Genomic DNA, 115,343 nt, shown 5'->3' on the forward strand with positions numbered 1-115,343 from the left:
ATGCCGGCGACGGCGAGCAGCGCGACCCATATCAGGGCGACGAAGTGCCGTCGCCGGAAGGCGAGGCGGCCGAGTCTGTAGAGGAACGTGGCCACGAGGGCGTACTCCCGGTCATGTCGTGGAGTGGATCAGGGCAGGGGTGATCAGCCCGGCGACGTGAGCGGTGACGTCAGGTGGAGGGCTTGCCTAGGGGAGAGGTGTCAGGGGGCGGGGACGCCGAGGGCGGGGAGGATCACGGCGTCGATGTAGGAGGCGAGGAACGCCCGGGTCGGCGGCTGCTCGTCCAGCAGGACGGTCGTGGCGAAGCCGCCGACCATCATGTGGAGGAGGAAGTCCAGAGCCGGGCAGTCGGGTCTGATCTCGCCGCGGTCGACGGCGCGTTGCAGTACGCGCCGGAACTCGGCCGTCTCCGGCTCGATCAGCTGCTCCCGGAGCGCCTGGCGCAGATCCGGGTTGCGGTGGAGCGCCATGGCGACGCCCCGCAGCAGCGCGGAGTTCTGTTCCATGGTGCAGTCGTCCTCGCGGGTCAGCAGGGCGTGCAGGTCGCCGCGGAGGGACCCGGTGTCGATGTCGGTGACCTGCCCCGGCTTGTTGTGCCGGATGGCCTTGACGACCAGTTCGGCCTTGCCGCCCCACTGGCGGTAGAGGGTGGCCTTGCTGGACCGGGTGCGGGCGGCCACGGCGTCCATGGTGAGGGCGTCGTAGCCGACTTCGCGGAGCAGGTCGAGCACGGCGCCGTACAGCTCGGCCTCGCGCTCGGGAGTGATCCGGCTGCGGCGCGCCGTCGCGACCTCTGCCATCTCGCTCGTCCTCTCCCCTGTACGGCCTGCGTATGTGACGAAGATATCCCATGCCCCTAACGAAACGAAACGGTTTCGTACGTGTCCTGGGTCACGGTTGTGAGCTTCCCGTAAGGACCCGCCGCGCGCCGCTCACGAGTTGCTGCCCCCGGGGCCCCGGAAAAGCATGGACAGAGTGAGTTATCTGCGCTTCCCGCACCTCCACGCCGGCCTGCTGTGCTTCGTGGCCGAGGACGACCTCTGGCTCGCGCCGCTGGACGATCCGGGCTGCGCCCGGCGGCTCACCGTCGACCGGACCAAGGTCTCCCACCCCCGTTTCTCACCGGACGGCCGGCATCTCGCGTTCACCAGCTGGCACAGCGCGCTGCCCGAGGTGCACCTGGTGCCCGCGGCGGGCGGGCCGGGGCGGCAGCTCACCCACTGGGGCTCGCTCGACACCCGGGTCTGCGGCTGGTCGCCGCCGGCGGCGGACGGCACGTCGGCGGTGCTCGCCGTCACCTCGCAGGGCGAGCCGTTCTCCCATCTGACCTGGGCGTACAAGGTCTCGTGCGACGGCGACCCGGGCCGCAAGCTGCCCTGGGGCCCGGTCTCCGACCTCCAGGTCGCCGAACTGCGCGGCGAGCGCCGCACCCTGCTGCTCACCGGCACCCCGCCGCACGAGCCCGCCGCCTGGAAGCGCTACCGGGGCGGCGCCACCGGCAGGCTCTGGCTGCACGGTGAGCGGCTCCTCGAAGGGCTCGGCGGGCATCTGCACTCCCCCCTGTTCACCGGCGGCCGGATCGCCTTCCTCTCCGACCACGAGGGCGTCGGCAACCTGTACTCGTGCGCGTACGACGGCTCCGGCCTGCGCCGGCACACCGACCACGACGCCTTCTACGCCCGGCACGCGGCGAGCGACGGCACCCGCGTGGTCTACCAGTGCGCGGGCGAGCTGTGGATCGTCGACGACCTCGCGCCGGACTCCCGGCCGCGCCGCCTGGACATCCGGCTCGACGGCCCCCGCCCGGGACTGCGTACCCACCAGGTGCCCGCCGCCCAGCACGTCGACGGCGTCTCCGTGGACGAGACGGGCCGGGCCAGCGCGGTGGTGGTGCGCGGCAGCCTGTACTGGCTCACCCACCGGGACGGTCCCGCCCGCACCCTCGCCGACACCCCCGGGGTCCGGGTCCGGCTGCCGGAGATGCTCGGCGGGAGCGGCCGGGTCGCCTGCGTCACCGACGCCGGCGGCGAGGACGCCGTGGAGATCGCCCACCTGCCCCGGGCCACCGGCGGCCGGGAGCCGCGCCGGCTGGCCGCCGGGCGGCTGGGCCGGGTGCTGGAGACGGTCTCCGACCCGGCGGGCGGGCGACTGGCGATCGCCGCGCACGACGGCCGGCTGCTGCTGCTCGACGTCTCGGACACCGGTGCGGACGCCGGCACGGGAGACAGCACGGACGACGGCACGGAGGCCGGCCCGGACGGTCCCCGCCGCACGGGAGTGACCGAGCTGATCCGGTCCGTCAACGGCCCCGTGCGCGACCTCGCCTTCTCCCCGGACGGCCGCTGGCTGACCTGGTCCCACCCCGGTATCGGCCGCACCCTGCGGCAGATCAAGATGGCCCGGATCGACGGGCGGGACGGCCCGGTCGTCGTCGACGTCACCGACGGCCGCTTCGAGGACGAGAACCCGGTCTTCACCCGCGACGGCCGCTACCTCGCCTTCCTCTCCTGGCGCGGCTTCGACCCGGTCTACGACGTGCACACCGGCGACCTCTCCTTCCCGCTGGGCTGCCGCCCCTACCTGGTCCCGCTCTCCTCGGCCACCCCCTCCCCGTTCGCCCTGGACCCGGAGGGCCGCCCGGCCGCCGGCGGTCCCGACCCGGTGGAGGACGGGCCCGGCGAGGTCGGCACGGTCACCGTCGAGGTCGAGGGGCTGCCGAGCCGGGTGACGCCGTTCCCGGTCACCGCGTCCAAGTACTCCGCGCTGCACCCGGTCGCCGACGGCGGCCTGGTCTGGCTGCGCTGGCCGATCTCCGGCGCGCTCGGCGAGACCTTCGCCAACCCGGACGACCCCAGCGAACGGCCCACCCTGGAGCACTTCAGCACCGCCAAGGCCCGCAAGTCCGAACTGGTCGACCACCTCGACTGGTTCGCGGTCAGCGGCGACGGCACCCGGCTCGTCGTCCTCGACGAGGGCGACCTGCGCGCCGTGCCCGCCACCGAGCCCGGCGACGGCGACTCCACCACCTGGATCGACGCCCGCCGCATCCTGCACCGGGTCGACCCGGGCGCCGAGTGGCGGCAGGCGTACGAGGAGGCCGGGCGGCTGACCCGCGCCTTCTTCTGGGAGCCGGACATGTGCGGCATCGACTGGGACGCGATCCTCGCCCAGTACCGGCCGCTGGTCGAACGGGTCGCCACCCCGGACGACTTCGCCGACCTGCTCAGGGAGGTCCTCGGCGAACTGGGCACCTCGCACGCCTATGTCACCGCCGCCCGCCGCAACGAGGGCCCGGCGCACTACCAGCGTCTCCAGGGCCTGCTCGGCGCCGACCTCACCCGCCGGGACGGCCGCTGGACGGTCCGGCGCGTCCTGCCCGGCGACTCCTCCGACTCCAAGGCCCGCTCCCCGCTGGCCGGTACCGGCATCCGCGAGGGCGCCGCCCTCACCCACGTCGACGGCCGCCCGGTCGACCCGGTGACGGGTCCGGCCCCGCTCCTCGCGAGCGCAGGCGGTACGACGGGTCGAGCGGACGAGCCCGGACGACGGGCGACCCGGCGCGCGGGCCGCCCTCGGCCGGGGCGAAGGTCAGCTCGACCGTCGTACCGCCCGCGCCCGCGAGGAGCGGGGCCGGACCCGTCACCGGGTCGACCGGGCGGCCGTCGACGTGGGTGAGGGCGGCGCCCTCGCGGATGCCGGTACCGGCCAGCGGGGAGCGGGCCTTGGAGTCGGAGGAGTCGCCGGGCAGGACGCGCCGGACCGTCCAGCGGCCGTCCCGGCGGGTGAGGTCGGCGCCGAGCAGGCCCTGGAGACGCTGGTAGTGCGCCGGGCCCTCGTTGCGGCGGGCGGCGGTGACATAGGCGTGCGAGGTGCCCAGTTCGCCGAGGACCTCCCTGAGCAGGTCGGCGAAGTCGTCCGGGGTGGCGACCCGTTCGACCAGCGGCCGGTACTGGGCGAGGATCGCGTCCCAGTCGATGCCGCACATGTCCGGCTCCCAGAAGAAGGCGCGGGTCAGCCGCCCGGCCTCCTCGTACGCCTGCCGCCACTCGGCGCCCGGGTCGACCCGGTGCAGGATGCGGCGGGCGTCGATCCAGGTGGTGGAGTCGCCGTCGCCGGGCTCGGTGGCGGGCACGGCGCGCAGGTCGCCCTCGTCGAGGACGACGAGCCGGGTGCCGTCGCCGCTGACCGCGAACCAGTCGAGGTGGTCGACCAGTTCGGACTTGCGGGCCTTGGCGGTGCTGAAGTGCTCCAGGGTGGGCCGTTCGCTGGGGTCGTCCGGGTTGGCGAAGGTCTCGCCGAGCGCGCCGGAGATCGGCCAGCGCAGCCAGACCAGGCCGCCGTCGGCGACCGGGTGCAGCGCGGAGTACTTGGACGCGGTGACCGGGAACGGCGTCACCCGGCTCGGCAGCCCCTCGACCTCGACGGTGACCGTGCCGACCTCGCCGGGCCCGTCCTCCACCGGGTCGGGACCGCCGGCGGCCGGGCGGCCCTCCGGGTCCAGGGCGAACGGGGAGGGGGTGGCCGAGGAGAGCGGGACCAGGTAGGGGCGGCAGCCCAGCGGGAAGGAGAGGTCGCCGGTGTGCACGTCGTAGACCGGGTCGAAGCCGCGCCAGGAGAGGAAGGCGAGGTAGCGGCCGTCGCGGGTGAAGACCGGGTTCTCGTCCTCGAAGCGGCCGTCGGTGACGTCGACGACGACCGGGCCGTCCCGCCCGTCGATCCGGGCCATCTTGATCTGCCGCAGGGTGCGGCCGATACCGGGGTGGGACCAGGTCAGCCAGCGGCCGTCCGGGGAGAAGGCGAGGTCGCGCACGGGGCCGTTGACGGACCGGATCAGCTCGGTCACTCCCGTGCGGCGGGGACCGTCCGGGCCGGCCTCCGTGCCGTCGTCCGTGCTGTCTCCCGTGCCGGCGTCCGCACCGGTGTCCGAGACGTCGAGCAGCAGCAGCCGGCCGTCGTGCGCGGCGATCGCCAGTCGCCCGCCCGCCGGGTCGGAGACCGTCTCCAGCACCCGGCCCAGCCGCCCGGCGGCCAGCCGGCGCGGCTCCCGGCCGCCGGTGGCCCGGGGCAGGTGGGCGATCTCCACGGCGTCCTCGCCGCCGGCGTCGGTGACGCAGGCGACCCGGCCGCTCCCGCCGAGCATCTCCGGCAGCCGGACCCGGACCCCGGGGGTGTCGGCGAGGGTGCGGGCGGGACCGTCCCGGTGGGTGAGCCAGTACAGGCTGCCGCGCACCACCACCGCGCTGGCCCGGCCCGTCTCGTCCACGGAGACGCCGTCGACGTGCTGGGCGGCGGGCACCTGGTGGGTACGCAGTCCCGGGCGGGGGCCGTCGAGCCGGATGTCCAGGCGGCGCGGCCGGGAGTCCGGCGCGAGGTCGTCGACGATCCACAGCTCGCCCGCGCACTGGTAGACCACGCGGGTGCCGTCGCTCGCCGCGTGCCGGGCGTAGAAGGCGTCGTGGTCGGTGTGCCGGCGCAGGCCGGAGCCGTCGTACGCGCACGAGTACAGGTTGCCGACGCCCTCGTGGTCGGAGAGGAAGGCGATCCGGCCGCCGGTGAACAGGGGGGAGTGCAGATGCCCGCCGAGCCCTTCGAGGAGCCGCTCACCGTGCAGCCAGAGCCTGCCGGTGGCGCCGCCCCGGTAGCGCTTCCAGGCGGCGGGCTCGTGCGGCGGGGTGCCGGTGAGCAGCAGGGTGCGGCGCTCGCCGCGCAGTTCGGCGACCTGGAGGTCGGAGACCGGGCCCCAGGGCAGCTTGCGGCCCGGGTCGCCGTCGCACGAGACCTTGTACGCCCAGGTCAGATGGGAGAACGGCTCGCCCTGCGAGGTGACGGCGAGCACCGCCGACGTGCCGTCCGCCGCCGGCGGCGACCAGCCGCAGACCCGGGTGTCGAGCGAGCCCCAGTGGGTGAGCTGCCGCCCCGGCCCGCCCGCCGCGGGCACCAGGTGCACCTCGGGCAGCGCGCTGTGCCAGCTGGTGAACGCGAGATGCCGGCCGTCCGGTGAGAAACGGGGGTGGGAGACCTTGGTCCGGTCGACGGTGAGCCGCCGGGCGCAGCCCGGATCGTCCAGCGGCGCGAGCCAGAGGTCGTCCTCGGCCACGAAGCACAGCAGGCCGGCGTGGAGGTGCGGGAAGCGCAGATAACTCACTCTGTCCATGCTTTTCCGGGGCCCCGGGGGCAGCAACTCGTGAGCGGCGCGCGGCGGGTCCTTACGGGAAGCTCACAACCGTGACCCAGGACACGTACGAAACCGTTTCGTTTCGTTAGGGGCATGGGATATCTTCGTCACATACGCAGGCCGTACAGGGGAGAGGACGAGCGAGATGGCAGAGGTCGCGACGGCGCGCCGCAGCCGGATCACTCCCGAGCGCGAGGCCGAGCTGTACGGCGCCGTGCTCGACCTGCTCCGCGAAGTCGGCTACGACGCCCTCACCATGGACGCCGTGGCCGCCCGCACCCGGTCCAGCAAGGCCACCCTCTACCGCCAGTGGGGCGGCAAGGCCGAACTGGTCGTCAAGGCCATCCGGCACAACAAGCCGGGGCAGGTCACCGACATCGACACCGGGTCCCTCCGCGGCGACCTGCACGCCCTGCTGACCCGCGAGGACGACTGCACCATGGAACAGAACTCCGCGCTGCTGCGGGGCGTCGCCATGGCGCTCCACCGCAACCCGGATCTGCGCCAGGCGCTCCGGGAGCAGCTGATCGAGCCGGAGACGGCCGAGTTCCGGCGCGTACTGCAACGCGCCGTCGACCGCGGCGAGATCAGACCCGACTGCCCGGCTCTGGACTTCCTCCTCCACATGATGGTCGGCGGCTTCGCCACGACCGTCCTGCTGGACGAGCAGCCGCCGACCCGGGCGTTCCTCGCCTCCTACATCGACGCCGTGATCCTCCCCGCCCTCGGCGTCCCCGCCCCCTGACACCTCTCCCCTAGGCAAGCCCTCCACCTGACGTCACCGCTCACGTCGCCGGGCTGATCACCCCTGCCCTGATCCACTCCACGACATGACCGGGAGTACGCCCTCGTGGCCACGTTCCTCTACAGACTCGGCCGCCTCGCCTTCCGGCGACGGCACTTCGTCGCCCTGATATGGGTCGCGCTGCTCGCCGTCGCCGGCATCGGCGCGGCCAGCGCCCCGCCCGCCGGCTCCACCTCGTTCTCCATTCCCGGCACCGAGGCGCAGAAGGCCTTCGACCTGCTGGAACAGCGCTTCCCCGGCCAGAGCGCCGACGGAGCCACCGCGCGCGTCGTCTTCAAGGCGCCCGACGGCGAGAAGATGACGGACGCCGGAAACAAGGCCGCCGTCCTCAAGGCCGTCGACGAACTCGGCGACGGCTCCGAGGTCGCCTCGGTCGCCGACCCCTACGCGGGCAAGACCGTCAGCAAGGACGGCACCATCGCCTATACGTCGGTGAAGTACGACGTCTCCGGCATGGAACTGGAGGAGTCCAGCAAGGACGCCCTGGAGGACGCCGCCCAGCAGGCGCGGGACGCCGGACTGACCGTCGAGATCGGCGGCGACGCGCTCCAGGCGGCACCGGAGACCGGCGCCACCGAGGTCATCGGCATCGCCGTCGCCGCCGTCGTCCTCGTCATCACCTTCGGCTCGCTGGTCGCCGCCGGACTGCCGCTGCTCACCGCGCTCATCGGCGTCGGCATCGGCGTCTCCTCCATCACCGCGCTGGCCAGCGCCCTCGAACTGGGCTCCACCACCTCCATCCTGGCGATGATGATCGGCCTCGCGGTCGGCATCGACTACGCCCTGTTCATCGTCTCCCGCTACCGCGCCGAACTCGCCGAGGGCCGCGCCCGCGAGGAGGCGGCCGGACGCGCCGTCGGCACGGCGGGCTCGGCGGTGGTCTTCGCGGGCCTCACGGTGGTCATCGCCCTGGTCGGACTCTCGGTCGTCAACATCCCGATGCTGACCAAGATGGGCATCGCGGCGGCCGCCACGGTCGCCATCGCGGTCCTCATCGCGCTCACCATGGTCCCGGCGCTCCTCGGCTACGCCGGCCGCAGGGTCAAGCCGGCCGGCGCCAAGAGCAGGTTCCTCGGCGGTGCCCGCGCCGAGCGCGCCCAGCAGCGGAACAAGCCCAACATGGGCACCCGCTGGGCCCGCTTCGTCGTCCGCCGCCCGGTCGCCGTCCTCCTCCTGGGCATCGTCGGCCTCGGCGCGGCGGCCGTCCCGGCGGCCTCCCTGGAACTGGGGCTCGGCGACGACGGCTCCCAGCCGACCTCCACCACCCAGCGCCGCGCCTACGACCTGCTGTCCGAGGGCTTCGGCCCCGGCTTCAACGGCCCGCTGATGGTCGTGGTCGACGCCAAGGGCAGCGACGCCCCGCAGGCCGCGTTCACCGACGTCTCCGACGAGATCAAGAGCCTCGACGGGGTCGTCACGGTGACGCCCCCGGCGCCCAACAAGGCGGGCGACACGGCCACCATCACCGTCATCCCCGACTCCAAGCCGTCCTCCGTCGCCACCGAGGACCTGGTGCACGCCATCCGGGACGCCGGGGCCGGGGTGCGGGCGGACACCGGCGCCGAGACCCTGGTCACCGGCTCCACGGCGATGAACATCGACGTCAGCGAGAAACTCAACGACGCGCTCATCCCCTACCTGGTGCTCGTCGTCGGCCTGGCCTTCCTGCTCCTGATCGTGGTCTTCCGCTCGATCCTGGTCCCGCTCAAGGCGGCCCTCGGCTTCCTGCTGAGCGTCCTGGCGGCCCTCGGCGCGGTCGTCGCGGTCTTCCAGTGGGGCTGGCTGTCCGGTCTGCTGGGCGTGGAGGAGACCGGCCCGGTCATGTCGATGATGCCGATCTTCATGGTCGGTGTGGTCTTCGGTCTCGCCATGGACTACGAGGTCTTCCTGGTCACCCGGATGCGGGAGGCGTACGTGCACGGCGAGCAGCCGGACGAGGCGGTCGTGACCGGCTTCAAGCACGGCGCCCGGGTCGTCACCGCCGCCGCGGTGATCATGATGGCGGTCTTCGCGGGCTTCATCGGCTCCAGCGAGTCGATGGTCAAGATGATCGGCTTCGGCCTGGCGATCGCGGTCTTCTTCGACGCGTTCGTGGTCCGCATGGCCCTGGTCCCGGCGGTCCTCGCCCTGCTCGGCAAGCGGGCCTGGTGGCTGCCGAAGTGGCTGGACCGCGCCCTGCCCAACGTCGACGTCGAGGGCGAGGGCCTGCGGGCCCTGGCCGGCCAGGCCGACCCCGACGAGGACAAGGTGCCGGCGCGGGCGTGAGGACGCCCCCGTGACCGTCGGGGCCGCCCGCTTCCCGCAGCGCCGGGAAGCGGGCGGCCCCGAGTCATCCCGCGAACCCGGTCGCCCGCCCCGCCCGCGTCCCGCTACGGTCCCTCCCATGACGACGACAGCCCACCCCCGCTTCGCCGAGGCCCTCACCACCCTGGGCCTGGACGACCTGACCGGACGGATCCGCCGCTTCCCCGACGCGACCAGGACCGCCGCCGAGGCCGCCGCCGCGGTCGGCTGCGAGCTGAGCCAGATCTGCAAGTCGCTGATCTTCGCCGCCGACGGGGTTCCCGTCCTGGTCCTCATGGACGGCGCCTCCCGCGTCGACGTGGACCGGGTCCGCGAGGAACTCGGCGCGCGGAAGGTCACCCGGGCCAAGGCCGACGTCGTACGGGAGACCACCGGGTACGCCATCGGCGGCGTCCCGCCCTTCGGCCACCGCACCCGCACCCGCGTCCTCGCCGACCGCTCCCTGCTCGCGCACGACGTGGTGTGGGCCGCCGCCGGCACCCCGTACACCGTCTTCCCGATGGCCCCGAAGGACCTGGTCACCCACGCCGGCGCCACCCTCGTGGACGTCCGCGAACAGCCCTCCGCGTGACACCGCCGGGGTGCTGACGCTGCGCGCCGGCCGGGAGCGGCGCACCCTGGGAACAGGGGGAACCCCGGGAAGAGCAGGGGGGAACAACAGGTGCGCGAGGTGAGCGTCATGACGCACAACCCAGCCGGATGGCACATCGAGGTCGAATTCACGGAGGACGACCGGCACACGCGGGCCGCCGCGCTGCTGCGGCTGGCCGACGGCACGGAAGTACGGGGCCACGGCCACGCCAGCCGGCACCGGGCCGACCCCCGCCAGCCACGGGTCGGCGAGGAGGTCGCCGGGGCACGCGCGCTGAACGAGCTGGCGATGCGGCTGCTCGACAAGGCGCACGGCGAGATCGACCAGGCGGCGGGCCGGGTCTCCCACCCCATCCACGTGTGAGACGGCTCAGGCGGCGTCCAGTGACGCCCGCACCGCCCGTACCAGCGCCTGTGCGCGGGGGTCCGCCGTCACGCTCCTGCGGAAGCCGTTGGTGACGTAGCCGAAGGCGATGCCCGACTCCGGGTCGGCGAAGCCGAGGGCGCCGCCGCGGCCCGGGTGGCCGAAGGAGCCGGGGCCCAGGAACGGGGACGCGCCGCCGTGCAGCATGTAGCCGAGGCCGAAGCGGGTGCCGACGACGAGCACCCGGTCGGGGCCCGCCGACTCCTCCGTCCGGGCCGCCGCCAGCGTCCGCGGGGTGAACAGGCGGACCCCGTCGACCTCGCCGGCCAGCGCGGCGTAGAAACGGGCCAGGGCGTCGGCGGTCGCGATGCCGTTGGTCGCGGGCAGCGCCGCCGCCCGGTACGCCGGGTCGTTCTGGTCGGGGAAGGGGGCGACGGCGCCGAAGGCGCGGCGGGTGAGGGAGCCGGGATCGTCGTAGGCGGCGGTGACCGAGCGCTTCGGACGCAGCCGCAGCCCGCCCGCGAGGGGTTCGGGCTCGTCGATCCGGCCCACGCGGCCCGCCCTCCCGGCCGCCTCCTCGGCCGCCGGGAGGCCGAGCCACAGGTCGAGCCCGAGCGGGCGGGCGATCTCGTCGGCGAGCCAGGCGCCGGTGGTGCGGCCGGTCACCCGCTGGACCAGACCGTCGAGCAGCCAGCCGTAGGTCAGCGCGTGGTAGCCGTGGTCGGTGCCGGGCTCCCAGACGGGTGCCTGCGCGGCGACCGCCTCGGGGCCGCGCTGCGGGTCGAGGGCCTCGCCGGCGCTCAGCGGGCGGTCGAGGACGGGGAGCCCGGCGCGGTGGTTCAGCACGTGCCGGACCAGGACCCGCTCCTTGCCGTGCGCCTTGAACCCGGGCCAGTACGCGCTCACCGGCGCGTCCAGGTCCAGCTCCCCGCGCTGGTGCAGCAGCAGCGGTACGGCGGCGGCGACGCCCTTCGTCGCGGAGCGGACGACCTGCGCGGTGCCGCGCCGCCAGGGCTCGGTGCCGTCGACGTCGCGGGTGCCGGCCCACAGGTCGACGACCGTGCGGCCGTCGCGGCGGACGGCGACGGCGGCGCCCCGGTCGCCGAGGGCGGTGAAGTTCCGTACGAACGCGTCCCTGACCGGTTCGAAGCCCTCGGCCACTGTGCCGTGCACGTCCACGTCCGTCGTCCCTTTCCCGCGCCGCCGTCAACAGTGCGTGCAACACACACCGTTCACCGGCGATTCCTCATGTGGCGGTCGTCACCGAGCGCGGGTCGAAGCCGAAGGGCAGTTCCAGGCGGTGCGCGCGCATCAGCGCGTCGTCGGAGAGCAGCTCGGCGGTCGGGCCGTCCGCCGCGATCACCCCGTCGCTGAGGATGAGCGAGCGCGGGCAGAGCTGGAGGGCGTACGGCAGGTCGTGGGTGACCATGAGGACCGTGACGTCCAGGGAGAGCAGGATGTCGGCGAGTTCGCGGCGGGAGGCCGGGTCCAGGTTGGAGGAGGGCTCGTCCAGGACGAGGATCTCCGGTTCCATCGCGAGGACCGTCGCCACCGCCACCCGGCGGCGCTGCCCGAAGGAGAGGTGGTGCGGGGGCCGGTCCTGGAAGCCCTCCATGCCGACCCGGGCGAGCGCCCGGTGCACCCGCTCCTCCAGCTCCGCCCCCTTCACCCCGGCCGCCGCAGGGCCGAACGCCACGTCCTCCCGGACCGTCGGCATGAACAACTGGTCGTCCGGGTCCTGGAAGACGATGCCGACCCGGCGCCGGATCTCGGCCATGTGCCGTCTGCCCACGGGCAGCCCGGCGACCGTCACCGTCCCCGCGCCGCCGGTCAGGATGCCGTTGAGGTGGAGCACGAGCGTGGTCTTCCCGGCGCCGTTGGGGCCGAGCAGCGCGACCCGCTCGCCCCGCGCGAGCGAGAAGTCGACACCGAAGAGGGCCTGGTGCCCGTCAGGGTAGGCGAAGGCGAGGCCGGAGACCTCCAGGGAAGCAGTCGTCACAGCACCCATCCCAGCAGACAGACCAGCAGCGCCGCACCGGGGAGGGCCAGCGCGGACGACCACTGCGCCCGGGAGGCGGTCACCTCGTCGATCACCGGCATGGCACCGGCGTAGCCACGGCTGACCATGGCCAGGTGGACGCGTTCGCCGCGCTCGTAGGAGCGGATGAACAGCGCCCCGGCGGACTTCGCGAGGACGCCCCAGTGCCGGACGCCGCTCGCCTCGAAGCCCCTCGACTCCCGGGCGATCCGCATGCGCCGCATCTCGTCGGTGATGACATCGCCGTAGCGGATCATGAAAGAGGCGATCTGGACGAGGAGCGGCGGCAGTTTCAGACGCTGGAGGCCCAGCAGCAGTTCGCGCAGTTCGGTGGTGGAGGCCAGCAGCACCGAGGCGGCGACGCCCAGGGTGCCCTTGGCCAGCACGTTCCAGGCGCCCCACAGGCCGTTCACGCTCAGCGAGAGGCCCAGGACGCCGACCCGGTCGCCCTCGGCGACGAACGGCATCAGCACCGCGAACGCGACGAACGGCACCTCGATCAGCAGCCGCTTCAGCAGGAAGCCGGCGGGGACGCGGGCCGCGTACGCCACCGACGCCAGCAGGACGGCGTAGAGCGCGAACGCCCACATCGCCTCGCGGGGCGTGGACACGACGACGACCACGAAGGCGAAGACCGCGGCCAGCTTGGTGTGCGGCGGCAGGGCGTGCACGGGGGAGTGCCCGTGCCGGTAGAGGCGGTGGGCGTGGCCGGCCCCCATCTCAGACGCTCGTGGTGGTGTCGGCGGGGGAGGTGTCGTCGGTACGGCGGCGGCGGACCGCCCAGAACACCGCGCTGCCCGCGACGACCGTGACGCCGACCCCGATCACGCCCGCGAGACCGCCGGAGAGCCGGGCGTCGGCGACGTCCTTGACGCCGTAGTCGGCGAGCGGGGAGTCGGCGGCGGCGTGCTCCTCGGCCTTGGCGTCGATGCCCTTGTCGGCGGCGACCTTCTCCAGGCCGTCGGGGGAGGCGGAGGCGTAGAAGCTGACGAAGCCGGCGAGGACGACGGAGACCGCCAGGCCGGTGAGCCAGACCTTGCGGTGGGAGCGGGAGGCCGGGACCGGGGCGGGTCCGGCGGCCGGGGCGTCGACGAGTTCGCCGCCGACGCGCAGCTTGAGCCTCTGCTGGAGGCCGCGCGCGCCGTACACCAGGTCGGGGCGGACGGCGATGACCGCGCCGACGGTCAGCGCGGTGATGACGGCCTCGCCGACGCCGATCAGGACGTGCACGCCGATCATGGCGGTGGCGACCTTGCCGAGGGAGACGTCGGTGGTGCCGCCGACCGCGTAGAGGAGGGTGAAGGCGACGGCGGCGGCCGGCACGGAGAGCAGCGCCGCGACGAAGGAGGCGACGGTCACCGTGCGCCGGGTGCGCGGCAGCACCTTCACCAGGCCCCGGAAGACGGCGTAGGCGACGACGGTGGTGACGATCGCCATGTCGGTGATGTTGACGCCGAGCGCGGTCAGGCCGCCGTCCGCGAAGAGGATGCCCTGCATGAGCAGGACGACGGAGACGCAGAGGACCCCCGTGTAGGGGCCCACGAGTATCGCGGCCAGCGCCCCGCCGAGCAGATGGCCGCTGGTCCCCGCGGCGACGGGGAAGTTCAGCATCTGCACGGCGAAGATGAACGCCGCGACCAGGCCGGCCAGCGGCGCGGTCCGCTCGTCCAGTTCCTTGCGCGCGCCGCGCAGGCTGACCGCGACCGCGCCGGCGGCGACGACCCCGGTGACCGCGGAGGTCGGGGCGTTGATGAATCCGTCAGGTACGTGCACCTCTCGATGATAGGGAGCAGGTGCAACACCTGTGCAAGAGCGGGGTAAAGGCTTGCCTCACATCCGATATTCCACTCAAAAGGTATGAAAATGAAGTTATGGGACAGTCAAAGGGGGTGGGTCTCACGGACGAGGAGAACCGAGGAGCCGGTCGATGGCGGTGGTCGAGCAGTACGCGCGGGTCCAGGTCCTCACCGACGTGGACATAGCCGACGACGACGGCCGGTGCGTGCCGGTGGTGCTCCGGTACGACCCCGACGGCGACCCCGGCGCGGTCTGTGTGGGGCTGCCCGGTCCGCGCTATGTCACCTTCGCGCGCGAGTTGCTGGAGCGGGGGCTGCGTGCGCCCGCCGGCACCGGTGAGGTGCGGGTGTGGCCGTGCGGGCGGGTGCGGGCGGTGGTGGAGTTCCACTCCGGGCGGGGGTGTTCGGTGGTCCAGTTCGACGCGACCGACCTGCTGCGGTTCCTGCGCCGGACCTACGCGGCGGCGGCCCGGCCCGTCCCGCACTGAGCCCGCCGGGGCGTCAGCCGGCCGCCTTCAGCAGCGCCGCCACGATCGGGCCCGCCGTGTCTCCGCCGTGGCCGCCGGCCTGCACGACGCCCGCCGCGGCGAGGTCGTCCCGGTAGGCGGTGAACCAGCCGTTGGGCTTCTTCTGCCCGTCGACCTCGGCCGACCCGGTCTTCGCGCCGGTGTCCCCGCCGACCCCGGCCATCGCCTCCGCCGCCGTGCCGTGAACGGCCGTGTACGCCATCAGCTCCCGCAGCTGGGCGAGGGTGCCGGCGGACAGCGTGCGGGAGGCCGTGGCGAGCGTGCGGTCGTCCACCGACGGGGCGACCAGGTACGGCTGGTGGAAGGTGCCGGACTTCACCGTCGCCGCCACCGACGCCATGTTCAGCGGGTTCATCCGCACCCCGCCCTGCCCGATCAGGGACGCCGCCTTCGGCGCGGCGCTCTGCACCGGCACCGCGCCGTCGAAGCTCGGCACCCCGATCGCCCAGTCGTTCCGGCCGAGACCGAAGACCTCCTGGGCCTGCTTCGTCAGGGCGTCGTCCGGGAGCTTGCCGGCCTGGCTGATGAAGGCCGTGTTGCAGGAGCGGGCGAAACTCGCCTTGAAGGTGCCGTCCTTGATCTCGAACTTGTCGTCGTTCTGGAACTTCCAGCCGCCGTACGTGAAGTACTTGGGGCAGGGGTGCTCCTCGTCGGCGGCGGCGAGGCCCTTCTCGATCAGCAGCGAGGAGGTGATGACCTTCATCGTGGAGCCGGGGGCCAGTGAGCCCTGGAAGGCGGTGTTGAAGCCGTGGCCGCTGTTGGCGACGGCGAGGATCTCACCGGTGGAGACCCGGGTCAGCACGACCGACGCCTTCCCGGTGGCCTCCACCTGCTTCTCGGCGAGCACCTGGAGTTCCGGGTCGAGGGTCGTCCGCACCGTGCCCGGGGTGCCCTCGGTCAGCTCCAGCAGGGTCTTGCCGGAGAGCTTCTTCGCCTTGGACGCCTTGCCGCGCACCACCCGCAGCTCGACCCCGGCGGTGCCGCCGGCCTTCTTGCCGTACTTCTCGCGCAGCCCGTCCAGCACGGTGCCCAGCGAGGGGTACTTCGCGGCGGTGATCTCGCCGCCGTCCCGGTCCACCGCCCTCACCGGCGGGTCCCCTGCCTCCCCGGTGACCAGCCGGTCGCCGTCGCCGGCCAGGTCCGGGTGGACGACGGCCGGGGTGAAGGCGACCCGGGGCTCGCCGTCGCCGTCCCGGCGGACGACGGTCAGCTCACTGTCGTACGCCAGCGGCTCGCGCACGTCCTCGAAGACCACCGTCGCCTCGACGGAGAACGGCACCTTCGCGCCGCTCGCCGCACCCGGGGTCAGGGTGACGTCCGTGATCCGGGCGTCCTTGGCGTACGAGGTGAGCAGGGCCCGCGCGGACGCGGCGGAGTCGGTGGCGGCGGCGGCCTCGGCCGGCCTGCCCTGCTGCCAGGCGGCGAGGAACCGGCGGGCCGTGGCGGTGACCTCGGCGGCCGACAGGGGGCCGCTCCTCACCTTCTTCGCGGCGGCCGTGGTACGCGCGTCGTCCCCGGCGGCCGTGCCGTCACCGGACAGCGCCCAGACCCCGGCCCCGGCGCCGGCGACCACCGCGGCGATCACCCCGCCGAGCACGACGGGCCTGGTCCTGCGCCGCTCGGTGACGCGCCTTCTGTTCCCCACTGCTTTCCGTTCCCTCGGTGCCGTCACGTCTTCCAACGACGGCACGCGTCCCGCCGTCCCGCCCCGCGCGGGTGAGTTCAGCCGCCGGCCCGCAGCACGTCCGCGACGATCGGCCCGGCTGCGTCGCCGCCGTGACCGCCCTCCTCCGTCATGGCCGCCGCCGCGATGTCGTTGCGGAACCCGGTGAACCAGCTGTTGGAGACGGTCTGTCCGTCGACCTCCGCCGACCCGGTCTTCGCGCCGATGTCCCCGCCGAGCCCGGACATGGCCTCGGCCGCGGTGCCCTGCGTGGCGGTGAGCCGCATCATCTGCTTCAGCTGCGAGGACGTCGCCGGGGACAGGCCCTTGGCGGTGGCGATCTCCCGGTCGTCCAGGTCCGGCGCGACCAGATAGGGCTGGCGGAACGTGCCGGTGATCGCGGTGGCCGTCACCGAGGCCATGTTGAGCGGGTTCATCTGGACCTGGCCCTGACCGATGGCGCCGGCCGCGCGGTCCGGGCCGCTGACGGCGGGCACGCTGCCGTCGAAGGAGACGATGCCGGTCTTCCAGTCGTCCCGGCCCAGCCCGAACCGCTCCTGCGCCTCCTCGGCCAGCGAGGAGTCCGTCAGCGGCTTCTCGTCGATGAGCTTGATGAAGGCGGTGTTGCAGGACCGCTGGAAGCTGTTGGCCAGGGTGGCCGACTCGTTCGGCTCCATGCCGGTGAGGTTCTTGAAGACCTGGCCCTGCCAGACCGCCTGGTCGGGGCAGGGCGCGGCGCCGTCCATCGAGGTCACGCCGTTGTCTATGAGCATCGCCGCGGTGATGATCTTCATTGTGGAGCCCGGCGCGACCCGCCCCTGGAAGGCGGCGTTGAAGCCGTCCGCGCGGTGGTTGGCGACCGCGAGCACCTCGCCCGTGCTGGGCTTGATCGCCACCACCGAGGACTCGTCGAACTCCGCCACGGCCTTCTCGGCGGCCTTCTGCACGGTCGCGCTGAGCGTCGTCTCCAGCTTGCCCGGCTCGCCCTCCGCGAGGGTCAGCAGCGAGGTGTCCGCCACCTGCTGCGAGGCGTGCCGGACCACCAGCTCGACACCGGGCTCGCCGCCCGCCTGCTCGCCGTACTTCTCCCGCAGCGTGTCCAGGACCGGGCCCAGCGAGGGGTACTTCTCCTTGGTCAGCACCGTGCCGTCGCGGTCCACCGCCTCGATCGGCGGGTTCGCCGACTCCGCGGTGACCAGCGTGTCGCCCTTGGCCTTCAGCTCCGGATGGACGACCGACGGCGCCCAGTCGACCAGCGCCCGCCCCGTGGTCTTGCCGCGCACCACGGTCAGCTGGCTCTTGTACGTCAGCGGCTTGCTCCGGCCGCCGTAGGAGACCGTCGCCTTCACGGCGAACGGCACCTTCGCGCCGACGGCGGTGCCGGGGGTGATGGTGACGTCCTCGATGTGGGCGTCGCGCGCGTACTGCCTCAGCAGCGCACGGGCGGAGGCGTCGTCGTTGGTGTACTCCGCCGCGGCGTCCGCCTGCCCCTTCTCCCAGGCCGCGAAGAACTTCCCCGTCGTCTCCTCGACCTCGTCGGCGCCGAGCGGCCCGGTGCGCACCTCGTCCGCGCCGCCGTCCAGCGCGGACATCACGTTGTACGCGCCGTACCCGGCCCCGCCGACCATCACGGCGAACACCCCGCCGATGACGGCGGCCTTCATCCCCCTGCCCATCGGCAGTCCCCTCCCGTCGGGTTTCCCGGACACGCCCGTTGAACGCGTTCAGAAAGTGGTCACACTGGCACTCTATGTGCCGGGCGTGACTTGCGGTACGGCTGTTTCCGTTTGGTGGCCGAACGGAGACACAGAGATCTCCGTCACACCCAGGTGTCCAGCCACATCCGCGCCCGCCAGTCCTCCATCGGGATCGCCGTGCCCGTGTAGAGCGGCCAGAAGTAGATGAAGTTCCACGCCACCAGCAGGACCAGGACGCCCGCCGCGACCACGCCCGCGACCCGCCGGGCCTCGCTCGCCCCCGCCCGGCCGATCACCGCCCCCAGCAGCATCGCCACCGCCAGGCAGAGGAACGGCAGGAAGACCACGGCGTAGAAGAGGAAGATCGTGCGCTCCTGGTACACGAACCACGGCAGGTAGCCGGCCGCGACCCCGCACGCGATCGCGCCCGCCCGCCAGTCCCGGCGGAACGCCCAGCGCCACAGCACGTACAGCAGCGCCGCGCAGCCCAGCCACCACAGCACCGGCGTGCCCAGCGCCAGCACCTCGCGGGCGCACTTCTCGCCCGCGTCCGCCGGGCAGCCGTCCGTGCCCGGCGCGGGGGACTCGTAGAAGTAGGAGACCGGGCGGCCCAGGACGAGCCAGCTCCACGGGTTCGACTGGTACGTGTGCGGCGAGGTCAGGTGGGTGTGGAACTCGTAGACCTGGCTCTCGTAGTGCCACAGGCTGCGCCACCAGTCGGGGAACAGCCACGACCAGTCGCTGTGCTTCCCGTCGGTCGCCGCCCAGCTGCGGTAGTAGCCGCCCGTGCCGTCGCTCGGGGAGAGGATCCAGGCCGTCCAGGAGACCAGGTAGGTGACGACCGCGACCGGGACCGTCGACAGGAACGCCAGACCCAGGTCGTGCTTGAGGACGGCGGTCCGGGGGCGGTGGGCGCCGGCGACCCGGCGGGCGCCCACGTCCCACAGCACCGCCATGACGCAGAACGCCACCATGATGTAGAGGCCGTTCCACTTGGTGCCGATGGCCAGGCCCAGCATCAGCCCCGCCGCCCACCGCCACGGCCGCGCGCCGAGCCGGGTGGTCTCCGCGACGTACGCGTCCGGGCGGACCAGCCCGTCCGCGTCCACCGGCAGCGCCGCCGCCAGCTTCGCCCGTGCCCGGTCCCGGTCGACCAGCAGGCAGCCGAACGCCGCCAGCACGAAGAAGACCAGCACGCTGTCGAGGAGAGCAGTCCGGCTCATCACGAACGCCAGCCCGTCCAGCGCCATCAGCGCGCCCGCCAGACAGCCCAGGAAGGCCGAGCGGAACAGCCGCCGCCCGATCCGGCACAGCAGCAGGACCGACAGGGTGCCGAGCAGCGCGGTCATGAACCGCCAGCCGAACGGGTCGAACCCGAACAGCCACTCGCCCACGCCGATCACGAACTTCCCGACCGGCGGATGGACGACGTACGACGCGTCCGTGGGGACGGTCACGTCCCCGCCGGAGTTCAGGATCAGGTCGTTGGCGTTCTTGTCCCAGTTGACCTCGAAACCACGGTTGACCAACGCCCACGCGTCCTTGGCGTAGTACGTCTCGTCGAATATCACCGCCTTCGGGCTGCCCAGGTTCCAGAACCGCAGCACGCCCGCCAGCAGCGTCACCAGCAGCGGACCGCCCCACCCCGACCAGCGCACCAGCCGGTCGGCGGCCCGCGGCGGCACCCCGAGCACGCTCCACAGCCGGGGACCGGGCCGCGTGTACGGCGGCACCAGCCGCTCGCGGACACCGGGCCGCGGCCGGGCCGAGTAGCCGAAACGGCGCAGCCGCCGCTGCCAGGCCGGCCGCCGCTCGTGCGGCGCCTGGTCCTGCCGGGTGTCCGTGGAGTCCGTGGACGACGCTGTACTGGTCACCGCGCCATCGTAGGGAACCGGTCTGTGCGAGTCCCGTGCTTGCCCCTGCGAGGATGGAAACGTGACAGTCGCAACCGGAACCCTGGTCCTCGCCGGCACCCCCATCGGCGACCTCGCCGACGCCCCGCCCCGCCTCGCCGAGGAGCTGACCGCCGCCGACGTCGTCGCCGCGGAGGACACCCGGCGGCTGCGCCGGCTCACCCAGGGCCTCGGGGTGACCCCCAAGGGGCGCGTGGTGTCGTACTTCGAGGGCAACGAGGCGGCGCGCACGCCGGAGCTGGTCGAGGAACTCGCCCGGGGCGCGCGGGTGCTGCTGGTGACCGACGCCGGGATGCCGTCCGTCTCCGATCCCGGGTACCGGCTGGTCGCGGCGGCCGTCGAGCGGGACATCAGGGTCACCGCCGTGCCCGGCCCGTCCGCCGTCCTGACCGCGCTCGCCCTGTCCGGGCTGCCGGTCGACCGGTTCTGCTTCGAGGGCTTCCTGCCGCGCAAGGCCGGCGAGCGGCTCACCCGGCTGCGCGAGGTCGCCGCCGAGCGCCGCACCCTCGTCTACTTCGAGGCCCCGCACCGCCTCGACGACACCCTCGCCGCCATGGCCGGGGTCTTCGGCACCGACCGCCGCGCGGCCGTCTGCCGGGAACTGACCAAGACGTACGAGGAGGTCAGGCGCGGCCCGCTGGGCGAGCTGGCGGCCTGGGCGGCCGAGGGCGTGCGCGGGGAGATCACCGTCGTCGTCGAGGGCGCCCCCGAGAAGGGCGCCGAGGAGATCGGGCCCGGGGAACTGGTGCGCCGGGTGCGGGTGCGCGAGGAGGCGGGAGAGCGGCGCAAGGAGGCGATCGCCGCGGTGGCCGTCGAGGCGGGCGTCCCCAAGCGGGAGGTGTTCGACGCCGTCGTCGCGGCGAAGAACGCCGGGGCGTGAAGAACGCCGGGGCGTGAAATACGTCGGGGCGTGAAGTACGCCGGGGTGCGAAGCGCGCCGGGGCGTGACGTGCGCCTCCCGTGCGCGCCCGCGCCCCATGGGCGGGCAAACGGCCGGTCGGCCGGGTAAAGCGCCGGACGGCCCCTTCGGCAAGGGACCGTCAAATCGCCCCCAACACTTGACAGCCCTGGTGATTCCGGGCCGATCCGGGCATCCACTGGAGGAACGGGACGCGTCCACGCCCCTCCTTCGCGGACCACGGGAGCCGGAATGAGCGAGACCACGGTGCACGAGTCCTACTCCTTCGCCTGCATGCGCTGCGGCACCGGCTGGGAGCAGTCGTACGAGATAGAGCACCACACGGACGCCGAGGGCCGGCGGTTCGTGGTGTACACGGCGGACGGGCGGACCGTGCCCTCCCCGCTCTCCCGGCCCACCTGCCACAACTGCGACGGACACGTCGTACGGATCATGCGGCCGGGGCGGGTCGCCTCCGCGCGCGACGCAGCGCGCCCCGCCCCCGCCTCCCTGCCGCCGCAGGCGGGCCCGGTGGAGGTCCCCGAGCCCGCCGCCGGGCCCCGGCCCCGGCACGTCGCCGACCTGCTGCACGCCCTGCACCTGCACCGCACGCACCGCCCGGCGAACTGACCCGCGTTTGTAGGATCGGGGCATGCCTTCGAACGCCCCGGCCGACAAGAACGCGGCACCCCCGCCGCCCGAGCCCCTGCGGGTACCGGTCGCCGACTCGCACACCCACCTGGACATGCAGTCCGGCACGGTCGAGGAGGGCCTCGCGAAGGCCGCGTCCGTCGGCGTGACCACGGTCGTCCAGGTCGGCTGCGACCTCGCCGGGTCCCGCTGGGCGGCCGAGACGGCGGCGGCGTACGACAACGTCCACGCCGCCGTCGCCCTGCACCCCAACGAGGCCCCGCGCATCGTCCACGGCGACCCCGACGGGTGGTCCCGGCAGGGGGCGCGGGCACCCGGCGGGGACGCGGCGCTGGACGAGGCACTCGCCGAGATCGACCGGCTCGCCGCCCTGCCGCAGGTCAAGGCCGTCGGAGAGACGGGTCTCGACTACTTCCGCACCGGCGAGGACGGCAAGGAGGCGCAGGAGCGGTCGTTCCGCGCCCACATCGAGATCGCCAAGCGGCACGGCAAGGCCCTGGTCATCCACGACCGCGACGCCCACGCCGACGTCCTGCGCGTCCTCAAGGAGGAGGGCGCCCCCGAGCGGACCGTCTTCCACTGCTACTCCGGCGACGCCGCGATGGCGGAGATCTGCGCCGAGGCCGGCTACTACCTGTCCTTCGCCGGCAACGTCACCTTCAAGAACGCCCAGAACCTCCGCGACGCCCTCGCCGTCGCCCCGCTGGACCTGGTCCTCGTCGAGACCGACGCGCCCTTCCTCACCCCGGCGCCCTACCGGGGCCGGCCCAACGCGCCCTACCTGATCCCGGTCACCGTGCGCGCGATGGCCGCCGTACGCGGCGTCGACGAGGACACGCTGGCCACGGCGCTGGCCGCGAACACCGCGCGGGCCTTCGGCTACTGATCCCCGGCTACCCTTGCGGGGTGAGCAGCCCCACCCCGCACGACGCCCTGCTGGGCCCCGCCGACATCCGCGAACTGGCGGCGGCCCTCGGCGTCCGCCCCACCAAGCAGCGCGGCCAGAACTTCGTCATCGACGCGAACACGGTCCGCCGTATCGTCCGCACCGCCGAGGTCCGCCCCGACGACGTGGTGGTCGAGGTGGGTCCGGGTCTCGGCTCGCTCACCCTGGCCCTGCTCGAAGTGGCCGACCGGGTCACCGCCGTCGAGATCGACGACGTCCTGGCGTCCGCGCTGCCCGCGACCGTCGCCGCGCGGATGCCGCAGCGCGCCGACCGGTTCGCCCTCGTCCACTCCGACGCCATGCGGGTCACCGAGCTGCCGGGCCCCGCCCCGACCGCCCTCGTCGCCAACCTGCCGTACAACGTGGCCGTGCCCGTCCTCCTCCACATGCTCGACACCTTCCCCAGCGTCGAGCGCACCCTCGTCATGGTCCAGGCCGAGGTCGCCGACCGCCTCGCCGCCGGCCCTGGCTCGAAGGTGTACGGCGTGCCGTCCGTGAAGGCCAACTGGTACGCCGAGGTCCGCCGGGCCGGGTCGATCGGCCGTAACGTGTTCTGGCCCGCGCCCAACGTCGACAGCGGCCTGGTCTCCCTGGTCCGCCGCGCCGAGCCGCTGCCGACCACGGCGTCGAGGGCCGAGGTCTTCGCCGTGGTCGACGCCGCCTTCGCGCAGCGCCGCAAGACCCTGCGGGCCGCGCTCTCCGGGTGGGCGGGCTCGGCGGCGGCGGCCGAGGCGGCCCTGGTCGCCGCCGGTGTGTCGCCGCAGGCCCGGGGGGAATCCCTGACCGTCGAAGAGTTCGCCCGCATCGCCGAACACAAGCAGTGACAGTGACCGCACCTGTTGTCTACGGAAAGTGACGAGCACGTGAGTGTGACGGTACGCGTCCCCGCCAAGGTCAACGTCCAGCTCGCGGTGGGCCCCGCCCGCCCCGACGGCTTCCACGACCTGGCCAACGTCTTCCTCGCCGTGGGGCTCTACGACGAGATCACCGCGACCCCCGCCGACACGCTCCGCGTCACCTGCGAGGGACCGGGGTCCGACCAGGTGCCGCTCGACCACTCCAACCTCGCCGCCCGCGCCGCCCTCGCCCTCGCCGCGCGGTACGGCCGCGAACCCGCCGTGCACCTCCACATCGACAAGGACATCCCCGTCGCCGGCGGCATGGCGGGCGGCAGCGCGGACGGCGCGGGCGCGCTGCTGGCCTGCGACGCGCTGTGGGGCACGGGCGCCTCCCGGGAGGAACTCCTCGACATCTGCGCCGAACTCGGCAGCGACGTGCCGTTCAGCCTGGTCGGCGGGGCGGCGCTGGGCACCGGGCGGGGCGAGCGGCTGACCGAGCTGAAGGTGGGCGGCACCTTCCACTGGGTGTTCGCGATGGCGGAGCGGGGGCTGTCCACGCCGGCCGTCTTCCGCGAGTTCGACCGGCTCGGCGAGGGCGCCGACATCCCGGAACCGGCCGCCTCGCAGGCGGTCCTCGACGCGCTGGCCTCCGGCGACCCCGGCGCGCTCGCCGTCGCCGTCTCCAACGACCTCCAGCCCGCCGCGCTCTCCCTGTTCCCGGAACTCTCCGACACCCTCGCGGCCGGCCGGGCGGCGGGCGCGCTGGCGGCCCTGGTCTCCGGCTCCGGCCCGACGACCGCCTTCCTCGCGGGCGACGCCGACGGGGCGACCGTCATCGCCGGCGTCCTGCGCGCCTCCGGCACGTGCGCGTCCGTGCGGGTGGCGGAGGGGGCGGTGGCGGGGGCGACGGTGGTCTGAGCAAGGGCTCAGAGCTGGTCCACGGCGGTCAGATCAATGTCGATGCCGTAGGGCTGGTCGACCTTGATCCGGTCGCGGTGCATGCCCACGTGCACGTACGCCTTGGTCAGCGGGTCGAGTTCGTACACGTGGATCACCGGCCGTCCGTCCGTACCCACCTGCTCGACGCGCCAGAAGTTCGGGATGCCCGCGGCGGCGTACTTCTGCGGCTTGGTCGTGCGGTCGCGGGACTCGGAGTCGGGCGAGACGACCTCCACGGCGAGGAGGACGTCCTCGGCCTGATAGCGGGTCTTCGCGGGGCCGGTGACCGCCTCGGCACGGAGGACGCTCACATCGGGCTCGGGGCCGTTGCGCTGGTCGAGGACGATGGTCATCTCCCGGCGGACCTTCAGCCCGGTCGGCGCAATGCTGCGCAAACCGGTCACCAGCAGGTCGATGACGACGCTGTGGAAATCCCGCTGCGGACTCACGAAAATCAGGCTCCCGTCGATCAGCTCGGTGTGCGGCGGGAGATCCGGCAGCGTGAACAGGTCGTCCACGGTGTATCCGTCCTGCGGCGGCACCGGCCACTGGACGCGGCTGCGGTGCTCTACGGACTCGGCGGTCATGGTTCCTCCCATGGACGGGATCCTGCTGCCTGCCCTCCACGGTAGCGGGACGATCCGGCCCACGTCATTACAAAGAGTGACTGCCTTCTCCGTGTCAACCCGCCCCTCGGAGGGCCTACGCTTGAAGGCTGATCGTCCCCCAGTCAGGAGAGAAATGGCCGTCAACCTGGTCAATGTCGAGAACGTCAGCAAGGTGTACGGCACCCGTGCCCTGCTGGACGGGGTGTCCCTCGGCGTGTCCGAAGGGGACCGCATCGGCGTCGTGGGCCGCAACGGCGACGGCAAGACCACGCTGATCCGGATGCTCGCCAAGCTGGAGGAGTCCGACACCGGCCGGGTCACCCACTCCGGCGGGCTGCGCCTCGGCGTGCTCACCCAGCACGATTCCCTCGACCCGGCAGCCACCGTCCGGCACGAGGTCATCGGCGACCTCGCCGACCACGAGTGGGCGGGCAACGCCAAGATCAGGGACGTACTGACCGGCCTCTTCGGCGGGCTGGACCTGCCCGGGTTCCCGCAGGGGCTGGACACCGTCATCGGCCCGCTCTCCGGCGGCGAGCGGCGCCGGATCGCGCTGGCCAAGCTGCTCATCGAGGAGCAGGACCTGATCGTCCTCGACGAGCCCACCAACCACCTCGACGTCGAGGGCATCGCCTGGCTCGCCCGGCACCTGGGCGCGCGCCGCTCCGCGCTCGTCTGCGTCACCCACGACCGGTGGTTCCTGGACCAGGTCTGCACCCGCATGTGGGACGTGCAGCGCGGTGTCGTCCACGAGTACGAGGGCGGCTACTCCGACTACGTCTTCGCCCGTGCCGAGCGCGAGCGGATCGCCGCGACCGAGGAGGCCAAGCGGCAGAACCTGGTCCGCAAGGAGCTGGCGTGGCTGCGGCGCGGGGCGCCCGCGCGGACCTCCAAGCCCCGGTTCCGGGTGGAGGCGGCCAACGAGCTGATCGCCGACGTGCCGCCGCCCCGGGACAGCAGCGAGCTGATGAAGTTCGCCTCCTCGCGGCTGGGCAAGACCGTGTTCGACCTGGAGGACGTGACCGTCCAGGCCGGGCCCAAGGTGCTGCTCCAGCACCTGACCTGGCAGCTCGGTCCCGGCGACCGGATCGGCCTGGTCGGGGTCAACGGCGCGGGCAAGACCTCGCTGCTGCGGGCCCTCGCGGAGGCCGCGTACAGCGACGGCGAACGGCAGCCGGCCGGCGGGCAGGTCCGGGTCGGGAAGACGGTCAAGCTGGCCTACCTCTCCCAGGAGGTCGCCGAGCTGGACCCCGACTGGCGGGTGCTGGAGGCCGTGCAGCAGGTGCGGGAGCGGGTCGACCTCGGCAAGGGCCGTGAGATGACCGCGGGGCAGCTCTGCGAGACGTTCGGCTTCGGCAAGGAGAAGCAGTGGACGCCGGTCGGGGACCTGTCCGGCGGTGAGCGGCGGCGGCTGCAGATCCTGCGGCTGCTGATGGACGAGCCGAACGTCCTCTTCCTCGACGAGCCGACCAACGACCTCGACATCGAGACGCTGACGCAGCTGGAGGACCTGCTCGACGGCTGGCCCGGGTCGATGATCGTCATCTCCCACGACCGGTTCTTCGTCGAGCGCACCACCGACCGGGTCTTCGCGCTGCTCGGCGACGGCGCGCTGCGGATGCTGCCGCGGGGCATCGACGAGTACCTGGAGCGGCGACAGCGGATGGAGGAGGCGGCGGCCTCGGCGGCGCCGGCACCGGTGGCGCAGAAGGCGGTCGCCGAGCGGAGCGCCGCGGACCAGCGGGCCGCGAAGAAGGAACTCCAGAAGATCGAGCGGCAGTTGGACAAGATCTCCGAGAAGGAGGGCAAGCTGCACGCGCGGATCGCGGAGAACGCGACGGACTTCGCGAAGGTCGCCGAGCTGGACGCCGAGCTGCGGGAGCTGTCCGGGCAGCGGGACGAGCTGGAGCTGCGGTGGCTGGAGCTGGCCGAGGACGCGTGATCCCTGCCGGGGGCCGGGCTGGGCCGGGGCGTGCGGTGCCGTATTGCGAGGGATTTCGGTGATCCGGGGCAGTTCTCGCCGGTAGGGCAGCGCGACGTCGAACAAGCGTGTAGCTTCCGGGGGCAGGTCGGGGGACGGCCGGGCCGGGGGACCGCGGGGCGGGACTGGGGGTGGCAGTGGGAGCGCGGCTGATGGTGGTCGACGATCACCGATTGCTCGCCGAGGCGCTGGCCTCGGCGCTGAAGCTGCGGGGGCACCGGGTGCTGGCCGCGGCGGCGCCCGCCGCGGGGGCGGCGGAGCTGGTGATCAGCCGGGCGCCGGAGGTGTGTCTGCTGGGCACGGCGACGCCGGCCGAGCCGGGGATCTTCGACCCGGTGGCCCGGATCAAACGGGACCGGCCGCAGGTGGCGGTGCTGGTGCTGGGGCCGGTGCCGAGTCCGCGCGGGATCGCGGCGGCGTTCGCGGCGGGGGCGTCGGGGTACGTCCGGCACGACGAGCGGATAGAGGGCGTCGAGCGGGCGATCATGAAGGCGCGGGCGGGGGAGGCGGCGGTGGCGCCCACGCTGCTGCAAGGGGCGTTCGCCGAGCTGCTGAACCCGGCCGCCCAGCCCGACGACGAGGGGCAGCGGCTGCTGGAGCTGCTGACGCCCCGGGAGCTGGAGGTCCTGGTGCGGGTGGCCGACGGCGAGGACACGCGGGTGATCGCGGCGGGGATGGGCATCGCGCCGTCCACGGCCCGTACGCACGTCCAGCGGGTGCTGATGAAACTGGGCGTGGGGTCGCGTCTTGAGGCGGCGGCGCTGGCGGCGCGGACGGGGCTCCTCGACCGAGCGGGTGCCTCCGGCGGGTGACCCGGGGCCGCCGCGCGTAGCGCCGTGTGCCGGTGGGGTGCCTGCGGGTGGTGTGGGGTGCGGTGGGGTGCCTGCGAGGCTCCTGTGCGGGTCCGGTGAGGGTGCGCGTAGCGCCTGTTGCCGGTGGGCGGGTGGGTGGGTCGGGGACGGGGTTGGGGGGTGTCCGTCCTCGGAACGGCGCGGAATCGGTCTTCTACGGTGGTGAACGGCGCGGACGCGCGCCGCCCCCTGCGGGCGGGCTCGCCCCACCCCGCCCCCTGCGGGCGGACACCCCATCCCGCCCCCGCGCGTTTGTGACTCCGCCCGGCTACGGCCGCAGGCGACCGTGGCCCCGCCTGGCTGCGCGCCGCGCGGACCGCGTCCACGCCGGTACGCGCGTGCCGGGGACCGGGGCCGGGCGGCCGGCCCCGCTCCACCGCGGGCAGTCGTGCCGCCCGGGGCGGCACGGGTGGGCGTGACGCAGCCCGCTCGCGCCGGGCTGCGTCACGCCCCCGGCCCGAGCCGTCACGCCGGCCAAGCCCACCGGCGCCCCTTACTTCTCGACCGGCGGCGTAGGAGGAGCCGTGGGCCTCAGCTTCAGCCAGGTCAGGAAGAACAACCCCAGCACCAGCATCCCCAGCCCGGTCCACAGGTTGATGTTCACGCCCTCCGCCTTGTCGATGTCCGCGTCGGACGCCGTGAGGCCCGCGATCGTGACGATCACGCCGTACAGGGCGAACAGCCCGCCGATGATCCGCCGGATGTCGAACAGCCGCGCGGCCGTCGCGGACTTGGTCTCCAGCTCGGAGACCTCCTCCTGGACGTTCTTCTCGTGGAACTCAGACATGCTTCCTCAATCCTCCCGCGATCAGAACGAGAACGGGATGTAGCAGGCGGCCGCCAGCACGACCGCACCCCAGCCCAGCAGCGCCGGCTTGCGGTACCACGCGTCGTCGCCCTCTCCGGGCGCCTCGGACATCCCCGCCGACCGGGTGCCGTAGACCAGGCCCTCCAACTCGGCGGCCGGCTTGGGTGCGGTGAAGAGGGACACCGCCACCATGACCACCGCGCCCGCGACGAACCCGACGATCGCGGAGACGAAGTTGGCCCCCTGGTCGGAGGGGATGTCGACGACGCCCTGCTTGTAGATCCAGAAGTAGTTGACCATCGCGGCGACCGTGCCCGCGAGCAGACCCCAGAAGCCGGACTTCACCGACGCCCGCTTCCAGAACATGCCGATGATGAAGACCACGAACATCGGCACGTTGAAGAAGGAGAACAGCGTCTGGAGGTACGCCATGATGTTGGAGAAGGACTGCGCCAGGAACGCCGTGCCGATGGACGCCAGCACGCCGATGACCGTGATGAGCCGGCCGAACTTCAGGTAGTACTCGTCCGACTCCCCCTTCTTCACGTACTTCGCCCAGATGTCCGTCGTGAACACCGTGTTGAAGGACGACACGTTGGCCGCCATGCCGGCCATGAACGCGGCGAGCAGACCGGTCACCGCGATGCCCAGCACACCGTTGGGCAGGAACTGCTCCATCAGGTACGGGATCGCGTCGTTGTACTGAAGGTCGGAGCCGGCCGTGCCGATCTTCGGGACCAGGGCCGCGGCGACCAGGCCGGGGATCATCACCAGGAAGACGATGAAGATCTTGGGGAACGCCGCGATCAGGGGGGTGCGCTTCGCGGCGGAGAGGTTCTTCGCGGAGAGCGCGCGCTGCACCTCCGCGAAGTTGGTGGTCCAGTAGCCGAAGCCGAGGACGAAGCCGAGGCCGAGGACGATGGTCAGCCAGTTCGCGCCGAGCGGGTTGTCGCTGCCGATGCCCGTGCCGCCCCAGGACGTCATGAAGTCGCCGCCGTGCTGGGCGGAGAGGGTGTCGGACAGGCCGTCCCAGCCGCCGACCTTCTTCAGGCCGAGGATGGTGATCGGGATCAGGGCCGCCAGGATCACGAAGAACTGGAGGACCTCGTTGTAGATCGCCGAGGACAGGCCGCCGAGGGTGATGTAGGCGAGGACGAAGGCGCCCGCGACGACGATCGACACCCACAGGGGCCAGCCGAGGAGGGCCTCGACGACGATGGCCAGGGCGTACAGGTTGACGCCCGCGATCAGGATCGCGGCGATGGCGAACAGGATCGAACTGAGCAGGTGCGCGGAGCGGTCGAAGCGGAGGAGGAGGAACTCCGGGACCGAGCGGACCTTGCTGCCGTAGTAGAACGGCATCATCACCAGGCCCAGGAAGACCATCGCCGGGATGGCGCCGATCCAGTACCAGTGGGTCGTGTAGACGCCGTACTGGGCGCTGTTGGCGGCCATGCCGAGGATCTCGGTCGCGCCCAGGTTGGCCGCGACGAAGGCGAGTCCGGTGACCCACGCGGGCAGGGAGCGGCCGGAGAGGAAGAAGTCCAGGCTGGTCTTGACCGAGCGGCGGGCGGCCAGGCCGATGCCCAGCACCACCAGGAAGTAGATCGCGAGGATCGTGTAATCGAGCCAGTTGGTGGGGAGCCGGAGCTCCGCCGCCAGGTATGTGGGGGTCTGCATGCGTACTCGCTTCGTTGCGTGAACTGATCCGAGCGGAACCTAACGCTCCGCGTTCAGAAAATGAACACTTTCGATGGTGTTCTTTGATTGATTGTGATGAACGGCCTCGCTGGTGACTTGTGGTGTGTTATGTTTGATTGTGTTGGGTGCGGTGGAGTAGAGGTGTGAGGAGTCCGGCAGTGAAGAAGACCTCGACCCGGCTGGCCGACGGGCGCGAGCTGATCTACTACGACCTGCGCGACGACGTCGTGCGGGACGCCGTGGACCGCCGTCCGCTGGAGCCGACCGTGACCTCCTCGGAGATCCGCCGCGACGTGCTCCTCGGCGACGCGGTCGCCGTCGCCTCGCACCGCCAGGGGCGGACGTACCACCCGCCCGCCGACCAGTGCCCCCTGTGCCCCACGCGGGGCGACCGGCTGAGCGAAATCCCGGACTCGTCGTACGACGTGGTGGTCTTCGAGAACCGCTTCCCCTCGCTGGCCGGTGACTCCGGGCGCTGCGAGGTCGTCTGCTTCACCTCCGACCACGACTCCTCCTTCGCCGACCTGGACGAGGAGCAGGCCCGGCTGGTCCTGGACGCCTGGACGGACCGCACCTCCGAGCTGTCGCATCTGCCCTCCGTCGAACAGGTCTTCTGCTTCGAGAACCGCGGCGCCGAGATCGGTGTGACGCTCGGTCACCCCCACGGGCAGATCTACGCTTACCCCTTCACCACCCCTCGCACCGCCCTGATGCTCCGGTCGCTCGCGGCCCACAAGGAGGCCACCGGCGGGGAGAACCTGTTCGACTCCGTGCTGGAGGACGAGCTGAGCGGCGAGCGGATCGTCCTGGAGACCGAGCACTGGGCCGCCTTCGTGCCGTACGCCGCGCACTGGCCCTACGAGGTGCACCTGTATCCGAAGCGGCGGGTGCCCGACCTGCTGGGGCTGGACGAGGCGGCGCGCACAGAGTTCCCCCAGGTCTATCTGGAACTGTTGCGGCGGTTCGACCGGATCTTCGGCGAGGGCGAGCCTCCGACGCCCTACATCGCGGCCTGGCACCAGGCGCCGTTCGGGCAGCTGGAGGAGTTCGAGGGCGTCACCCGTGACGACTTCGCGCTGCACCTGGAGCTTTTCACCATCCGCCGTACGTCCGGCAAGCTGAAGTTCCTCGCGGGTTCCGAGTCCGGCATGAACGTGTTCATCAACGACGTGCCGCCGGAGCGCGCGGCCGAGCGACTGCGAGAGGTAGCGAGTTCATGAGCGGGAAGTACCTGGTGACGGGCGGCGCGGGATACGTCGGCAGTGTCGTCGCCCGGCATCTGCTGGAGGCCGGGCACGAGGTCGTCGTGCTCGACAACCTGTCGACCGGCTTCCGCGAGGGCGTCCCGGCCGGGGCCTCCTTCGTCGAGGGCGACATCCGCGACGCCGGCAAGTGGCTGGACGCCTCCTTCGACGGGGTGCTGCACTTCGCCGCGTTCTCGCAGGTCGGCGAATCCGTGGCGAAGCCCGAGAAGTACTGGGAGAACAACGTCGGCGGGAGCATGGCCCTGCTCGGCGCGATGCGCGAGGCCGGCGTGCGCCGCCTGGTCTTCTCCTCCACCGCCGCCACCTACGGGGAGCCCGCGCAGGTGCCGATCGTCGAGACCGCGCCGACCGCGCCGACCAACCCCTACGGGGCGTCCAAGCTCGCCGTCGACCACATGATCAGCGGCGAGGCCGCCGCCCACGGACTGGGCGCCGTCTCGCTGCGGTACTTCAACGTGGCGGGGGCGTACGGGGAGTACGGCGAGCGGCACGACCCCGAGTCGCACCTGATCCCGCTGGTGCTCCAGGTCGCGCAGGGACGGCGGGACGCCATCTCCGTGTTCGGTGACGACTACCCGACCCCGGACGGCACCTGCGTACGCGACTACATCCACGTCGCCGACCTGGCCGAGGCCCACCTGCTGGCGCTCTCCGCCGCCCGCCCCGGCGAGCACCTCATCTGCAACCTGGGCAACGGCAACGGGTTCTCTGTCCGCGAGGTCATCGAGACCGTGCGCCGGGTCACCGGGCACCCGATCCCCGAGGTCGTGGCCCCGCGCCGGGGCGGCGACCCGGCGGTGCTGGTCGCCTCCGCCGGGGCCGCGCGCGAGAAACTGGGCTGGAACCCGTCCCGCGCGGACCTCGCGGGAATCGTCGCGGACGCCTGGGAGTTCGCCCAGCGGCGCGCCAACTGAAAGCGCCTGTCGGAACGCAGGGGAAAGGTCAGGGGATGAGTGTGGAGACGGCCGCCGAGGTCGCCCAGCGGTTCACCGAGCTGTACGGGAGCGCGCCGGAAGGGGTGTGGGCGGCGCCGGGCCGCGTCAACCTCATCGGCGAGCACACCGACTACAACGACGGCTTCGTGATGCCCTTCGCGCTGCCGCACACCGCGGTGGCGGCCGTGTCGCCCCGCACGGACGGCGTGCTGCGCCTGCACTCCGCGGACGTCGACGGCGGCGTCACCGAGCTGCGGGTGGCCGACCTGACCCCCGAGGCCGACCGGAGCTGGACGGCGTACCCCTCGGGCGTCGTCTGGGCGCTGCGCGAGGCCGGGCACGAGATCACCGGCGCCGACGTCCACCTCGCCTCGGCGGTCCCCTCCGGCGCCGGACTCTCCTCGTCGGCGGCGCTGGAAGTCGTGATCGCCCTCGCCCTGAACGACCTGTTCGGGCTGGGCCTGCGCGGCTGGCAGCTCGCCCGGCTCTGCCAGCGCGCGGAGAACGTCTACGTCGGCGCCCCCGTCGGCATCATGGACCAGACGGCGTCCGCCTGCTGCGAGGCCGGGCACGCCCTGTTCCTGGACACCCGGGACCTGTCCCAGCGGCAGATCCCCTTCGACCTCGCCGCCGAAGGGCTGCGCCTGCTCGTCGTCGACACCCAGGTCAAGCACGCGCACAGCGAGGGCGAGTACGGCAAGCGCCGGGCCGGCTGCGAGAAGGGCGCGGCGCTGCTCGGCGTCGACGCCCTGCGGGACATCCCCTACGGGGAGCTGGACGCGGCCCTGGAGCGGCTCGGGGACGAGGAGGAGGTGCGGCGGCTGGTGCGGCACGTCGTCACCGAGGACGAGCGGGTCGAGCGGGTCGTGGGGCTGCTGGAGTCCGGCGAGACCCGGGCGATCGGGCCGGTGCTGGTCGAGGGGCACGCCTCGCTCCGCGACGACTTCCGCATCTCCTGCCCGGAGCTGGACCTCGTCGTCGACACCGCGGCCGCCGCCGGTGCGCTCGGCGCGCGGATGACCGGCGGCGGCTTCGGCGGCTCGGCGATCGTGCTGGTGGAGGCCGCAGACGTGGACGGCGTCACCAAGTCCGTCGAAGAGGCCTTCGCGGCGGCCGGGTTCACCGCGCCGCGCACCTTCGAGGCGGTCCCGTCGGCGGGCGCGCGCCGGCTGTCGTGACCCGGGTCAGGCGAGCCGTCTGACCAGGGTGTACTCGGTGATCCCCGGCGGATAGTCGGGGATCACGCCCACCACCTCGTACCCCCGCTTCCGGTAGAACCCCGGCGCCTGGAAGTCCCACGTCTCCACCCGCGCCGCCCGGCAGCCCCGGTCCCGGACCGCGATCGTCTCCGCCCGCGCCAGCAGCCGGGAGCCCAGACCGGCGCCGCGGTGCCGGCCGTCCACCCACAGGTACGTCACGTGCAGCCAGCTCGCCCAGGTGTGGCCGACCAGCCCGCCGGCCAGCCGGTCGTCCCCGTCCATCACCCAGACGTGCAGCGGGACTTCGCGATCGTGAGCGGTTCCGCGCAGCGCGCGCAGGACGGGGGAGGCCGCGGTGTTCGTCTCCTTCAGACGACTGTGCAGGATGTCGCGCCGTACTCTGTCGACTTCTGTCTCAAGACGAAACATGCGGCTCACCATAAACGGGCCCGACCGCCAGTTCTGCAAATAACCTTCCGCTCCCGCCCCTCGCCCGTACCCTGAGGGACAGCACCGGTGGGGGCCGGTGCCGTTCAGGGGGCGAGACAGTCGGGTACGGCGCCCGGGGCGGGGCAGCGATCTCCTGGCGGCGGCGGCCGCACGGCGATGGCGGCCGGTCCCGCGCCCCGGTGTCGGACAGCGCGTCACCGGGCACCGGCGGACCCGGGACCAGGAACGGTCCGGGCGTCGTACCCGTGCTGAAGTCGTCCTTTGAGACTGGGAATCCCCCGCTCCCGGGAGCGTGGGGAAGGGGGTCACGTGGTGCGTATCCGAGTCCTGGTCATCGACGACCACCGCATCTTCGCCGAGTCGCTCGCCGCGGCGCTGGCCGCGGAGCCCGACGTCGACGTGTCCGCGGCGGGCAGCGGCCCGGCCGCGCTGCGCTGCCTGGAACGGGCGGCCTCCGAGGGCCGCCGCTTCGACGTGCTGCTCGTCGACGCCGACCTCGGCGCCGCCCTCCCCGGCACCACCCGGCCCGCCGTCCCCGTACGGGACGCCGACGAGGACCGGGTCGACGGGATCTCCCTGGTCACCGGGGTGCGGTCGGCCCAGCCCGGGGTGCGGGTCGTGGTCCTCGCCGAGAAGGACGACCCGCGGCGGGCGGCGCTCGCCCTCCAGGCCGGGGCGTCCGGCTGGGTGGCGAAGGACTGTTCGCTGAACCGGCTGCTCACCGTCATCCGCGGGGTGCTGCGCGACGAGACGCATCTGCCGCCCGCCTTGCTCACCGGCGTCCTGCGTGAGCTGACCGCCGCCCGCAGGCACCGCACCGAGAGCGAGCGGCTGGTGGAGTCGCTGACCCCGAGGGAACGGGAAGTGCTGCGGTGCATGGTGGCCGGGCTCGGGCGGAAGGCCGTCGCCGAACGGCTGTTCCTGTCCCCGCACACCGTGCGCACCCACATGCAGAACGTCCTCGGCAAGCTCGGCGTGCACTCCACGCTCGCCGCCGTGGCCCTGGCCCGGCGGGCCGGCGTCGGCCCGGTCGACCTGGGTCCGCCGCCCGGCGGACGGATCGGCGCGCAGGAGACCCACAGCGCTTGAGGCGGGTGCCCCGGTCAGCCGGGGATGTTGTCGAACGGCGCGGTCAACTGGCGCAGCAGGCCCGCCAGTTCGGCGCGCTGGGCGCCGGACAGCTCCGCGAGGATGGCCCGCTCCTGGTCGAGCAGCCCGGCCAGCGCCTGGTCGGCGCGGTCCCGGCCCTCGCCCGTGAGCCGGACCAGCACGCCCCGCCGGTCGCTGGGGTCGGGCAACCGCTCCACGAGCCCCTTCTTCGCCAGCCGGTCGATGCGGTTGGTCATCGTGCCCGACGTGACCAGGGTCTGCGTGAGCAGCTGTCCCGGGGAGAGCTGATACGGGGTGCCCGCGCGGCGCAGTGCCGTGAGCACGTCGAACTCCCACGGCTCCAGCTGGTGCTCGGAGAAGGCCAGGCGGCGCGCCCGGTCCAGATGCCGGGCCAGCCTGCTCACCCGGCTGAGCACCTCCAGCGGCTCCACGTCGAGGTCAGGGCGCTCCCGGCGCCACGCTGCGACCAGCCGATCGACCTCGTCCTCCATGACGATCAGTGTAGTCGTTGTGTCGACGTGAAGTCTCTTGACATCGACTATCTCGACCATGACTCTTTAGATAGTAACTATCTCGATGTAGAGATACTTTGGTGCGGGGCGGGGAACCCGTCCCCGGAGCAGACCCCGACCCGCCCCGGACCGGGAGGAACCATGCCCGCCACCGCCCCCACCTGGGACCCCGCCCAGTACCTGCGCCACGCCGGTCCCCGCACCCGCCCCTTCACCGACCTCCTCGCCCGCGTCCCCCGCCTCCCCGGCGACCCGCCCCGCATCGCCGACCTCGGCTGCGGCCCCGGCAACGCCACCGTCCTGCTCACCCACCGCTGGCCCACCGCCCGCATCACCGGCTACGACAACGCGCCCGCGATGCTGGAACGCGCCCGCGCCCACGCCGGACCCACACCCGGCGGCGGACACCTCGACTTCACCCCCGCCGACGTCCGCACCTGGCACCCCGCCGAGCCCCACGACCTCATCCTCAGCAACGCCACCCTCCAGTGGGTCCCCGGCCACGACGACCTGTTCGCCCGCTGGGCCGACACCCTCACCCCCGGCGGCACCCTCGCCTTCCAGGTCCCCGGCAACTTCGACGCGCCCAGCCACCGCCTGATGCGCGAGCTGGCCGGCTCCCCGCGCTGGCGCCACCGCCTCGCCGGCGTCCTGCGCCACACCGACGCCGTCCGCACCCCCGGCGAGTACCTCGCCCGCCTCACCGCGCTCGGCCTCACCGCCGACGTGTGGGAGACGACCTACGTCCACCTGCTGACCGGCGAGGACCCCGTCCTCGACTGGGTCAAGGGCACCGGACTACGGCCCGTGCTCGACGCCCTCGACGACGACCCGGCGCCCGGGACGCCTTCACCGAGAAGTACCGCACCGCGCTCCGCGCCGCCTACCCCGCCGGACCGCACGGCACGGCCTTCCCCTTCCGGCGGATCTTCGCCGTGGCCCGCAAGGCGGCGACGGCCTGATCACACCACGCCGTCCGCCCGCAGCGCGCCGATCTCCTCCTCGGACAGGCCCAGCTCGGCGAGGACGGCCCCGGTGTGCTCGCCCAGCGCCGGCACCGCCTCCATGCGGGGCGCCCCGGTGGTCGGGCCCGGCGGGGCCAGGGCCGGGACCGGGCCGGCGGGCGTCGGGACCGAGTGCCAGCGGCCCCGGGCCGCGAGCTGCGGGTGCGCCCACACCTCGGCGAGGCTGTTCACCCGGGCATTGGCCACGGGCACCGCGTCGAGCAGGTCCATCGCCTCCGCGCCGGACAGCTCCCCGAACCGCGCCGCGATCAGCCGTCCCAGCTCCTCCCGGTGCGCGTCCCGGCCCGCGTTGGTGGCGTAGCGCGGGTCGGTGGCCAGCGCGGGACGGCCCAGGAAACCCGTACAGAAGCCCCGCCACTCACGGTCGTTCTGGACCGCCGTCATCACGACCGTGCCGTCACCCGCCGCGAACGGGCCGTACGGGCAGATCGTCGCGTGCGCGGCGCCCGCCCGGGGAGGCGGCGGGGCGCCGTCGAAGGCGTAGTACAGCGGGAAGCCCAGCCACTCCGCCGTGGCCTCCAGCATCGACACGTCCAGATGCGTGCCCTGCCCGGTCCGGCCCCGCTCCAGCAGCGCCGCGAGGACCGAGCTGTACGCGTACATGCCCGCCGCGATGTCCGACACCGCGATCCCCGCCTTCGCCACCGCCTCCGGCGTCCCCGTCACCGACAGCAGCCCCGCCTCCGACTGCACCAGCAGGTCGTACGCCTTGCGGCCCGCGTACGGACCCGGCGAGCCGTACCCGGAGATGTCGCACACGATCAGCTCCGGACGGCGCGCCCGCAGCTCCCCGGCACCGAGCCCCGCGCGGGCCGCGGCCCCCGGCGCCAGGTTCTGGAGGAAGACGTCCGCGCGGTCGACCAGCCGCCGCAGCACCGCCAGGCCCCGCGGGTCCTTGAAGTCCAGGGTGAGGGACTCCTTGTTGCGGTTGGCCCACACGAAGTGCGAACTCAGCCCGCGCACCCGGCCGTCGTAGGACCGGGCGAAGTCCCCCGACCCCGGCCGCTCCACCTTGATCACCCGGGCGCCGAGATCGGCGAGCTGACGGCTGGCGTACGGCGCGGCCACCGCCTGCTCCAGCGCGACCACGGTGACACCGCTGAGCGGCTGCACGGCTCACCCCCTCCGCCCTCCGCCGGAACGACGACCGGCCCTAACTCTTGCGGTGTCCGATCAGCCGCGGCTTCTGCTCCAGCCCGTCCAGCCCGTGCCACGCCAGATTCACCAGGTGCGCCGCGACCTCCGCCTTCTTCGGCTTGCGCACGTCCAGCCACCACTGGCCGGTCAGCGCCACCATCCCGACCAGCGCCTGCGCGTACACCGGCGCCAGCTTCGGATCGAAACCCCGGCTCTTGAACTCGCGGCCCAGGATGTCCTCCACCTGGGTGGCGATGTCCGAGATCAGCGAGGCGAAGGTGCCCGTGGACTGAGGGATGGGGGAGTCCCGGACCAGGATGCGGAAACCGTCCGTGTACTCCTCGATGTAGTCCAGGAGCGCGAAGGCCGCCTGCTCGCACAGCTCCCGCGGATGGCCCGCGGTCAGCGACGACGTCACCATGTCCAGCAGCCGCCGCATCTCCCGGTCCACCACCACGGCGTACAACCCCTCCTTGCCGCCGAAGTGCTCGTACACCACCGGCTTGGAGACCCCCGCCCGCGCGGCGATCTCCTCCACCGAGGTGCCCTCGAAACCCTTCGCGGCGAAGAGGGTGCGGCCGATCTCCAGCAGCTGTTCGCGGCGCTCGGCACCGGTCATCCGGGTGCGGCGCACGCGCCGCGGCTTGTCATTGCCTGGGGTGCTGCTGGAGTCGGTCGCCACGGCCTCCATCATGCCGCCTCGGCCGTCTCCTTCCGGCGGCGGGAACCGTTCTCGTCCGGCTTACGGCGCGAATCGATACGCGAGCGTGACGGCCAGCGCACGTCATAGGCCCAGCCGAGCATCTCGAAGATCCGGATGAACCGCGCCGAGGAGTCGATCTGACCGCGCTCCACACCGTGCCGCGCGGAGGTCGGGTCGGCGTGGTGCAGGTTGTGCCAGGACTCCCCGCACGACAGGACCGCCAGCCACCACACGTTGCCCGAACGGTCCCGCGACTTGAAGGGCCGCTTGCCGACCGCGTGGCAGATCGAGTTGATCGACCAGGTGACGTGGTGCAGCAACGCCACCCGCACGAGTGACCCCCAGAAGAACGCGGTGAACGCCCCCCACCACGACATCGTCACCAGACCGCCGATCAGCGCCGGCAGCAGCAGCGACAACGCCGTCCACAGCACGAACTGCCGGGAGATCGCCCGCATCACCGGATCGTTGACCAGGTCCGGCGCGTACTTCTCCTGCGGCGTCTGCTCCTCATCGAACATCCAGGCGATGTGCGCCCACCACAAGCCCTTGAGCAGCGCCGGGACCGTCTCCCCGTACCGCCACGGCGAGTGCGGGTCACCCTCCGCGTCGGAGAACCTGTGATGCTTGCGGTGGTCGGCGACCCACCGCACCAGCGGTCCCTCCACCGCCATCGACCCCGCGATCGCCAGCGCGATCCTCAGCGGCCGCTTCGCCTTGAACGAACCGTGCGTGAAGTGCCGGTGGAACCCGATCGTGATGCCGTGGCACCCGAGGAAGTAGAAGAAGACGAGCAGGCCGAGATCGAGCCAGCTCACACCCCACCCCCACGCCAGCGGCACCGCCGCCACCAGCGCCAGGAACGGGACCGTGATGAAGAGCAGCAGGGTGATCTGCTCGATCGAACGCTTCTGCTCACCGCCCAGCGTCGCGGAGGCCGCGCCGGCGTCGTCAGGCGTCTTCGAAGCGTTTGGGATCACATCGGAACTCGTGGTCATGCGCGTCCTCTGAGGGGGTCGGGGGTAGAGGTCGGGATGCCGGGCCGCGGAGACCGAGCGGTCGTGCCTACGGTTCCGTAACCTACGGCGACGTAAGTATGGCAGCGCGTAGTCACGCGGCGAGGGCCCGTGAGCCTGCGCGTCCCGGTGGACACCTATCCTGGGAGTCGGTCGGACAGCGCGGTCCGCTCTGACTCTTTCCCGGACGCCCGGCCCCGTAAGCGGCACCCGCCGCGCGAGACTCCGTCCGGGTTCCCTCCCAGACGAGCTTCAACACTGCAAGGAGCCGCACCTGTGAGCAGTGCCGACGACCAGACCACCACGGCGACCACCAACAGCGAACTGCGCGCCGACATCCGCCGCCTGGGCGATCTCCTCGGGGAGACCCTCGTCCGGCAGGAGGGCCCGGAGCTGCTGGAACTCGTCGAGAAGGTCCGCCGACTCACCCGAGAGGACGGCGAGGCCGCCGCGGAGCTGCTGCGCGGCACCGAACTGCAGACCGCGGCCAAGCTGGTCCGCGCCTTCTCCACCTACTTCCACCTCGCCAACGTCACCGAGCAGGTCCACCGCGGCCGCGAACTGCGCGCCCGCCGCGCCGCCGAGGGCGGACTGCTCTCCCGTACCGCCGACCGCCTCAAGGACGCCGACCCCGACCACCTGCGGGAGACCGTCGCCAACCTCAACGTGCGCCCCGTCTTCACCGCGCACCCCACCGAGGCCGCCCGCCGCTCCGTGCTGAACAAGCTCCGCCGGATCGCCGCCCTCCTCGACACCCCCGTCATCGAGTCCGACCGGCGCCGCCTGGACACCCGCCTCGCCGAGAACATCGACCTGGTGTGGCAGACGGACGAACTCCGCGTCGTCCGCCCCGAACCCGCCGACGAGGCCCGCAACGCCATCTACTACCTGGACGAACTGCACGCCGGCGCCGTCGGCGACGTCCTGGAGGACCTCACAGCCGAGCTGGAGCGCGTCGGCGTCAAGCTCCCCGACGACACCCGCCCCCTCACCTTCGGCACCTGGATCGGCGGCGACCGCGACGGCAACCCCAACGTCACCCCCGAGGTCACCTGGGACATCCTCATCCTCCAGCACGAACACGGCATCAACGACGCCCTGGAGATGATCGACGAGCTGCGCGGCTTCCTCTCCAACTCCATCCGCTACACCGGCGCCACCCAGGAACTGCTGGACTCCCTCACCGCCGACCTCGACCGCCTCCCCGAGATCAGCCCCCGCTACAAGCGGCTCAACGCGGAGGAGCCCTACCGGCTCAAGGCCACCGCCATCCGGCAGAAGCTGGAGAACACCAAGACCCGGCTGGCCACCGACACCCCCCACAAGGACGGCCACGACTACCTCGGCACCGCCGAGCTCCTCGACGACCTCCGCCTCCTCCAGACCTCCCTCCGCGCCCACCGCGGCGGCCTCTTCGCCGACGGCCGCCTCGCCCGCACCATCCGCACCCTCGCCGCCTTCGGCCTCCAGCTCGCCACCATGGACGTCCGTGAACACGCCGACGCCCACCACCACGCCCTCGGCCAGCTCTTCGACCGGCTCGGCGAGGAATCCTGGCGCTACGCCGACATGCCCCGCGAGTACCGCACCAAGCTCCTCGCCAAGGAACTCCGCTCCCGGCGCCCCCTCGCCCCCACCCCGGCGCCCGTCGACGCGGCCGGCGAGAAGACCCTCGGCGTCTTCCAGACCGTCAAGCGCGCCCTGGAGGTCTTCGGACCCGAGGTCATCGAGTCGTACATCATCTCCATGTGCCAGGGCGCCGACGACGTCTTCGCCGCCGCCGTCCTCGCCCGCGAGGCCGGCCTCATCGACCTGCACGCCGGCTGGGCCAAGATCGGCATCGTCCCCCTCCTGGAGACCACGGACGAACTGAAGGCCGCCGACACCATCCTGGAGGACCTGCTCTCCGACCCGTCGTACCGGCGCCTGGTCGCCCTGCGCGGCGACGTCCAGGAGGTCATGCTCGGCTACTCCGACTCCTCCAAGTTCGGCGGCATCACCACCAGCCAGTGGGAGATCCACCGCGCCCAGCGCCGCCTGCGCGACGTCGCCCACCGCTACGGCGTGCGGCTGCGCCTCTTCCACGGCCGCGGCGGCACCGTCGGCCGCGGCGGCGGCCCCTCCCACGACGCCATCCTCGCCCAGCCCTGGGGCACCCTCGAAGGCGAGATCAAGGTCACCGAACAGGGCGAGGTCATCAGCGACAAGTACCTCGTGCCGTCCCTGGCCCGGGAGAACCTCGAACTGACCGTCGCCGCCACCCTCCAGGCGTCCGCCCTGCACACCGCCCCCCGCCAGTCCGACGAGGCCCTCGCCCGCTGGGACGCCGCCATGGACGTCGTCTCCGACGCCGCCCACACCGCCTACCGCAAGCTCGTCGAGGACCCCGACCTGCCGACGTACTTCCTCGCGTCGACACCGGTCGACCAGCTCGCAGACCTGCACCTGGGCTCCCGGCCCTCCCGCCGCCCCGGCTCCGGCGTCTCCCTCGACGGCCTGCGCGCCATCCCCTGGGTGTTCGGCTGGACCCAGTCCCGGCAGATCGTCCCCGGCTGGTTCGGCGTCGGCTCCGGCCTCAAGGCACTCCGCGAAGCCGGCCTCGACACCGTCCTGGACGAGATGCACCAGCAGTGGCACTTCTTCCAGAACTTCATCTCCAACGTCGAGATGACCCTCGCCAAGACCGACCTGCGCATCGCCCAGCACTACGTCGACACCCTCGTCCCCGACGAACTGAAGCACGTCTTCGACACCATCAAGGCCGAACACGAACTCACCGTCACCGAGGTCCTCAAGGTCACCGGCGAAAGCGAACTCCTCGACGCCCAGCCCGTCCTGAAGCAGACCTTCAGCATCCGCGACGCCTACCTCGACCCCATCTCCTACCTCCAGGTCGCCCTGCTCAAGCGCCACCGCGACGCCGCCGCGAACGGCACCGACCCCGACCCGCTGCTCGCCCGCGCCCTGCTCCTCACCGTCAACGGAGTCGCCGCCGGCCTGCGCAACACCGGCTGACCCCGCCAACCCCCGCACGCCCCCGCGCCACACCCCCGCGCGGGGGCGTCGTCACACCGCCACCACCACCGACGCCAGCAGCCGAGGACCCCCAAGCCCTCAAGGCACGCGCGGAACACCACCGAGCGGCACCCACGCGTACCCCACCCCCGCAGGCCCCGACCACACCACCCCGCCGCCCCCCGGCTTCCACCCGACCGACGCCCCGCCGCCGCCACGGCCACCGAGTTCTCCGGCACCACCCCGCCCCGCACCACCGACCCCGGCGCGTACGGCCCCCCACACACCCCGGCCGCACACCGCGCCACCCCGACCAAGCCGCGCTCCCGCCCCCCGGCCGGCATCACGTGCTGCGCCCCCCCCACGACGCCCCCACCCCGACGATCAGGACCAGCACGACGACCGCGCCCATCACCACGACCCGACCGAACGACACCACCGCAGAAGCACGGCCGCGAACCTCGGCATGCCCGCGCACACGGACGACCCCGATGAGCCCAACGTCAGGAGTTGTACGACCCCTGCGCCCGCTCCAACCCCTCCAGCACCAGACACTCCACCGCGTCCGCCGCCCGGTCCACGAACCAGTCCAGCTCCTTGCGCTCCGCCGACGAAAAGTCCTTCAGCACGAAATCCGCCACCTGCATCCGCCCCGGAGGCCGACCGATCCCGCACCGCACCCGGTGATACCCCGGCCCCATCGCCTTCGTCATCGACTTCAGCCCGTTGTGCCCGTTGTCCCCACCCCCCAGCTTCAGCCGCAACACCCCGAAATCGATGTCCAACTCGTCATGCACCGCCACCACACGCTCCGCCGGCACCTTGTAGAAATCCCGCAACGCCGTCACCGGACCACCCGACAGATTCATGTACGACATCGGCTTCACCAGCACCACCCGACGCCCCGCCGGCCCCGGCGGCCCGACCCGCCCCTCCACCACCTGGGCCTGCGCCTTCCCATGCCGCTTGAACCGCCCGCCCATCCGCTCCGCCAGCAGATCGGCCACCATGAAACCCACGTTGTGCCGGTTCCCCGCGTACTCCGGCCCCGGATTCCCCAGCCCCACCACCAGCCAGGGCCCACCCGCATCGGTCGTCACGCCCACACCTCCTCAGATACACGCCAGCCGCTGCCCCCCGAAGGGAACAGCGGCTGACAACAGATCGAAAACGACGAGACAACGCCGCTACGACGATGACGACGATCAGGCCTCCGCGGCCTCGTCGCCCTCACCCTCGGCCGGGGCCTCCTCGGCCTGCGCGGCCAGCACCTGCAGCACCACGGTCTCCCCGTCCACACCCAGCTTCGTGCCCGACGGCAGCGGAATGTCCTTCGCCAGGACGGAAGCACCGGCCTCCAGACCCTCCACCGACACGGTGACCGACTCCGGGATGTGCGTCGCCTCGGCCTCGACCGGCAGCGCGTTCAGCACGTGCTCCAGCAGGTTGCCACCCGGCGCCAGCTCACCCTCGGTCTGCACGAAGATCTCGACGCTGACCGTCTCACCACGCTGCACCAGCTGAAGGTCGACGTGCTCCAGGAAACCCTTGATCGGGTCACGCTGCACCGACTTCGGAATCGCCAGCTCATTGGACTTGCCGTCGATGTCCAGCGCGATCAGCACGTTCGGCGTACGCAGCGCCAGCAGCAGCTCGTGACCCGGAAGCGTCAGGTGCAGCGGGTCCGAACCGTGCCCGTACAGCACACCCGGAACCTTGTCCTGACGACGGATACGGCGCGCCGCACCCTTGCCGAACTCACTGCGCGTCTCCGCGGAGATCTTCACCTCGGACATGCTCACTCCTCGTACATCAACAGAAACGGACGTGGTCACCCGGCCACGAACGGCCTGCTACGAAGAGCGCGTCGATAACGGACCGCCGACACCCGCCAGAAAACGAGTACGGCCTCCCTCGCCGAGCAACCTCAGCAGTCTACTCGGCAAAAGAGGCCACACCCAAAACGATCTACTGCTCGTCGAACAGGCTCGTCACCGAACCGTCCTCGAACACCTCACGCACCGCCCGCGCGATCGTCGGCGCGATCGACAACACCGTGATCTTGTCCAGCTCCAGCTCACCCGGCGTCGGCAGCGTGTTCGTCAGCACAAACTCACTCACCTGCGAATTCTTCAACCGGTCCGCCGCCGGACCCGACAGCACACCATGCGTCGCCGTCACGATGACGTCCTCCGCACCGTGCGCGAACAGCGCATCCGCCGCCGCACAGATCGTGCCACCCGTGTCGATCATGTCATCGACCAGCACACAGATACGCCCCTCCACATCACCGACGACCTCGTGCACGGTGACCTGATTCGCCACATCCTTGTCACGCCGCTTGTGCACGATCGCCAACGGCGCACCCAGCCGGTCACACCACCGGTCCGCGACCCGCACCCGGCCCGCGTCCGGAGACACGATCGTCAGCTTGTTCCGGTCCACCTTCGCGCCCACATAATCCGCCAGCAGCGGCAGCGCGAACAGATGGTCCACCGGCCCGTCGAAGAACCCCTGGATCTGGTCCGTGTGCAGGTCCACAGCGAGAATCCGGTCCGCGCCGGCCGTCTTCATCAGATCCGCGATCAGACGCGCCGAGATCGGTTCACGCCCACGGTGCTTCTTGTCCTGCCGCGCATAACCGTAGAACGGCACGATCACGGTGATCGAACGAGCCGACGCACGCTTCAACGCATCGATCATGATCAACTGCTCCATGACCCACTTGTTGATCGGAGCCGTGTGGCTCTGGATCAGGAAACAGTCCGCCCCACGGGCCGACTCCTGATAACGCACATAGATCTCACCGTTGGCGAAATCGAAGGCCTTCGTCGGGACGACCCCGACACCCAGCTCGTGGGCGACCTCCTCGGCAAGCTCGGGGTGGGCGCGGCCGGAGAAGAACATCATCTTCTTCACGCCGGTCGTCTTGATCCCGGTCACAGCACTGTCTCCTCAGAGGTCTCGCAGCCGGAGCAGAGCGGACGTCCCGGCTGGTAAGGGTGCGGGTGTGCACTTATCACGGTACGACGACTTCGACGCACCGGTTTCCGGTCAATCCTCGGCGCCCCGCTCCCGGGACGCCTCCTCGGCCGCCCGCGCCGCCGCACTCCCCGGCCGCTTACGAGCCACCCAACCCTCGATATTCCGCTGCTGACCACGGGCCACGGCCAGCGAACCAGGCGGCACATCCTTCGTGATCACCGAGCCGGCGGCAGTGTACGCACCGTCCCCGACCGTGACAGGAGCCACAAACATATTGTCCGACCCCGTCCGGCAATGGGACCCGACCGTCGTGTGATGCTTGTCCTGCCCGTCATAGTTCACGAACACACTCGCCGCCCCGATGTTCGTGTACTCGCCGATCGTGGCGTCCCCCACATACGACAGATGCGGCACCTTCGTACCCTCACCGATCGACGCGTTCTTCGTCTCGACATACGTACCGATCTTGCCCCTGACCCCCAACCGGGTCCCCGGACGCAGATACGCGAACGGCCCCACCGACGCCTCGGCGCCCACCTCCGCGCCCAGCGCCACCGTGTTCTCGACCCGCGCACCCGCCCCCACCCGGGTATCCGTCAACCGCGAATGCGGCCCCACCTCGGCACCCTCGCCCAGATGCGTCGCCCCCCGCAGCTCCGTACCCGGATACACCACCACATCCCGCTCGAACGTCACCGACACGTCCACCCACGTCGACGCCGGATCGACCACCGTCACCCCGCCCAGCATCGCCCCCGTCAACAACCGGTCATTCAGAATCCGCCGCGCCTCCGCCAACTGCACCCGGTTGTTGATCCCCGCGATCTCCCGGTGATCACCCGCCACACACGCCCCGACCCGATGCCCGGCCTCCCGCAGAATGCCCAGGACATCCGTCAGGTACTCCTCACCCTGACTGTTGTCCGTCCGCACCTTCCCCAGCGCGTCGACCAGCAACCGCCCGTCGAACGCGAACACCCCCGAGTTGATCTCCCGGATCGCCCGCTGCGCCTCGTCGGCGTCCTTGTGCTCCACGATCGCCGTCACCGCGCCCGACGCGTCCCGCACGATCCGCCCGTACCCCGTCGCGTCCGGCACCTCGGCCGTCAGCACGGTCACCGCGTTCCCGTCCGCCGCGTGGGTGCCGGCCAGCGACCGCAGCGTCTCCGCGGTCAGCAGCGGGGTGTCCCCGCACACCACCACGACCGTCCCGTCGACGGCCCCGCCCAGCTCCTCCAGGCCCATCCGCACGGCGTGCCCGGTGCCGTTCTGCCGCTCCTGCACGGCGGTACGGGCGGTGGGGGCGACCTCGGCGAGATGCGCGGCGACCTGCTCACGGGCGTGCCCGACGACGACGACCAGGTGCTCGGGGTCCAGCTCGCCGGCGGCGGCGAGCACGTGCCCGACGAGCGAGCGGCCACAGATGTCGTGCAGGACCTTCGGCGTGGCCGACTTCATACGGGTGCCCTCACCCGCTGCGAGAACGACGACGGCGGCCGGGCGGTTGGCGCTCACGGGATGCCCTTCGGCTGTGGGTGGGGGTGGACAACCGCAGGATACCGGGGGGTTACGTGGGGAACATGAGTATGGGCCCTGACTGTGCTGTCAGGGCCCGTACTTCGCAGGCTCCCCCGCAAGGATTCGAACCTTGACCTGCCAAGACCAAAACTTGGTGTGCTGCCGGGTTACACCACGGGGGATCACGCTTCAGACCTTACCGGAGAGGTCCTTGTGCGTGGGCCACGATTCCGTTCCACCAACCCTCGATACGGTTGTACAGGTGGGCACTGCGGGACACGGTGACGACCAGGCATCCGTGGTAGTCGTCCCCGACGTTCTTGCGGACGGTTTTGGGGTTGTGCTTCTTGAGCGTTGGCTTCGCGAAGCTGGTCGTGTCGACGCCGGCCGTCTCCGCCCAGAACCTGTGCGCCGCGTCGATGTCGGCGGACTCGTGGATGAGCAGGCGGAAACCCATACGGTCCCTCCCCACGCCGAGCAGGTCGAGCCAGGCGAGGTACGTCTTGATCACTCCGGGGTCGCTGTTGACGAAGACGGCGCGTTCCCGGCGGTCGTACGGCTTGCTCTTAGAGCCCTCCGCCCAGTAGAGAGCTACGCCCACCAGGAAAAGGTCGCGGTTCGTGAGCGCGCCGACCTCGCCCTTGGCATCCGCCTTGATCCGTCGGCGGTTCTCGTCCTCGGCCGCGCGGCGCCGTGCCAGGCCCTCGTGCATGAGGGCTCGCTGTTCCTCCGGCGTGTAGCGGGGCTCGGGCCTCGGGAGGTCTCTGACCCAGAGTGAGACCGAGCTTTTCGAGCAGCCCAGTTCTGCTTCGATCCGGTCGTAGGTCCACCCCTGTAGGCGGAGCTCGCGCGCTCTCGCCCTCAGGTCGTCCTTCGCGTTCGGGCGCTTCGTCCAGGCGGGCGGCGGTTCGCCCTTCACCAGTTGGTTGAGGATGTCGTTGTTGAACACCTTCAGCTCGTCCCGGATCTGTCGAAGACTGTAGCCCTCGCGGCGGAGCTCCACCGCCTGTTCGCGGAGGTGCTCGAAGTCGGCGTATCTGTTCGGTGAGGGGTTCATGGGGACAGTTTTGGGGTGGAACGGCGTGTTCGGGGGTGGGTCGGGAGCGGTTCACCAGTTCGAGGGGTATCGCGTCGTATCGCTACCGTGGGATCACGGTCCGTGGTGTGCGCCGATCCACCGAAACTCCCCGGAAACGCGCCGCCGTGCGCCCGTAGGCTGGAGGCATGACCTCGACGGGGGAAGACCATGTGACGGCCCGGGGTGGGCCGTGGTGGTGGGAGCGGTGGCGTGGCGCGGTGCTCGACGGGGGGCTGGCCGCGTTGTCGGTGCTGGAGTGTGCGGCGGAGGGGGTGTCCTTCGCGTGGGACGCCGGGATTCCGGTGTGGGCGGGGGTCCTCTTCGGTGCGCTGGCCGGCTCGGTGCTGGTGGTGCGGCGGAAGTGGCCGATCGCGGTGGTGCTGGTGGCGATCGCCGTCACGCCGGCGCAGATGGGTTTCCTGATGGGGGTCGTCGGGCTGTACACGCTGGCGGCGTGCGAGCTGCCGCGGCGGATCATCGGGTCGCTGGCCGGGATGTCGTCGGTGGGGACGTTGATCGTGACGTTCGTGCGGGTGCGGCAGGACATGGCGCGGGGCGAGCTGGGGATCGGGGACTGGTTCGTGCCGTTCGCGGCGGTGACGATCTCGCTGGGGCTGACGGCGCCTCCGGTGCTGTTGGGGCTGTATGTGGGGGCGCGGCGGCGGTTGATGGAGAGTCTGCGGGAGCGGGCGGACAGTCTGGAGCGGGAGCTTCAGTTGCTTGCGGAGCGTGCGGAGGAGCGTGCGGAGTGGGCGCGCAGTGAGGAGCGGACGCGGATCGCGCGGGAGATGCACGATGTGGTCGCGCACCGGGTGTCCTTGATGGTGGTGCATGCGGCGGCGTTGCAGGCGGTGGCGCGGAAGGACCCGGAGAAGGCGGTTCGCAATGCCGCGTTGGTGGGGGATATGGGGCGGCAGGCGCTGACGGAGTTGCGGGAGATGCTCGGGGTGCTGCGCAGTGGGGGTGGTGCGCCGGGGGAGCGTTCGGTGCCGTTGGCGGCGGTGGGGGCGGCGGCTGCCGCCGCTGCTTCGCGGGCGGCGGTGGAGGAGGGGGAGGGGCCGTCGCTGGCGGAGCTGGGTGAGTTGGTGGGGCAGTCGGCCGCGGCGGGGATGGTGGTCGATCTGTCGGTGCAGGGGGAGGTGCGGTCGTACGCGCCGGAGGTGGAGCAGACGGCGTTCCGGGTGGTGCAGGAGGCGTTGACGAACGTGCACAAGCATGCGTCGGGGGCGAAGACGTATGTGCGGTTGGCGCATCGGGTGTCGGAGATCGCGATGCAGGTGGAGAACGATCCGCCGCCTGAGCCGGGGTCGGCGTCGGTGGCGGGGTTGCCGTCGGGGGGCAATGGTCTGGTGGGGATGAAGGAGCGGGTGGCGGCGTTGGGTGGGGTGTTTGTGTCGGGGCCGACGGAGGCGGGGGGTTTTCGGGTGTCGGCGGTGATTCCGGCGTCGGCCGCTTCGTGAGGGCCGGGGGTGGGGGTCCTTGGGTCAGATGGTGCTGAGGCGGTGGGGTTCGGTGCCGGTGACGAGGGCGGTGAGGGCGTGGTCGATGTGGGGGCCGAGGTACCAGTCGCCGGTGTGGTCGAGGGCGTAGATCCGGCCGTGGGTGTCGACGGCGAGGAGGGCCTGGGTGTCGGTCTCGGTGCCGAGGGGGCAGACGTCGGTGTCGAGGGCGCGGCCGAGGTCGCCGAGGGTGCGGGCGAGGTGGAGGCCGTGCAGGGGGTCGAGGTGGAGGGTTGCGGGGGCGATCTGGCGGCCGGGTGCGGTGGGGGTGATGGTGAGGCCGCCGAATTCGGCCCAGGCTTCGACGGCGGCGGGGAAGACGGTGTGGCGGTGGCCGGCGGGTGAGGTGTGGGCGCGGAGGGTGTCGGCCCAGATCTCGGCTTGTGTGATGTCCCAGCGTCCGGGGTGCCAGCCGGCGTCGCGCAGGGCGGTGTCGACGGGGGCGGGGAATCGGGTGGGGGCGCTGGTGTGGTCGGGGTGCATGGCTTTCGTTCGTCGTCCGTTGGGGGTGTGTGGGGCGGGGGCGGGTCAGGGGGTGGTGGGTGTGGGGTCGATGATGCGGACGCCGAAGTGGGCGCTGAGGGCGGTGCAGGTGCGGCAGGGGGTGGCGAAGGTGCCGTGCAGGGGGTCGCCGTCCTCGCGGATGCGGCGGGCGGTGAGTTTGGCGTGTTTGAGGGCTTTGCGGGCTTCGCCGTTGGTCATGGGTCTGCGGGCGGCGCGTTTGCTGCGGGCGGCGTCGGCGGTGGTGAGGTGTCGGGAGATGAGGATGGTCTCGGCGCAGCGTCCGGTGAAGCGGTCGCGTTGTGAGCTGGTGAGGGTGTCGAGGAAGTCCTGGACGAGGGGGTGCAGGGCGGGGGGTGTGTCGCCGCGGGCGGCGGTGCCGGTGAGGGTGGTGCCGCGGACGGAGAGGGCGGCGGCGACGGTGGGGAGTATGCCGTCGCGGCGGTGGCGGAGGGTGGGGGTGTGGCGGGTGTCGGTGGTGCTCCAGCCGATGCGGGGGTCGCCGCTGCGGGGGTTGTCGTACCTGCCCGTGTGGTGTCCCGTCTGTGTCGCGTTCATGATCGTCATCCCCTCTGTGCCTCCCCCGGAGGTCACAGACTGCCAAATGGCGTTGCTGGTGGGGAAGCTGGGGCGGGGCGACACGCCCGCATATGGGCGGTCTGTCACCGGTGAGTGACGGCTGGTCACGGAAGCGGAGGGGTGTGGTGCCGCTGCCGGTGACCGGTGTCGTCGTACCGCATAGGCTGTCGGCACCGCGTGCGCTGCGCTGATCTTCGCAGTTCCGGGCAGTTTCAGGCAGTTCACGACAGATGCAGTCAGTCAGAGACAGTGTCCGCACGGACAACGGACATACGCCGCAGGGGGCAACCGCCATGACGACAGGTCGGCTCGGGCTGGGGGTTCCTCCCGGCCGCCAGGCCGGGGGACGGGCCGTGCCGCCGAACGCGGCCTACGCCGGGCAGGTCGTGCACTTCCCGGACCCGGTGCGGGCGGCGCGTCATCCGCGGGGGGTGCGGGTGGACGGGGCGGGTTATCCGGATTTCTCGCCGTACGCGCGGGCCGCGGCGGAGGTGGCGGAACCGCCGGGCGGTTTCGGTGTGGACGAGCTGCGGCTGACCGACTACGTCTCCGCGAACGCGGCGTTGGCGGCGTCGGGGCACGAACTGTGGGACACGGTGCCGGCGGTGGCGACACCGCACGGGTGGACGTGGCACCACGTGGTGGGGTCGCGGCGCCTCGAACTGGTGCCGGTCGAGGTGAAGGCGCTGCTGCGGCACCACGGGGGGGTCGCGACGGCGGCGGTGGACCAGTCGAAGCGGGGGACGCGGCCGTTGGAGCAGACGCGGCCGGCGCATCTCGGGCTGCCGAAACGGGGGCCGGCGGTCTCGGAGGCGCAGGTGCAGGGGGCGGAGGAGGACCTCGGGTACCGGTTGCCGGGCGCGTACCGGTCGTTCCTGAAGGCGGCGGGGGGCTGCGCGCCGGTGGGGACGGCGCTGGACGCGGAGCTGGGGCTGCTGATCGACCAGCCGTTCTTCACGGTGCGGGAGGAGGCGGCGGTCAATGACCTGGTCTACGTCAACAAGTGCCTGCGGGACCATCTGACGAAGGACTACCTGGGGGTGGCGTTCGTGCAGGGGGGTCTGCTGGCGGTGAAGGTGAAGGGCGAGCGGGCCGGTTCGGTGTGGTTCTGCGCGTACGACGACGCGCGGGACGTCGATCCGGGGTGGTCGCCGGCGGAGCGCGCGGAGCGGCTGCTGCTGCCGTGCGGTGAGGATTTCGACGCGTTCCTGTCGCGGCTGGCGGGGTCGCCGCCGGAGCTGGAGACGGTGGCGAATCTGATGGTGGACGGCGGGTTCGCGCGGGCCGTGCCGGTCGCGGCGTCCGCTGTTGTCGCGGGAGAGTGAGCTGGCGATGGTGACGTTCGCGCAGGCGCAGGAGCGCGGCGAGGAGTGGATCAACGGGGACGTGCCGGCGTCGCTCCACCGTGAGGTGCGGGTGAGGGAGTTCGGGCTCGGCTTCGTGGTGTGGGGCGAGGACCGGGCGGAGGGCCCGGCCGGTACGGGGGGCGCGCAGCGGCTGGTGCTCGCCCGGGACAGCGGTGAGGCGTCGTTGTGGCCCGCGCTGCCGGTGGGTGAGGTGATCCGCCGGTACGAGGAGGAGTACGGCCGGTCGGAGCCGGTGGCGGGGCCGGTGCCGGCGGCGCGGGTGGATCTGAACCAGACGTCGTTCCTGCTGAGTCCGCCGGAGTGGTTGCAGGAGGCGGCGGACAAGCTGGGGGTCGCGGACCGGCGGGAGGGGAGCGGCGCCGGGCGACCGGAGGACGCGGGGGCTCCTGGGGCTTCTGGGGTTCCCGGGGTTGCTGAGGGTGTGACCCCGTGGGCCGGTACGGACACCAACGGGGACGGCGGCGAGGACCGTTCCGTGCCGTTGCCGGAGACGGTGTTCGCTTCGCCGGTGGGTGAGGAGAGCGACGGGCAGGGTCCCGGGTCCGGTGCCGGCTCGGGTGCCGGTGCGGATGCCGACGCGGCCGGTGCCGGTGAGGCGTCCCGGTCGGCGGGGGTACCGCAGCCGCCCGCCGCGCCGCAGCCGCCCGCCGCGCCGCAGCCGCCCGCCGCGCCGCCGTCTCCCGCTGTGCCGTCGTCCTCCGCTGCTCCGCAGCCGGCCGCCGTTCCCCGGCCGCCTGTCGTGCCGGTGCCTTCCGCTGCTCCGCAGCCGACCGCGGTGCCGTCCCCCGTTCCCGCGCCGCAGCCGCCCGTCGTACCGGGGCCGCCCGCCGTTCCCCAGCCTCCGGTGGCGCCGCCGGCCCCCGTGCCGCCCGGCCCCGCCGGGGCGCACACCGTGCCGGCCGTGCCGGTCGCGTCGCCGCCCCCGCCCGGACCCGGCGTGCCCCCGCCGCAGGGTGCCGTACCGCCGCCGGGACCGCCGCAGCCCCGGCCGTCGCAGGCAGCGGCGCCGCAGGCGCCGGCGTACGGGTATCCGCCGCCCCCGGGGCAGCCGACCGTCGGTCCCGGGTACCAGGCGGTGCTGCGCTACCGGGCGCAGGACGGTTCCGAGCAGCAGCTCATCCGGCGGTCCGCGCCGGGCACCCCGCACCCGGAGTGGCAGATCTACCACGAGCTGCGGGCCATGAGCGTGCCGCCGGACCAGGTCCTGGAGCTGCACACGGAGCTGGAGTCGTGCGAGCTGCCGGGCGCGTACTGCGCGCGGATGATCCGGGAGCAGTGGCCGCAGGCGCGGATCACGTCGATCGCGCCGTACGGTACCGATCACGCGAGCCGGCAGCAGGGCATGCGCGAACTGCTCAGTCACCAGGGCGAGTTGCACCAGGTGGCGGACGGCCCCGCGCGGCCCGCGCCGGTGCGGGCGCCGCTGCCGGCGGTGCAGGCCGCCCCGCCGGTGCCGCCGGAGGGGATCGCGCGGGAACTGGCCGCGGCGTTCGGGCCGGGGGTGTTCCGGTTCGAGCAGGCGGCGGTGGACCGGCAGGGCGTGCCGCCGGTCGTGGCGCACACGCTGGTGGTGGCGGGGCTGCCGCTGGACATGGGTCCGTTCTTCTGGGCGCAGGCGCAGCCGGGCCGTCCGGTGCCGACGCTGGCGGAGCTGGCGGTGGAGCGGGGGGTGCGGCCGGCCTCGGACGCCGGGTCGTACCTGGTGGTGGGCAGCGACTTCGGCAAGGCGCTCTGTGTGCAGTACGGCACGGCGAACATCGTGGCGGTGCCGGTGGAGGCCGGGCCGGGCGGTGCGCCGGTGCCGCCGCAGTTCGTGAACACGGGGCTGCCGGAGTTCGCGCGCTGTCTGGCGCTGCTGGGGCGGATGTGGCGGCTGCGGTTCGGGCTCAACCAGGAGCAGGCGGGTCGCTGGACCGTGGACTTCCAGGCGCAGTTGGCGGCGCTGGACGCGGCGGCGCTCGGGTCGCCGGAGAGCTGGTGGTCGGTGCTGCTGGAGCAGATGTGGGACGGCCTGCTGTGACGCGGTGACCGCGCCGGTCCCGGCCGGGTCCGGTGTGCGGAGTGTCGCGTTATGAACACTTACGTTTGATCCCTAAAGTCCCTTGAGTCCGTTATGTACGTAAAGTCGGGCGACAAGGGGTTCCAGCATGAGCAGCGCATCGGTGCCGCCCCACGGCTTCGTGACCGTACGGGGGCGCGGTTACCGTCCCGAGCAGGTCGACGCGTGTGCCGCGGTCCTCTCCCGGGAGCGGGACGCCGCCTGGGAGCGGGCCGCCCGGCTCACCGTGCTGGCGCGGCGGATGGAGGAGGAGCTGGCCGGGCTGCGGGAGACGGTGGCCGGGCTGGCTCCGCAGGCGTACGAGGAGCTGGGGGAGGGCGCGCGGGAGCTGTTCCAGCGGGCCGAGGAGGAGGCCGCGGGGCTGCGGGCGCGGGCGCGGGCCGATGCGGAGCGGCAGGTGGACCGGGCGCGGGCGTACGCGGAGGGCGTGGCGGAGTCCGTGCGGGCGTACGCCGACGCCGTACGCGCCGAGGCGGACGAGCGGGCCCGGCAGCGGCTGCTCGCGGCGCGGGCGGAGGCCGACGGGGCGCGGATCGGGTCCCGGCGCGAGGTGAAGGCGGGGCGCGCGGAGGCGCTGGCGGCGCTGCGGGAGATGCGGCGGCGTACCACCGGGATGCTTGCTGAGCAGGCTCGGGAGCAGGCGGCGCGGTGGGCGGCGGCCGAGCGGGAGGAGACGGAGCGGGCGGCCGCCGCGGAGGCGGCGCTCGTGGAGCGGTCGGCGCGGGCCGAGCGGGAACTGGCGGACGCGGAGCGGGAGCTGGCCGCCGCCCGGGAGGCGGCCCGGCGGTGGCCCGCGGAGGCGCGGGAGCGGGCCGCCGAGGTGGTCGCCGCGGCGCGGGCGAGCGCGGAGCGGACCGCCCGGGAGACGGAGCGGGTGCTGCGGGAGCACGGGGAGCGGTGGGACGAGCTGCGGACGCAGATGGACCAGGTCCGCAGCCGGATCAGCGCCCTGACGGGCCGGGCGGTGGAGTGACCCGGCCCGCCCGGCCGCCGGGTGCCTCCGGTCAGCCGCGCGCCGAGCCCGCGTAGAGGTCCGTCTCCAGGGCCTCGTACCGTACGCGCTGCTCCTCGGTCCGGCGGCGGCCGGAGGCGAGGGTGCCGAGCCAGCCGAAGGCGAAGCCGGCCGGGATGGAGACCAGGCCCGTGGTGGTGAACGGGAACCAGTTGAAGTCGGCGTCGGGGAAGGCGGCGACGGGGGTGCCGGAGACCAGGCTGGTGCCCGGGGTGAGGGCGAGGACGGTGAGGGTGCCGCCGATCAGGGTCCACAGCAGGCCGGCGCGGGTGAAGCGGCGCCAGAAGAGGCTGTAGACCAGGGCGGGGCAGAGCGCCGAGGCGCCCACGCAGAAGGAGAGGGTGGCCAGCGGCTGGAGGCTGCGGTGCTGCACCAGTACGGCCAGGAGGATCGCGGGGATGCCGACGGCGACGGCGGACAGCCGGGCCAGCAGCATCTCGCGGCGCGGGGTCAGGGGCCGGGCGCGGGTGGCGAAGACGTCGTGGGCGAGGGAGTTGGCGCAGGCGAGGATCATTCCGGCGACCGAGGCCAGCAGGGTGAGGAACATGGCGGTGCCGACCGTGGTGAACAGGGCGGTCTCCGCCAGGGTGACGTCGGTGCCGAAGGCCGCCCGGGAGCCCAGCAGGTAGGCCGAGTTGCCGGCGGCGTCGGTCGCGGCGACCGTGTCCCGGCCGACCAGGGCCGTCGCGCCGAACCCGACGACGGTGACGACCAGCACGAACAGCGCCACCAGGGAGACCGCCCAGGACATCGAACGGCGTATCTCGCGGGCGCTGGAGGCGGTGTACATGCGCATGGTGACGTGCGGCAGGCAGGCGCCGCCGAGGACCACCGCGAGCTGGGAGGAGACCATGTCCAGGCCGGGCCAGGGGCCGGCGGCGTACTCCAGGCCGGGGTGCAGGAACGCCTGTCCGGCGCCGCTGCGGCGGGCGGCGGCGTCGAAGAGGGCACCCGGGTTCCAGCCGAACCGGTGCAGGAGCAGCGCGGTGACCACGGCGCCGGAGCCGAGCAGCATGACGATCTTGAGGATCTGGATGAGGGCGGTGCCCTTCATGCCACCGATCATCGCGTAGCTGATCATCAGGGCGCCGACGCCGATGACACAGCCGGTCTGGAGCGCGGCGCTGTCGAAGCCGAGCAGGAACGACATCAGCTGGCCGGTGCCGGCCAGTTGCACCAGCATCATCGGCACCAGCGCGGTGAGGGTCACCAGACAGGCGGTGACGCGGACGGTCCGGCCGGACATGCGGCGGCCCAGGACGTCGCCCATGGTGAACCGGCCCGCGTTGCGCAGGGGTTCGGCCATCAGGAACATCAGCAGGAGCAGCGAGAGGGCGGTGCTGAGGGCGAGGACGACCCCGTCGAAGCCGAACAGGGCGATGACGCCGCCGGTGCCGAGGACGGTGGCGGCGGAGATGTAGTCGCCGGCGATGGCCAGTCCGTTGCGCAGCGGGGAGAGGGAGCCGTAGCCGGTGTAGAACTCGTCCAGGTCGTCGCGGTCGGGGCCGGTCATCACGCAGAGCAGCAGCGTGACGGTGACGACGGTGCAGAAGCCGACCAGGGACATGGCCCTGGCGTCGTCGCTGAACCCGGTCATCGTCCGGCCTCCCCGCGCGCGCCGGCCGCGCCGTCCCGGCGGAGGCGGTCCACGAGCGGGTCGACGCGGCGCCGCGCGGTGTGCTCGTACAGGGCGATGGCGAGCCAGGTGACGGGGAGCTGGAGCAGGGCCAGGAGCATGCCGAGGGGCAGTCCGGCGGTGACGTCGCCGGTCAGCGTGGCCGGGGCGAACGCGGCGAGGAGCAGGAAGACCAGGAAGTAGCCGAGCGCGGCGAAGGTGGCGGTCCGCCGCTGCCTGCGGTAGGCGGCGCGCAGCCCCCGCACGTCCCCGCGCTTCCTGACCGAGGGCAGCCGGAGCGTGTGGCTGTCCTCGGGGACGTACGCGGGGACGCGGGGCGGGTGGGACGGCGGTGCGTGGTATGGCATGTACGGGTCATGTGACATCCCGTGCTGCTCCTTGCGAGGCTCGGGTCCGCCGGAGGCGGACCGCAGGGAGAGGGGGGTGCGGTGCCCGCACGCTACTCGCCGGCCTCGGGGCGTGTGGGGTTTTCCCCAAACTGAGTGGTCGGTATGTGGAAAACCCGGGGCTTCCGGGTGCGTGTCCGCCCGGACCGGGAGGCCGGGGACCGGCGGGGTGCGTCGGGACCGGGGACGGGCCCGCGCGGACCAGGAGACCGAAGGCCGCCACCGGCAGGCCGGGAACCCGCCCGCCGCGTCAGTCCGTCGGTACCCGGAACGCGCCCGCCGCGTCAGTCCGTCGGTACCCGGAACGCGCCCGCCGCGTCAGTCCGTCGGTACCCGGAACCCGCCCGCCCCCGGTCAGTCCGTCAGCACCGGGAACCTGCGCGGCGCCAGCGTCAGCAGCACCAGGAACGCCAGCGCCGCCGCGCCCGCCGCGCCGAAGTAGACGGCGTGCACGGCGTCGGCGACCGCCCGTCGTACGCCGTCGCCCGCCGGGCCCGCGTCCAGCGCCCGGGTCACCGAGTCCAGGTCGCTCGCGCCGCCGAGCCGCGCCGCCAGCACCCCGTTGGCGATCGCGCCGAACACGGCCGCCCCGGCGGTCTGCCCGCTCTGCCGGCAGAACAGCACCGACGCGGTCGCGGTCCCCCGCTCCGACCAGCCCACCGTCGACTGCACGCCGACGATCAGCGGCAACTGGAACAGGCCGAGCGCGGCGCCGAGGAACAGCATCAGCAGGGCCGGCTGCCAGGCCGCGCCGGGATACGGCAGGAAGGGGAACGCGCACAGCAGCAGGGCGGCCGTGCCGATGCCCAGCATCGCCGTGTTGCGGAAGCCGATCCTGCGGTACACGTGCTGGCTCAGCGCCGCCGACACCGGCCAGCTCAGCGTCCACGCCGACAGCACGAACCCGGCCGCCACCGGCGCGAGACCCAGCACCGACTGCGCGTACGTCGGCAGGAACACCGTGGGCGCCACCATCAGCAGGCCCAGCGCGCCGAGCGCCAGGTTGACCGCGGCGATCGTGCGGCGGCGCCACACCCACCCCGGCATGATCGGGTCGGCCGCCCGGCGCTCGACCACGACGACGACCGCCAGCAGGACCAGGCCGCCGGCGAACAGGGCGAGCGAGGGCGCGGACGCCCACGGCCAGGCGACCCCGCCCTGCACCAGCGCGGTGAGCAGGACCCCGCCGCACGCGAACACCGCGAGCGCGCCCGCCCAGTCCACCCGCGTCCGCGGCCCGCCCGCTGCCCGCCGCGGCTCGTGCAGGTGACGGACGATCAGCCACAGGGCCAGGGCGCCGACCGGCAGGTTGACCAGGAAGATCCACCGCCAGTCGGCGTAACCGGCCAGCACCCCGCCCAGCGCGGGCCCGGCTATGGAGGACACCGCCCACACCGTGGAGAGCCGGGCCTGTATCCTCGGGCGCTCCTTCAGCGGGTACAGGTCGGCGGCGAGGGTCTGCACCGTGCCCTGGAGCGCGCCGCCGCCCAGGCCCTGGACGACGCGGAAGGCGATGAGCGCCGTCATGTTCCAGGCGAGCGCGCACAGCAGCGAGCCCAGCAGGAAGAGGACGGCGCCCGCGACCAGGACGGGTTTGCGGCCGAAGGTGTCGGAGAGCTTGCCGTAGACGGGCAGGGTGACGGTGACGGCCAGCAGGTAGCCGGAGAAGAGCCACGAGAAGACGGAGAAGCCGCCGAGATCGCCGACGATCTGCGGGACGGCGGTGGAGACGATGGTGGAGTCCAGGGCCGCCAGCGCCATCGCCAGCATGAGCGCGGCGACGACCGCCCCGCGCCGGCCCTCCGCTCCGGTCCGGGCGGTGCCGGGCACCGCGTCCGCGCCCGTGGTGCTGTCCACTCCGCAACCCTCCTCAACCGGGGGTATCAGCTTCCCACTTGGGGCTGACATCGCGGGAGGGCACCGAGCGGGTCCGCCCGAGGGCGGAGTCCGACCCCGAGACGCCCTCGGCCGGAGGGCGGACTGCCCCTAGGGGTATCTCCGTACAACGGCTCGGGGAGGGGTCGTACCGCCGGAGGACGAGACGGGGGCCGGGCCGTCCTTAACCTGGTCTCACGCCGCCGGGGGGCGGTGCACCGGAGTCGCGGGGGTGGGGTTTTCCTCAGGAGAAGACTGCGCTGCGCACCATCGCGGCAGACCCGCGGCGGCGGCGAGACTTCTTCCCGCGGCGGGCGGTCCGGCCGTCCCGCCCGTCCGGCTCGCCGAGCACATCCACGCGTCACCCGTCGCCGGGGCACCGGCGGCACATCTGATGACCGACTTAGGAGACATGCCATGACATCGGCCGTGACCGTTCCCGCACAGGGGAGCACCGGAGGCCGTACGGCCGTGGCCGCGCGGGCGCGGCAGGTGGTGAAGGCGTACGGGACGGGGGAGACCAGGGTCGTCGCCCTCGACCACGTGGACGTGGACATAGCGCGCGGGGAGTTCACCGCGATCATGGGGCCGTCGGGCTCCGGCAAGTCCACGCTGATGCACTGCCTCGCCGGGCTCGACACGGTGACGTCCGGACAGATCCACCTGGACGACACCGAGATCACCGGCCTGAAGGACAAGAAGCTCACGCGGCTGCGCCGGGACCGGGTCGGTTTCATCTTCCAGGCGTTCAACCTGCTGCCGACGCTGAACGCGCTGGAGAACATCACGCTGCCCATGGACATCGCCGGCCGCAGGCCCGACCGGGCGTGGCTGGACCGGGTCGTGGAGACCGTGGGGCTGGCCGGGCGGCTCAAGCACCGGCCGGCCCAGCTCTCCGGCGGCCAGCAGCAGCGGGTGGCGGTGGCGCGGGCGCTGGCCGCGCGGCCCGAGATCATCTTCGGGGACGAGCCGACCGGCAACCTCGACTCCAGGGCGGGCGCGGAGGTGCTGGGCTTCCTGCGCCGGTCGGTGGACGAGCTGGGCCAGACCATCGTGATGGTCACCCACGACCCGGTGGCCGCGAGCCACGCGGACCGGGTGCTGTACCTGGCCGACGGCCGGATCGTCGACGAGATGCGCGACCCCACCGCCGACCGGGTCCTCGACCGGATGCTGCGCTTCTCCGGCGGACAGCCGCAGACTCCCGGCCTCGGCGCCCGGGGGCGTACGTCATGACCGTGCTGAAGACTTCGATGCGCAACTTCTTCGCGCACAAGGGCCGGATGGCGCTGTCGGCGGTGGCGGTGCTGCTGTCGGTGGCGTTCGTCTGCGGCACGCTGGTGTTCACCGACACGATGAACACGACGTTCGACAAGCTCTTCGCCGTGACCTCCGCGGACGTGACGGTCGCCCCGAAGGACGCCGAGGCCGAGGACGCACCGCAGAACGGGGTGCCCGCGGCCCTGCCGGCGGCCACCCTGGAGACGGTCCGCTCGGTGGACGGCGTGAAGTCGGCCGAGGGCGCGGTGGTCTCGATGAACGTGACCGTCGTCGACTCCGGCAACGACAACGTGGGCGCCACCAGCGGCGCGCCCACCATCGCCGGGAACTGGACCAGGAACGACCTGCGGTCCATGGAGATCACCTCCGGGCACGCCCCGCGCGGTCCGACCGAGGCGATGATCGACTCCGACACCGCCGACAAGCACCACCTGAGGATCGGCGACGAGCTGCGCACCATCGCGCAGACCGGCGACTTCCGGACCCGGATCGTCGGCATCGCCTCCTTCACCGTCACCAACCCCGGTGCCGCGGTGGTCTACTTCGACACCGCCACCGCCCAGCGCGAACTGCTCGGCGGAACCGGCCGGTTCAGCCAGCTCAACGTCACCGCGGCGGACGGTGTCCCCGACGCGCGGCTGAAGCAGGACGTCTCCGCGGCCCTGGCCGGCTCCACCGGCGGCGGGTACGAGGTCCAGACGGCCCAGGAGGCATCGGACGAGGCCCGCGCGGACGTCGGCGAGTTCATGGACGTCATCAAGTACGCCATGCTCGGCTTCGCCGGGATCGCGTTCCTGGTCGGCATCTTCCTGATCATCAACACCTTCTCGATGCTGGTCGCCCAGCGCACCCGCGAGATCGGCCTGCTGCGGGCCATCGGCTCCTCCCGCCGCCAGGTCAACCGCTCGGTGCTGATCGAGGCGCTGTTCCTCGGAGTCGTCGGCTCGGTCCTCGGTGTCGCGGCGGGGGTCGGCATCGCGGTCGGCCTGATGCGGCTCATGTCGGCGGCCGGCATGAACCTGTCCACCGACGACCTGACGGTGAAGGCGGCCACCCCGGCCGTCGGCCTGGTCCTCGGCGTCGTCGTCACCGTCCTCGCCGCGTACCTCCCGGCCCGCCGGGCCGGCCAGGTCTCCCCGATGGCCGCGCTGCGCGACGCCGGCACCCCGGCCGACGGCAGGGCGGGCCGGACACGCGCCGCGACCGGCCTGGTCCTCACCCTCGCGGGCGGCGCGGCCCTGTACGCGGCCGGTACGGCGGACCAGGCGAGCGAGGGGGCGTCCCTGCTCGGCGTGGGCGTGGTGCTCACGCTCATCGGCTTCGTGGTGATCGGCCCGCTGCTGGCCGGGGCGGTCGTCCGGGTGCTCGGCGCGGTGCTGCTGCGGGTCTTCGGCCCGGTGGGCCGCCTGGCCGAGCGCAACGCGCTGCGCAACCCGCGCCGCACCGGCGCGACGGGCGCGGCCCTGATGATCGGGCTGGCACTGGTGGCGTGCCTGTCGGTGGTCGGCTCCTCGATGGTCGCCTCGGCCACCAGCGAGCTGGACCAGTCGGTCGGCGCGGACTTCATCGTCGAGGGCAACCAGCGGATCGTGCCGCAGGCCGAGCGGGCCGTGCGGGACACGCCGGGCCTGGCACACGTCACCAGCTACAAGACCCTCGACGCCACGCTCACCTCGCCCGACGGCGACAAGGACGACTCCGGCCTCACCGCCGCCGACGCCACCTACGCCGAGGACCTGCGCCGCCCGACCACGGCCGGCGATCTGGCCGACGCGTACGGCACGGACGCGATGTCGGTCGGCTCGGACTACGCCAAGGAGCACGGCGTCGGCGTCGGCGACACGATCACCGTCGCCTTCAAGGGCGGGAAGACGGCGGAACTGAAGGTCGCCGCCGTCACGGACGACGACACGGCGATCGACCAGGGCGCCCGGTACATCAGCCTCGACACGATGCGGAAGTACCTGCCCGCCACCGCCGTACCCCCGGACACGATCATGTTCGCCAAGGCGGCGGACGGCCAGGAGGACCGGGCGTACGCGGCGCTGAAGAAGTCCCTGGACGCCTACCCGCAGTACCAGGTCCGCGACCAGACCGACTACAAGCAGCAACTGAAGGACCAGATCGGCCAGTTGCTCAACATGGTCTACGGCCTGCTCGCCCTGGCGATCGTCGTCGCGGTCCTCGGCGTGGTGAACACGCTGGCCCTGTCGGTCGTCGAACGCACCCGGGAGATCGGCCTGATGCGCGCCATCGGCCTCTCCCGCCGCCAGCTGCGCCGCATGATCCGCCTGGAGTCCGTGGTCATCGCCCTCTTCGGCGCCCTGCTCGGCCTCGGCCTCGGCATGGGCTGGGGCACCACCGCCCAGCGGCTCCTCGCCCTGGAGGGCCTGAACGTCCTGGACATCCCCTGGCCGACGATCGCCGGGGTCTTCATCGCCTCCGCCTTCGTGGGCCTCTTCGCCGCCCTGATCCCGGCGTTCCGCGCGGGCCGCATGAACGTCCTGAACGCGATTGCGACGGAGTAACCACCGGCACGGGGAGCACGGGGGGCACGGGGGACGGCGCCGGGGAGTCATGGAGACTCCCCGGCGCCGCTGTGCGCCCGGTGTCAGCGCCGCCGGCAGCGCGGGCACGCGCACGGCGGCATCCGGCTGCTCAGCTCCGGCACCGCGTCGGGCGTGACCTCGCACTTCTCCCGCACCTGGGTCCGCTCACCGGTTCGCGGGTCGATCCGGCAGACCTCGAGGGTCATGCCCACTACTGGCACCCCCCGCCGATCCGCGCGAGTCGGAACGGTTCCGCCGGCACCCGCGGCAGATCCCGCCCGGCGCTCCACGCCCGGCCCGGTCCTCCGGTAGACGCCCCACAGCTCCCGCCCCCGCTCACACCCTTCCGCGACGCGAGCCACCCGCCCGCACACCTCACACGCGCGTGCTCGAACCATTGACGGTAGGTGCGCTGCCAGTCCGTCTCGGGGGCGCTCGTCATCGGCCTCCCTCCGTGGCGCCGGGAGCCCGGAGGGGAACGGGGGGCAGTACCCGAGCAGGGCCGTAGGGGGTAGGTGCCGGCGCGGGTACGGTACGGCTCCGCGGGGCGCCGGGGGTCGGCCGAGGCGTCGACGGGTGCGCGGGCCGCACCGGAGCGCCCTCATCCAGGTCGGTGCCCGGCGGATACGGTCGGTCACGGCTGCTCGCTCCGTCCGATCGGTCCACGTCGTCGGCCGTGCCGCCGACGCGGGGTTCTTCTCCGTCTCCTCGGCCAACCGGACTGCCGTGTCCGTGAGGCAGTGGACCACTGCCGACGCGGTGGACCAATGCCGGCAGTGAGGACCCGTACATGGGACCCGTACATGATCTGAGGACAGCCGTCGCGCCCGGCCGGTGAGGGGCTGGGCGTCCGGCACCCCCTGTTCCCGGACCGCCGTCGCCGCGGAAAGGCGCGCTGTCCACACCCCCGGGCGTACCGTGCCGGGGCGACGTACCCTGGACACCCCCGGCCCGCCGAGCGCGCCGGGCCCTTCGTGTTGTCCACCCCAGGTTCCACAGTTCGGACGGAAAGCCTCTCCATGAGCCTGCACGGTCTGCTCGACGCCGTCGTCAAGGACACCGCCCTCGCGGAAGCGATCGCGGCGGCCGGCGACGGCAACCGTATGCACATCGACCTGGTCGGCCCGCCCGCCGCCCGGCCCTTCTCGATCGCCGCGCTGGCCCGGGACGCGGGCCGGCCCGTGCTCGCCGTCACCGCGACCGGACGGGAGGCGGAGGACCTGGCCGCGGCCCTGCGCTCACTGCTGCCGCCCGAGGGCGTCGTGGAGTACCCGTCCTGGGAGACGCTGCCGCACGAGCGGCTCAGCCCGCGCAGCGACACCGTGGGCCGGCGGCTGGCGGTGCTGCGGCGGCTCGTCCACCCCCGTGCCGACGACCCGGAGACGGGGCCCGTCTCCGTGGTCGTCGCGCCGGTGCGCTCCGTGCTCCAGCCGCAGGTCAAGGGGCTGGGCGATCTGGAGCCCGTGGCGCTCCGGAGCGGGCAGAGCGCCGACCTGGGGGAGGTCGTCGGCGCCCTCGCCGCCGCCGCGTACGCGCGCGTGGAGCTGGTGGAGAAGCGGGGCGAGTTCGCCGTGCGCGGCGGCATCCTCGACGTGTTCCCGCCCACCGAGGAGCACCCGCTGCGCATCGAGTTCTGGGGCGACGACGTCGAGGAGATCCGCTACTTCAAGGTCGCCGACCAGCGGTCCCTGGAGGTCGCCGAGCACGGGCTGTGGGCGCCGCCCTGCCGGGAGCTGCTGCTGACGGACCAGGTGCGGGAGCGGGCCGCGGCCCTCGCCGAGCGGCACCCCGAGCTGGGCGAGCTGCTCGGGAAGATCGCCGAGGGCATCGCCGTCGAGGGCATGGAGTCCCTCGCGCCGGTCCTCGTCGACGAGATGGAGCTGCTGCTCGACGTACTGCCGCAGGGGCCCGGCGGTGCCATGGCCGTCGTGTGCGACCCGGAGCGGGTGCGGACGCGCGCCGCCGACCTGGTGGCGACGAGCCAGGAGTTCCTCCAGGCGTCCTGGGCGGCGACCGCCCAGGGCGGCGAGGCGCCGATCGACGTGGACGCCGCCTCCCTGTGGTCCCTCGCGGACGTCCGGGACCGGGCCCGCGAGCTGGGCATGATGTGGTGGTCGGTGTCGCCGTTCGCCGCCGACGACGCCCTGGAGGAGGCCGACACCCTCAAGCTCGGCATGCACGCCCCCGAGAGCTACCGCGGCGACACCGCGAAGGCGCTGGCCGACACCAAGGGGTGGCTGGCCGACGGCTGGCGGGTCGCGTACGTGACCGAGGGGCACGGGACGGCCGCCCGTACCGTCGAGGTGCTGGGCGGGGAGGGGATTGCCGCCCGGCTCGACGTCCCCGGCGCGAAGTCGGCCGGGCTGGGCGAGCTGAGCCCGTCCGTCGTGCACGTCGCCTGCGGGTCGATCGACCACGGGTTCGTCGAGCCGGCGCTGAGACTCGCCGTGCTCACCGAGACCGACCTGTCCGGGCAGAAGGCCGCCGGCCGCGAAGGCGCGCGGATGCCCGCCCGGCGCCGCAAGACCATCGACCCGCTCACCCTGGAGGCGGGCGACTACATCGTCCACGAGCAGCACGGCGTCGGCCGGTACATCGAGATGGTGCAGCGCACCGTGCAGGGCGCCACCCGCGAGTACCTGGTGGTGGAGTACGCGCCGGCCAAGCGCGGCCAGCCCGGTGACCGGCTGTACATCCCCACCGACCAGCTGGAGCAGATCACCAAGTACGTCGGCGGCGAGGCCCCCACGCTGCACCGCCTCGGCGGCGCCGACTGGACGAAGACCAAGGCCCGCGCGAAGAAGGCGGTCAAGGAGATCGCCGCCGACCTCATCAAGCTGTACAGCGCGCGGATGGCGGCCCCCGGCCACGCCTTCGGACCCGACACCCCCTGGCAGCGCGAGCTGGAGGACGCCTTCCCCTACGCGGAGACCCCGGACCAGCTCACCACCATCGCCGAGGTCAAGGAGGACATGGAGAAGACGGTCCCGATGGACCGCCTGATCTGCGGCGACGTCGGCTACGGCAAGACGGAGATCGCGGTCCGGGCCGCCTTCAAGGCCGTCCAGGACGGCAAGCAGGTCGCCGTCCTCGTCCCCACGACCCTGCTGGTGCAGCAGCACTTCGGGACGTTCAGCGAGCGGTACGCGCAGTTCCCGGTGAACGTGCGGGCGCTGTCCCGGTTCCAGACCGACACCGAGGCCAGGGCGACCCTGGAGGGGCTGCGCGACGGCTCGGTGGACGTCGTCATCGGCACCCACCGCCTCTTCTCCTCCGAGACCAAGTTCAAGGACCTCGGCCTGGTCATCGTCGACGAGGAGCAGCGCTTCGGCGTCGAGCACAAGGAGCAGCTGAAGAAGCTCCGCGCCAACGTCGACGTGCTGACCATGTCCGCCACCCCCATCCCGCGCACCCTGGAGATGGCGGTCACCGGCATCCGCGAGATGTCCACGATCACCACCCCGCCGGAGGAACGGCACCCGGTGCTGACCTTCGTCGGCCCCTACGAGCAGAAGCAGATCGGCGCCGCCATCCGCCGCGAACTGCTCCGCGAGGGCCAGGTCTTCTACATCCACAACCGCGTCGAGTCCATCGACCGGGCCGCGGCGCGGCTGCGCGAGATCGTCCCCGAGGCGCGGATCGCCACCGCGCACGGCCAGATGTCCGAGCAGGCCCTGGAACAGGTCGTCGTCGACTTCTGGGAAAAGCGGTTCGACGTCCTCGTCTCCACCACGATCGTGGAGTCCGGCATCGACATCTCCAACGCCAACACCCTCATCGTGGAGCGCGGCGACAACTTCGGCCTGAGCCAGCTCCACCAGCTCCGCGGCCGGGTCGGCCGCGGCCGGGAGCGCGGCTACGCGTACTTCCTCTACCCGCCGGAGAAGCCGCTCACCGAGACCGCGCACGAACGGCTCGCCACCATCGCCCAGCACACCGAGATGGGCGCGGGCATGTACGTGGCCATGAAGGACCTGGAGATCCGCGGCGCGGGCAACCTGCTCGGCGGCGAGCAGTCCGGGCACATCGCCGGCGTCGGCTTCGACCTGTACGTCCGGATGGTCGGCGAGGCGGTGGCCGACTACCGGGCCGCGCTGGAGGGCGGCGTGGAGGAGGAACCGCCGCTGGAGGTGAAGATCGAGCTGCCGGTCGACGCGCACGTCCCGCACGACTACGCCCCCGGCGAGCGGCTTCGCCTGGCGGCGTACCGCTCCATCGCCTCCGCCAACAGCGAGGAGGACATCCGGGCGGTACGGGAGGAACTCGTCGACCGCTACGGCAAACTCCCCGAACCGGTGGAGAACCTGCTGCTGGTGGCGGGGCTGCGGATGCTCGCGCGGGCGTGCGCCGTCGGCGAGATCGTGCTCCAGGGCAACAACATCCGGTTCGCGCCCGTCGAGCTGCGCGAGTCCCAGGAGCTGCGGCTCAAGCGCATCTACCCCGGCAGCGTCATCAAGGCCACCGCGCACCAGATCCTCGTACCGCGCCCGAAGACCGCGAAGGTCGGCGGGAAGCCGCTGGTCGGGCGGGAGTTGCTGAGCTGGGTCGGGGAGTTCCTGACGACCGTGCCGGGGTCCTGACCCGGGAGTGAGGCGCGGCCGTCCGCGGTGCCCGGGCACCGCGGACGGCCTTGTCTACGCGGAGCGGTGCGTCACCGCTGGTCCGGCCGGTCGCCGCCCCGCCTGCCCATGCCCCGCCTGCCCATGCCGAGCCTGCCCTCGGCCTGCTGCTGGGCGGTGTCCACCTGCTTCTCGTACTTGCCGCCGGTCCGCCGGTTGACCTGCTTCTCGGCGGCGTCGGACACCTTCCGGGACCGGTCCTTGTCCTTGCCGGCCATGCTCTTGACCTTGTCGAGGATGCCCATGCACAGCTCCTTCCGAGGAGTGACTCCTTTTTCCGACGGTACGCCGGATGCGTCACGTATGCCCCTTAAGGTCGTATTTGGTCTGGACCTCTGCCTCGCTACGGTGATGAGTGATCGACAGCACGGCAAGGGGAGGCACGCGTGAGGCGGCGGCACACCACGAGGGGTACGGGACCGACCGGCAAGAACTGGGCCGTCTGCGCGGCACTGGCGCTGGCCCTGGTCGCCGGGTGCGACAGCGTCCAGGAGGGCGGGACCACGTCCTCCGGCAGCGCCGGCGCGGGCGGCGGCGACGCGTCGGCCGCCCCGGCGGACGGCCGGGCGGTGAGCCCGCTGAGCAACCCGGACGGCACGAAACCCGGCCTGGCGGCGGTCACGGGCGACGACCGTACCGCCGCCCGCGACCTCATCGAGCAGCTGAGGACCAAGGGCCGCGGCCCGAAGACCGGCTACGACCGCGACGAGTTCGGCTACGCCTGGATGGACACGGCCGAGGGAGTGCCGTTCGCCCGCAACGGCTGCGACACCCGCAACGACGTCCTCCAGCGCGACGGGGAGGAGGTGAGGTTCAAGTCTGGCTCCGACTGCGTGGTCGTCTCCATGACCCTGGACGATCCGTACACCGCCCGGACCATCGAGTGGCGCAAGCAGGACGCCGCCGAGGTGCAGATCGACCATGTGGTGCCGCTGTCCTACAGCTGGCAGATGGGTTCCTCGCGCTGGCCGGAGAGCAAGCGGCGGCAACTGGCCAACGACCCCCTCAACCTCCTCCCGGTCGACGGCACCGCCAACTCCGCCAAGGGCGACTCCGGCCCCGCGGCCTGGCTGCCGCCGAGCAAGAGGATCCGCTGCGCGTACGCGGTCCGCTTCGCGCAGGTCGCCGTCAAGTACGAGCTGCCGGTGACGACGGCGGACCGGAGCGCGTTGGCGAGGCAGTGCGGGGGGTGACGCGGAGCCGCGGGAGGTGGGCGGTGCCGGGTGGGGTGACGCGGAGGGCTCACGGCGGACCGGTCAGCCGCCCGGCGCGTCAAGGCCGAGGATCTCTCCGGCGGGCTCGGCGGCCGCGACCGGGACGTCGTGGTCACTGAAGGTGAGGTTGCCGGGATCCGCCGCGGAGCCGCTGACCCGGACGAGTCCGAACGCGCCCTCCGGGAAGCGGGCCGCCTCGGTGCGCAGCGCCTGCGCGGGACGCGCGACGGCCGGACGGACGGCACGGCCGCCCCCGGCGGATGGCCGGCGCCCGGCCCGCCCGTACCGCAACGGTTCGGCATCCCCGGGCCGCGTGTCGGTGCCGGCCGATACGCTCGGGTCCTCGGCGGGACTCCGTACCTCTGGACTACCAGCGGAAGCCCGTACGAACAGCGTGAACGAACCGTCCGTCCGCCATGCCGGCGCCACCGGTCCAGGAGCAGTCATGTACGGCAACAGCGTGGGGCCGCCCTCGCGCAGCGCGGCCACCGTCGTCACCCTGCGGGTGCTGTTCGCCGTCGCCGGCTTCCTCACCTGCGGCCTCCTCGCCTGCGTACCGCTGTTCCGGGTCGCGGTGCTGCGCGGCCGGTGGTACGACTGGGCGGCGGCCTGGCTGAGCATGCCGGTCTCCGCCGGGGGCCTCGCGGTGGTCGGCTCGCTGCCCGAGACCGACCCCCGGACGGACGCCGCCATGGCCGTCCTGCTGCTGCTCGGCGCCGCGTCCACCGCGTACTTCCTGGTGGTCGACGTCCGCGCGCACGCCAAGCCGCGCCCGTTCCCCGGCTACCCGCCGCGACCGGCCCCGCCCTACTACGGCGGCCCCGGCCACCCGACCGGTCACGGCGGGCGGCAGGCCGGCCCCTACGCCCCCACGCCGGTCCCGTACTCGCCCCGGCCCCCGTTCGCCCCGCCGCCCCCGGCGGCGCACACCCCCGTACCCGCCGGGCCCCCGGTGCCCACGCCCCCGCCGCACCGCCCGGCCCCGGCCCGCATCGACCAGGTCCGTGCCGAACTCGACGAACTCAGCGACTACCTGCGCAAGCACGACAGCAGCGGCGGCGGCAGCGGTGACGGCGGCGCCGGCCGGGAGCGCGAGGGCGGACGGTGACCGTGACGACGGGACGGGTCGTCGCCGGCCGCTACGCGCTGGCCACGCTCATCGGGCAGGGCGGCATGGGCCAGGTCTGGACGGCGTACGACCAGCGGCTGGACCGGCGGGTGGCGGTGAAGCTGCTGCGCCCCGACAAGGTGGCCGGCCAGGAGGCCGGCGAACTGCGCCGCCGCTTCGCGCGCGAGTGCCGCGTCACCGCCCAGGTCGACCACCCGGGCCTGGTCACCGTGCACGACGCCGGCAGCGAGGGCGAGGAACTGTTCCTCGTCATGCAGTACGTCGACGGCGCCGACCTCTCCGGCCACCTCGCCGAGCACGGCCCGTACCCATGGCAGTGGGCCGTCGCGGTCGCCGCGCAACTGTGCGCCGTCCTGAGCGCCGTGCACGCCGTGCCGATCATCCACCGCGACCTCAAACCGCGGAACGTGATGGTGAAGCAGGACGGCACCGTCACCGTCCTCGACCTCGGTGTCGCCTCCGTCATGGACAACGACACCACCCGCCTCACCCACACCGGCTCCCCGATCGGCTCGCCCGCCTACATGGCCCCGGAACAGGCGATGGGCGGCGCGGTCGGCCCCTACACCGACCTGTACGCCCTCGGGGTGCTGCTGCACGAACTGCTCAGCGGCGACGTGCCGTTCGCGGGCTCCACCGCCCTCGGCGTGCTCCACCGCCACCTGTACGAGCCGCCGCTGCCGGTGCGCCGGATCCGCCCCGAGATCCCCGAGGCCCTCGAAACGCTGGTCCTGCGCCTGCTCGCCAAGGACCCCCAGCACCGCCCGGCCTCCGCCCAGGAGGTCTACGAGCACCTCGCGCCGCTCCTCCCGGCCCGCGGCACGCCCACCGGGGCGCCCCTCGACCCCACCCGCCCCTTCCTGCGCCCGCACGCCCCCTGGCCCGACCGTGCCCGCACCCCCGCGCCCCAGCCCGCCCCCGTCGCGCCGGTCGAGGAGAAGCCGGACGTCGCGCGGGCCGTCGACGAGGTCAAGCGGCTGCTCGGGGAGGGCCGCATCACGCAGGCCGTCGACCTCCTCGGCGCCATCCTGCCCGCCGCGGCCCAGCAGCACGGCGAGCACTCCCCGGTCGTCCGCACCCTGCGCAAGCAGTACGCGGCCACCCTCCTGGACGACGGCCAGTACCGGCGTGCCCTGCCCGAACTGCGCCGCCTCGCCGACGAACGCGCCGCCGAGGCCGGCCAGGCCGACCCGCGGTCCCTGCGCTTCCGCTTCGAGGCCGCCCAGTGCCTGGAACAGCTCGGCGAACCGGCCGCCGCCCTCGCCGAGTACCGGGCGCTGCTGCCGTTCTACGAGAACCGGTACGTCGCCGCCGACGATCCCGACCTCGTCCTGGACCTGCGCCGCCGCATCGGCCTGCTGCTCCTCGCCCTCGGCGACCGTGCCGGCGCCCACGCCACGCTGGTCCGCCTCCTCCACGACGTCGAGCACACCCGCGGCCCCGGCCACCCCCTCGCCGGGGACCTGCGCCGCACCCTGCACTGGCTGGGCCGCATGGGCGGCTGAACGTTCCCGCCCCGCACCCCGTCCTCGTCCTGCACCGGCCCGGAGCAGGCCATCACGGTCCGGTGGGACGGCCGGGAACTCCTCCTGCTCACGGCCGTCGCCCCCCAGGACGGGGCGCGCGGTGTCCCGGCGCCCGGTCCGCCGCCCGGATGTGCCGGTGCCGTAAGTCCCGGTGAATCGTTGGTCGAATGGGTTGGCCGGAGGCCGCCCGCTGCCTACCATCGATCACCGCAAGACTTTGTGCACCGTCGCACAATCTCCAACGGGAGGTAACCCTTGCACCGCCGCCGCACCGCGCTCGTCCTCACCGCCGCGATCGCCGCCGCGGCCCCCCTCCTCACCGCCTGCGGCAACGACGCGCACCCCGGCGCGGCGGCCGTCGTCGACGGCCGGCGGATCACCGTCGCGCAGCTGGAGGACCGGGTCGACGAGGTCCGTGCCGCCCAGCGCGCCGCCGTCCCCGACGAGCAGCAGTACGAGCAGGCCATCGCCAGGACCGGCGGCCTCACCCGCGACACCCTCCAGAGCATGGTCCTCGACCGGGTCCTGCACCGCGCCGCCCAGGACGCGGGCGTCACCGTCACCCGCAAGGAGATCCAGCGGATGCGTGCCGCGCTGGAGCAGCAGGCCGGCGGCGCCGAGGGCCTGGAGACGGTCTGGCTCCAGCAGTACGGCATCGCCCCGCAGCGGGTCGACGACAACCTCCGCCTCCAGCTGGAGGCCCAGAAGCTCGCCGAGCACCTCGGCACCGACACCGGGCAGCCCGCTTTCTGGAAGGCCCTGTCGAAGACCTCCGAAGAGCTGGACATCGACCTGAACCCGCGCTACGGCACCTGGGACGTCGAGAAGAGCAGCCGCGCCGACGCGAAGACCCCCTGGGTCCGGGAGGTCACGGGGGCCGCTGGAGCACCGCTGACCGCGTGACGGCGGGTGGGTTACGTTTCGGAGGTGAACGCCACCTCCGCCGAAACCGCCCCCACCCCCGCCCCCGGCCGCGTCGTCCTGCTCACCACCAGCCACCGCGTCGCCCCCGGCCTGCTCTCCTGGCCGGCCTGGCAGGCGCTGCGCGCCGCCGACCGCGTGCTGTGCGCGGACGGCGCCCATCCGCAGCTGCCGTATCTGCGGGAGGCCGGCGTACGGGTCGACGAGGCGGCCCCGACCGCCGAGGAACTGGTCGGCGCCTGCGCGGGCGGACACACGGTGGTCGTCGTGGCGACCGGCGAGGGCGAGCCGGCCCTCACCGACGGACTGGCCCGGCTGGCCGGCTCCGGCCGCGTCACCATGCCCGAGCTGGAGCTGCTGCCCGCCTCCTACGACCTGCCCGGCGCCCGCCTGCTCGACCTCGTCCAGGTCATGGACCGCATCCGCGTCGAGTGCCCCTGGTCGTCGCGGCGGACCCACGAGGGCCTGGCCAAGTACGCCATCGAGGAGGCGTACGAACTGGTCGAGGCCATCGAGGACGGCGACCGCGACGAACTGCGCGAGGAACTCGGCGACGTCCTCCTCCAGGTCGTCTTCCACGCCCGGATCGCCGAGGAGGACCCCGAGGCCCCGTTCTCCGTCGACGACGTGGCCGGCACGATCGTCGCCAAGCTGATCCACCGCCACCCGCACGTCTTCGGCGACGCGACCGCCACCACCCCGGAGGAGGTCCGCGCGCACTGGCTGCGCACCAAGCAGGCCGAGAAGCAGCGCACCTCCGTCACCGAGGGCGTCCCGCTCGGCCAGCCCGGCCTGGCCCTCGCCGCCAAGCTGGCCTCGCGGGTGCGCACGGCCGGCCTGGACGTGCCGCTGCCGCGCGGCGAGGGCCTCGGCTACGAGCTGCTGGCGCTGGCCGTGCGCGCCGAGGCGGACGGCGTCGACCCGGAGGCCGCCCTGCGCGCGGCGGCCCGCGCCTACCGGGACGCGATCCGGGAAGCGGAGACCCGGACGCGGCCGGGGGAACGGACGGGGGAATAGGGAGAGGGACGCGGACGGGGGAGCAGGGAGAGGGACGGATACGGTCGACGCGTGACCGAGCACGCCCACACCCCCAGCACCGCCCCCGCCGCCTCCGCGACCACCCCCGGACCCGCCCCCGAGCTGTTCACCTGGGAATTCGCGAGCGACCCCTACCCCGCCTACGCCTGGCTGCGCGAGCACGCCCCCGTGCACCGCACCCGGCTGCCCAGCGGGGTGGAGGCCTGGCTGGTCACCCGGTACGCCGACGCCAGGCAGGCGCTCGCCGACCCCCGGCTGTCCAAGAACCCGGCGCACCACGCCGAACCGGCCCACGCCAAGGGCAAGACCGGCATCCCGGGCGAGCGCAAGGCCGAGCTGATGACGCATCTGCTCAACATCGACCCGCCGGACCACACCCGGCTGCGGCGGCTGGTCAGCAAGGCGTTCACCCCGCGCCGGGTGGCCGAGTTCGCGCCCCGGGTGCAGGAACTGGCGGACGGCCTCATCGACGGGTTCGCCGGCACGGGAAGCGCCGACCTCATCCACGAGTTCGCCTTCCCGCTCCCCATCTACGCCATCTGCGACCTGCTCGGCGTCCCCCGCGAGGACCAGGACGACTTCCGGGACTGGGCGGGCATGATGATCCGGCACGGCGGAGGCCCCCGGGGCGGGGTCGCCCGGTCGGTGAAGAAGATGCGCGGCTACCTCGCGGACCTCATCCACCGCAAGCGCGCCGACCCGGGCGACGACCTGATCTCGGGCCTGATCCGCGCCTCCGACCACGGCGAGCACCTCACCGAGAACGAGGCCGCCGCGATGGCCTTCATCCTCCTCTTCGCCGGTTTCGAGACCACGGTCAACCTGATCGGCAACGGCACCTACGCCCTGCTGACCCACCCCGGCCAGCGGACCCGTCTCCAGGACTCCCTCGCCGCGGGGGAGAGGGGCCTCCTGGAGACGGGCGTGGAGGAACTCCTCCGCTACGACGGCCCGGTCGAGCTGGCCACCTGGCGGTACGCCACGCGGCCCCTCACCCTCGGCGGACAGGACATCGCCCCCGGCGAGCCGGTCCTGGTCGTCCTCGCCGCCGCCGACCGGGACCCGGCCCGCTTCACCGACCCGGACACCCTCGACCTGTCCCGCCGCGACAGCCAGCACCTCGGCTACGGCCACGGCATCCACTACTGCCTCGGCGCCCCGCTCGCCCGCCTGGAGGGCCAGACCGCGCTCGCCACGCTGCTGACCCGCCTGCCCGACCTGAGTCTGGCCGCCGACCCGGCCGAACTGCGCTGGCGCGGCGGCCTCATCATGCGCGGCCTGCGCACCCTGCCCGTCTCCTTCACCCCCGTCCCCTGAAGGAGCCGTCACACCCGCAAAGGTGACACGCACTCAGGTCCGTGATCTCCATGTGATCTGCACGGCATGAACTTGTGATGAGTGATCGTATGCCTATACGTTCACGGATCAGCGCGGCGCCGAGTCAGACCGCCGCGCGGGCCCTGCTGTCTCGTGAAAGGTCTCCGCATGCTCTCCGGGAACGGCCGACACCGTCGCCCCCGCCAGGCCCCGGCCCTGGTCGTCGCTGCCGGAGTCACCGGCTCCGCCATCGCGATCCCGCTCCTCGGAGCCACCGGCGCCCACGCGGCCGACGGCACGACCTGGGACCGTGTCGCCGAGTGCGAGACCGGCGGCGCCTGGAGCCAGAACAGCGGCAACGGGTACTACGGCGGTTTGCAGTTGACGCAGGACGACTGGGAGGCGTACGGCGGCCTCGCCTACGCCTCCAGTGCCGACCAGGCCAGCCGCGCCCAGCAGATCCGGGTCGCCGAGAAGGTCCTGGCCGCGAAGGGCGTCAGCACCTGGCCGACCTGCGGGCTGCTCTCCGGCCTCGACGGCGGCTCCCCGGACGCCGGCGCGTCGGACGACGCGTCCGGGACGACGGCGGAGTCGGGCGCGGGGTCGACGGCGAAGCCGGACTCGGAGTCGAAGCCGGATGATTCATCCGCTTCCTCCGGTTCATCCGATTCCTCCGCCCCGTCGGAGGAGTCCGCCGGTGCGAAGGCGTCGAAGGGCTCGCCGTCGCCCACCCCCTCCGGCGGGGCGACGGATGACACCTCGTCGGACGACAGTGATGAAACGCCGAAGTCCGACACTTCCTCCGATTCCCCCTCTTCGCCCGCTTCGGGCGCCGCTTCCGGCGACCCCGGCGACGCGGCCACCACCGAGCGGGACGGCTCCGGCAACGTCGAGCCCCGCCCCGCGACTTCGCATCTGACGGAGACCGTCGGGCCGGACGCCTCCGGCGCCGGACGGCACCGCCGCACGGCCGCCGACGGCGAGGCCGCGGACGGCCGCTCGGCGGCGTCCTCCGGGCGGCATGCCTCGCGCGGCGAGGGCGACACCCGCGACGCGGCGGACGGGACGTACACCGTGCGGACCGGCGACAGTCTCTGGGCCATCGCCGACTCGCTGGAGCTGGACGGGGGATGGCACTCCCTCTATGCCGGGAACAAGGCCACCGTCGGCGCCGACCCCGACCACATCCTGCCCGGTCAGAAGCTTGCGGTTGCGGTCGAACCGGTTGAAAAGTAGCGGCAGTTCGCGTCATGCTTCGCGCTGAATGTCCGTAATAAACATCGTGAGAGATAGGTCTCAGAAGTACTGATCGTCTTTGAAAATCCCCCGCGAGCCTGGCTACGGTCAAGACCGCTCGCCATCGCGGGCCCCGGCCGCCGCAACGCCGAATCCTGCCAGCGGCAGTCCGGGAACAGTCGTCGCGTCAAGCGCCGCAGGCAGGAGCGGGGGACCCAAGGTAGGCGCCGCACCGGGCAGTTGAGCCGGGGCGGCTAGGGGTGAAGCCGGCTCCCGTGAGGGACCCGGCCGGGCAACTCAACCGGCCCGAACCCGACAGCTCACCTCGCAGGCGTCGGTGAGGGGATCAACCATGCTGTTTTCCAGCAAGGGCAAGCACCGTCGTCCGTTCAAGGCCACCCGGGCCATCGCCATCGCCGGCGTGACCGGCGCCGCCGTCGCCGCCCCGCTGATGGCGGCCGGCAACGCCTCCGCCGCCACCACCTCCGAGTGGGACACCGTCGCCCAGTGCGAGTCCGGCGGCAACTGGTCCATCAACACCGGCAACGGCTACTACGGCGGTCTGCAGTTCTCCGCCTCCACCTGGGCCGCGTACGGCGGCACGCAGTACGCCTCCACCGCCGACCAGGCCAGCAAGGACCAGCAGATCCAGGTCGCCGAGAAGGTCCTGGCGGCCCAGGGCAAGGGTGCCTGGCCGAACTGCGGCACGGGCCTGTCGGGTGCCTCGTACAGCGGCTCCGGCTCCTCCTCCTCGGGCTCCTCGGGCAGCTCCTCGCAGAGCGGCCAGGAGCAGAGCACCCAGGAGCAGAGCACCGGCTCCACCGGGAGCCGCACGGCCGAGGAGCAGCCCGCCAGCCGTTCGCAGGAGCGCCCGGCGGCCGAGTCCACGCAGAAGTCCGGCAAGACCGTCACCACCCCGACCGGCGAGAAGGTCGAGAAGGGCGACGGCGAGTACAAGGTGGTCAAGGGCGACACCCTCAGCTCGATCGCCGCGGCGCACGACGTCAAGGGCGGCTGGTCGAAGCTGTTCGACCTGAACGACGACATCATCGACGAGGCCGACCTCATCTACCCGGGCCAGCAGCTGCACCTCAGCTGAGCCCGCACGGCTCCCCGCCCCGGCGCGTGTTCCCCCGTACGCGCCGGGGCGGGGTCATGTCCAGGTCCGGCCGCCCGAAAGCGGGGGCTTCTTTTGTTCCGTTCAGAAACAATTTACTCTCGGTTCCGTACAACGGGTGGGTGACCGGCTGGCCGATCGCCCGGAGCCGGTTAGGCTCGGACCCGCAGAGCCGCCGCGTGCCGCGCACCCGCGTCACACCGAAGCGTCACATTGAAGAAGGAGATGCTCGTGCCGTCCATCGACGTCGTCGTAGCCCGGGAAATCCTGGACTCCCGAGGCAACCCCACGGTCGAGGTCGAGGTCGGCCTCGACGACGGCAGCACGGGTCGTGCCGCCGTCCCGTCCGGCGCCTCCACCGGCGCCTTCGAGGCCATCGAGCTGCGCGACGGAGACGCCAACCGCTACCTCGGCAAGGGTGTCGAGAAGGCCGTCCTCGCCGTCATCGAGCAGATCGGCCCGGAGCTGGTCGGCTACGACGCCACCGAGCAGCGCCTGATCGACCAGGCCATGTTCGACCTGGACGCCACCGACAACAAGGGCTCGCTCGGCGCCAACGCCATCCTCGGCGTCTCCCTGGCCGTCGCGCACGCCGCCTCCGAGGCCAGCGACCTGCCGCTCTTCCGCTACCTGGGCGGTCCGAACGCGCACCTGCTGCCGGTGCCGATGATGAACATCCTGAACGGCGGCTCGCACGCCGACTCCAACGTGGACATCCAGGAGTTCATGATCGCCCCGATCGGCGCGGAGTCCTTCTCCGAGGCCCTGCGCTGGGGCGCCGAGGTCTACCACACGCTGAAGAAGGTCCTGAAGAACAAGGGCCTCTCCACCGGCCTCGGCGACGAGGGCGGCTTCGCCCCGAACCTCGGCTCCAACCGCGAGGCCCTCGACCTCATCCTCGAAGCGATCAAGGAAGCCGGCTACACCCCCGGCGAGCAGATCGCCCTCGCCCTGGACGTCGCCGCCTCCGAGTTCTACAAGGACGGCGTCTACTCCTTCGAGGGCAAGGAGCGCACCGCCGCCGAGATGACGGACTACTACGCGGAGCTGGTCGACGCCTACCCGCTGGTCTCCATCGAGGACCCGCTGTTCGAGGACGACTGGGAGGGCTGGAAGACCATCACCGAGCGCCTCGGCGACCAGGTCCAGCTCGTCGGTGACGACCTGTTCGTCACCAACCCCGAGCGCCTCGCCCGCGGCATCGAGGAGGGCGCCGCCAACGCGCTGCTCGTCAAGGTCAACCAGATCGGCTCGCTCACCGAGACCCTGGACGCCGTCGAGCTGGCCCAGCGCAACGGCTTCAAGTGCATGATGTCCCACCGCTCCGGCGAGACCGAGGACGTCACCATCGCCGACCTCGCCGTCGCCACCAACTGCGGCCAGATCAAGACCGGCGCCCCGGCCCGCTCCGAGCGCGTCGCCAAGTACAACCAGCTGCTGCGCATCGAGGAGATCCTCGACGACGCCGCGGTGTACGCCGGCCGTTCGGCGTTCCCCCGCTTCAAGGGCTGACCGCCCGCCGGTAGGCAGCGTCGTACGTACGTCCCCGTACCCGGTCCCGTACCGTGTGCGGGGACGTACGCGCGTGCACGGGAGGCGGAAGACGGATGGCCGTGAAGGACCGGGACCGTTTCTCCACCACGACCAGGATCAGGGCGCTGGGGGAGCAGACGGCGGCCCGGGTCTACCGTTCGCAGACCAAGCGGCAGGCCCGCCGCTCCCGGCTGACCGGCCGGGCGGCCCTGCTCGTGATGGTGCTCTGCTCCCTCGTCGTGGTGCTCGCCTACCCGATACGGCAGTACGTCGCCCAGCGCGCCGAGATCGCCGACCTCCAGCGGGAGAAGCAGCAGGCCCGGCAGCGCGTCGAGCACCTGCGCGACCTCAAGGCCCGCTGGCAGGACGACGCCTACGCCGAGCAGCAGATCCGGCAGCGGCTGCACTACGTGATGCCGGGGGAGACGGGCTTCATCGTCATCGACCCGGGCACGGCGCGGCAGTCCCGGGCCGGCGCCGGAGCGGCCGGCCGCCCCTGGTACCGGACCGTCTTCGACGGGGTCGACAAGGCCGACGCCGGCACCAGTCATCAGTAGGACTTACAGGAAGACCGACAGAAGCCAGTCATGCACACGCCCCCGCCGCCCACCCCGCGCACCGAACCCACCGACGCGGACGTCGAGGCGTTCCGGCAGCAGTTGGGCCGTCCGCCGCGCGGACTGCGCGCCATCGCGCACCGGTGCCCCTGCGGGCAGCCCGACGTCGTGGAGACCGCGCCCCGGCTGCCCGACGGCACGCCGTTCCCGACGCTGTACTACCTGACGTGCCCGCGGGCCGCCTCCGCCATCGGCACCCTGGAGGCGAACGGGGTGATGAAGGAGATGACCGAGCGGCTGGCCGCCGACCCGGAACTGGCCGCCGCCTACCGCGCCGCGCACGAGGACTACATCCGGCGCCGCGACGAGATCGAGGAGCTGACCGGATTCCCGAGCGCCGGCGGCATGCCGGACCGGGTCAAGTGCCTGCACGTCCTGGTCGCCCACTCGCTGGCCGCCGGGCCGGGCGTGAACCCGCTGGGCGACGAGGCCATCGGGATGCTGCCCGAGTGGTGGCGCAAGGGCCCGTGCGTGACCCCGCCCGCCGAGGAGGACGAGAAGTGACCCGAGTCGCCGCCGTCGACTGCGGTACCAACTCCATCCGGCTGCTGGTCGCGGACGCCGACCCGGCGACCGGCGAGCTGACCGACCTGGACCGCCGGATGACCATCGTCCGGCTCGGCCAGGGCGTCGACCGCACCGGACGCCTCGCCCCCGAGGCGCTGGAGCGGACCTTCGCCGCCTGCCGCGAGTACGCCGGGATCATCAAGCGGCACGGCGCCGAACGGGTCCGGTTCGTCGCGACCTCCGCCTCCCGGGACGCCGAGAACCGCGCCGACTTCGTGCGCGGGGTCCTCGACATCCTCGGCGTCGAACCCGAGGTGATCACCGGCGACCAGGAGGCCGCGCTCTCCTTCACCGGCGCCACCAGGGAACTGACCGGCCGCGCCGACCTCCACCGCCCCTTCCTGGTCGTGGACATCGGCGGCGGCTCGACCGAGTTCGTCGTCGGCGACGACCGGGTCCGCGCCGCCCGCTCCGTCGACGTCGGCTGCGTCCGGATGACCGAGCGGCACCTGGTGGTGGACGGCGCCGTCACCGACCCGCCCACCGAGGAGCAGATCGCGGCGATGCGGGACGACATCGAGGCGGCCCTGGACCTCGCCGGGGAGACGGTCCCGCTGGGGGAGGCGCGCACCCTGGTCGGCCTGGCCGGCACGGTGACGACGATCTCCGCGATCGCCCAGGGCCTCCCGGAGTACGACTCCGAGGCGATCCACCACTCCCGCGTCACCCGCGCCCAGGTGGACGAGATCACCGCCCGCCTCCTGCACTCCACCCACGCCGAACGCGCCGCGATTCCCGCCATGCACCCGGGCCGCGTCGACGTGATCGGCGCCGGCGCGCTCGTCCTGCGCACGATCATGGAACGCACCGGCGCCGCGGAGGTCGTCGTCAGCGAGCACGACATCCTGGACGGCATCGCTCACAGCTGCGCCGCCGGGGCGCGCTGAGCGGCACTGCCAGGCGATGCCGGCACCGGGCGGGGCGTCACAGGCCGCGGCAGACGTCCCGCCGGTCGCCCACCTCGGCCACGGGGACGACCGGTTCACCGTCGTTGATCCGGTAGGCGACTCTGGAGCTTCCGACCCGGAGCCGGTAGCGGCCCGACGGGCCGGTGAGCTTCTCGACGTCGGCGTCCTGGCGGTGCGGGTCGTCACCGAGTGCGGTCGACGCGGTCAGGCTGCGCATGGCGTCGGGTCGGCTGATCGTCCGAAGCCGACGCCGTGCCGCCGCGGTGAACCGGAAGGCGTACTTCACGCCGCCTCGCCGCCCAGCTCGGTGAACAGTTCCGCCAGCGTCACGGTGGTGCCGCCCTCCGCCAGAACGGCTTCGGCCTCGCGCGCCGACATCACGTCGCCGGCTTCCTCCAACGCCTCGAAGTCCGAGAACGGGACCACGGCTGCCACTGATGCGCCGTCGCGCGTGATGACGGTCGGGACACCTTCCTCGGCCCGGTTGCTGTGATCGGCGAGGTGCGCGCGGGCTTCCCGTACGGTCACGGTGTTCCCGGTCGTGCCATCGGTGTACGCGGCGGGGTGTACACGGCGCATCGTGGAGGGAAGCGCGTTCGTGCGCGATCCTCGACGGCATCGTCCGGTCGGTGGCCTGACCGTCGCGGCCCCGGTCAGGGCGGTGGCGGTCCCGTCTCCGACACGGTGAGCGCGATCAGCGCCAGGTCGTCCGCGAGGACGCCGCCGGCGTGCCGGTGGACCAGGCGGGCCTGCCGTTCCACCACGGTCGGCGGGCCCGCGCGCCAGCTGTCGCGCAGGCCCGGCTCGGGGGAGTAGAAGACGCCGTGCGCGTCGCGGGCCTCCAGCAGGCCGTCCGTGCAGAGCAGCAGGAGGTCGCCGGGGGCGAAGGGGCGGCACTCGTGGCCCCAGGGTCCCGGGTCCAGGTCGCCGAGGCCCAGCGGGAGGCCCGGATCGGCCGGCTCCCAGCGGTGGACGCCCTCCTCGGAGGCGAGGAACGCGGGGCAGTGGCCGCGGCTCAGCAGCCGCACCTCGCCGCCGCCCGGGGGCAGTTCGACCACGGTGGCGGTGATGAACTGCTCGCCCGGCGTCGCGTCCGCGCCCCGTACGAGGGCCGCCTCCCGGATGTGCCGGGCCACCGCCTCGTCGAGGTGGCGGGCGAGCAGCGGCAGCGTCGACGTGTGGTGCGCGGCCTCCCGGAAGCACCCCACCAGCGCCGCCACAGCCGGGATCGCGTCCGGCCCCTTGCCGCGTACGTCGCCGATGAGGAGCCGCACCCCGTACGGGGTCTGCTCGGCCGCGTAGAGGTCGCCGCCCACCGCCGCGGCGTGTGCGGCCGCCTCGTAGCGCACGGCGATCCAGGTGCGGCCGAACCAGGCGCGCACCGGCGGCAGCACGGCCCGCTGGGCGTACTCCGCGGCCTGCCAGGTGTCCCGCAGCCGCCGGTCCAGCAGGAGCCGCAGCCGGCACAGCGGCACGGTCGCCCAGACCAGGACGAGCAGGGCGCAGAAGTCGACCACCGCGTGGTCGCCGTCGGAGGCGAGGTGGCGGGCGAAGAGGAAGAGCAGGCCCACGGCGGTGTTGAGGAGCGCGAGCAGGACCGTCCGGCGCAGCGGGTGCACACAGGCGGCCGTCATGGAGCTGAGGATCAGCAGCCCGTCCCCGCTCAGCCCGCCGGGGGTGGGCAGGTCCACCGCGCAGGCCAGCGCGGTCAGCGCCACGGGCAGCCACCACACCCAGGCCGGGGCGGTCACGGGCTGCGGGGGTGGGGTGTGGGGCAGCAGCCCCGTCGTACGGCGGTGCGGGCTCATGGGGCAAACGTAATGAAAGGGACGAAGTGGCAGGGGGATAACGGCTCCGCGCGGACCACGCCGGAGTGCGCCGCAGCCTCCGTATGAGCAGGTCGGGGAACGTCTGAGCGGTCTTCAGGACTTTCGCGGACGACCTGTGCGGGCTCCTCGCCGGAAAGTTCGTGAAGTTCTTCACAAGAGATTGGGCCGTGATGGGCGACGAACGGCCTTCCGTTGACCCTTCCGGGGCCGTGACAGCCCTTTGAACATGTTCAGAAGTGTGGTACGGAAAAGGTCGCGGAAGGCGTCGGGGAGGGGGGTCCGGAGGGCTCCGGGGTATCGGAGCGGCAGCTCAAGCGGCATTGACAACGCGATCTACGGCGCGGCGGTTCCCGTCGTGGACCATGACCTGCGTCACGCGGGCGGAGGAGTGTAACACAACCCCTGTCGGAGCTTGTGAAGGGGCGCACGAAGCACCCCCCCGGGGCAGGTGGATACTCGATCCCATGAGCACCACGGAGCGTCCCAGGATCCTCGTAGTAGGCGGTGGGTACGTAGGCCTGTACGCGGCTCGACGCATTCTCAAGAAGATGCGTTACGGCGAGGCGACCGTCACGGTCGTCGACCCCCGGTCGTACATGACCTACCAGCCCTTCCTCCCCGAAACCGCCGCCGGCAACATCTCCCCGCGCCACGTCGTCGTACCCCTGCGACGCGTGCTGCCGAAGGCGGAGGTCCTCACCGGTCGGGTCACCACCATCGACCAGGACCGCAAGGTCGCCACGATCGCCCCGCTGTCGGGCGAGGCGTACGAGCTGCCGTTCGACTACCTGGTCATCGCCATGGGCGCGGTCTCCCGCACCTTCCCGATCCCCGGCCTCGCCGAGCAGGGCATCGGCATGAAGGGCGTGGAGGAGGCCATCGGCCTGCGCAACCACGTCCTGGAGCAGCTGGACAAGGCCGACTCCACCACCGACGAGGAGATCCGCCGCAAGGCGCTCACCTTCGTCTTCATCGGCGGCGGCTTCGCGGGCGCGGAGACCATCGGCGAGGTCGAGGACATGGCCCGGGACGCGGCCAAGGAGTACACCAACGTGTCCCGCGAGGACATGCGGTTCATCCTGGTGGACGCCGCCGACAAGATCCTCCCCGAGGTCGGCCCCAAGCTCGGCCAGTACGGCAAGGAGCACCTGGAGAGCCGCGGCGTGGAGATCTACCTCTCCACCTCCATGGACTCCTGCGTCGACGGCCACGTGGTGCTCAAGAACGGCCTGGAGGTCGACGCCGGCACGATCGTGTGGACCGCGGGCGTCAAGCCCAACCCGGTGCTGTCCCGCTTCGGCCTGCCCCTCGGCCCGCGCGGTCACGTCGACACGGCCGCCACCCTCCAGGTGCAGGGCACCGACTACATCTGGGCCGCGGGCGACAACGCGCAGGTCCCGGACGTCATCGGCCGCAAGAACGGCAACCCGAACGCCTGGTGCCCGCCCAACGCCCAGCACGCGCTGCGCCAGGCCAAGGTCCTCGGCGACAACGTGGTCTCCGGCATGCGGGGCTTCCCGCAGAAGGAGTACAGCCACGCCAACAAGGGCGCGGTCGCGGGTCTCGGCCTGCACAAGGGCGTCGCGATGATCGTTCTGGGCAAGATGAAGATCAAGCTCAAGGGCCGGCTCGCCTGGTACATGCACCGCGCGTACCACGGCATGGCGATGCCGACGTTCAACCGCAAGATCCGCGTCTTCGCGGACTGGACGCTCGGCATGTTCCTCAAGCGTGAGGTCGTCTCGCTCGGCGCCGTCGAGACGCCGCGCGAGGAGTTCTACGAGGCCGCCAAGCCGGCCCCGAAGCCCGCCGCCGTTCCGGCCGCCCCCCAGGCCCAGGAGGCCAAGGCGTCCTGACCCCGCCGGGTCACCGCAGTCCCCGCAGTCGTCGAAGGGGCCGTCCGCCATCCGTGGTGCGGACGGCCCCTTCGGCGTGCTCCGCCCGGGGGAAACAGGCCCGGGAAACTCGATGTGAAGTACAACTGTTTTGCGGAGTCGTGACCCGGGCGCGGGACTGCGGATCGCCCCGTCCGGTGTTTACGTGGTGCCCAGACATCCAGGTCTCACGGAGGTGTGCGCCATGGCAGACGCCGCATTGCGGCTGAAGAGCCTCGTCGAACAGATGCTGGGGGCCCCGCTCCCGGTCCGCGTCCGCGCATGGGACGGCTCCGAGGCCGGCCCGCCGGGGGCTCCCACGCTCGTCGTACGCAACCGCCGAGCCCTGCGCCGTCTCCTCTTCAAGCCCGGCGAACTCGGCCTGGCCCGCGCCTGGGTGGCCGGCGACCTCGACGTCGACGGCGACCTCTACGCCGCCCTCGACCTGCTCGCCGAGCTGATCTGGGAACGCGGCGAGGACGCCCGCACCCTCGGCCAGGCCCTCCGCGACCCCGAGGTGCGCGCCGCCGTCCGCGGCCTGGTCAAGCTGGCCGGCCCCCCGCTGCCGCCCGCGCCGCCCGCCGAAGAGATCCGCCGCCGGCGCGGCCACCTGCACACCCGCCGCACCGACAAGCGCGCCATCAGCCACCACTACGACGTCGGCAACGACTTCTACGAACTCGTGCTCGGCCCCTCCATGGTCTACTCCTGCGCCTACTGGCCGGCCCCCGAATCCGAGGGCGGCACCCTGGAGACCGCGCAGCGCGACAAGCTCGAACTCGTCTGCCGCAAGCTGGACCTGAAGCCCGGCATGCGTCTCCTCGACGTCGGCTGCGGCTGGGGCTCCATGGCCATCCACGCCGCCCGCGAGCACGGCGTCACCGTCGTCGGCGTCACCCTCTCGCAGGAACAGGCCGCGTACGCCCGCAAGCGCATCGCCGAGGAGGGCCTCACCGACCGGATCGAGATCCGCGTCCAGGACTACCGTGACGTCCAGGACGGCCCCTACGACGCGATCTCCTCCATCGGCATGGCCGAGCACGTCGGCGCCGAGAAGTACCTGGAGTACGCCGGTGACCTGTACGCGCTGCTCAAGCCGGGCGGCCGGCTGCTGAACCACCAGATCGCCCGCCGCCCGCAGCGCGACGAGTCGGCGTACAGCGTCGACGAGTTCATCGACTCCTACGTCTTCCCCGACGGCGAGCTGGCCCCCGTCGGCACCACCGTCACCCAGCTGGAGCGCGCCGGGTTCGAGGTGCGCGACGTGGAGGCGATCCGCGAGCACTACGCCCACACCCTGCGCCGCTGGGTCGCCAACCTGGAGGCCGGCTGGGAGCGGGCGGTGCGGCTGGTCAGCCCCGGCCGGGCCCGTGTCTGGCGCCTGTACATGGCCGCCTCCGCGCTCTCCTTCGAGCACAACCGCATCGGCGTCAACCAGGTCCTCGCCGTGAAGACCCCCGAGTCCGGCGCCTCCGGCGTGCCGCTGCGTGCCCGCACCTGGAACTGACCTCCAGGTGCTCCGGGCACGGGAAAGGGCCCCCTCCCGGGAGGGGGCCCTTTCCCGCGTACCGGCCGGGACTACTCCGCCTTGATGGCCGACAGCATGTCGAGCCGGGCCGCGCGCCGGGCCGGCCACAGGGCGGCCAGGACGCCGACCACCGCGGCCAGCGCCAGGAAGACGGCGATCCGGCCCCACGGCAGTACCAGCTCGTACGTCGTCAGCCGGGAGCCGACCAGCTCGCCCGCCGCCCAGCCGAAGAACACGCCCAGGCCGATGCCCAGCACCGCGCCGAACAGGGAGATGACCAGGGACTCCAGACGGACCATCCGCTTGACGCCGGCCCGGTCCAGGCCGATCGCGCGGAGCATCCCGATCTCCTGGGACCGCTCGAAGACCGACATGGCCAGGGTGTTGACGACGCCGAGGACCGCCACGATCACCGCCATGGCCAGCAGCCCGTAGAGGATGTTCAGCATCATGGTGACCATCCCGGCGATTTCCTCGGAGATGTCCTGCTTGTCCTGGACGGCGACGGCCGGGCTGTCGCCGAGGGCCTTCTCCAGGCCGTCCTTGGCCGCGCCGGACGCCCCGTCGGCCGTCTTGACCAGGACCTGCATGTCGCCCGGCTCGTCCTGGTGCGGGGCGAGTGCCGCCAGGTCCAGCATGATCCCGCGGAACATCTCGTTCGGCTCGTAGACGCCGGCCACCGTCAGCTTCTGCCGCGCGTCGTCCTCGTGGACCGCGGTGAACGTGGACCCGGCCCGCCAGCCGTGCCGCCCGGCGGTGTCCTCGTCCACGACCACCCGGGTGCCGCCGATCGTGAAGGCGCCGTCCGTCACCGGCAGGTCGGTCAGCTTCCCGAACGCGGAGCCGGTCACGCCGGTCAGGTACTCGTCCCGGCCGTCGACGGTCGAGTAGGCGTTGCGCATCGGGCTGATCGCGGTGACGCCGTCGGCCCCGGCGAGCTTCTTCTCCACGTCCGGGGAGAGGACGCCGCCGCCCGCCATGGACACCACGTAGTCGGCCCTGACGGAGTCCGAGGCCATCCTGCCGATCGCCTGCTGCACGCCGATCGCCGCCACCGTCATGCCGGTGATCAGGGTGAGCCCGATCATCAGCGCGGACGCCGTGGCCGCCGTACGGCGCGGATTGCGGACCGCGTTCTGCCGGGCGAGCTTGCCCGAGACGCCGAAGACGCGCAGCACCGGCGCCGCCGCGGCGATCAGCGGGCGGGACAGCAGCGGGGTGAGGACGAAGACACCGATGACGACCAGGCCCGCGCCGAGCCCCATGGGGGCCTGCGCGCCGGTGGCGTCGTCCATCGTGGTCGCGGCCAGCACCACGGCGACGCCGGCCGCCGTGACCAGGGAGCCGATCGTGTTGCGCAGCACCAGCGACCGGGTGGTCGGCGCGGCGTGCACGCTGTTCATCGCGGCGACCGGGGGGATCTTCGCGGCGCGGCGGCCGGGCAGCCAGGCGGCCAGCATGGTGACGAGGACGCCCACGGCGAGCGCCGCCCCGACCGTGCCCCCGCCGACGACGAGCGGGCCGTCGGGGAAGTTCGCGCCGAAGGAGTCCATCAGGGCGCGCAGCCCGGCGCCGATGCCGATGCCCGCGAGCAGCCCGGTGACCGAGGCGATCACGCCGAGGACGAACGCCTCGATCAGCACCGACCGGGTGACCTGGCGGCGGGAGGCGCCCACCGCCCGCATCAGCGCCAGCTCCTTGGTGCGCTGGGCGACCAGCATGGTGAAGGTGTTGGCGATGAGGAAGGTGCCGACGAAGAGCGAGAGGCCGGCGGCGACCAGCAGGGTCTGCTTCAGGCTGTCCATGGAGGACGCGGTCGCCTCGGCCTGGTCGGCGGCGAGTTCGGCGCCCGTCGTCATCTCCACGGTGTCCTCGGGCAGCGCCTTGCGCAGGGCGGCCGTGAGCGCGCTCTGGCCGACGCCCGGGTCCGCCGTCACGATGATCTCGTCGTACCTGCCGGTGGTGCCGAACAGCCGCTGCGCGGTGGCCGTGTCGAACAGGGTGAGGCTGCCGCCCGCCGCGACCGTGCCGTCGTCGGTGGTGAAGATGCCGCTGACGGTCGGGGTCAGGACCGGGCCGTCGACCGAGAGGCGGACCGTGTCGCCGACCCGGTACCCGGTCCGCTCGGCGGTCGCCGCGTCGAGAGCGACCTCGCCGCCGCCCTCGGGGGCGTGGCCCTCGGTGAGCGGGTAGCGGGGGTCGTCGGTGCCCCAGTAGTTGGCGCCGCGCACCTGCCAGCCGTCGCCGACCGGGTCGCCGTTGCGGTCGGCGAGGGCGGTGAAGCCGCCGACGCCGCCGACGGCCGAGGCCACGCCGTCGGTCTTCGCCACCCGGCCGAGCAGGGCCGGCGTCAGCTCGGTCTGCTCCTCGCCGTCCTTCCAGGCCGGGGTGAGGGAGACGTCGACGTCGTCGAAGCCCTTGGCGGACGACTTCTCGTACGCCGCGGAGACGGTGTCGGTGAAGACCAGGGTGCCGGAGACGAAGGCGACGCCGAGCAGGACGGCGAGCACGGTCATCAGCAGCCTGGCCCGGTGCGCGAGGACGTTGCGCAAGGCGGTACGGAACATGGGGGCTTTCTCTGTCCAGACGTGAGGGCGGTGGGGGCGTTCGCTTCCGCGGGGCGTCAGCTGGTCCGGCCCTTGGCGTCGAACCGTTTCATCCGGTCCAGGACCTTGTCCGCGGTCGGCCCGTACAGCTCGTCCACGATCCGCCCGTCCGCGAGGAAGACCACCCGGTCGGCGTAGGCCGCGGCGACCGGGTCGTGGGTCACCATCACCACCGTCTGGCCCAGCTCCCGCACCGAGTTGCGCAGGAAGCCCAGCACCTCGGCGCCGGACCGGGAGTCGAGGTTGCCGGTCGGCTCGTCACCGAAGACGATCTCCGGCCGGGAGGCCAGCGCGCGGGCCACGGCGACGCGTTGCTGCTGTCCGCCGGAGAGCTGCGCGGGCCGGTGCCCGAGCCGGCCCGAGAGCCCCACCATGTCGATGACGGTCTCCAGCCACCGCTGGTCCGGCTTGCGGCCGGCGATGTCCATGGGGAGCGTGATGTTCTCCAGGGCCGTCAGGGTCGGCAGCAGGTTGAACGCCTGGAAGATGAAGCCGATCTTGTCCCGTCGCAGCCGGGTCAGCTGCCGGTCCTTGAGGGAGGCCAGCTCGGTCTCGCCGATGCGCACCGAACCGGAGGTGAAGGTGTCCAGCCCGGCCACGCAGTGCATCAGCGTGGACTTGCCGGAGCCGGACGGCCCCATGATCGCGGTGAACTCGGCCTGCCGGAACTCGACGGAGACCTGGTCCAGGGCGACCACCCGGGTCTCGCCCTGTCCGTAGATCTTCGACAGCTCGGTCGCGCGCGCCGCCACGGCGGTCGACCGGTCGACGAGGGATGCGGTGGTCACGGAAGGCGCTCCTGTGGGGGACGACGACGGGGATCCTCGATCCGGAGTGGATCGTGATCCATCGTCCCGGCCACCGGACGCCGTGTAGTCAGCCGCTGTTCCCGTTCCCGGGGGCGACTCCGGTCGGACGTCCCCGGTCCGCGTCATACCTGGGGATGACGCCCCACCCCGAGGACACGGCGCTGGTCGAGAACCGGTGGAGCGCCCTCGTTCGTACGGTGAAATTCCGTCATTCCGCATGCGCGGCGGGCGGCGGCGCGCAAGGCTACTGGCAAGTGCGGATGGCCTGTTCGCGGGTCTGATGGTCCCTCAGGCATCAATAAAATAAGACAACATCGGCCCACCCTGCCGCTGTTCGGGGGAGGCGCCCCGATAGGCTCGATCCTCGACGCGGAGCCCATGGCCTTGCCCGGATGGTGGAATGCAGACACGGCGAGCTTAAACCTCGCTGCCCCTTCGCGGGCGTGCCGGTTCGAGTCCGGCTCCGGGCACTTCCGTCGGACCCGGCCGGGGCCCCGCGCGGCGTCGCCGGGGCGGGAGGCCGGCGCGGCGGATGGCCGGGCGCGGCGACTCGTGAGCCTCCGGCCCCACTCCTCTCCCCATCACGGCCATGAGCCTACGGATGCTCCTTTCGGGTGAAATGCGCGCACGGCTCCTGTCCGGTCACCGCGGTGCGCTTCCGTGAACCTGCTCCTCGGCTCCGGGGAGACCGCAGCGGAGGAGGATTCACCGCGCCCTCCATGTTCAGGACTCTCGCGCTTGCTCCGTCCACGGGGCGGGACCTCCTGCGGCCGCCTGGTCGGGTGAGGCCGGACACGAGCCGGCGTCCGGGTGCGCGGCGAGGACGATCAAGGCGTCGAGGCGTCGGCCCGCCGACTGCGACTCGGCGGCCTTCGCCGCCGTGCGGGCACGTTCGTCGGGCAAGCGCGCCAGCGACTCGGGACCGACGTGGCGTGCGCCGATGGCCGGCCGGAGTGCGGCGATCAAGCGGCTGGTGAGTCCGGCCGTATGGAGCTCGCGGATCAGCCGTACACGGTCTTCCGCCGACCGCGGGTGGACACGCTCTCCTCCTGCGTGCGCGAGGAACGCGCAGACCCTGCTCCTCGTGGTAGCGCAGAGCGCGCGTACGGATACGGGTCCGGCCGGCCGGCTCTCCGATACGGACTGTGACCGGCCTCTCGCTCGGCGGTGTCCGATGTGCCTTCGACGCCGACGTCGAGTTCTGGCGTAGGCGCGAGGAGCGGGAGTGACCGCCGTCCCCTGCCCGATGACGACCTCGGCGGCCGGTGATCATGGACATCGCTGGTTCCACCGCTCTCGTGACCGGAGGCAACCGGGGCATCGGTCGGCGCTTCGTCGACGAATTGCCGGCCCGCGGGGCCGAGAGGGTCCACGCGGCGGCCCGCGGTTCCTTGACGGGGTGCAGGGCGGCTCCCTCGAAGTGCCGGCCGACGGTCCCAGCCGCTTCGTCGAGGCGGCCCTGGCCGGCGACCCGGCACAGCTGTACGGCCCCGCGTCCGCCAGGTGAGCCTTCCCGGCGTTGTCTCTCCGGCGTGAGTGCGGGTCTGGTGAGGACAGTCATGTGGCCGGGGCTGACGCCGGATCGTCGGAAGACCCGCGAGGTCCTCAGGCACGCCAGGCCAGGGAATACGAACACCGGGTCTTCCTGGCGCAGTGTGTTCCGTTTCCTCGTGGTAGGGGGCTGCGGCGAGTCGAGAATCCAGATGTGGAAGCCGAAGTGAGGAATGCGGTCGCCGGATGAACAGGAAAAGCTCCCGGGGGCGGTGAATCCGCCCCCGGGGCGATCCACTGGCTACGCCGGTTCGAGGAAGAATTTCTCGTGTTCCCCGCCGTTGGCATTGATCTGGCAGTTCACGGTCCCGCCGGGCCCGGTGGCGGTGGTGACTCCACTGCCGGTCACCAGGCGCAGGAATACGCCCGGGAAATCCACCGACTCGAAGGAGAAGGAACCGTCGGCCTGGGGGCGGGCTCTGAATTTCTCCCAGGGGCCGGGGCCGTACTGGCAGTTGACCTTCCCGCCCCCGGCCCGGGTGGCGGGCACCCCGTTGCCGTCCATGCGCAGGTACACGTTCGGGAAGGCCGCGGACTCGAAGCAGTACGAGCCGTCGGCCTGCGGCCGGACCTTGTACGCCGTCCAGGGGCCCGGGCCGTACTGGCAGTTGACCGTACCGCCGCCGTTGTCGGTGGCGGAGGTCACTCCTGTGCCGTCCATCCGGAGATAGATGTTCTGGAAGAACGTCGAACGAATGGTGACCGGAGTGTTCCCGGACTGTGCGAGGTCGGTCGCCGATAAGGGCATGTGATCCCCCTTCGTGGTGTCTGGGCGCGTCACGGAGATCGTGCGGTGTCCAGTGCGGCAGACGGCCTGTGCGATACCGGATGACGGGGGGCGGTGGAATGCCTTCTGTGCGGTACGGCGGCGTCTCGGTCGCCATCCGGAATTGCCGCCCCTTCTTTTTCTGTCCCGCCCCCCGAATTCACTGTATTCGGGGGGGTGCGGTCTGTCCAGAGTGCGGCAATGCGAGGCGGTATTCCGCTTTTTCCGGCCCGGGAAATCCGTGCCCATCCGTCGCCGCGGCCCCTCCCCGGCACGGGTGGCGCCGCCGCCCCGCGTCCTCGGGGCCGCCGGCGCCGGCCGTCCCGGCCGCCGCCGGGTGCCGCCGGGCGGGGGCGGGTGCCGGCCGGGTGCCCCGTAGGGGGCCGGTGCGGGGAATGTGCGGGGGGTGCGGCGTGTTGCTGCGGCAGGTGGGGGAAAGATCCTCCCCAAGCACTAGGGTCATCCCTTTGCCGTTCTATTACTCTTGAGCCAAGGCCACGTCGTGTGGCCATGGAGGAGTGAAATGAGGAGCAGAAACCCGGTCTTCTCGCGACGGGGGTTCAGCCGCGACAACGGCTACGCGGGCTTCAACACCGCGCCGCAGGCCGGGGGACCCGCTGTCGCCACGCAGGCCAACCCGTACGCGCAGCCCACCGGCAACCCGTACGCGCAGAACCCTTACGCCCAGACCGACCTCGGCGCGCCGCAGGCACCGGCCGCCACCGGCCGGATGACCATCGACGACGTCGTCCTGCGGACGGGCAGCACGCTCGGCGTCCTCATCGTCACGGCAGCGCTCTCCTGGGCGCTGCTGCCGGTCGACGACGCCAACATCGGCAGGTCGTACGGCATCGCCATCGGTGCCGCGCTGATCGGCATGGTCCTGGCGCTCGTCCAGTCGTTCAAGCGGACGCCGACCCCGGCGCTGATCCTCGCCTACGCGGCCTTCGAGGGCGTCTTCCTCGGCGTCGTCTCCAGCGTCGTCGACAACCGCATCGCCGACGGTGCCGCCATGCAGGCGGTCATCGGCACCATGGCGACCTTCGCCGCCGTGCTCGTGGCGTACAAGGCGGGCTGGATCCGCGTCAACCGCCGCTTCGTCGGCTTCGTGATGGCGGCCTCGCTCGGCTTCGTGCTGCTGATGATGGTCAACATGCTGTTCGCCGTGTTCGGCGGCGGTGACGGCCTCGGCTTCCGCAGCGGCGGCCTCGGCATCCTCTTCGGTGTCATCGGCGTCATCCTCGGCGCGCTGTTCCTCGCCATGGACTTCAAGCAGGTCGAGGACGGCATCGCCTACGGCGCTCCCCGCGAGGAGGCCTGGTTCGCGGCCTTCGGCCTCACCCTGACGCTGGTGTGGCTGTACCTGGAGTTTCTGCGCCTCATCGCGATCTTCAACAGCAGCGACTGACCGGCGACGGACCAGGCGTGACAGAAGGGCTCCGGACGGCACCGCCGTCCGGGGCCCTTCGCGTACGTCGACGACGGCGTGCTCAGAGCAGCCGGCGCGCGGCCCTCCTGAGGTCGTACTCGTGGACGATCGCCTTGGCGTGGCCGTAGGCGAGATCGTGCTCGTGGCGGAGCCAGCTGACCTTCTCCTCGAAGCGGAAGAGAGCCGGGCCGTCCTCGACGGTGCGCAGCCAGTCGGCGATCTCACGACCGGTGCAGTGGGGGATGCGGGCGAGCAGATTGCGATGGGTCTCCTCGGAGAAGACAGGGGACATCGGCGCCTCCGGGCGAAAGGGGATGTGAGCCGGTCCTTCAGGTCACCGTGCCCGAGCCGCCCTCCGTTGGCAACAGTCCCGGACGGCCGCGTACGCTCACGCCGTGGTTGATACGACGCCTGTGACCCGTGCGCTGGAGACCTTCGCCGACCGTCTGCGGGCCGCGCCGCAGAGCAGACTCCAGCGGGGTGCCGCCGCCGAGGCGCTGGAACTGGCCAGGGAGCTGTCCCGGCGGGCCCAGCTCGCCGAGGAGCCCGGCGCCGAGCCGCGGGTGATGCCGGACGCCGGGATGTTCGCCGCCGCCGACCAGATCACCGTCGCCGGGCACGACCTTGCCCTCGTACTGAGGACCGAGGACGAGGTGGCGGAGGCGGTGCGGCTGGTGGCGGAGGCGCAGCGGCGCGCCGGGGTGTGACCCGCTCGCAGCACGGCCGGCGGCGGGTCAGAGGGACGCGATGACGCGGTCCGCCAGGACGTACACGCTCTCCTCGCCGCAGGCGAAGGTCAGGGCGTAGGCGCCGGAGACACCGGAGCCGCCGAGCAGGACCGGGGTGTCGCCCGCGCGCAGCGCGCCGGCCAGCCGCTCCGCGGTCTCGCGGTGGCCCGGGGTCATGCACAGGGTGGTGCCGTCGGCGAAGACGTACACGTCCAGGGTGCCCAGCGGACCCGGCCGGACGTCCGCCAGCTCGACCCGGCCCGCGGCCAGCTCCTCCAGGGCGGTGACGGTGCGCTCGTGGTCGTTGACCGGGGAGGGGTTCGGTACGAAGTCGGGGTGCGAGGGGTGGCGGCGGCGGGCCGCGGCCAGCTCGGCGGAGTCCGGGGCGGGCTCGTCGGCGTCGGCACCGGTCTCCGGCACCGGGTCCAGGCCCGCGAGGTCGGCCGGGTGCGGCAGGAACGGCTCACTGTCGGAGAGGCCGAGCAGCAGCGGCGCGTCGGAGACGCCGCGGCTCTCCTGCGCGGCCCAGAAGGCGCGGGCCTCGGCCAGCTCCCGCTCCCGTTCCTCGGCCAGCGCGGCGGCGACCGCGGCGCGTATCTCCTCGGTGTCGGCCGTGGTGCGGGCGGCGGGGACCCGGCCCCGCAGGGCCGCGGCGTGGCCCTCGGCCAGCTCGGTGTGCAGGGCCGCGACCTGGCGGCGCAGCACCAGCACGCTGCGCAGGACGGCGACGCCCACGGCGCCGGTGGCTGCCGTGGTGAGCAGCAGGGCGATCGAAGTGGCGCTCACTGACGTACTCCCGGTTCAAAGTCGACCCCCGACTTCCTACATCAGCTTGAAGGGCGGACTAACCCGCTGTCAGTGCGTAACGTCACGAAACGGACAGGACTTTGGGCCTCGAAGGGGCCGCTGGGGCTGGGCTGACCTGCGTAAATCAGGTGGCGAGGGAGATAGGTCACATCCTGGGGGAGATTGGGTCACGGAACGGCCCGGGACCCTGGGGTTCTCCAGGGTCCCGGGCCGCTGTCACCAGGGGTCCGCGGCGCGCTACCGAGGGTCAGCTGAGGCGCTCGATGACCATGGCCATGCCCTGGCCGCCGCCGACGCACATCGTCTCCAGGCCGAACTGCTTGTCGTGCCACTGGAGGGAGTTGATGAGGGTGCCGGTGATGCGGGCGCCGGTCATGCCGAAGGGGTGGCCGACCGCGATGGCGCCGCCGTTGACGTTCAGCTTCTCCAGCGGGATGCCCAGCTCGCGGTAGGAGGGGATGACCTGCGCGGCGAACGCCTCGTTGATCTCGACCAGGTCGATGTCGCCGATGGTCAGCCCGGCGCGGCCGAGAGCCTGCTTGCTGGCCTCGACCGGGCCGAGGCCCATGATCTCGGGGGAGAGGCCGGAGACGCCGGTGGAGACGATCCGGGCCAGCGGGGTCAGGCCCAGCTCGCGGGCCTTGGTGTCGCTCATGATGACGAGGGCGGCGGCGCCGTCGTTGAGCGGGCAGCAGTTGCCCGCGGTGACCAGGCCGTCGGGGCGGAAGACCGGCTTGAGGCCCGTGACGCCCTCCATGGTCACGCCGGCCCGGGGACCGTCGTCCTTGCCGACGACCGTGCCGTCGGGCAGCGTGACCGGGGTGATCTCCCGCTCCCAGAAGCCGTTCTTGATGGCTTCCTCGGCGAGGTTCTGCGAGCGGACGCCGAACTCGTCCATGTCCTGGCGGGTGACGCCCTTGACCCGGGCCAGGTTCTCCGCGGTCTGGCCCATCGCGATGTAGGGGTCGGGCAGCAGGCCGTCCTCGCGCGGGTCGTGCCAGGTGGTGCCCTCCTGCTGGGCGACCTCGGCGGTGCGGGCCTCGGCGTCGGCGAAGAGCGGGTTGTGCGTGTCCGGGAGGCTGTCGGAGTTGCCCTTGGCGAAGCGGGAGACCATCTCGACGCCGGCCGAGATGAAGACGTCGCCCTCGCCGGCCTTGATCGCGTGCAGAGCCATGCGGGAGGTCTGGAGCGAGGAGGAGCAGTACCGGGTGACCGTGCAGCCGGGCAGGTGGTCCATGCCCATCTGCACGGCGACGATCCGGCCGAGATTGTTGCCCTGCTCGCCGCCGGGCAGCCCGCAGCCGAGCATCAGGTCGTCGATGTCCCGGGGGTCCAGTTCCGGGACCTTGGCGAGGGCGGTCTGGATGATGGTGGCGGCCAGGTCGTCGGGGCGCAGGTCCTTGAGCGAGCCCTTGAAGGCCCGGCCGATGGGGGAGCGGGCGGCTGAGACGATCACGGCTTCGGGCATCACGGCTCCATGGGCGGTCGGCGTGCGGATCGGGCGGGACTGCTTGGGAAGTTACCCGTACGTAGGGCTGGGGTCACGGGGGTGGTGGTGTGACCCTGGCCGCAATTTACTAAGCGCTTGCTTTTTGGGGTAGGGGGTGGAGGCGAGGAGGCGCCGGGAGCGGCGGCGTGGGGCGGCACGGTGCGGACCGGGGTGGCACGCAACCTGGCGCGCACGGACGCGTCCTTCCCTTCCGGACGCGTCCTTCCCTTCCGGGCGTGTCCGGCGCCGGGGCGGTCCCGTCCCTCCATCCCGGGAGCACCGAGGGGGCCCCGCCCCCCCCCATCCTGGGGGTACCCGGCACGGAAGCGGTCCCTCCCTCCATCGCGGGAGTACCCGGCACGGAAGCGGGTCCCGTCCGCCCATCCTGGGGGTACCCGGCACGGAAGCGGTCCCTCCCTCCATCGCGGGAGTACCCGGCACGGAAGCGGGTCCCGTCCGCCCATCCTGGGGGTACCCGGCACGGAAGCGGTCCCTCCCTCCATCGCGGGAGTACCCGGCACGGAAGCGGTCCCTCCCTCCATCTCGGGAGTACCCGGCACCGATGCGGTCCCGTCCCCCCATCCAGGGCGTACCCGGCGGGCGGGCCCGGCGCCGGATCGACCCCGCCCCCCGGCCCGGCAGGTCGGGTCGGCCGAAGCGCGGGCCATGCCGGGCGGCCCGGTCAGGACGGCTGCGCCGATGTCTGCGGTTCCGTTTCCGACACCCGCCGGCGCCGACGGCGCTTGAGCAGGGCCCAGGGGCCCCGCGGCCCCGCCGGCATCGCCGCCGCGACCTCCGTGCCCGCCTCGTCGGCGGCCTCGGCCGCCGCCCGCGCCACCGGCAGGAAGCCCTCCCGGCGGGAGGTGTCGGGACGCTCCTCGTCGGCCGGCCACAGGCCGAGCGCCGCGCAGACCGACGGGAGCACCGCCATCGCGGCGGTCGCGTAGCCGTCCGCGGACGGGTGGTAGTTGTCGGGGCCGAACATCTCGCGCGGGTTCCGCGCGAACTCCGGGCCCAGCAGATCGCCCAGCGACACCGTGCGCCCGCCCTGCTCGACCACCCCGATGGTCTGCGCCGCCGCCAGCTGCCGCGAGGTCCGCCGGGCCAGCCAGCGCAGCGGCTGCCGCACCGGCTCGATCGTGCCCAGGTCCGGACAGGTGCCCACGACCACCTCCGCGCCGGCCGTGCGCAGCCGCCGTACCGCCCCCGCCAGATGACGCACCGACCGGGTGGCCGGCATCCGGTGGGTCACGTCGTTGGCGCCGATCATGATCACGCAGACGTCCGGCACCCGCACCGGATCGGCCAGCACCACCCCCACCTGCCGGTCCAGGTCGTCCGACCGCGCCCCCGGCACCGCGACCGACCGCAGCTCCACCGGGCGCTCGGCCACCGCCGCGAGCCCGGACGCCAGCAGCGCGCCCGGCGTCTGCCCGGCCCGGTGCACGCCCTGCCCGGCCGCCGTGGAGTCGCCCAGCATCACCAGCCGCAGCGGCGGCCCGGCGGACGCGGGCAGCGCACCGCCGTACAGCCCCTCCGCGTTCGGCACCCGCACGGGCGTGCCGATGCCCACCCGGCGCCTGGCCAGCTGCACCTCCGCCAGCAGCAGACCGACCGTCGCCGCACCGGCCAGTCCGATGCCGCCGCCGCCGTATGCCGCGCCGGCCGCGATCCGCCGGGCCACCCTCGCCCTCGACATGCTCGTCATGCGTCGCCGCCACCTCCTCACGAGCCGTACACCCACTGCTTGCCCCGTACGGACCGTCGCCCAATCTCCACCGTGAGTGAACAACCGTCCTGGGATCACCGGGCAACGGCAGGCCCTAGGCTGGCCGACGGAACCATCACCCCACTTTTTTGCGGCATCCGGAGACAACGGTGCAATTTCACGACTCGATGATCAGCCTCGTCGGCAACACCCCGCTGGTGCGGCTCAACAGCGTGACCGAGGGCATCAGGGCCACCGTCCTGGCCAAGGTGGAGTACTTCAATCCGGGCGGCTCGGTGAAGGACCGCATCGCCCTGCGCATGATCGAGGCCGCCGAGCAGAGCGGCGAGCTGCGGCCCGGCGGCACCATCGTCGAGCCGACCAGCGGCAACACCGGCGTCGGACTCGCGATCGTGGCCCAGCAAAAGGGCTACAAGTGCATCTTCGTCTGCCCGGACAAGGTGTCCACCGACAAGATCAACGTCCTGCGCGCGTACGGCGCCGAGGTGGTCGTCTGCCCCACGGCGGTCGACCCCGGGCACCCGGACTCGTACTACAACGTCTCCGACCGGCTGGTCCGCGAGACGCCGGGCGCCTGGAAGCCCGACCAGTACTCCAACCCGAACAACCCGCTCTCCCACTACCACTCGACCGGCCCCGAGCTGTGGAAGCAGACGGAGGGGCGGATCACCCACTTCGTGACCGGCGTCGGCACCGGCGGCACCATCTCCGGCACCGGCCGCTACCTCAAGGACGCCAGCGACGGCAAGGTCAAGGTCATCGGCGCGGACCCCGAGGGCTCGGTCTACTCCGGCGGCTCGGGACGCCCGTACCTCGTCGAGGGCGTCGGTGAGGACTTCTGGCCGACGGCCTACGACCGGACCGTCGCCGACGAGATCGTCGCCGTCTCCGACAAGGACTCCTTCCAGATGACCCGGCGCCTGGCCAAGGAGGAGGGCCTGCTGGTGGGCGGCTCCTGCGGCATGGCCGTGGTCGCCGCGCTGCGGGTCGCCGAGCGGCTGACCGAGGACGACGTGGTCGTCGTCCTGCTGCCGGACAGCGGACGCGGCTACCTGTCGAAGATCTTCAACGACGAGTGGATGGCCGACTACGGCTTCCTGGACGACTCCGGCCCCAGCGCCCGCGTCGCCGACGTCCTGGACCACAAGGAGCACGGCTCCATCCCCTCCCTGGTGCACATGCACCCCGACGAGACGGTGGGGCAGGCCATCGAGGTGCTGCGCGAGTACGGCGTCTCGCAGATGCCGATCGTCAAGCCGGGCGCCGGGCACCCGGACGTGATGGCGGCCGAGGTGGTCGGCTCGGTGGTGGAGCGGGAACTGCTCGACGCCCTGTTCACCCAGCGGGCCTCGCTGGAGGACCCGCTGGAGCGGCACATGTCGGCGCCGCTGCCGCAGGTCGGCTCGGGCGAGCCGGTCGAGGACCTGATGGGCGTGCTCGGCACGGCGGACGCGGCGATCGTCCTGGTCGAGGGCAAGCCGACCGGTGTGGTCAGCCGTCAGGACCTGCTGTCCTTCCTGGCCGGCGCGGGGAAGTAGCGGAGAATCTCCGGTGAACGGCGGGTGACTGCGGCGAACTCCCGGTGGCTGCCGGGTTGTGGGACCTTTCCGAACTGGTACGCGGGTGTCACGTTCGCGCAGCACACGCTTAACACGGGTCCGGCACATTAGGGGTGTCGGCAAGGGCGGGAGCGGCTCCCCGTCCGGGCCGGCGCCGAACGGCGCCAAGGACCTCCGGAGCGGCTCCCGGACCTCCATGGACGCCAGGACGCGGAAGGCCCGGTCCCTGACCCGGCCCCGTGTCCCTCGCGGGGACCGCCGTCGTCCCGCCCCCCGGCAACGGGGGTGCGGCGGTCCCCGCGCATGACGTCCCCCGGCGCCCGCCGCCCCGTGACCGCTCTCCCCGCGTGGCCTACGGCGCTTCGCGGCGCCTGCGGAACAGCCCCGGTGCCGTACGGGCGGCCTGGACGACGTTCACCCCGGCGATGCCCGCCCAGGCGACCAGCAGTCCCGGCAGGCCCGCGACGCCCCCGCCGATCGCGGACAGCGGGACGGCCAGCACCAGCGAGACGATGCCGAAGCCGAAGCGCTCGCCCCAGGGGTCCGTCGGCCCCGGGGAACGGGAGTCCCGGGCCGACACCATCTGATGCTCGGCCAACTGCCGGCGCACCCGGCGCTCGACCGCGCCGTCGATGCGCTGGTCGACCTTCTCCAGGAAGGACTCGATCAGCGCGGAGTCGTACTCCTCGCCCAGATCCCCGCGGGCCCGCAGGGTCGCGTCGAGTTCCCTCTTCAGCTCGGCGTCGCGCGCGTCGATTCCCGTCATGCCGCTCACGCTACGGAGCGGCGGTGCCCGCCGCACTGGGGACAGCCCCCGTATCCGGGGTGGGGCCGCCGGGCGGGTCCCCACCCCGGATGTATGGGCGTATGCAGGGAGGGGAGTGGCTGAATAGGATGGCTCCGTACGCCGTCCCCGCCCCGGCGTCCGTCCGGGGCGACGGCAGAAGCGGCGGGCCCGGTAGCCTCCCGGGACGGACCTCTGGAGGGGGAGCAGGTCATGGGCGTGACGGACAGCCCGGCCACGCGGCTGCAGGCGCTGTTCGAGGGGCACCGGCTGACGCCGACCCAGCGGCGCATCGCGCACAGCATGGTGCGCCGCGCCGCCGACGTGCCGTTCCTGTCCAGCGTCGAACTGGCCGAACTGGCCGGGGTCAGCCAGCCGTCCGTGACCCGCTTCGCCGTCGCCCTGGGCTTCGACGGCTACCCCGACCTCCGCCGGCACCTGCGCGAGGTCACGCCCGCCGAGCCGGTGCCGGAGCCCGGCACGGCCAACGAGTACCAGCAGGCCGTCGAGGCCGAGATCGAGAACCTGCGGCACCTCGCCGAGGTGCTGGCCGACCCGCGCCCCGTGCGCCGGGCGGGCCGCCTCCTCGCGGCGAGCCGCCCGCTGCCCGTGCTCGGCCTGCGGGCGGCGGCGGCCCAGGCGCAGGGGTTCGCCTACTTCGCCGCCAAGGTCCACCCCGACGTCCGGCTGCTCGGCGAGGGCGGCACGATGCTGCACGACCGGATCGACGGCGCCGTACGGGCCGGGGCGAGCGCGCTGCTCTGCTTCGCGCTGCCCCGGCACCCCCGTGAGGTCGTCGACACCCTCGCCTACGCCAAGGAGGCCGGGCTCACCGTCGTCACCGTCGCCGACTCCGCCTTCGCGCCCGTCGCCAAGGTGACCGACGTGCTGCTGCCCGCCGCCGTCGGCACCGGGCTCGCCTTCGACACCGCGTGCGCGCCGATGCTGCTGGGCCGGGTGCTGCTGGAGGCGATGTGCGACGACCTGCCCGACGCGCAGGCGCGGCTGGAGGAATTCGACGCGCACGCGGCGGCGCGGGGGCTGTTCGCGGAGTGAGACCGGCGCCGGCCGGGTACCGCCGGGCGCTCTCAGATTCGTCTCACCTTCCGCCGTTAACCTGCCGTCCTTGCACACCCCTCGACGCTGGGCAGATGTGACGGGAGGCAGCGATGGCACGTGGAGGACAAGGGCTGGCCCGGGTGGCCGTCGTCGTACGGGCGGGCGCGGCGCCCCTGTGGTGGCTGGGCGTGGTCGCGGCGGGCATCGGGGTCCTGGTGCCGGGACTGACCGGACGCCGGATCGGGGTCCTGGCCGGAGCGGCGCTCTTCGTCGTCGCCGCCTTCGTGGTGGCGTACGTCCGGCGCGGGAGGTACGTGGCGCTGGCCGGGGCGGCGGCCCGGGCCGGCAAGTACGACGTCCTCCAGGACCGGGCGGTGACCACGCGCAACTGGCGCCGCGGGCACCGCTGGTGGCTGCTGCTCGGCTTCCTCGCGGCGGTGGGCAGCGCGTTCGCCGTCCCGGCGGCGGGCGGGCTGCTGCTGGCCGGCTGCGGGGCCGGTCTCTGGCTGAAGGCGGCGTGGATCGGCCGCCGGGAACGCGCGGGGGAAGCGCTGCTGTGGGTCCGGGTGGACTGGCTCGGCCGGGGCGCGGGGCGGCCCGCCGGGAAGACGGTCAAGGGGTACCGGGGCACCGGTGTCGCGGCGGGGGACGCGGAACCGGGCGGGGCCCGGAGGAAGACGGCGGCGCTGGTGTGATCCCGGGGGTGGCGGGCCGGGCCTGAGGGCCGGGTGCGGGGCACGGGGTACGGGGGCGCGCGGGTCCGTGCATCGGGCGCGGGCGCGTGGGTCGGGCGCGGGCGCAGGGTGGCCGGTCGCGCATCCCCCGCGCCCCTGAGGCCGACCCGGGCAACGCCCCTCAGGAGCGCGGGGGAACCGCGCGACCAGCCACCGCACACCCGCATCACACGGCTACCGCCGGACCCATGACGCCCGCGTCAGCGACTCCGCGTGCGCCCCGCCCGCCTCCGCCACGATCTCCTCGACCGGCTGCGCCTCCCGCACCACTCGGAAGCGCACACTCCCGGCCTCGTCCGCCAGGAACCCGTACACCCCCGGCCGCGCCAGCGAGTTGTACGCGTAGTGGTGGGCGAAGTAGTACGCCCCGGTGTCCAGCGCCGCCGCGTGGTCCCCCTGCTCCAGCCGGGGCAGCGCCCGCCCCGTCGCCAGCAGGTCCCCCGCGAAACACGCGGGCCCGGCCACGTCCTGCACCACCGGCGGCCCCTCCTTGGGGCGCCCCGCGCCGTCGTACGCGGCGATCCGCAGCGGCCACGACCGCGGCGCGTACACCGTCCGCGTCGCCACCTGCACCCCCGCGTGGGTCACCGCGACCGGCCGGCCCCCGGCGCTCTTGGTGTACTCGACCCGCGCCACCACCGTCCCGTGCTTCGCCAGCAGCGACCGCCCGAACTCGGTCACCAGCCCGTACCGCCCGTCGAACAGCCCCGGCACCGCCTCCCGCAGCGCCCGCGCGTACTGCCCGTACGTCGGTGCCGTCACCTCCGAGGCGAAGTTCACCGGCAGGCCGCCGCCGATGTCGACGGTGTCGACCTGCCGCCGCCCGGCCCGTCCGTTCACCTCCTCGGCCAGCGCGTACACGGCCGCGACCCCCTCGGCCATCCGGGCCGGCGGAATGCCCTGCGACCCGGTGTGCACGTGCAGCCGGGTCAGCCACGGCCGGTCCAGACACGCCCGGACCACCCACTCCCGGGCCCCCTCGTCCCTGAGCGCCACCCCGAACTTCGAGGTCGCCGTCGCGGTGGCGAGCGCCTCGATGGAGCCGCCGCCGACCTGCGGGTTCACCCGGATGCCCAGCGGGGAGGCGGTCCGTGCCGACCGCGTCAGGCCGTCGAGGCGCTCCAGTTCCTGCGGATTGTCGGCGTTGACGGCGATCCCCAGGGCCAGCGCCTCCCGCAGCTCCTCGGGCGTCTTGGCCGGAGAGTCCAGCACCGTCCGCTCCGCCGGCACCCCCGCCGCCCGCGCCAGCGCCAGTTCCCCCGGACTCGCCACCTCCGCGCCGATGCCCTCCTCCCACAGCAGCCGCACCACCGGCACCAGCGGTGACGCCTTCACCGCGAAGGCGTGCAGCACGGGTGTGCCGGGCGCGGTGACCGCCGCGAACGCCGCCCGCAGCGCCCGCGCGGACTCCCGGATGCCGGTGACGTCGAGCAGCCCCACGACGGGCGCGCCCGGCCCCGGCCCCAGCAGCCCCTGCGCCACGGCGGCCCGCACGGCGGCGTCCCGCCGCGCCGCCCGCCGCCCGGCGACGGCGTCCGTGCCCTCGTCCGTGCCCTCGCCCCGGTCCGTCCCGTTCCCCGTCGTGCCGAAGTCCGCGCTCATGCCGTCCAGCCAAACACCCGACGGCCGCCACGCGCGCCCCCCACGACATGTTGACTAGCTCTATTCATCTCGCAACTATGTGAATAGGCATGCAACATCGCGTCGGGAACCAGCCCTCAGGAGGCCGCCATGTCAGGACCCCGCCCCGTCCGCGCACCGCGAGGCACGCAGCTCAGCGCCCCGGGATGGCAGCAGGAGGCCGCCCTGCGCATGCTGCAGAACAACCTCGACCCGGAGGTCGCCGAGCACCCCGACCAGCTCGTCGTCTACGGCGGGACGGGAAAGGCCGCCCGCGACTGGCGGTCCTTCGACGCGATGGTCCGCACCCTCGAGACCCTCAAGCAGGACGAGACGATGCTCGTCCAGTCGGGCCGGCCGGTCGGCGTCATGCAGACCCACGAATGGGCCCCGCGCGTCCTCATCGCCAACTCCAACCTCGTCGGTGACTGGGCCAACTGGGAGGAGTTCCGCCGCCTGGAGGCCCTCGGCCTGACCATGTACGGGCAGATGACGGCCGGTTCCTGGATCTACATCGGCACCCAGGGCATCCTCCAGGGCACCTACGAGACCTTCGCCGCCGTCGCCGCCAAGAAGTTCGGCGGCACCCTCGCCGGGACCATCACCCTCACCGCCGGCCTCGGCGGCATGGGCGGCGCCCAGCCCCTCGCCGTCACCATGAACGACGGCGTCGCGATCTGCGTCGACTGCGACCCCCGCGCCATCGACCGCCGTATCGAGCACCGCTACCTCGACGTACGGGCCGACAGCCTGGAACACGCCCTCCGCCTCGCCACCGAGGCCCGCGACCGGCGCCGGCCGCTCTCCATCGGCCTGCTGGGCAACGCCGCCGAGACCGTGCCGCGGCTCCTCGCCCTGGGCGCCCCCATCGACATCGTCACCGACCAGACCTCGGCCCACGACCCGCTCGCCTACCTGCCCACCGGGATCGCCTTCGAGGACATGGCCGACGCCGCCGCCAAGGACCCGGCCGGCTTCACCACCCGCGCCCGCGAGTCCATGGCCCGGCACGTGGAGGCCATGGTCGGCTTCCAGGACGCCGGCGCCGAGGTCTTCGACTACGGCAACTCCCTCCGCGGCGAGGCCCGGCTCGCCGGGTACGACCGGGCCTTCGCCTTCCCCGGTTTCGTCCCCGCCTACATCCGTCCCCTCTTCTGCGAGGGCAAGGGCCCCTTCCGCTGGGCCGCGCTCTCCGGCGACCCCGCCGACATCGCCGCGACCGACCGGGCGGTCCTCGACCTCTTCCCGGAGAACGAGTCGCTGGCCCGCTGGATCGACATGGCCGGCGAGCGCGTCCACTTCCAGGGCCTGCCCGCCCGCATCTGCTGGCTCGGCTACGGCGAACGCGACAAGGCCGGCGAGCGGTTCAACGACATGGTCGCGAGCGGCGAACTGGCCGCGCCCGTCGTCATCGGCCGCGACCACCTCGACTGCGGCTCCGTCGCCTCCCCCTACCGCGAGACCGAGGCCATGCTCGACGGCTCCGACGCCATCGCCGACTGGCCCCTGCTCAACGCCATGGTCAACGTGGCCTCCGGCGCCTCCTGGGTCTCGATCCACCACGGCGGCGGCGTCGGCATGGGCCGCTCGATCCATGCCGGGCAGGTCACCGTCGCCGACGGCACGAAGCTCGCCGGGGAGAAGATCCGCCGCGTCCTCACCAACGACCCCGGCATGGGCGTCATCCGGCACGTCGACGCCGGCTACGACATCGCCGAGGCGGTCGCCGACGAGCGCCACGTCCGCGTCCCCATGCGCGAGGGCGGCGCCGGCGACGGGGGCGGCGCCGCGTGAGCTTCCACAGCATGTGGGCGGAGCTGCTGCCGATCGGCCGCGCCGCCGCCTCCGGCGGCTACCGGCGCTTCGCCTGGACCGGCGCGGACGCCGACTGCCGGGCCTGGTTCGCCCAGCAGGCCCGCGACCGGGGCCTCACCCACGAGGTGGACCGCAACGGCAACCAGTGGGCCTGGCTCGGCGACCCGGCCGCCGGGGACGCCGTCGTCACCGGCTCCCACCTGGACTCCGTGCCCGACGGCGGCGCCTTCGACGGACCCCTCGGCGTGGTGTCCGCCTTCGCCGCCCTGGACGAACTGCGCCGCCGCGGAGCGCGGTTCGCCAAGCCGCTCGGCATCGTCAACTTCGGCGACGAGGAGGGCGCCCGTTTCGGCCTCGCCTGCGTCGGCTCCCGGCTCACCGCCGGGGCGCTCACCGCCGAACAGGCCCACCGCCTGACCGACGCCGAGGGCATCACGCTCCCGCGGGCCATGGAAGCCGCCGGACACGACCCCGGTGCCCTCGGCCCCGACCCCGAACGGCTCGCCCGCATCGGCGCCTTCGTGGAACTCCACGTCGAACAGGGCCGCGCCCTGGACCTGTCCGGCGACCCGGTCGGCATCGCCTCCGCCATCTGGCCGCACGGCCGCTGGCGGTTCGACTTCCGCGGCGAGGCCAACCACGCCGGCACCACCCGCCTCACCGACCGCCGCGACCCGATGCTGCCCTACGCCGAGACCGTCCTCGCCGCCCGCCGCGAGGCCGCCCTCGCCGGTGCGGTCGCCACCTTCGGCAAGGTCGCCGTCGAACCCAACGGGGTCAACGCCGTCCCGTCCCTGGTGCGCGGCTGGCTCGACTCCCGCGCCGAGGGCCAGGACACCCTGGACACCGTGGTCGCCGGCATCGAACGGGCCGCCCGCGCCCACGCCGCCGCCCACGGCGCCACCCTCGACGTCACCCGGGAGTCCTTCACCCCCGTCGTCGAGTTCGACCACGCCCTGCGCGACGAACTCGCCCGCATCCTCGGCACCACCGCCGGCCTCAAGGTGCCCGTCCTCGGCACCGGCGCCGGACACGACGCCGGAATCCTCTCCGGACGCGTCCCGACCGCCATGCTGTTCGTGCGCAACCCCACCGGCGTCTCGCACTCCCCGGCCGAGTCCGCCACCGAGGACGACTGCACGGCCGGGGTCCTCGCCCTCGCCGACGTACTGGAAGGACTGGCCTGCCCGTGACCTCCCCGCACGCGACCGCCCCCCGGCGGACGTACTGGCTGGAGCACGCCTGGCTCGGCACCCGTGTCGAGCCGGGCGTCGCCCTCGACGTGGCGGACGGCCGCATCACCGCCGTCCGCCAGGAGACCCCCGCCCCGCCGCCCGGCGCCGAGGTCCTGCGCGGACTGACCCTGCCGGGCCTGGCCAACGCCCACAGCCACGCCTTCCACCGCGCCCTGCGCGGCACCGTCCAGGTGGGCTCCGGCACCTTCTGGACCTGGCGCGAGGTGATGTACTCCGTCGCCGACCGCCTCACCCCGGAGAACTACTACGCCCTCGCCCGTGCCGTGTACGCCGAGATGGCCCTCGCCGGCATCACCACCGTCGGCGAGTTCCACTACGTCCACCACACCCCCGGCGGCACGCCCTACGCCGACCCCAACGCCATGGGCGAGGCGCTGATCGAGGCCGCCGCCGAGGCCGGCATCCGCATCACCCTCCTCGACACCTGCTACCTCTCCGCCGGTTTCGGACAGCCTCCGAACCGGCACCAGCTCCGCTTCTCCGACGGCACGGCGGACGACTGGGCGCTGCGCTCCTCACTCCTCAAGGAACGGGACCACGCGCGGATCGGGGCCGCCGTGCACTCCGTACGGGCCGTGCCCGCCGGCCAGTTGGCGACCGTGGCCCGCTGGGCCGAGGAGCGGCGGGCCCCGCTCCACGTCCACCTCTCCGAGCAGACCGCCGAGAACGACGCCTGCCGGGAGGCGCACGGCCGCACCCCCGCCCAGCTCCTCGCCGACCACGGCATCCTCGGACCGCGCACCACCGGCGTGCACAACACCCACCTCACCGACGCCGACATCGCGCTGATCGGGGACAGCGGCACCGGTACCTGCATGTGCCCGACGACCGAACGGGACCTCGCGGACGGCATCGGACCCGCCACCGCGCTCCAGCGGGCCGGCTCCCCGCTCAGCCTCGGCTCCGACAGCCACGCCGTCATCGACCTGCTCGAAGAGGCCCGCGCCCTGGAGCTGAACGAGCGGCTGCGCACCCGCACCCGGGGCCACTGGACGGTCACCGCGCTGCTGCGCGCCGCCACCGCCGACGGCCACGCGGCGCTCGGCTGGGACGACACCGGCGCCCTGGAGACCGGCGCCCGCGCCGACCTGACGACCGTCGCCCTGGACTCGGTCAGGACCGCGGGGCCGCTGCCCAGGCTCGGCGCCGAGGCGGCCGTATTCGCGGCGACGGCGGCCGACGTACGGCACACGGTCGTGGACGGCCGGCACATCGTGCGCGACGGGGCCCACACCCGCGTACCGGACGTGCCGGACGCGCTCGCGCGGGCCGTGGCGGCCCTGCGCGCCTGACCGACCCGCCCCCGCACGCCACCCCCGAGGACGACGCCATGAGCAGCAGCACCGACAGCGCGCACCACGGCAGCACGGTCATCACCAACATCGCCACGCTGGTCACCAACGACACCTCCCTCGGCACCGGAACCCCCCTGGGCCTGGTCCGGGACGCGGCCGTCGTCATCGACGGCGACCGCGTCGCGTGGACCGGTGAATCAAGCAAAGCACCCGCCACTGACAAGCGGGTCGACGCCGGCGGCCGGGCCGTCCTGCCCGGCTTCGTCGACTCCCACTCCCACCTGCTCTTCGCCGGCGACCGCACCGAGGAGTTCAACGCCCGGATGTCCGGCCGCCCCTACAGCGCCGGCGGCATCCGGACCACGGTCGCCGCCACCCGCGCCGCGACCGACGCGGAACTGGAGGCCAACCTCACCCGCCACCTCCGCGAGGCCCTGCGCCAGGGCACGACCACCTTCGAGACCAAGTCCGGCTACGGCCTGACCACCGCCGACGAGTCCCGCGCCCTGCGGATCGCCGCCCGCCACACCGAGGAGGTCACCTTCCTCGGCGCCCACGTCGTCGCGCCCGAACTCGCCGACGACCCCGCCGCCTACGTCGACCTGGTCACCGGCGAGATGCTCGACGCCTGCGCCCCGCACGCCCGCTGGATCGACGTCTTCTGCGAGCAGGGCGCCTTCGACGGCGACCAGGCCCGCGCGATCCTCACCGCGGGCAAGGCCAGGGGGCTGCACCCCCGCATCCACGCCAACCAGCTCACCCACGGCCCCGGCGTCCGGCTCGCCGTGGAACTCGACGCCGCCAGCGCCGACCACTGCACCCATCTCACCGACGCCGACGTGGACGCCCTCGCGCACAGCCGCACGGTCGCCACCCTGCTGCCCGGCGCCGAGTTCTCCACCCGCGCCGAGTGGCCCGACGCCCGGCGCCTGCTCGACGCCGGCGCCACGGTCGCGCTCTCCACGGACTGCAACCCCGGCTCCTCCTTCACGTCCTCCGTCCCCTTCTGCATCGCGCTCGCCGTACGCGACATGGGAATGACCCCGGACGAGGCGGTGTGGGCGGCCACCGCGGGCGGCGCGGCGGCGCTGCGCCGGGAGGACATCGGCCGCATCGCGCCGGGCGCCTACGCCGACCTGACCCTCCTCGACGCGCCGAGCCACGTCCATCTGGCCTACCGGCCCGGCGTGCCGCTGGTCGCGGGAGTGTGGCGGCGGGGCGTGCGCGCCGTGTGAGGCCGGCGCGCGGGGGCGGGCGGCAGCGTGAGAGGGGCGGTCCGCGCCGGGACCGCCCCTCTCACGGCAGCACAACCGTCACCCGGCGGCGGCGGCTCGGGAGGCTCGGGTCACTCCTCGACCGTCAGCCCCTTGCGCAGCTTCACCAGCGTCCGCGACAGCAGCCGGGAGACGTGCATCTGGGAGATGCCCAGCTCCTCGCCGATCTCCGACTGGGTCATGCCCGCGACGAAGCGGAGGGAGAGGATCTTCCGGTCGCGCGGCGGCAGCTCGGCGATCAGCGGCTTCAGCGACTCGACGTACTCGATGCCTTCGAGCCCGTGGTCCTCGTAGCCGATCCGGTCCGCGAGCGCGCCCTCCGCGTCGTCCTCCTCCGGCTGGGCGTCCAGCGAGGCGGCCGTGTACGCGTTGGACGCGGCCATGCCCTCGACGACCTCCTCGCTGGTGATGCCGAGCCGCTCCGCCAGTTCGGCGACCGTCGGCGCGCGGTCGAGCTTCTGGGCCAGCTCGTCACCGGCCTTGGCGAGGTCCAGGCGGAGTTCCTGGAGGCGGCGCGGGACGCGCACGGACCACGAGGTGTCGCGGAAGAACCGCTTGATCTCGCCGATGATCGTCGGCATGGCGAACGTGGGGAACTCCACGCCCCGCGACAGTTCGAAGCGGTCGATCGCCTTGATCAGGCCGATCGTGCCGACCTGGATGATGTCCTCCATCGGCTCGCTGCGCGAGCGGAAGCGGGAGGCGGCGAACTTGACCAGCGCGAGGTTGAGCTCGACGAGCGTGTTGCGTACGTACGCGTACTCGTGCGTGCCTTCCTCCAGCGTCTCCAGGCGCTCGAAGAGGGTTCTGGACAGGGCCCGGGCGTCCGCCGGGGCCACCTCGTCGAACGCGGGGATGTCCGGAAGCCCGGCGAGGGCGCCGTCGTGCGCGACGGCGGTCCCGGTGGGGTCGATGGGATCCAGTGGTTCCGGAGGGGGTGTCGACGTCGCTTTCTGGGTACGCGATGCGTCGAGCCGGGGTGACATGGTGTCCTCCATCGTTCTCGGCATACGGCTGCCGAAGCCAGTTGCGTGCACTGCGGTGTGCGGCGCCTCCAAAGCCGGCCGTGTCGGTTGTGTGTTCTTACTAGCCCTACCGGCTGCACCGAGCCCTCCGCAAGTGCATTTTGTTCGCTTATGTCCGTTTCTGTGTGGATGGTCGGGTGTCAATGGGCGTACGGAAGGCGTAGTGTTCGAGGGCGTCAGCAAGAGCGTCGACGTCGGGAGAGAGAGACGGCATGGACCGCGGGACGGTCGGCAGTACACAGTCTGGCCGCCTTCTGGTGGAGGTGCGGCAGGAGGGCCCCAGTGCCGTCGTGACCCCGGCGGGTGAGTTGGATCACCACACCGCCGATCTGTTGCGCGAGCCGCTGGACGACTGCCTGGACAAGGGATTCAGTCGACTCGTGGTCGACTGCTCGCGCCTGGAGTTCTGTGACTCCACGGGACTCAACGTCCTGCTCGGCGCGCGGCTGAAGGCGGAGGCCGCGGGGGGTGGCGTCCATCTGGTCGGCATGCAGCCCGTGGTGGCGCGGGTCTTCGAGATCACCGGGGCGGACGCGGTCTTCACCGTCCATGACACCCTCGACACGGCCTTGGCGGACGAGTCCGGCTGAGCCGGCCCGGCGCGCCCGCGGCAGGTCCGCGCCCCCTGTGACCGGTGGTCCCGCCCCGTCCTGTGATTCGTGCCGAATACAGGGGTGTTCTGTCGGTCGGGTCGGGCAGGAGACATCCTGAACCTGTCGGCTGCCGGAACGGGGAAACCGGGGGCGGGCGTACCGACCGCATACTGACTGACTGTGAACGACGTTGAATCATGAATTGGTGAATCGGTGAGGTGAAGCGCTGATGAGCACCACCCGGCCCTACCCGCCGGGCGACCGCGGTCCGGAGCCCAGCGGCGCTTCCGGGGCGTCCGCGCCGGGCGCGCCCGTGACCGGGGAGTCCGCCGCGGGGCGTGCGCCCGTGACCGGGGCGTCCGAAGGGGGCGTGGCCGCGCCGACCGCCGCCACCGGCCGCCAGACCCGCAGACTGAGCTTCGACGGCGAGAGCGGTGTGGTGCCGCTCGCTCGCGACTTCACCCGCCAGGCGCTCCAGGCGTGGGGCTGGCTGCCCTCCGACACGGCCGACCAGCGGGCCGCCGCGGAGGACGTCCTGCTGGTCGTCTCCGAGCTGGTCACCAACGCGTGCCTGCACGCTGAGGGGCCGGACGAGCTGTGGATCAGCTGCGACCGCAAGGTGATCCGGCTGGAGGTCTCCGACCGGGGCGCCGGCCAGCCCTCGCCCCGCACCCCGCACCGCGCCGGCCGCCCCGGCGGCCACGGCATGTTCATCGTGCAGCGGCTCTGCCTGGACTGGGGCGTCGTACGCTCCCCGGGCGTCGCGGGCAAGACCGTCTGGGCGGAGCTGGCGGCACCGGCGTAGCCCGAACCCGCCCCGGCGCGCAGAGAGCGGCCCCCACGGGCTCGCGGCGCGCGGGGCGGCCTCCTGCGGCTCTCCGACTGCTCAGGGGGCGGCCACGCGGCCTCTCGACCGCTCAGGGCGGGCCCCCGCGGCTTCCCGGCCGCGCGGGGCGGACTCCGCGGCCTGGCTCCTCCACGGCTACCGACCCGCGTCCCTTTTCCCGAGGTGGCACCTGCGGCCATGGCTGCCGGTCCGTGTCCCTGTTCGTGAGGTGGCACCTGCGGCCATGGCTGCCGATCCGTGTCCCTGTTCCTGAGTGGCACCTGCGGCCTCGACTGCCGGCCCGCGCTTCCGTTCGTGAGGTGGACTTGCGGCCTCGGCTGCCGGCCCCCGTCCCCGTTCCCGAGGGGATGCCGGTCCGCGTCCCCGTTCCCGAGGCGATGCCGGCCCCGTCCCTGTTCCCGAGGCGGCATCCGCGGCCACGGCTGCCGGCCCGCGTCCACGGAACGACAGGAGGGTCACCGTCCCGTGGGGACGGTGACCCTCCTGTCCGAAACCGGGCCGACGGGCGGCGTTACCGGACGTCGCCCATCATGGTCTTCACGCGCTTGCGGTACATCCACACCGCCACGCCCGCGACCACGGCGAGCGTCGCCTCCGCCGCGACGATGCCGGTCTTGTTCAGGTCGACACCGGCGATGGAGAGCAGACCCGTCGTCGCGTCACCGGCGGTGACGGCCAGGAACCAGACGCCCATCATCTGCGAGGCGTACTTCGCCGGCGCCATCTTCGTCGTCACCGACAGGCCGACCGGGGAGAGCAGCAGCTCGCCGCAGGTCTGGACGAAGTAGATCGCGACCAGCCAGAGCGCCGCCGCCTTGTGCCCCCCGTCGGCGATGGCCAGCGGGGCCAGGAAGAGGAAGAAGGACGCGCCGACCAGGACCAGGCCGAACGAGAACTTCACGATCGTGCTCGGCTCCTTGCCGCGCCGGGCCAGCGCCAGCCAGAGCGTGGCGAAGACCGGGGCCAGCGCCATGATGATGACCGGGTTGACCGACTGGTACCAGGAGACCGGGAAGGACCAGCCGAGGACGCTGTTCTCGGCGGAGGACTCGGCGAAGATCGACAGGGTCGAGCCGCCCTGGTCGTAGATCATCCAGAAGACGGCCGCGGCGACGAAGAACCAGATGTACGCCGACATCTTGGACTGCTCGGAGCGGTCCAGGGACTTGTCGCGCTTGATGCGGGCCAGCACCAGGATCGGGATGATCACGCCGAGCAGGGTCAGCGGGACCAGGATCCAGTTCAGCGTGTAGTGGCCGGAGAAGCCGACGATCGCGTAGAAGACGACCGCGACGGCGGCCCAGAAGGCGGACTTGCGCAGGGTCGAGGTCTTCTCCGCGGCGGACAGCGGCTTCGGGACGACGCTGGAGTGCGGGTCCAGGTGGCGGCTGCCGATCAGGAACTGCGCGACACCGACGGCCATGCCGACCGCGGCCAGCGCGAAGCCCAGGTGCCAGTTGACGTTCTCACCGATGGTGCCGATGACCAGGGGCGCGACGAAGGCGCCCAGGTTGATGCCCATGTAGAAGACGGTGAAGCCGCCGTCGCGGCGGGGGTCGTCCGGGCCCTTGTAGAGCTGGCCGACCATCGTGGAGATGTTGGCCTTCAGCAGACCCGAGCCGATCGCGACCAGGCCGAGCCCGGCGAAGAACGTGCCGGAGGTGGGAAGCGCCAGCGTGAGGTGGCCGAGCATGATGATGCCGCCCGCGATGGCGACGGTCTTGCGCGGGCCCCAGACACGGTCGCCGAACCAGCCGCCCGGCATCGTGAGCAGGTACACCAGCGACAGGTACACCGAGTAGATCGCGGTGGCGGTGCCGGCGTTCATGCCGAGACCGCCCGGGGCCACCAGGTACAGCGGAAGCAGGGCCCGCATGCCGTAGTAGGAGAAACGCTCCCACATCTCGGTCATGAAGAGGGTGGCCAGACCCCTCGGGTGGCCGAAGAAGGTCTTCTCGGAGCCGGGGGTGCCCGGGGTGACCGAGTCCTTCGTCAGGCTGGACGCCATGGTCGATCCTTGCTGGTCGGGACGCGCTCACGGAGGCGATGCGCGCCCGGTGGGGGGCAGGCCGGCACCGGCGGGTCGGGCCGTCCACCCCACGCCTGCGGGGCGTCCGCCCCGGATCACGGGACGGTGGACGGTGACCACCGGGATCCACGCCTCGGCGCGCGGCTCTGCGCTGCGAGGCCCGGCCACAGGTCATTCCTTTCGAGACCGGCCGCACGGGAAGAACCGCGGCCGGCCCGCACACGAAAGAGACCTTCGGCGTCAAGAGCCAGCGCGCCTCGCCAAAGGTCCCTGCGGTGCTTCAGGCGTTAATCCACCATAAGGCAAGGTACTGCCCGGTATGGAAGGACTTGAGATGCGGATCACAGGGAGTGATGGAACCGGAATACTACATTCCACCCTCCCTTTCCGAAGGGCTCTCTCCCGGGGGCCCGGGGTACGAATCCGGCATGTCCGGAGGTAAGAACGCCCCGCACCGATCTCACCTCGGGCGTTGTCCCGGGCGGACTACCATCGGCTCATGACCCGTGTACTGCTCGCCGAGGACGACGCGTCCATCTCGGAGCCGCTGGCCCGCGCACTGCGCCGGGAAGGGTACGAGGTCGAGGTGCGTGAGGACGGACCCACGGCGCTCGACGCCGGGATGCAGGGCGGTGTGGACCTGGTCGTGCTGGACCTGGGCCTGCCCGGCATGGACGGCCTGGAGGTCGCCCGCCGGCTGCGTTCCGAGGGCCACTCGGTGCCGATCCTGATCCTGACCGCGCGCGCCGACGAGGTGGACACCGTCGTCGGCCTGGACGCGGGCGCCGACGACTACGTCACCAAGCCCTTCCGCCTCGCCGAGCTGCTCGCCCGGGTCCGGGCCCTGCTGCGGCGCGGCGCCGCCGAGCCCCAGCAGCCGCCGGCCACGCACGGCGTGCGCATCGACGTCGAGTCGCACCGGGCCTGGATGGGCGAGGAGGAGCTCCAGCTCACGGCCAAGGAGTTCGACCTGCTGCGGGTGCTGGTGCGCGACGCCGGCCGGGTCGTCACCCGCGACCAGCTCATGCGCGAGGTCTGGGACACCACCTGGTGGTCCTCGACCAAGACCCTCGACATGCACATCTCCTGGCTGCGCAAGAAGCTCGGCGACGACGCCGCCAACCCCCGCTACATCGCCACGGTGCGCGGCGTCGGCTTCCGCTTCGAGAAGAACTGATACGTAAGGGACCATGCGCCGCCGACTGATCCAGTCCACGCTCGCCGTGGTGCTCGTCGTGATCGCCGTCTTCGGCGTCTCCCTGGTCATCGTCGAGGCGCAGACCATCAGCAGCACCGCCCAGGAGCGGGTGGACCTGGAGGCCGCCCGGCTCGCCAGCATCGTGGACAGCCGGCTGCTCGGCACCGGCAGCGTCGACGCAGAGGTGCTGCGCCGCCAGGTCGAGGGCGACCGGTACGCCGTCATCCGCATCCCCGGCGAGCGGCCCATCGAGGTCGGCAGCGAGCCGTCCGGTGAGGTCATCCGGGGCGAGGCCACCGGCGAGGAGGGCGAGACGGTCGTCGTCCAGGAGCCGCGCTCCTCGGTGACCCGGGAGGTCGGCCGGACCCTGCTGATCATCGGGCTGGTGGCGCTGCTCGCGGTGATCGCCGCCGTCCTGCTCGCCGTCCGCCAGGCCAACCGCCTCGCCTCCCCCCTCACCGACCTCGCCGAGACCGCCGAGCGCCTCGGCTCCGGCGACCCCCGCCCCCGCCACAAGCGCTACGGCGTCCCCGAGCTGGACCGGGTCGCCGACGTGCTGGACTCCTCGGCCGAGCGCATCG

The 115,343-nt window shown here is 72.7% G+C and carries 95 protein-coding genes, 2 tRNA genes, 2 pseudogenes and 1 riboswitch (1 of these 100 running past the window's edge); of the genes and pseudogenes, 54 read left to right on the forward strand and 45 right to left on the reverse strand.

The window, feature by feature from the left end; translation table 11 throughout:
- Positions 1–200 precede the first annotated feature (200 nt).
- Entirely contained in the window at positions 201–800 is a 600-nt protein-coding gene (locus Sdagh_RS26870; RefSeq protein WP_189414667.1) for a TetR/AcrR family transcriptional regulator, read from the reverse strand.
- 166 nt (positions 801–966) lie between these two features.
- Here Sdagh_RS26870 and Sdagh_RS26875 point away from each other — a divergent pair.
- Positions 967–3,522, forward strand: a pseudogene (locus Sdagh_RS26875) (S41 family peptidase); the annotation flags it as partial.
- On the opposite strand, the gene Sdagh_RS26880 reads toward Sdagh_RS26875, so the two are convergent.
- The gene (locus Sdagh_RS26880) at positions 3,446–6,145 is read right to left on the reverse strand and encodes a S41 family peptidase (protein ID WP_372478487.1); all 2,700 of its coding nucleotides are present in this window, start codon (positions 6,143–6,145) and stop codon (positions 3,446–3,448) included. The pseudogene Sdagh_RS26875 and the gene Sdagh_RS26880 overlap by 77 nt on opposite strands.
- Positions 6,146–6,320: 175 nt before the next feature.
- On the opposite strand from Sdagh_RS26880, the gene Sdagh_RS26885 reads away from it, so the two are divergent.
- From Sdagh_RS26885 to Sdagh_RS26900, 4 genes are all read left to right on the forward strand, one after another.
- Entirely contained in the window at positions 6,321–6,920 is a 600-nt protein-coding gene (locus Sdagh_RS26885; protein WP_189414667.1) for a TetR/AcrR family transcriptional regulator, read from the forward strand.
- A 105-nt stretch (positions 6,921–7,025) separates the two neighbouring features.
- Positions 7,026–9,245: an MMPL family transporter gene (locus Sdagh_RS26890; protein ID WP_190009120.1), complete on the forward strand. Its 2,220-nt coding sequence runs from the start codon at positions 7,026–7,028 to the stop codon at positions 9,243–9,245.
- A 118-nt stretch (positions 9,246–9,363) separates the two neighbouring features.
- Entirely contained in the window at positions 9,364–9,855 is a 492-nt protein-coding gene (locus tag Sdagh_RS26895; RefSeq protein ID WP_189414669.1) for a YbaK/EbsC family protein, read from the forward strand.
- A 108-nt stretch (positions 9,856–9,963) separates the two neighbouring features.
- The gene (locus Sdagh_RS26900; protein WP_189414670.1) at positions 9,964–10,239 is read left to right on the forward strand and encodes a DUF1876 domain-containing protein; all 276 of its coding nucleotides are present in this window, start codon (positions 9,964–9,966) and stop codon (positions 10,237–10,239) included.
- A 6-nt stretch (positions 10,240–10,245) separates the two neighbouring features.
- On the opposite strand, the gene Sdagh_RS26905 is transcribed toward Sdagh_RS26900, so the two are convergent.
- The 4 genes from Sdagh_RS26905 to Sdagh_RS26920 form a co-directional block, all read right to left on the reverse strand.
- The gene (locus Sdagh_RS26905; protein ID WP_189414671.1) at positions 10,246–11,418 is read right to left on the reverse strand and encodes a serine hydrolase domain-containing protein; all 1,173 of its coding nucleotides are present in this window, start codon (positions 11,416–11,418) and stop codon (positions 10,246–10,248) included.
- A gap of 67 nt (positions 11,419–11,485) precedes the next feature.
- Positions 11,486–12,247: an energy-coupling factor ABC transporter ATP-binding protein gene (locus Sdagh_RS26910; protein ID WP_189414672.1), complete on the reverse strand. Its 762-nt coding sequence runs from the start codon at positions 12,245–12,247 to the stop codon at positions 11,486–11,488.
- A complete protein-coding gene (gene cbiQ, locus Sdagh_RS26915) occupies positions 12,235–12,996 on the reverse strand; it encodes a cobalt ECF transporter T component CbiQ (protein ID WP_189414673.1) in 762 nt (253 codons plus the stop codon). Before cbiQ ends, Sdagh_RS26910 begins: the two co-directional genes overlap by 13 nt.
- 1 nt (position 12,997) lies before the next feature.
- Complete coding sequence (locus Sdagh_RS26920; RefSeq protein ID WP_189414674.1) at positions 12,998–14,050, reverse strand: energy-coupling factor ABC transporter permease; 1,053 nt, start codon at positions 14,048–14,050, stop codon at positions 12,998–13,000.
- 154 nt (positions 14,051–14,204) lie between these two features.
- Between Sdagh_RS26920 and Sdagh_RS26925 the strand changes: the two genes are divergently transcribed.
- Positions 14,205–14,561, forward strand: coding sequence for an SsgA family sporulation/cell division regulator (locus tag Sdagh_RS26925; protein WP_189414675.1), 357 nt, complete (start codon positions 14,205–14,207; stop codon positions 14,559–14,561).
- 13 nt (positions 14,562–14,574) lie between these two features.
- On the opposite strand, the gene Sdagh_RS26930 is transcribed toward Sdagh_RS26925, so the two are convergent.
- The 3 genes from Sdagh_RS26930 to Sdagh_RS26940 all read right to left on the reverse strand — a co-directional run bounded on the left by Sdagh_RS26930 (position 14,575) and on the right by Sdagh_RS26940 (position 19,834).
- On the reverse strand, positions 14,575–16,245 hold the full coding sequence (locus Sdagh_RS26930) for a penicillin-binding transpeptidase domain-containing protein (RefSeq protein WP_190076601.1): 1,671 nt from the start codon (positions 16,243–16,245) through the stop codon (positions 14,575–14,577).
- Positions 16,246–16,322: 77 nt separating this feature from the next.
- On the reverse strand, positions 16,323–17,939 hold the full coding sequence (locus Sdagh_RS26935; RefSeq protein ID WP_190076600.1) for a penicillin-binding transpeptidase domain-containing protein: 1,617 nt from the start codon (positions 17,937–17,939) through the stop codon (positions 16,323–16,325).
- A 143-nt stretch (positions 17,940–18,082) separates the two neighbouring features.
- Complete coding sequence (locus tag Sdagh_RS26940; RefSeq protein WP_189414678.1) at positions 18,083–19,834, reverse strand: dolichyl-phosphate-mannose--protein mannosyltransferase; 1,752 nt, start codon at positions 19,832–19,834, stop codon at positions 18,083–18,085.
- A gap of 61 nt (positions 19,835–19,895) precedes the next feature.
- On the opposite strand from Sdagh_RS26940, the gene rsmI reads away from it, so the two are divergent.
- The 5 genes from rsmI (at position 19,896) to Sdagh_RS26965 (ending at position 24,125) form a co-directional block, all read left to right on the forward strand.
- Positions 19,896–20,753 (forward strand): 16S rRNA (cytidine(1402)-2'-O)-methyltransferase, encoded by an 858-nt coding sequence (rsmI, locus tag Sdagh_RS26945; protein ID WP_190076599.1) that lies wholly within the window; start codon positions 19,896–19,898, stop codon positions 20,751–20,753.
- Between the two features lie 270 nt (positions 20,754–21,023).
- Entirely contained in the window at positions 21,024–21,401 is a 378-nt protein-coding gene (locus Sdagh_RS26950) for a hypothetical protein (RefSeq protein WP_190076598.1), read from the forward strand.
- Positions 21,402–21,423: 22 nt separating this feature from the next.
- Positions 21,424–22,308: a TatD family hydrolase gene (locus tag Sdagh_RS26955; protein WP_189414681.1), complete on the forward strand. Its 885-nt coding sequence runs from the start codon at positions 21,424–21,426 to the stop codon at positions 22,306–22,308.
- 20 nt (positions 22,309–22,328) lie between these two features.
- On the forward strand, positions 22,329–23,192 hold the full coding sequence (gene rsmA, locus Sdagh_RS26960) for a 16S rRNA (adenine(1518)-N(6)/adenine(1519)-N(6))-dimethyltransferase RsmA (protein ID WP_189414682.1): 864 nt from the start codon (positions 22,329–22,331) through the stop codon (positions 23,190–23,192).
- A gap of 39 nt (positions 23,193–23,231) precedes the next feature.
- On the forward strand, positions 23,232–24,125 hold the full coding sequence (locus Sdagh_RS26965; RefSeq protein WP_189414683.1) for a 4-(cytidine 5'-diphospho)-2-C-methyl-D-erythritol kinase: 894 nt from the start codon (positions 23,232–23,234) through the stop codon (positions 24,123–24,125).
- An 8-nt stretch (positions 24,126–24,133) separates the two neighbouring features.
- On the opposite strand, the gene Sdagh_RS26970 is transcribed toward Sdagh_RS26965, so the two are convergent.
- Positions 24,134–24,733, reverse strand: coding sequence for a Uma2 family endonuclease (locus Sdagh_RS26970; protein ID WP_189414818.1), 600 nt, complete (start codon positions 24,731–24,733; stop codon positions 24,134–24,136).
- Between the two features lie 154 nt (positions 24,734–24,887).
- Between Sdagh_RS26970 and Sdagh_RS26975 the strand changes: the two genes are divergently transcribed.
- The gene (locus Sdagh_RS26975) at positions 24,888–26,696 is read left to right on the forward strand and encodes an ABC-F family ATP-binding cassette domain-containing protein (RefSeq protein WP_190009133.1); all 1,809 of its coding nucleotides are present in this window, start codon (positions 24,888–24,890) and stop codon (positions 26,694–26,696) included.
- 176 nt (positions 26,697–26,872) lie between these two features.
- Positions 26,873–27,547 (forward strand): helix-turn-helix transcriptional regulator, encoded by a 675-nt coding sequence (locus Sdagh_RS26980; RefSeq protein ID WP_190076664.1) that lies wholly within the window; start codon positions 26,873–26,875, stop codon positions 27,545–27,547.
- Positions 27,548–28,079: 532 nt separating this feature from the next.
- On the opposite strand, the gene Sdagh_RS26985 is transcribed toward Sdagh_RS26980, so the two are convergent.
- Both Sdagh_RS26985 and Sdagh_RS26990 read right to left on the reverse strand, forming a co-directional pair.
- Positions 28,080–28,373 carry a hypothetical protein gene (locus Sdagh_RS26985; protein WP_189414685.1) on the reverse strand — a complete coding sequence of 98 codons (294 nt, stop codon included), beginning with the start codon at positions 28,371–28,373 and terminating at the stop codon, positions 28,080–28,082.
- A 21-nt stretch (positions 28,374–28,394) separates the two neighbouring features.
- Positions 28,395–30,074: a sodium:solute symporter family protein gene (locus tag Sdagh_RS26990; RefSeq protein ID WP_189414686.1), complete on the reverse strand. Its 1,680-nt coding sequence runs from the start codon at positions 30,072–30,074 to the stop codon at positions 28,395–28,397.
- Between the two features lie 179 nt (positions 30,075–30,253).
- On the opposite strand from Sdagh_RS26990, the gene galT reads away from it, so the two are divergent.
- The 3 genes from galT to galK are packed head-to-tail and all read left to right on the forward strand — an operon-like array spanning position 30,254 to position 33,473.
- Positions 30,254–31,315 carry a galactose-1-phosphate uridylyltransferase gene (gene galT, locus Sdagh_RS26995; protein ID WP_190076597.1) on the forward strand — a complete coding sequence of 354 codons (1,062 nt, stop codon included), beginning with the start codon at positions 30,254–30,256 and terminating at the stop codon, positions 31,313–31,315.
- Positions 31,312–32,274: a UDP-glucose 4-epimerase GalE gene (gene galE, locus Sdagh_RS27000; protein WP_190009137.1), complete on the forward strand. Its 963-nt coding sequence runs from the start codon at positions 31,312–31,314 to the stop codon at positions 32,272–32,274. The genes galT and galE overlap by 4 nt, the downstream gene beginning before the upstream one ends.
- Before the next feature lie 35 nt (positions 32,275–32,309).
- On the forward strand, positions 32,310–33,473 hold the full coding sequence (galK, locus tag Sdagh_RS27005; RefSeq protein WP_190009139.1) for a galactokinase: 1,164 nt from the start codon (positions 32,310–32,312) through the stop codon (positions 33,471–33,473).
- Between the two features lie 6 nt (positions 33,474–33,479).
- Here galK and Sdagh_RS27010 read toward each other — a convergent pair whose 3' ends face one another.
- The gene (locus Sdagh_RS27010; RefSeq protein WP_189414690.1) at positions 33,480–33,935 is read right to left on the reverse strand and encodes a GNAT family N-acetyltransferase; all 456 of its coding nucleotides are present in this window, start codon (positions 33,933–33,935) and stop codon (positions 33,480–33,482) included.
- 318 nt (positions 33,936–34,253) lie between these two features.
- Here Sdagh_RS27010 and Sdagh_RS27015 point away from each other — a divergent pair, with 318 nt between their 5' ends.
- Positions 34,254–35,033, forward strand: a complete 780-nt coding sequence (locus Sdagh_RS27015; RefSeq protein ID WP_190076596.1) for a LuxR C-terminal-related transcriptional regulator — start codon at positions 34,254–34,256, stop codon at positions 35,031–35,033.
- A gap of 14 nt (positions 35,034–35,047) precedes the next feature.
- Here the strand turns inward: Sdagh_RS27015 and tamR are convergent, their stop codons facing one another.
- Positions 35,048–35,545 (reverse strand): MarR family transcriptional regulator TamR, encoded by a 498-nt coding sequence (tamR, locus tag Sdagh_RS27020; RefSeq protein ID WP_189414692.1) that lies wholly within the window; start codon positions 35,543–35,545, stop codon positions 35,048–35,050.
- A gap of 162 nt (positions 35,546–35,707) precedes the next feature.
- Between tamR and Sdagh_RS27030 the strand changes: the two are divergent.
- Positions 35,708–36,528: pseudogene (locus Sdagh_RS27030) on the forward strand (trans-aconitate 2-methyltransferase).
- Here Sdagh_RS27030 and Sdagh_RS27035 read toward each other — a convergent pair.
- Genes Sdagh_RS27035 through Sdagh_RS27045 form a run of 3 tightly spaced genes read right to left on the reverse strand, consistent with a single transcriptional unit; the run spans position 36,529 to position 39,429 of the window.
- A complete protein-coding gene (locus Sdagh_RS27035; protein ID WP_189414694.1) occupies positions 36,529–37,704 on the reverse strand; it encodes a CaiB/BaiF CoA transferase family protein in 1,176 nt (391 codons plus the stop codon).
- Between the two features lie 40 nt (positions 37,705–37,744).
- Positions 37,745–38,422 (reverse strand): TetR/AcrR family transcriptional regulator, encoded by a 678-nt coding sequence (locus Sdagh_RS27040; RefSeq protein WP_189414695.1) that lies wholly within the window; start codon positions 38,420–38,422, stop codon positions 37,745–37,747.
- Entirely contained in the window at positions 38,419–39,429 is a 1,011-nt protein-coding gene (locus Sdagh_RS27045) for an acyl-CoA desaturase (RefSeq protein ID WP_190076595.1), read from the reverse strand. The genes Sdagh_RS27040 and Sdagh_RS27045 overlap by 4 nt, the downstream gene beginning before the upstream one ends.
- A gap of 294 nt (positions 39,430–39,723) precedes the next feature.
- Between Sdagh_RS27045 and ppc the strand changes: the two genes are divergently transcribed.
- On the forward strand, positions 39,724–42,462 hold the full coding sequence (gene ppc / locus Sdagh_RS27050; RefSeq protein WP_189414697.1) for a phosphoenolpyruvate carboxylase: 2,739 nt from the start codon (positions 39,724–39,726) through the stop codon (positions 42,460–42,462).
- Between the two features lie 503 nt (positions 42,463–42,965).
- On the opposite strand, the gene pth is transcribed toward ppc, so the two are convergent.
- The 6 genes from pth to Sdagh_RS27085 all read right to left on the reverse strand — a co-directional run bounded on the left by pth (position 42,966) and on the right by Sdagh_RS27085 (position 48,022).
- On the reverse strand, positions 42,966–43,568 hold the full coding sequence (gene pth / locus Sdagh_RS27060; RefSeq protein ID WP_189414698.1) for an aminoacyl-tRNA hydrolase: 603 nt from the start codon (positions 43,566–43,568) through the stop codon (positions 42,966–42,968).
- A 99-nt stretch (positions 43,569–43,667) separates the two neighbouring features.
- Entirely contained in the window at positions 43,668–44,258 is a 591-nt protein-coding gene (locus Sdagh_RS27065; protein ID WP_189414699.1) for a 50S ribosomal protein L25/general stress protein Ctc, read from the reverse strand.
- A 172-nt stretch (positions 44,259–44,430) separates the two neighbouring features.
- Positions 44,431–45,405 (reverse strand): ribose-phosphate diphosphokinase, encoded by a 975-nt coding sequence (locus Sdagh_RS27070; protein ID WP_189414700.1) that lies wholly within the window; start codon positions 45,403–45,405, stop codon positions 44,431–44,433.
- A gap of 111 nt (positions 45,406–45,516) precedes the next feature.
- Positions 45,517–46,962 carry a bifunctional UDP-N-acetylglucosamine diphosphorylase/glucosamine-1-phosphate N-acetyltransferase GlmU gene (glmU, locus tag Sdagh_RS27075; protein WP_189414701.1) on the reverse strand — a complete coding sequence of 482 codons (1,446 nt, stop codon included), beginning with the start codon at positions 46,960–46,962 and terminating at the stop codon, positions 45,517–45,519.
- 111 nt (positions 46,963–47,073) lie between these two features.
- Positions 47,074–47,147 (reverse strand) — tRNA-Gln (locus tag Sdagh_RS27080).
- Positions 47,148–47,161: 14 nt separating this feature from the next.
- Positions 47,162–48,022 carry a hypothetical protein gene (locus Sdagh_RS27085; RefSeq protein WP_190009149.1) on the reverse strand — a complete coding sequence of 287 codons (861 nt, stop codon included), beginning with the start codon at positions 48,020–48,022 and terminating at the stop codon, positions 47,162–47,164.
- Between the two features lie 167 nt (positions 48,023–48,189).
- Between Sdagh_RS27085 and Sdagh_RS27090 the strand changes: the two genes are divergently transcribed.
- Positions 48,190–49,503, forward strand: coding sequence for a sensor histidine kinase (locus Sdagh_RS27090; protein WP_189414702.1), 1,314 nt, complete (start codon positions 48,190–48,192; stop codon positions 49,501–49,503).
- A gap of 24 nt (positions 49,504–49,527) precedes the next feature.
- Here Sdagh_RS27090 and Sdagh_RS27095 read toward each other — a convergent pair whose 3' ends face one another.
- The gene (locus tag Sdagh_RS27095; RefSeq protein ID WP_189414703.1) at positions 49,528–50,025 is read right to left on the reverse strand and encodes an SUKH-3 domain-containing protein; all 498 of its coding nucleotides are present in this window, start codon (positions 50,023–50,025) and stop codon (positions 49,528–49,530) included.
- 45 nt (positions 50,026–50,070) lie between these two features.
- Complete coding sequence (locus tag Sdagh_RS27100; RefSeq protein ID WP_190076594.1) at positions 50,071–50,601, reverse strand: YwqJ-related putative deaminase; 531 nt, start codon at positions 50,599–50,601, stop codon at positions 50,071–50,073.
- A 314-nt stretch (positions 50,602–50,915) separates the two neighbouring features.
- On the opposite strand from Sdagh_RS27100, the gene Sdagh_RS27105 reads away from it, so the two are divergent.
- The 3 genes from Sdagh_RS27105 (at position 50,916) to Sdagh_RS27115 (ending at position 55,021) form a co-directional block, all read left to right on the forward strand.
- On the forward strand, positions 50,916–51,947 hold the full coding sequence (locus tag Sdagh_RS27105) for an SMI1/KNR4 family protein (protein WP_189414705.1): 1,032 nt from the start codon (positions 50,916–50,918) through the stop codon (positions 51,945–51,947).
- A 7-nt stretch (positions 51,948–51,954) separates the two neighbouring features.
- The gene (locus Sdagh_RS27110) at positions 51,955–54,009 is read left to right on the forward strand and encodes an SUKH-4 family immunity protein (RefSeq protein WP_190076593.1); all 2,055 of its coding nucleotides are present in this window, start codon (positions 51,955–51,957) and stop codon (positions 54,007–54,009) included.
- A gap of 127 nt (positions 54,010–54,136) precedes the next feature.
- Complete coding sequence (locus Sdagh_RS27115; protein ID WP_190076592.1) at positions 54,137–55,021, forward strand: cellulose-binding protein; 885 nt, start codon at positions 54,137–54,139, stop codon at positions 55,019–55,021.
- A 31-nt stretch (positions 55,022–55,052) separates the two neighbouring features.
- Here Sdagh_RS27115 and Sdagh_RS27120 read toward each other — a convergent pair whose 3' ends face one another.
- The 3 genes from Sdagh_RS27120 to Sdagh_RS27130 form a co-directional block, all read right to left on the reverse strand.
- A complete protein-coding gene (locus tag Sdagh_RS27120) occupies positions 55,053–56,657 on the reverse strand; it encodes a sodium/solute symporter (protein ID WP_190076591.1) in 1,605 nt (534 codons plus the stop codon).
- Complete coding sequence (locus tag Sdagh_RS27125) at positions 56,654–57,043, reverse strand: DUF485 domain-containing protein (protein WP_226535877.1); 390 nt, start codon at positions 57,041–57,043, stop codon at positions 56,654–56,656. The genes Sdagh_RS27120 and Sdagh_RS27125 overlap by 4 nt, the downstream gene beginning before the upstream one ends.
- Before the next feature lie 393 nt (positions 57,044–57,436).
- A complete protein-coding gene (locus Sdagh_RS27130; protein WP_226535880.1) occupies positions 57,437–58,990 on the reverse strand; it encodes an MFS transporter in 1,554 nt (517 codons plus the stop codon).
- Between the two features lie 384 nt (positions 58,991–59,374).
- Here Sdagh_RS27130 and Sdagh_RS27135 point away from each other — a divergent pair, with 384 nt between their 5' ends.
- Complete coding sequence (locus Sdagh_RS27135; RefSeq protein WP_189414710.1) at positions 59,375–60,193, forward strand: ABC transporter ATP-binding protein; 819 nt, start codon at positions 59,375–59,377, stop codon at positions 60,191–60,193.
- Positions 60,190–62,766 carry an ABC transporter permease gene (locus tag Sdagh_RS27140; RefSeq protein ID WP_190076589.1) on the forward strand — a complete coding sequence of 859 codons (2,577 nt, stop codon included), beginning with the start codon at positions 60,190–60,192 and terminating at the stop codon, positions 62,764–62,766. Before Sdagh_RS27135 ends, Sdagh_RS27140 begins: the two co-directional genes overlap by 4 nt.
- An 83-nt stretch (positions 62,767–62,849) precedes the next feature.
- On the opposite strand, the gene Sdagh_RS27145 is transcribed toward Sdagh_RS27140, so the two are convergent.
- Positions 62,850–62,993, reverse strand: coding sequence for a hypothetical protein (locus Sdagh_RS27145; RefSeq protein WP_189414712.1), 144 nt, complete (start codon positions 62,991–62,993; stop codon positions 62,850–62,852).
- Between the two features lie 813 nt (positions 62,994–63,806).
- On the opposite strand from Sdagh_RS27145, the gene mfd reads away from it, so the two are divergent.
- Positions 63,807–67,367 carry a transcription-repair coupling factor gene (gene mfd / locus Sdagh_RS27150; protein WP_189414713.1) on the forward strand — a complete coding sequence of 1,187 codons (3,561 nt, stop codon included), beginning with the start codon at positions 63,807–63,809 and terminating at the stop codon, positions 67,365–67,367.
- A 71-nt stretch (positions 67,368–67,438) separates the two neighbouring features.
- Here mfd and Sdagh_RS27155 read toward each other — a convergent pair whose 3' ends face one another.
- Entirely contained in the window at positions 67,439–67,651 is a 213-nt protein-coding gene (locus tag Sdagh_RS27155) for an antitoxin (RefSeq protein WP_189414714.1), read from the reverse strand.
- A 141-nt stretch (positions 67,652–67,792) separates the two neighbouring features.
- On the opposite strand from Sdagh_RS27155, the gene Sdagh_RS27160 reads away from it, so the two are divergent.
- On the forward strand, positions 67,793–68,599 hold the full coding sequence (locus Sdagh_RS27160) for an HNH endonuclease family protein (protein ID WP_370594894.1): 807 nt from the start codon (positions 67,793–67,795) through the stop codon (positions 68,597–68,599).
- Between the two features lie 63 nt (positions 68,600–68,662).
- Here Sdagh_RS27160 and Sdagh_RS27165 read toward each other — a convergent pair whose 3' ends face one another.
- Complete coding sequence (locus Sdagh_RS27165) at positions 68,663–68,911, reverse strand: hypothetical protein (RefSeq protein ID WP_189414715.1); 249 nt, start codon at positions 68,909–68,911, stop codon at positions 68,663–68,665.
- 154 nt (positions 68,912–69,065) lie between these two features.
- Between Sdagh_RS27165 and Sdagh_RS27170 the strand changes: the two genes are divergently transcribed.
- From Sdagh_RS27170 to Sdagh_RS27220, 11 genes are all read left to right on the forward strand, one after another.
- Complete coding sequence (locus Sdagh_RS27170) at positions 69,066–69,728, forward strand: hypothetical protein (protein WP_189414716.1); 663 nt, start codon at positions 69,066–69,068, stop codon at positions 69,726–69,728.
- Between the two features lie 38 nt (positions 69,729–69,766).
- Positions 69,767–71,254 (forward strand): serine/threonine-protein kinase, encoded by a 1,488-nt coding sequence (locus Sdagh_RS27175; RefSeq protein ID WP_360018514.1) that lies wholly within the window; start codon positions 69,767–69,769, stop codon positions 71,252–71,254.
- 276 nt (positions 71,255–71,530) lie between these two features.
- Positions 71,531–72,178, forward strand: a complete 648-nt coding sequence (locus Sdagh_RS27180; RefSeq protein WP_189414718.1) for a SurA N-terminal domain-containing protein — start codon at positions 71,531–71,533, stop codon at positions 72,176–72,178.
- 24 nt (positions 72,179–72,202) lie between these two features.
- Positions 72,203–73,213 (forward strand): nucleoside triphosphate pyrophosphohydrolase, encoded by a 1,011-nt coding sequence (locus Sdagh_RS27185; protein WP_190076588.1) that lies wholly within the window; start codon positions 72,203–72,205, stop codon positions 73,211–73,213.
- Positions 73,214–73,264: 51 nt separating this feature from the next.
- Positions 73,265–74,551: a cytochrome P450 family protein gene (locus tag Sdagh_RS27190; RefSeq protein ID WP_372478477.1), complete on the forward strand. Its 1,287-nt coding sequence runs from the start codon at positions 73,265–73,267 to the stop codon at positions 74,549–74,551.
- 168 nt (positions 74,552–74,719) lie between these two features.
- Positions 74,720–75,787 (forward strand): LysM peptidoglycan-binding domain-containing protein, encoded by a 1,068-nt coding sequence (locus Sdagh_RS27195; RefSeq protein ID WP_190076587.1) that lies wholly within the window; start codon positions 74,720–74,722, stop codon positions 75,785–75,787.
- A gap of 182 nt (positions 75,788–75,969) precedes the next feature.
- Positions 75,970–76,136: riboswitch (cyclic di-AMP (ydaO/yuaA leader) on the forward strand.
- Between the two features lie 3 nt (positions 76,137–76,139).
- A complete protein-coding gene (locus Sdagh_RS27200; protein WP_189414721.1) occupies positions 76,140–76,886 on the forward strand; it encodes a LysM peptidoglycan-binding domain-containing protein in 747 nt (248 codons plus the stop codon).
- Positions 76,887–77,135: 249 nt separating this feature from the next.
- Entirely contained in the window at positions 77,136–78,416 is a 1,281-nt protein-coding gene (gene eno / locus Sdagh_RS27205; protein WP_189414722.1) for a phosphopyruvate hydratase, read from the forward strand.
- Positions 78,417–78,511: 95 nt separating this feature from the next.
- Positions 78,512–78,994, forward strand: a complete 483-nt coding sequence (locus Sdagh_RS27210) for an FtsB family cell division protein (protein ID WP_189414723.1) — start codon at positions 78,512–78,514, stop codon at positions 78,992–78,994.
- A gap of 30 nt (positions 78,995–79,024) precedes the next feature.
- A complete protein-coding gene (locus tag Sdagh_RS27215; RefSeq protein WP_190009175.1) occupies positions 79,025–79,558 on the forward strand; it encodes a DUF501 domain-containing protein in 534 nt (177 codons plus the stop codon).
- Positions 79,555–80,508, forward strand: a complete 954-nt coding sequence (locus Sdagh_RS27220; RefSeq protein WP_190076586.1) for a Ppx/GppA phosphatase family protein — start codon at positions 79,555–79,557, stop codon at positions 80,506–80,508. Before Sdagh_RS27215 ends, Sdagh_RS27220 begins: the two co-directional genes overlap by 4 nt.
- Positions 80,509–80,545: 37 nt before the next feature.
- Here the strand turns inward: Sdagh_RS27220 and Sdagh_RS27225 are convergent, their stop codons facing one another.
- From Sdagh_RS27225 to Sdagh_RS27235, 3 genes are all read right to left on the reverse strand, one after another.
- The gene (locus tag Sdagh_RS27225) at positions 80,546–80,815 is read right to left on the reverse strand and encodes a type II toxin-antitoxin system RelE family toxin (RefSeq protein WP_190076585.1); all 270 of its coding nucleotides are present in this window, start codon (positions 80,813–80,815) and stop codon (positions 80,546–80,548) included.
- Entirely contained in the window at positions 80,812–81,108 is a 297-nt protein-coding gene (locus Sdagh_RS27230; RefSeq protein ID WP_189414727.1) for a type II toxin-antitoxin system Phd/YefM family antitoxin, read from the reverse strand. Before Sdagh_RS27230 ends, Sdagh_RS27225 begins: the two co-directional genes overlap by 4 nt.
- Before the next feature lie 74 nt (positions 81,109–81,182).
- Positions 81,183–82,337 carry a PP2C family protein-serine/threonine phosphatase gene (locus Sdagh_RS27235; RefSeq protein WP_189414728.1) on the reverse strand — a complete coding sequence of 385 codons (1,155 nt, stop codon included), beginning with the start codon at positions 82,335–82,337 and terminating at the stop codon, positions 81,183–81,185.
- Positions 82,338–82,822: 485 nt separating this feature from the next.
- Here Sdagh_RS27235 and Sdagh_RS27240 point away from each other — a divergent pair, with 485 nt between their 5' ends.
- Complete coding sequence (locus tag Sdagh_RS27240; RefSeq protein ID WP_189414729.1) at positions 82,823–84,214, forward strand: NAD(P)/FAD-dependent oxidoreductase; 1,392 nt, start codon at positions 82,823–82,825, stop codon at positions 84,212–84,214.
- Positions 84,215–84,437: 223 nt separating this feature from the next.
- Complete coding sequence (locus Sdagh_RS27245) at positions 84,438–85,739, forward strand: class I SAM-dependent methyltransferase (protein ID WP_190009185.1); 1,302 nt, start codon at positions 84,438–84,440, stop codon at positions 85,737–85,739.
- 71 nt (positions 85,740–85,810) lie between these two features.
- Here Sdagh_RS27245 and Sdagh_RS27250 read toward each other — a convergent pair whose 3' ends face one another.
- Complete coding sequence (locus Sdagh_RS27250) at positions 85,811–88,327, reverse strand: ABC transporter permease (protein WP_190076584.1); 2,517 nt, start codon at positions 88,325–88,327, stop codon at positions 85,811–85,813.
- A gap of 56 nt (positions 88,328–88,383) precedes the next feature.
- Positions 88,384–89,154 carry an ABC transporter ATP-binding protein gene (locus Sdagh_RS27255; protein WP_189414732.1) on the reverse strand — a complete coding sequence of 257 codons (771 nt, stop codon included), beginning with the start codon at positions 89,152–89,154 and terminating at the stop codon, positions 88,384–88,386.
- A gap of 407 nt (positions 89,155–89,561) precedes the next feature.
- Between Sdagh_RS27255 and Sdagh_RS27260 the strand changes: the two genes are divergently transcribed.
- Positions 89,562–89,645: transfer RNA gene (locus Sdagh_RS27260), tRNA-Leu, on the forward strand.
- 1,322 nt (positions 89,646–90,967) lie between these two features.
- Here the strand turns inward: Sdagh_RS27260 and Sdagh_RS27270 are convergent.
- Positions 90,968–91,474, reverse strand: a complete 507-nt coding sequence (locus tag Sdagh_RS27270) for a fascin domain-containing protein (protein ID WP_190009191.1) — start codon at positions 91,472–91,474, stop codon at positions 90,968–90,970.
- 541 nt (positions 91,475–92,015) lie between these two features.
- On the opposite strand from Sdagh_RS27270, the gene Sdagh_RS27275 reads away from it, so the two are divergent.
- A complete protein-coding gene (locus Sdagh_RS27275) occupies positions 92,016–92,900 on the forward strand; it encodes a Bax inhibitor-1/YccA family protein (protein ID WP_189414734.1) in 885 nt (294 codons plus the stop codon).
- An 82-nt stretch (positions 92,901–92,982) separates the two neighbouring features.
- Here the strand turns inward: Sdagh_RS27275 and Sdagh_RS27280 are convergent, their stop codons facing one another.
- Positions 92,983–93,213, reverse strand: coding sequence for a DUF4287 domain-containing protein (locus Sdagh_RS27280; protein WP_189414735.1), 231 nt, complete (start codon positions 93,211–93,213; stop codon positions 92,983–92,985).
- Positions 93,214–93,316: 103 nt separating this feature from the next.
- Here Sdagh_RS27280 and Sdagh_RS27285 point away from each other — a divergent pair, with 103 nt between their 5' ends.
- Positions 93,317–93,628, forward strand: a complete 312-nt coding sequence (locus tag Sdagh_RS27285) for a hypothetical protein (protein ID WP_189414736.1) — start codon at positions 93,317–93,319, stop codon at positions 93,626–93,628.
- Between the two features lie 27 nt (positions 93,629–93,655).
- Here the strand turns inward: Sdagh_RS27285 and Sdagh_RS27290 are convergent, their stop codons facing one another.
- The 3 genes from Sdagh_RS27290 to Sdagh_RS27300 form a co-directional block, all read right to left on the reverse strand.
- Positions 93,656–94,435, reverse strand: coding sequence for a hypothetical protein (locus tag Sdagh_RS27290; protein WP_190009195.1), 780 nt, complete (start codon positions 94,433–94,435; stop codon positions 93,656–93,658).
- Positions 94,436–94,703: 268 nt separating this feature from the next.
- Entirely contained in the window at positions 94,704–95,924 is a 1,221-nt protein-coding gene (locus Sdagh_RS27295) for an acetyl-CoA C-acetyltransferase (RefSeq protein ID WP_190076583.1), read from the reverse strand.
- Positions 95,925–96,627: 703 nt separating this feature from the next.
- Positions 96,628–97,653, reverse strand: a complete 1,026-nt coding sequence (locus tag Sdagh_RS27300) for an SGNH/GDSL hydrolase family protein (RefSeq protein WP_189414739.1) — start codon at positions 97,651–97,653, stop codon at positions 96,628–96,630.
- 170 nt (positions 97,654–97,823) lie between these two features.
- On the opposite strand from Sdagh_RS27300, the gene Sdagh_RS27305 reads away from it, so the two are divergent.
- Entirely contained in the window at positions 97,824–99,212 is a 1,389-nt protein-coding gene (locus Sdagh_RS27305) for a cystathionine beta-synthase (protein WP_189414740.1), read from the forward strand.
- Positions 99,213–99,585: 373 nt separating this feature from the next.
- On the opposite strand, the gene Sdagh_RS27310 is transcribed toward Sdagh_RS27305, so the two are convergent.
- Positions 99,586–99,999 carry a hypothetical protein gene (locus tag Sdagh_RS27310; RefSeq protein ID WP_189414741.1) on the reverse strand — a complete coding sequence of 138 codons (414 nt, stop codon included), beginning with the start codon at positions 99,997–99,999 and terminating at the stop codon, positions 99,586–99,588.
- Between the two features lie 231 nt (positions 100,000–100,230).
- Here Sdagh_RS27310 and Sdagh_RS27315 point away from each other — a divergent pair, with 231 nt between their 5' ends.
- Complete coding sequence (locus Sdagh_RS27315; RefSeq protein ID WP_190076582.1) at positions 100,231–101,073, forward strand: MurR/RpiR family transcriptional regulator; 843 nt, start codon at positions 100,231–100,233, stop codon at positions 101,071–101,073.
- Positions 101,074–101,186: 113 nt separating this feature from the next.
- Positions 101,187–101,771, forward strand: coding sequence for a hypothetical protein (locus tag Sdagh_RS27320; protein ID WP_189414743.1), 585 nt, complete (start codon positions 101,187–101,189; stop codon positions 101,769–101,771).
- A 213-nt stretch (positions 101,772–101,984) separates the two neighbouring features.
- Here the strand turns inward: Sdagh_RS27320 and Sdagh_RS27325 are convergent, their stop codons facing one another.
- The gene (locus Sdagh_RS27325) at positions 101,985–103,412 is read right to left on the reverse strand and encodes a type III PLP-dependent enzyme domain-containing protein (RefSeq protein ID WP_189414744.1); all 1,428 of its coding nucleotides are present in this window, start codon (positions 103,410–103,412) and stop codon (positions 101,985–101,987) included.
- Between the two features lie 129 nt (positions 103,413–103,541).
- On the opposite strand from Sdagh_RS27325, the gene hutU reads away from it, so the two are divergent.
- The 4 genes from hutU to hutI are packed head-to-tail and all read left to right on the forward strand — an operon-like array spanning position 103,542 to position 109,031.
- Entirely contained in the window at positions 103,542–105,224 is a 1,683-nt protein-coding gene (gene hutU / locus Sdagh_RS27330; protein WP_189414745.1) for a urocanate hydratase, read from the forward strand.
- Positions 105,221–106,438, forward strand: a complete 1,218-nt coding sequence (locus Sdagh_RS27335) for an allantoate amidohydrolase (protein ID WP_190009205.1) — start codon at positions 105,221–105,223, stop codon at positions 106,436–106,438. The genes hutU and Sdagh_RS27335 overlap by 4 nt, the downstream gene beginning before the upstream one ends.
- Complete coding sequence (locus tag Sdagh_RS27340; protein WP_189414747.1) at positions 106,435–107,793, forward strand: formimidoylglutamate deiminase; 1,359 nt, start codon at positions 106,435–106,437, stop codon at positions 107,791–107,793. The genes Sdagh_RS27335 and Sdagh_RS27340 overlap by 4 nt, the downstream gene beginning before the upstream one ends.
- A gap of 38 nt (positions 107,794–107,831) precedes the next feature.
- Positions 107,832–109,031: an imidazolonepropionase gene (gene hutI, locus Sdagh_RS27345; protein ID WP_190076581.1), complete on the forward strand. Its 1,200-nt coding sequence runs from the start codon at positions 107,832–107,834 to the stop codon at positions 109,029–109,031.
- A gap of 110 nt (positions 109,032–109,141) precedes the next feature.
- On the opposite strand, the gene Sdagh_RS27350 is transcribed toward hutI, so the two are convergent.
- Complete coding sequence (locus tag Sdagh_RS27350) at positions 109,142–110,056, reverse strand: RNA polymerase sigma factor SigF (protein ID WP_189414823.1); 915 nt, start codon at positions 110,054–110,056, stop codon at positions 109,142–109,144.
- Between the two features lie 251 nt (positions 110,057–110,307).
- Here Sdagh_RS27350 and Sdagh_RS27355 point away from each other — a divergent pair, with 251 nt between their 5' ends.
- Both Sdagh_RS27355 and Sdagh_RS27360 read left to right on the forward strand, forming a co-directional pair.
- A complete protein-coding gene (locus Sdagh_RS27355) occupies positions 110,308–110,685 on the forward strand; it encodes an STAS domain-containing protein (RefSeq protein WP_189414749.1) in 378 nt (125 codons plus the stop codon).
- Between the two features lie 232 nt (positions 110,686–110,917).
- Complete coding sequence (locus tag Sdagh_RS27360) at positions 110,918–111,493, forward strand: ATP-binding protein (RefSeq protein ID WP_190076580.1); 576 nt, start codon at positions 110,918–110,920, stop codon at positions 111,491–111,493.
- A gap of 553 nt (positions 111,494–112,046) precedes the next feature.
- On the opposite strand, the gene Sdagh_RS27365 is transcribed toward Sdagh_RS27360, so the two are convergent.
- Positions 112,047–113,543: an MFS transporter gene (locus Sdagh_RS27365; RefSeq protein ID WP_190076579.1), complete on the reverse strand. Its 1,497-nt coding sequence runs from the start codon at positions 113,541–113,543 to the stop codon at positions 112,047–112,049.
- 520 nt (positions 113,544–114,063) lie between these two features.
- Here Sdagh_RS27365 and Sdagh_RS27370 point away from each other — a divergent pair.
- Both Sdagh_RS27370 and Sdagh_RS27375 read left to right on the forward strand, forming a co-directional pair.
- Complete coding sequence (locus Sdagh_RS27370) at positions 114,064–114,741, forward strand: response regulator transcription factor (RefSeq protein ID WP_189414752.1); 678 nt, start codon at positions 114,064–114,066, stop codon at positions 114,739–114,741.
- A gap of 13 nt (positions 114,742–114,754) precedes the next feature.
- Positions 114,755–115,343 carry the beginning of a sensor histidine kinase gene (locus Sdagh_RS27375; RefSeq protein ID WP_189414753.1) on the forward strand. Its footprint extends 686 nt past the window's final position, so the window shows 589 of its 1,275 coding nt (coding positions 1–589); its start codon is at positions 114,755–114,757; the stop codon falls past the right edge of the window.

Origin of the sequence: Streptomyces daghestanicus (genome assembly GCF_020521275.1) — a bacterium.
Lineage (GTDB): Bacteria > Actinomycetota > Actinomycetes > Streptomycetales > Streptomycetaceae > Streptomyces > Streptomyces griseoviridis.

Bases quoted from the DNA above. Each gene is read 5' to 3' on its own strand.
- Sdagh_RS26870 (WP_189414667.1), bottom strand. From the start codon at position 800: ATGGCAGAGGTCGCGACGGCGCGCCGCAGCCGGATCACTCCCGAGCGC.
- Sdagh_RS26885 (WP_189414667.1), top strand. From the start codon at position 6,321: ATGGCAGAGGTCGCGACGGCGCGCCGCAGCCGGATCACTCCCGAGCGC.
- Sdagh_RS26895 (WP_189414669.1), top strand. From the start codon at position 9,364: ATGACGACGACAGCCCACCCCCGCTTCGCCGAGGCCCTCACCACCCTG.
- Sdagh_RS26900 (WP_189414670.1), top strand. From the start codon at position 9,964: ATGACGCACAACCCAGCCGGATGGCACATCGAGGTCGAATTCACGGAG.
- Sdagh_RS26910 (WP_189414672.1), bottom strand. From the start codon at position 12,247: ATGGGTGCTGTGACGACTGCTTCCCTGGAGGTCTCCGGCCTCGCCTTC.
- cbiQ (WP_189414673.1), bottom strand. From the start codon at position 12,996: ATGGGGGCCGGCCACGCCCACCGCCTCTACCGGCACGGGCACTCCCCC.
- Sdagh_RS26925 (WP_189414675.1), top strand. From the start codon at position 14,205: ATGGCGGTGGTCGAGCAGTACGCGCGGGTCCAGGTCCTCACCGACGTG.
- Sdagh_RS26935 (WP_190076600.1), bottom strand. From the start codon at position 17,939: ATGGGCAGGGGGATGAAGGCCGCCGTCATCGGCGGGGTGTTCGCCGTG.
- Sdagh_RS26950 (WP_190076598.1), top strand. From the start codon at position 21,024: ATGAGCGAGACCACGGTGCACGAGTCCTACTCCTTCGCCTGCATGCGC.
- Sdagh_RS26955 (WP_189414681.1), top strand. From the start codon at position 21,424: ATGCCTTCGAACGCCCCGGCCGACAAGAACGCGGCACCCCCGCCGCCC.
- Sdagh_RS26970 (WP_189414818.1), bottom strand. From the start codon at position 24,733: ATGACCGCCGAGTCCGTAGAGCACCGCAGCCGCGTCCAGTGGCCGGTG.
- Sdagh_RS26975 (WP_190009133.1), top strand. From the start codon at position 24,888: ATGGCCGTCAACCTGGTCAATGTCGAGAACGTCAGCAAGGTGTACGGC.
- Sdagh_RS26985 (WP_189414685.1), bottom strand. From the start codon at position 28,373: ATGTCTGAGTTCCACGAGAAGAACGTCCAGGAGGAGGTCTCCGAGCTG.
- Sdagh_RS26990 (WP_189414686.1), bottom strand. From the start codon at position 30,074: ATGCAGACCCCCACATACCTGGCGGCGGAGCTCCGGCTCCCCACCAAC.
- galE (WP_190009137.1), top strand. From the start codon at position 31,312: ATGAGCGGGAAGTACCTGGTGACGGGCGGCGCGGGATACGTCGGCAGT.
- galK (WP_190009139.1), top strand. From the start codon at position 32,310: ATGAGTGTGGAGACGGCCGCCGAGGTCGCCCAGCGGTTCACCGAGCTG.
- Sdagh_RS27010 (WP_189414690.1), bottom strand. From the start codon at position 33,935: ATGGTGAGCCGCATGTTTCGTCTTGAGACAGAAGTCGACAGAGTACGG.
- tamR (WP_189414692.1), bottom strand. From the start codon at position 35,545: ATGGAGGACGAGGTCGATCGGCTGGTCGCAGCGTGGCGCCGGGAGCGC.
- Sdagh_RS27040 (WP_189414695.1), bottom strand. From the start codon at position 38,422: ATGATGGAGGCCGTGGCGACCGACTCCAGCAGCACCCCAGGCAATGAC.
- Sdagh_RS27045 (WP_190076595.1), bottom strand. From the start codon at position 39,429: ATGACCACGAGTTCCGATGTGATCCCAAACGCTTCGAAGACGCCTGAC.
- Sdagh_RS27065 (WP_189414699.1), bottom strand. From the start codon at position 44,258: ATGTCCGAGGTGAAGATCTCCGCGGAGACGCGCAGTGAGTTCGGCAAG.
- Sdagh_RS27085 (WP_190009149.1), bottom strand. From the start codon at position 48,022: ATGAACCCCTCACCGAACAGATACGCCGACTTCGAGCACCTCCGCGAA.
- Sdagh_RS27090 (WP_189414702.1), top strand. From the start codon at position 48,190: ATGACCTCGACGGGGGAAGACCATGTGACGGCCCGGGGTGGGCCGTGG.
- Sdagh_RS27095 (WP_189414703.1), bottom strand. From the start codon at position 50,025: ATGCACCCCGACCACACCAGCGCCCCCACCCGATTCCCCGCCCCCGTC.
- Sdagh_RS27100 (WP_190076594.1), bottom strand. From the start codon at position 50,601: ATGAACGCGACACAGACGGGACACCACACGGGCAGGTACGACAACCCC.
- Sdagh_RS27105 (WP_189414705.1), top strand. From the start codon at position 50,916: ATGACGACAGGTCGGCTCGGGCTGGGGGTTCCTCCCGGCCGCCAGGCC.
- Sdagh_RS27110 (WP_190076593.1), top strand. From the start codon at position 51,955: ATGGTGACGTTCGCGCAGGCGCAGGAGCGCGGCGAGGAGTGGATCAAC.
- Sdagh_RS27115 (WP_190076592.1), top strand. From the start codon at position 54,137: ATGAGCAGCGCATCGGTGCCGCCCCACGGCTTCGTGACCGTACGGGGG.
- Sdagh_RS27120 (WP_190076591.1), bottom strand. From the start codon at position 56,657: ATGACCGGGTTCAGCGACGACGCCAGGGCCATGTCCCTGGTCGGCTTC.
- Sdagh_RS27125 (WP_226535877.1), bottom strand. From the start codon at position 57,043: ATGCCATACCACGCACCGCCGTCCCACCCGCCCCGCGTCCCCGCGTAC.
- Sdagh_RS27130 (WP_226535880.1), bottom strand. From the start codon at position 58,990: ATGTCAGCCCCAAGTGGGAAGCTGATACCCCCGGTTGAGGAGGGTTGC.
- Sdagh_RS27135 (WP_189414710.1), top strand. From the start codon at position 59,375: ATGACATCGGCCGTGACCGTTCCCGCACAGGGGAGCACCGGAGGCCGT.
- Sdagh_RS27140 (WP_190076589.1), top strand. From the start codon at position 60,190: ATGACCGTGCTGAAGACTTCGATGCGCAACTTCTTCGCGCACAAGGGC.
- Sdagh_RS27145 (WP_189414712.1), bottom strand. From the start codon at position 62,993: ATGACCCTCGAGGTCTGCCGGATCGACCCGCGAACCGGTGAGCGGACC.
- mfd (WP_189414713.1), top strand. From the start codon at position 63,807: ATGAGCCTGCACGGTCTGCTCGACGCCGTCGTCAAGGACACCGCCCTC.
- Sdagh_RS27155 (WP_189414714.1), bottom strand. From the start codon at position 67,651: ATGGGCATCCTCGACAAGGTCAAGAGCATGGCCGGCAAGGACAAGGAC.
- Sdagh_RS27170 (WP_189414716.1), top strand. From the start codon at position 69,066: ATGTACGGCAACAGCGTGGGGCCGCCCTCGCGCAGCGCGGCCACCGTC.
- Sdagh_RS27195 (WP_190076587.1), top strand. From the start codon at position 74,720: ATGCTCTCCGGGAACGGCCGACACCGTCGCCCCCGCCAGGCCCCGGCC.
- Sdagh_RS27200 (WP_189414721.1), top strand. From the start codon at position 76,140: ATGCTGTTTTCCAGCAAGGGCAAGCACCGTCGTCCGTTCAAGGCCACC.
- Sdagh_RS27210 (WP_189414723.1), top strand. From the start codon at position 78,512: ATGGCCGTGAAGGACCGGGACCGTTTCTCCACCACGACCAGGATCAGG.
- Sdagh_RS27215 (WP_190009175.1), top strand. From the start codon at position 79,025: ATGCACACGCCCCCGCCGCCCACCCCGCGCACCGAACCCACCGACGCG.
- Sdagh_RS27230 (WP_189414727.1), bottom strand. From the start codon at position 81,108: ATGCGCCGTGTACACCCCGCCGCGTACACCGATGGCACGACCGGGAAC.
- Sdagh_RS27235 (WP_189414728.1), bottom strand. From the start codon at position 82,337: ATGAGCCCGCACCGCCGTACGACGGGGCTGCTGCCCCACACCCCACCC.
- Sdagh_RS27240 (WP_189414729.1), top strand. From the start codon at position 82,823: ATGAGCACCACGGAGCGTCCCAGGATCCTCGTAGTAGGCGGTGGGTAC.
- Sdagh_RS27245 (WP_190009185.1), top strand. From the start codon at position 84,438: ATGGCAGACGCCGCATTGCGGCTGAAGAGCCTCGTCGAACAGATGCTG.
- Sdagh_RS27250 (WP_190076584.1), bottom strand. From the start codon at position 88,327: ATGTTCCGTACCGCCTTGCGCAACGTCCTCGCGCACCGGGCCAGGCTG.
- Sdagh_RS27270 (WP_190009191.1), bottom strand. From the start codon at position 91,474: ATGCCCTTATCGGCGACCGACCTCGCACAGTCCGGGAACACTCCGGTC.
- Sdagh_RS27275 (WP_189414734.1), top strand. From the start codon at position 92,016: ATGAGGAGCAGAAACCCGGTCTTCTCGCGACGGGGGTTCAGCCGCGAC.
- Sdagh_RS27280 (WP_189414735.1), bottom strand. From the start codon at position 93,213: ATGTCCCCTGTCTTCTCCGAGGAGACCCATCGCAATCTGCTCGCCCGC.
- Sdagh_RS27295 (WP_190076583.1), bottom strand. From the start codon at position 95,924: ATGCCCGAAGCCGTGATCGTCTCAGCCGCCCGCTCCCCCATCGGCCGG.
- Sdagh_RS27300 (WP_189414739.1), bottom strand. From the start codon at position 97,653: ATGACGAGCATGTCGAGGGCGAGGGTGGCCCGGCGGATCGCGGCCGGC.
- Sdagh_RS27310 (WP_189414741.1), bottom strand. From the start codon at position 99,999: ATGACGGGAATCGACGCGCGCGACGCCGAGCTGAAGAGGGAACTCGAC.
- Sdagh_RS27315 (WP_190076582.1), top strand. From the start codon at position 100,231: ATGGGCGTGACGGACAGCCCGGCCACGCGGCTGCAGGCGCTGTTCGAG.
- Sdagh_RS27320 (WP_189414743.1), top strand. From the start codon at position 101,187: ATGGCACGTGGAGGACAAGGGCTGGCCCGGGTGGCCGTCGTCGTACGG.
- Sdagh_RS27325 (WP_189414744.1), bottom strand. From the start codon at position 103,412: ATGAGCGCGGACTTCGGCACGACGGGGAACGGGACGGACCGGGGCGAG.
- hutU (WP_189414745.1), top strand. From the start codon at position 103,542: ATGTCAGGACCCCGCCCCGTCCGCGCACCGCGAGGCACGCAGCTCAGC.
- hutI (WP_190076581.1), top strand. From the start codon at position 107,832: ATGAGCAGCAGCACCGACAGCGCGCACCACGGCAGCACGGTCATCACC.
- Sdagh_RS27350 (WP_189414823.1), bottom strand. From the start codon at position 110,056: ATGTCACCCCGGCTCGACGCATCGCGTACCCAGAAAGCGACGTCGACA.
- Sdagh_RS27355 (WP_189414749.1), top strand. From the start codon at position 110,308: ATGGACCGCGGGACGGTCGGCAGTACACAGTCTGGCCGCCTTCTGGTG.
- Sdagh_RS27360 (WP_190076580.1), top strand. From the start codon at position 110,918: ATGAGCACCACCCGGCCCTACCCGCCGGGCGACCGCGGTCCGGAGCCC.
- Sdagh_RS27365 (WP_190076579.1), bottom strand. From the start codon at position 113,543: ATGGCGTCCAGCCTGACGAAGGACTCGGTCACCCCGGGCACCCCCGGC.
- Sdagh_RS27370 (WP_189414752.1), top strand. From the start codon at position 114,064: ATGACCCGTGTACTGCTCGCCGAGGACGACGCGTCCATCTCGGAGCCG.